We start from the raw sequence: 114,800 nt of genomic DNA on the forward strand, positions 1-114,800 counted from the left end.
GCCTCAATACGTTCGAGCATTACCGCTGCGGCGCGGGCGAGGACGATTTTGTCCATGTCGTCCTGTCGGTGTTGTCCGGGCGCAGCGCTGAACAGCGCCGGCGTCTGGCCTCGGCGACCGTGGCGGCGCTGGTCGCTTTGCTGCCGGACGTCGAGTCGCTGTCGATGGAGGTTGTGGAAATGCCCCGCGAGACGTTCGTCAACCGCAGCCAATATCTGCAAGAAGCCGGATTGTCGGCCTGAACAAGGAGTGCTCATGCCTTATCGATATGTTGTTCCGACGCAGCGCAAACAGCCTTTGGCTTTGTCGCTGGCAGCCACGTTGACGCTGGTTTGCAGTGTGCCGTCGTGGGCGCTGGAGGCGCCGGCAAAACTGCAGGTGCCGACCCTGGCCTACGATGATCAGCAGATCATCCTGGTCTGGGAAAAGCCCGCCGATCACGCCGATATCAGCGACTACCGGGTCTACGCCAACGGTGTGTTGCTGGGTGGCAGCAACGCCAACAATGACCGCGTCTCGCCGGCCAAACCTTACATCGACCGCTTCTACGAACAGGATGTTGCCGGTTTTCATCATCGCATCGGCATTCACAGTTACACCGCGCAAGGCTTGAAACCGGATACGGCCTATCGGTTCACCGTGCGTTCGGTGGGCGCCGATGGCAAGGAGTCGGCAGACAGTCCGGCCGTTGTACAGCGGACGAGCAAGGTCGCCGCCGTGTTCGATGTCAGGAAGTACGGCGCCAAGGGTGACGGCAAAAGCCTTGATACTTTGGCGATCCAGAACGCCATCGACGCCTGCACCCCCGGCTGCAAAGTATGGTTGCCCAAGGGCACCTACAAAAGCGGGGCGCTTTACCTGAAGAGCAACATCACCCTGGAAATCGGTGAAGGTGCAACGCTGTTGGGTTCCGAGCGTGCCGAAGACTATCCGCTGGCCGGCTACATCCAGTATCCCTATTCGAGCACCGTGCGCCCGGCGTCGCTGATCAACGCCTTGCCGCGTGATCCGCGTCAGCATCAGTCGTTCGAAAACATCCGCATCGTCGGCAAAGGCACGATTGACGGCAACGGCTGGAAGCGCCGCGCTGATGTCGTCGACGAACGCGGTCAGCCATTGCCGTTCTACCTGCCCAGCGACAATACCCGCTACCAGCAGGACGGCATTCTGGCCAAGGCGCAAGTCGAGCAAGCGGTGGCGCGCGGCATGAACGTCAAGGATGCCTACGGCCAGATGCGCTCGTCGCTGATCACTCTGCGCAACGTGAAAAACGTTTTCTACGGCGGTTTCACCGCGGTGAACCCGGCATTCCACGGGATCATGAACCTGGAAACCGAAAACGTGGTGCTGGCCAATACCACGCATAAAACCTACGACGCCAATAACGGCGACGGCATCGAATTCGCCAACAGCAAGGGCGCGCTGGTCTTCAACAACTTCTTTGATACCGGCGATGACTGCGTCAATTTTGCTGCGGGCACCGGGGCGGATGCCGTGCAGCAAAAGCCGCAGGAAGATGCCTGGATCTTCAATAACTACTTTCGCAAGGGTCACGGCATGGTGGTTGCCGGCAGCCATACCGGCGCGTGGATTCAAAACATTCTGGCCGAAGACAACGTTTCCGATGGCACCGATGCCGGCCTGCGCATGAAGAGCACCAACTTCATGGGCGGCGGTGCGCGTAACGTGATCTTCCGCGACTCGGCGATCCGCAATACGCTCAAGCAGGCGTTCATTTTTACCCTCGACTACAACGATCCGAACGCCAAGCTGGATTACCAGCGCTCAACCATTCCCGGGCAGTTCCGCGATATCCGCGTCGCCGACGTGAGCGTCGAAAATGCTCAAGGCAAGGCGATCGAGGTCAAGGGCGACAGTCAGCACGACGCCTGGCATCAGGGGTTGGTGTTCGAGCGCGTGCGCTTCAGTGGTCCGGCCAAAGCGCAGATCGACGGGTTGAAGGATTCGCTGTTCGACCATGTGTCGTTCAGCGAGCATGGCGTTGCCAACCCGTGGGAAATCACCGGGAGTGTCGGGCTGACGTTCACGGATGTGCAGCCACCACCTCCGTAGAACCCTGATCAAGGTTTCGGCGATTTACCGAGGTCTTCCGAGTCGCTCGAAGTGGCAGCATCTTTTGCCGTTTCATGCGACTCGGCGCCGGAGTTCGAGCCCGACGCCTCTTCACCTTTCTTGTCGGCCTTGTCTGCGTTGGATTGAGCTTTGCCGGCCTGATTCACGCCGGGAAGCGCGGTCGGTGGCGCGGCAGACTCGTCAGCAGTCTTCGTGGCTGCCGAGGCGAAAAGCGGGCAGGCCGCGAGCAGGCCGGCCAAGGTGATCGCTGCAATTTTGCTGTTCATGATGGGCGTCTTCCGGTCGAGGCAGATGGTGATTCATTGGAAGCGCCCTGCGAGCGAAGGTGCCCGCGGTTGGACGAGCGGTTAGTCGCCTGCCGTCCGCATCATGTGAGGTCGACGATCTGGCTCCACTCAAGCCCGAACCGGCCGAGGTATTTCCTCAGTCGATCGGCATCGTTGGCTTGTACCTTGGCCTGGCGCGATATTCCGAACAGTCGGCGGCCGGCATCGGACAAGCTGTCCGCCTGCCGGCACACCTCGATCACTGCCTTCAATTGCAAGCGGTCAAACAGATCCATGCTTTCGGCGTCCCCCGGCAATTCTCCTGAAATCGCCTGCGGTTGCGCCAAGCCCCACGCGTAGCGCAGCCGATCAATTTCCTCCTGCACCTGTGCCTCGTCGATACGTCCGCTGTCGGCCAGGGTCGCCATGCGTGTAATCGACGCCGACAATTCGCGGAAGTTGCCCAGCCACGCCGCCTCGCGAGAGCTGGCGAACGCCAGATAACTGCGCCGGGCTTCCAGGTTGAAGCGCACCAGTTGCCCGTGTTCGCGGGCGTGGCGTTCCAGCTCGAAATCAATGTTCGGTTCGATGTCTTCACGGCGGCCGGCGAGGCCGGGCAGGTCGAACGTCCACAGGTTGATACGCGCGTACAAATCTTCGCGGAACAAGCCATCAGCGACCCGGCTGCGCAGATCGCGGTGAGTGCCGGCGATGATCAGGAAATCACTTTCGACTTCCTTGTCCGAGCCCAGCGGAAAGAAGCGTTTTTCTTCAATCGCCTTGAGCAGCATCGCCTGTTCGTCTGCGCCCAGTTCGCCGATCTCATCGAGGAACAGCATGCCGCCATCGGCAGCGCGCAACAGGCCGTCGCGGGCGTTCTGTGCGCCGGTGAAGGCGCCTTTGACATGGCCGAACAACGCCGACATCGCGCCATCGCCACGCAGGGTGGCGCAGTTGACCTCGACAAAGCGCCCCTGCATTTGATGGCGGCTGCGTTTGAGTTCGTAGATGCGTCGGGCGAGGAAGGATTTGCCGGCGCCGGTCGGGCCGATCAGCAGCATCGGCGCCTTCGAGCGCACGGCCACGCGTTCGATTTGCTCGATCGAGCGGTTGAAGGCGGCGTTGCGTGTGGCGATGCCGGACTTCAAGAACTCCAGGCCTTCGAGGCGCTTGCTGGCGAAGCGCGAAGCGATGCGATCGTAGCGAGACAGGTCGAGATCGATCAGGGCATGCGTGCCGATGGCGTGATCGCTTTCGCTGTTGCGCTTGGCCGGGGAGGTCTGGATCAGCCGCGCCGGCAGATAGCGCGCCTCGGTCAGCAGGAACCAGCAAATCTGCGCGACATGGGTGCCGGTGGTGATGTGGACGAGGTAATCCTCGCGCTCGGTGTCGAAATCGTAGGCGGTGGTGAAGTCGTGCAGTGCGCCGTAGACCTCTTCGAAATCCCATGGGTTGCGCAGTGACATCGGGTGCAGGCGCACCTCGGTCTCTGGTGAAACCTGCTGGATGTCGGCGCGCACCCGCTCGGCGAGGCTGACGTCGCGGGCGTCGATGCCGTGAATCAGCTCGAGCCGGTTGATCAGCACGTCCTGCTGTTGGCACAAGCCAACGCTGGGGCGCCAATGGCTCCAGCGATTGGCGCCCTTGCCGACGCGATCAAGGGTGGCGCCGATAAAACCGATGGCGACGGTGTGCTTGTTTGGCATGTTTATCTCAAAAGATAAAAGACGATATCCAATGATAAGTATTCGGTGAGGGTTTTGTCGCCAATTCATTCGATGAAAAACGGATTAGTAAATAAAGTCGATGTAAATCAATAAGATATGAATTTTTTTCGAGAGAAATCAAAAGCTGGCACAGCCGCTGCAATACCTGTCGCAACGAACAGGACAACACAGCGAGACGCCAAGATGGCCAACTCAAATCTCTTCAACACGCAATCGAATCACCTGCCGGCCTGCGACACCTTGAATGCTTCCGGTGCCAGCGCTTATGCCTACAGCCCGAAGCATCAACTGGCGCAATTGGCAGTCACCGGTTGCCTGAACCAGACCTTCTACGCCTCCGCAGAAAGTCAGTTGGACCAAGTGTTGAAGCTGGTGGCCGAGCTCGACAGTCGTTTCGTGGCGAAAGCCGCGATCTACGCTCGCAAGAAAGGTCACATGAAAGACATGCCGGCATTGTTACTGGCGGCATTGACCGCGCAGCGCTCAAGTCTGGTGCCAGAGGTTTTCGAGCAAGTGATCGACAGCGGCAAGATGCTGCGCAATTTTGTACAGATCCTCCGTAGCGGTGCCACCGGGCGTAAATCCCTTGGCTCGCAACCCAAGCGTCTGGTGCAGAACTGGCTGAACAGCGCGACCGAGCGGCAACTGCTGCAAGCGTCGATCGGCAATCAACCGTCGTTGGCGGACGTGGTGAAGATGGTTCACCCCAAACCTGCCGAAGCGTGGCGCGAAGCGTTTTTCGCCTGGTTGATTGGCAAACCGGTGGAGGCAAAGGCCTTGCCGGAGCTGACCCGCGATTTGCTGGCGTTTCGCAGCGGCGCGAGTGATGAAGTGCCGGCGGTACCGTTTCAGTTGCTCGGCAACGAAACACTGAGCAAGGAGCAATGGGCCACTCAAGCCCGCAACATGGGCTGGCAGGGATTGCGCATCAACCTCAACAGCCTGGCGCGCCACGGCGCGTTTGAAGTACCGGGTTGCATCGAATATGTTGCGGCGCGGTTGGCCGATCCACAGGAAGTGGCGAAGGCGCGGGTGTATCCGTACCAGTTGTTGTCGGCTTATCGGATGATGGGCGAAAACACCCCGGCAGCGATCCGCGACGCCTTGCAGGAGGCGCTGGAGTTGTCGCTGGCCAACGTGCCCAAGCTTGAGGGCGCGGTGGTGGTTTGCCCAGATGTGTCGGGTTCGATGGGCAGCCCGGTAACCGGTTATCGCCCTGGTGCGACCTCGCAGGTGCGCTGCATCGACGTGGCGGCGTTGGTGGCCGCAGCGGTATTGCGCAAGCAACCGGCTGCCCGGGTGATGCCGTTCGAGATCAACGTGGTGGGTATCCAGCTCAACCCGCGTGACAGTGTGATCAGCAACGCCGAGAAGCTCGCCGGCATTTTTGGCGGCGGCACCAACTGCTCGGCACCGCTGAAGAGGTTGGCGGACAGCAAGGCCAGGGTCGATACGTTGATCATGGTCTCGGACAACGAATCGTGGATCGATTCGCAGCGTTACGGTGCCAGCGAAACGATGCGGCAATGGGAGCGGATCAAGAAGCTCAACCCACAGGCAAGGCTGGTGTGCATCGACATCCAGCCAGGCCATGCAACACAAGTGGCGGATCGTGATGACATCTTGAATGTCGGCGGTTTCAGCGACGCGGTGTTCGACGTGATCGAGCAGTTCACCGGCGGCCAATACAGTGCGCGGCACTGGGTCGAGGCGATCGAAAGCGCGTCATGAATTGATTGATCACCGGCGCTGAATGCCGATGGGACTACATCCAAGACGTCTCATCAAGACCTTGTCAGCGCCAGTGACGGCACGAATGCCTGATGGCTGTACATCTTAGGCCGGTTAAGTCCGGAGCGCGGCAACGCGCAACAGTCATCAACTTTTGTCGTGCCACCTTTTTTGCAGTTATTGGCAGCGAATGCGACAGGTACTACATCGGAAAGCGGGTTCGACTCCCGCCTCGGCAACGGGGGCTCAACTGGCAGAGCCACAGTGCCTGTGTTTTTGTCGCTGCGACTTACAGAACAACGCCGAATCATCGGCCAATGAATAAAGAATGAAGACATGAAAGAACACACTTACCAACTGCTCGAAGTCGCCAACGGCAAACCGATCAAACTCTGGACCGAAGGCGTCCCGGTGGAAAACGAGGCCCGCGAGCAGTTGATGAACACCGCGAAAATGCCGTTCATCTTCAAACATCTGGCGGTCATGCCGGACGTGCACCTGGGCAAGGGCTCGACCATCGGCAGCGTGATCCCGACCGTCGGCGCGATCATTCCGGCAGCGGTCGGCGTCGACATCGGCTGCGGCATGATCGCCGCGCGCACGTCGCTGACCGCCGCTGATTTGCCGGACAACCTGCTCGGTCTGCGCAGCGCCATCGAGCAAGCCGTGCCGCATGGCCGCAGTTCAAACCGTTCGCGACGCGACAAGGGCGCCTGGGATGAAATCCCGCAGCAAGCCGATCAGGCCTGGGCGGGGTTGCAGCCACGGTTCAAATTGATTACCGACAAGTACCCGAAACTCGCCAACACCAACAACCGTGGGCACCTCGGTACGCTCGGCAGCGGCAACCACTTCATCGAAGTGTGCCTGGATGAAGCCAACCGGGTCTGGTTCATGTTGCACAGTGGCTCGCGCGGTGTTGGCAACGCCATCGGCAACCTGTTCATCCAGATGGCTCAGGCGGATATGCGTCAGCACATCGCCAACCTGCCGGACCGTGACCTGGCCTACTTCGAAGAAGGCAGCCAGCACTTTGATGATTATGTGGAGGCGGTGGGTTGGGCGCAGGACTTCGCCAGGCAAAACCGTGAGCTGATGATGCGCGCAGTGATTCAGGCGACACGGCAGATTATTCGCAAGCCGTTTGAAGTGGCGCTGGAAGCGGTCAACTGCCACCACAACTACGTGCAGAAAGAGCGGCATTTTGGTGAAGAGGTGCTGGTCACCCGCAAAGGTGCGGTGTCGGCGAAGAAGGGTGAGTTGGGGATTATTCCGGGCTCGATGGGCGCCAAGAGTTTCATCGTTCGCGGTCTGGGCAACGAAGAGTCGTTCAGTTCCTGCAGCCACGGTGCCGGCCGCACCATGAGCCGCACCAAGGCGAAAAACACCTTCACCGTCGAGGATCAGATTCGCGCAACTGCCCACGTGGAGTGCCGCAAGGACGAAGCGGTGATCGACGAAATTCCGATGGCCTACAAGGACATCGACAAAGTCATGCACGCCCAGCGTGAGCTGGTGGAAGTGCTGCACACCTTGCGTCAGGTGGTGTGCGTCAAAGGATAAAGGAAAGCAGGTCATGGAATTGCAAGAGCGCCATCCGCTGTGCGCCACGATGCGTGCGCGGGTACTGGAAGAGCTGACGCGCATAGAGCGTGAACGCAATGTCACGGTGTTGTATGCCTGTGAGTCCGGCAGCCGGGCCTGGGGTTTTGCCTCGACCGACAGCGATTACGACGTGCGGTTTGTTTATGTGGAGAAGCCCGAGTGGTTCGTTCAGGTCGATGCGCCACGTGATGTGATCGAACGTCCGCTGGACGATGAACTCGACGTCAGTGGCTGGGAACTGCGCAAGACCCTCGGGTTGTTGCGCAAATCCAATCCGACCTTGCTGGAGTGGCTCGACTCGCCGCTGGTTTATCGCAGTGAAACCGCGCAGGTGGCACAACTGCGCGAACTCGCCGAAGCGTTCTACAGCCCGCCAGCGGCGCGTAATCACTATCTGTCGATGGCGAAGAAGAACTTTCGCGGTTACCTGCAAGGTGAAACCGTACGGTTCAAGAAGTACTTCTACGTGCTGCGGCCGCTGCTGGCGGTGCGCTGGATCGACCAGGGCCGCGGCCGGCCGCCGATGACGTTCGCCGACCTGCTGACCACCGTCGACGACCGCGCGCTGCTCGCGGAAGTCGACGAATTGCTGGCCCTTAAACGCAATGCCGACGAGAGCGCCTACGGGCCGCGTCGTCCGGCGTTGCACGGGTTCATCGCCGCCGAGCTTGAGCGCGAAGTGCCCACCTTACTCAGAACTCAGGAAGATTCGCGACGCCTGGATCGGTACCTCAGGGAAACCGTCGGGTTGTACGCGTAAGGAATGCAATGAAACAGGAAGTGATAGAACTGGACGGTGCCATCGGTGGCGGCCAAGTGTTGCGCAGTGCCTTGAGCCTGTCGATGGTGACAGGCCGGGCGTTTCGCATTAAACAGATTCGTGCCAAACGCAGCCGTCCGGGACTGCTGAGGCAACATTTGACGGCGGTCATGGCGGCGGCTGAGGTCTGCGGCGCGACGGTTTCCGGTGCGCAGTTGGGCTCGCAAGCGTTGAGCTTTGAGCCCGGCGCGATTCGCTCTGGCGATTACCAGTTCGCCATCGGCACGGCCGGCAGTTGCACGCTGGTCTTGCAGACCTTGTTGCCAGCGCTGTTGCGGGCACCAGAGGCGAGTCGGGTGCGCATCTCGGGTGGCACGCATAACCCGCTGGCGCCGCCGACCGATTTCCTCACGCGCAGTTGGCTGCCGCTGTTGCGGCGTATGGGCGCCAACGTCGAGCTGGACTTGTTGCGACATGGATTTGTCCCGGCAGGCGGTGGCGAGATTGAAGTGAACGTGCAACCGTCGAGCCTGACGCGGCTGGACCTGTGTGAACGCGGCGAGGCCATTTCGCAACAGGCGTCGGCGCTGACCGCCGGGCTGGCACCGACGGTGGCCGAACGTGAGTTGAGCCAGGTGGCCAAGCGTTTGAGTCTGCCGCCTGCGGCGCTGCAACATGTCACGCTTGATCCGGCGCGGGGGCCGGGCAATGTGTTGTTGCTGGAGTACGCATTCGAGCACGTCACCGAGGTATTCAGCGCGTTTGGCCAAGTGTCGTTACGGGCAGAAAAAGTAGCCGACGCCGCGATCAATCAGGCCGCCGACTGGTTGCGCAGTGGTGCTGCGGTCGCCGAGCACCTTGCCGATCAGTTGCTGTTGCCAATGGCGCTGGCCGGTGGCGGCTCATTCACTACGCCGCGCATGACCGAGCATCTGCACAGCAATATCGCGGTGATCGAGGTGTTTTTGCCGGTTCGCATCGATTGTCGGGAGGAGGGCGCGGATCGTTTGCGCGTTGAGGTCAGCGCCAACTGATCGTCGGGCCAGGGGCGGTGGGATTTCATCAGAAAATCCCACCGCCCTTTTTTACGTCCGTAAAAAACTCGCGAAAGGCGGCAAATTGCTGGCCCCCGGATTTTTGCTTCCCCGGCAAAATCGCCTTTTTTCAAAAGGTTAGGTTGGCTCTATGCGGACGATTGTCATCACCGTTGCAACGCTTTCCCTGGCTGTTTTCGCGGTGGGGGTGCAGGCGAAAGAACTGAGCAAAAGCCATCGCTTTGCCTGCACCTGGGGCTCGGACATTGCTGCCGGTGCCCAGCAATCGAAGTTGTCGGGCGTCTCGCTGTACGGCGCACGCAAACAATTGCAGGTGCGCCGATTCCAGCAACCGTGGATGCGCATGACCGCGATGGGGATTACCGAGCAAACCTACAACAGCACGTCGAAGCTCAAGCCGGCGGCGGTCAAGCAGACCTATTACGAACAATGCGTGCGCCACGAACTGGCCCAGCGATAACGCAGAAAGCCCAACCTGTTCAGGTTGGGCTTTTTCATGCCTGACGAAATGCCAGGGTCACTTTTCACTTTCGCAATTGACCATCCACGAAACGCCAAAACGATCCACCAGCATGCCGAAGCGCACCGCCCAGAACGTCGCTTCTAACGGCATGTCGACGCGCCCGTCCTTGGCCAAGGCGTTAAACACTCGATCGGCTTCAGCAATGCTGTCGACATTCAGCGAAATCGAGCAGCCGCTCATGCCCTGAGTCGGGCGGTCGGGAGTGGTGTCCGAGGCCATGATCATCTGGTCTCCGACCTTCAGACAGGTATGGATGATCAGAGAGTGATGCTCTTTGGGCACATGCTCGGCGGCGGGTGTCTCTCCGAACGTCATCATCGCCTCAAGCTTCCCTTGCAAGGCTTGCTCGTAAAAGGTGAACGCCTCACGGCAGTCACCATTGAAGATCAGGTACGGGTCGATTCTCATGTCTCTGCTCCCGGCAGTCAGGCGCGGAGCGTGGCGGGGGTTCGCCGGGTTCCGCGTAGGGCGGTTAAAACATAGCAGAGCGTTGGACGCCGGAAAGGCCTGAGTCTTCCAGATGTTTTTGTTCTGAAAAGCGCGTCGACAATAACGCGCTCGTCGTTTGAAGTTCAGTCGTAGCGCTGGAGTACCATAACGCACCGCCATCACCAGCAGAGTCCAATGCCCCATGCCTGATCTATCGCGTTTCACCTCTTTGTTCGATCAGGCGCAGCGAGCCTTGCGCCTGGTTTGGGGGACATCGCGTGGCTTGTTTCTGGGGCTGGTGCTGGCAACGCTGGTGGCCGGCTTGCTGCCGGCACTGGCGGCATGGTTGGGGCAGCGGATTGTCGATGCCGTGGTGGCGGCGATGCAGTTACACGCACAACAGGGCAGTGCGCCGCTGTGGCCGGTGTTGCGTTATGTGTTGTTGGAGGCCGGGGTGTTGGCGCTGTTGTCCGGCACACAACGAGCACTGTCGGTGCAGCAGTCGCTGCTGCGGGTGCAACTGGGGCAGAAGGTCAATACGCTGATCCTGGAAAAAGCGCAGACCCTGTCACTGGTGCAGTTCGAGAACTCCGAGTTCTACGACAAACTGGTGCGTGTGCGTCGCGAGGCGTCGACCCGGCCACTGGCGCTGGTCATGAAGTCGTTGGGCTTGATTCAGAACCTGATCATGCTGATCAGTTTTGGTGTGCTGCTGGTGCACTTTTCCCCTTGGGCGCTGGTGCTGCTGGTGGTCGGTGCGTTGCCGGTGTTCTTTGCCGAGGCGCATTTTTCCGGTGACGCCTTTCGGTTGTTCACCCGCCGCGCGCCGGAGAGTCGGCAGCAGAATTACATCGAAACCTTGCTGTCCCACGAAACCTATATCAAAGAGGTCAAGCTGTTCGGCTTTGCACCGTTGCTGCTGCAACGCTACCGCGACACGTTCGCCAGGCTGTATGCCGAAGACCGGCGTTTGACGTTGCGGCGCGATGGCTGGGGTTTCGCTCTCGGTCTGCTCGGTACTGCGGCGTTTTACCTTGCCTATGCCTGGGTAGTGATCGATGCCGTACATGGCCAGATCAGCCTCGGCCAGATGACCATGTATCTGGTGCTTTTCAAACAAGGCCAAAGCGCCGTGAGCAGCAGCCTGAGTGCGATCAGCGGCCTGTACGAAGACGGCCTCTACCTGACGAGTCTTTATGAATACCTGGCCGAACCGGTGCAGTTGGATACCGGCCACCTGACGGTCGGAGCCTGCCCGGGCGATGGTTTGCGCTTCGAAAGTGTCGGCTTCCGTTATCCCGGTGCCAGTCGGCCAGCGCTGGAAAACATTGACCTGCAACTGGTGCCAGGCAAGAGCATGGCGCTGGTCGGCGAGAACGGTTCAGGCAAGACCACGCTGATCAAGTTACTGACCCGGCTCTACCGCCCTGATCAAGGGCGCATCCTGCTCGACGGCAGCGATTTGCAGGATTGGCAGGAGACCGCGTTACGTCGACGAATTGGCGTGATTTTTCAGGATTACATCCGCTACCAGTTCAGCGTCGGAGAAAACATCGGCGTCGGCGATACCTTGGCGTTCAACGACTCGCAACGATGGAAAGAGGCGGCTGCCCAAGGGATGGCGGCACCCTTTATTGAAGGACTGGACAAGGGCTATGCCACGCAATTGGGACGCTGGTTTGCCGGTGGCCAGGAGTTGTCTGGCGGGCAGTGGCAGAAGATTGCCTTGTCCCGCGCGTACATGCGCCGTGAGGCCGACATTCTGATCCTCGATGAGCCGACTTCCGCCCTTGATCCGGCGGCCGAAGCGGCGGTATTCGAGCATTTCAGCCAGCACAGCGAAGGTCGCATGACGTTGCTGATTTCCCATCGTTTTTCCAGCGTGCGCAATGCCGACCACATCATCGTCCTGCAACAAGGCCGGATTCTGGAGCAGGGTGGCCACGATCAACTGATCGCCGCGGCCGGGCATTACGCGCAACTGTTCGATTTGCAGGCTCGCGGCTACCGTTAAGTGTCCCGTCCGCTGCGCACAGTCGCAGGCCCGGCAACCCGAGGGATGGGTGGGCTTTGCATCAAGTTGTCGAGCGCCTTGCGATAATTCTGCCCGCCGAGCGCCATGCTGTTGTTGTGCGTCGCGCCCGGCACCAACAGAAGGCGCTTGGGTTGTTGCGCGGCGTTGAACAATTGCTCACTGAAACGTGGTGGCACGAACGCGTCAGCCAGACCGTGCACCACCAGCAGCGGCATGTGAATGTCGGCAATCTTGTCGATCGAATCGAATTTTTGCGACAGCAGCCAGCGTACCGGCAGTGAAGTGTTGGCCACGGAGGCGGCGACATCCGCCAGCGTGGTGAAAGTGGACTCGATCACCAGCCCACGCACAGGAAGCGCGGAATGATCGCGGGCGGCGGTCTGCCCGAGTTCTGCGGCCAGATCGATGGCCACGGCGCCACCGAGGGAATGCCCGTAGATCAGGCGTTTGGCCGGATCCGGTTGCAGCAGCTTGAAGCGCTCCCACGCCACCCGCGCATCTTCGTAAACACTGCTTTCCGATGGCAGATCACCGTGACTCTTGCCGAAACCACGGTAGTCGATGGCCAGCACTGAATAACCCGCCGCGCGCAGTTGCTCGATGCGGAACAGCTGCCCGGTGAGATTCCAGCGTACGCCGTGCAAATAAAGAATGGCTGGCGCATTGGCCCTTTCCGCCGGCCACCACCAGGCATGAATGTTTTGCCCGGCCTTGAAACTCTTCGGTTGCAGGTCGAGTTCCTGCACGCTGCCGGGCAGGCCGCGATACCAACCGGCAGTGCCCGGTTCGATGCGAAACAGCAGTTTGCGTTCGGTGTGTTCGAGTACGGCACAACTGGTCGGCACGCCGATAATCAGCGCGGCCATGCAGGCAAACGCCAAACGGCGGCGGCGCAGACGCGTCATGAAGGACAGGAACATTAAACGTTTCACCCGAGCGCAGACAAAGAACGCTTTTTACCAGATGACTTGGTCTGCGCGTGAATTTTTCGACCACCGTCCCGGCGCAACGATTACAAAATGCTGCAACGACTCACACCACCCGTAGCACGATCTTGCCGATATGGTCGCCGGCCTCCATGTGCGCGTGAGCTTGAGCCGCGTCGTTGAGTGAATAAACCTTGTCGATCATCGGCAGGCAGCGCCCGGCAGCCAGTGCTGGCCAGACGTGCTCGCGCAGTTGAGCGGCGATCTCGGCTTTTTCGGCAGCGGTGCGGGCGCGCAAGAGAGATCCGGTGATGGCCGCACGTTTGGCCATCATTGCCAGCAGATCAAAGTCGTTGGCCCGCGCGCCGCCGAGGAAGCCGAGCATGACCAGACGGCCATCCATCGCGAGGGCGCTGACGTTATCGTTGAGGTACGAGCCGCCCATGATGTCGAGGATCACATTGACGCCCTGGCCTGCGGTTTTATCGGCGATGACTTGGGCAAACTCCTTCTCGCGATAGTTGATCGGCAGGCCGCCGAGCTTGCTGATCGCTGCGCATTTCTCTGCGCTGCCGGCGGTGGCGAAGGCGTCGATGCCAAATTCACGGCAGAGCATCAGTGCGGTAGTGCCGATGCCGCTGGTGCCACCGTGAATCAGCGCGCGTTGACCACGGCTGGCGCCGCCGAGACCAATAAGGTTGGCCCACACGGTAAAGAACGTTTCCGGGATTGCCGCCGCCTGCACCCAGTCCAGACCTGCGGGAATCGGCAGGGTCTGGCCGGCCGGAACTGCGCAGTACTCGGCATAACCGCCGCCATTGGTCAGCGCGCAGACTTTGTCGCCCACGGCAAATTGGCTGACACCCGCCCCGAGTGCGACCACTTCGCCGGCGACCTCCAGTCCGGGGATCGGGTTCATGCCGGGTTTCATTGGGTATTTACCGGCACGCTGCAAGGCGTCTGGCCGGTTGATTCCGGCGGCGTGCACGCGGATCAGCACCTCGCCTTCTGCAGCAACCGGTAGCGGCACGCGTCGCGGTTGCAGGACTTGCGGGCCACCGGGTTCGCTGATTTCGATTCGGGTCATTTCATTGGGCAGGGACATATCGTTTCTCTTGGCTTGAGTTGTGTTAGTGGGAGCCTGCCGAGCAGGCAATGATTCCCTTCAATTTGCACAGCAGCGCTGCTCAATACGGGCAGGCAGCCATTTCATGGCCTGCTCCAGCAGCAACGCCACGACGATCGCGACAGCGGCAATGATGAACAACAATGCGTGATGACCGCCGCTGGCATTGAACAGCGCCGAATAGGCAAATCCGGCCAACGCCTGAAACGTGGCGAACGAAATCGTGGCACGGCTCCAGGCGATTTGCTGGCGATGGTGCTCCGGCACCAGTTCATGCACCCGCGCCAGGGCCAGCGGCACGATGCCAGGCGGAAATGAACCGAGAATCACCGCCAGCAACGCCAACGCCAGAAACGAATGGGAGATCGCCAGCAGGCCGAGGGCAAGCGCCTGCACCACCAGCACCAGACGAATGCCGGACCTTGCGCCAAGCTGATCGGCGAGAAAGCCATAACTCACCGGGCCGACAATCGCGCCCAAGCCATACATCACCCAGATCAACGCACCGATATGCGCACCGGCACCGAGTCCACGCGCCACGTAATCCACCAGAAATACCATCGCCGGTACCAGGCCGGCAGCCATAAAGGCGTATTGGGCGAACAGCAAGTACACCCCGCGCGGTGTTGGTTCTGCGGACACCGCTTCTTGTGTAACGACCGGGTGGAGGAAATCAGACGGCCAGCCAAACCAGCTCAGCGCGGTCAGCAACAGGGCCAAAGCCCCGAGGCCCAGCCACGTCGCCTGCAAACCCAGGCTCAACAGCGGCGGCACAAGCGTCCCGGAGCCGGCAATGCCGAGACCGATGCCGAGGAAGATCGCGCCACTGGCCAGCCCTTTACGCGCCGCCGGAACATGCGGCAGGACCGTCGCGGCGACCAGCACCATGATCGCGCCGCCGGCGATCCCCGACAGCAGCCGCCAGCCGAAGAACCAGCTCACCGACAAGGGAAACGCACAGGCAAAAAATGCGGCGGTGACGATCAGCATCATCAACCGCAAGGCATTTTTATTGCCGAGCTGGCGCGCTGTCGGCCGACCGAGCAGCGCGCCGATCAGGTAACCCACCAGATTGGCCGCACCGAGGTAAACCACATCATTGGCGCTAAACCACTGCGCTTCAATCAGCGAAGGAATCAACGGCGTGTAAGCGAAACGTGCCAGTCCGATGCTGACCAGGCTGGCGCACAGGCCTGCAAAGATCGGCAACCAGATACCGGTGGGACTTGGAGTGCGCATGTCAGCAATCTCGTGGAAGGTTTATGGCGCTCAGCATATCGGCTATCTTTGCTGCGTTAATGCAGCGATTAAGCGGCACGCTGATGCGTATTTGCATCGCCTGGAGACAGTATGAATTGGGATGACGCACGGGTATTTCTCGCCGTTTGCCGCGAGTCGACACTGCGCGGGGCCGCACGGATTCTGGGGGTGGATCAGGCGACCGTCGGGCGGCGGATCACGGCGCTGGAAAAGTCCCTGGGCGCGACGTTGTTTTTGCGCACCTCCGACGGCTACGCCTTGACCGCCGTCGGCGAAGCGGCGCTCAAAAGCGTGGAGAAGATGGAGCATTCGGCGCTCGAGCTGGAACGGCAGATTCAAGGCCTGGACGATCGCCTGACCGGCACGGTACGCGTCAGTACCACCGATTCGCTGGCCATCGATTTTCTGATTCCGGCGATTGCCCGTTTGCACGAGCAGCACCCGGACGTGTGCGTGCAGCTGGATGCGTCCACACAGATTCTTAGCCTGGCCAAGCGCGAGGCGGATATCGCCGTGCGCAACACCCGGCCGGACAATCCGGACCTGATCGCTCGGCGAATTGCCCGATGGCCAGTGGGGCTGTTCGCTTCTCAAGCCTATATAGACGCCAATGGCGTGCCGCAGCCGGGCACGGCATTTGAAGGGCATGATCTGGTGGTTTATCAACCGTATCTGCAAGGCAAAAAGGACCTGACGTTGGTATCGGAGCCAATGAGTCGCGGTCGTATCGTTGCCAGCCTCAGTTCCAGTTTGCTCGTTCGTCGTTCGATTGCAGCAGGGTTGGGTGTAGGAGAAATCCCTGTGTACATGGGCGAGCGCGATGGCCTGATCAGGCTTTGGCCGGAGCGCACCACGCCATTGCCCTATGAGGTATGGCTGGTAACCCACGCGGACCTGCGCCATACCGCGCGGGTGAGGGCGGTGATCGAGAAGATTGTCGATGTGTTCGCGTCGGAGAATGACTAGGCAGGAGCTGTTTTGGCAGGGCTACAACCTCTGATGAAACGGCCTACACCAGAGGCAGAATCTCCCGGCTTGTCAGCATTCTGGATGCGGCCTATCGTTTCATCAGCTCGGTGAGGTGCGCACGCTCGCACTGATGTCAATACCAGGGACGGTATCGGTTTAACCAGGAAGGTGTCGAGTTGAAAGCCAGTGAAGCGAGTCAGTACCCATACAGTGAACCATTGAACGAAATCCGGAATACACAAACCATGAGCACGATAAGCCGCGAAGAGTTCGATGCCAGGATCGAGACCATTGAGACGAGAATGGATGCTCGGATGGAAGGTGTATCGATGAGAATCGATGCGTTTCTGGCGGCTCAGGCAGAGCGGGACAAGGCCAACGGCCGGATTCAGTCAGAGATGGACAGGGCTCAAGCAGAGCGAGACAAACGTTTCGAACTGATGTCGTCTGCCATCCAGACCATTGCAGAAGAGTCGAAAGAAGCGATCAAACAAGCGAGTACCACGAAAGCCAACGTCTGGGCAGCGACTGCCGTTCAATTGGTAGGGCTCGTTGCGATCGTCGTCGGTGCCTGTTATGCCAATCAAGCCAACATGTATGCAGCGATCCAGACCACGTTGGCGGCGATTCAGGCGGGCAAGGAGTTCACCGTCCCAATGCCCCCGACGCTGCCATGGCTCAACCCGCCACAATAAAAACGGCCTTCATCGGAAGGCCGTTTTTGTGGGCATAGAAACTCCACATCATGGCATCTGCGGCAACTCCTGCGGCCGCAAGTCGAACACCAACACCTCGGCATCGACACCGTTGCTCAAGGTCAGCAACTGTTCCTCGCGAACCCGCACGCCGTCGCCTTCACGCAGTTGCTGGCCATTGAGTTCGACACTGCCGCGCGCCACATGCACATAGGCATAGCGGTTGGCCGCCAGTTCCAGCGTGGCGCTTTCCTTGCCGTCGAACAGCCCGGCGAAGACCCGTGCATCCTGGCGCACTTTCAGTGAACCGTCGTGGCCGTCCGGCGAAATGATCAATTGCAGACGACCGCGTTTTTTCCCGGCGCTGAAATGTTCCTGTTGATAGCGCGGTTTGGCGCCGCTGACTTCTGGCACGATCCAGATCTGCAGGAAGTGCACCGGTTTGGTCGCCGAATGATTGAACTCGCTGTGCGCCACACCGCTGCCGGCGCTCATCAGTTGCACGTCACCCGGGCGGATAACCGAGCCGGTGCCCAACGTGTCCTTGTGTTCCAGCGCACCTTCCAGCACATAGGAAAAGATCTCCATGTCGCGATGCGGGTGCTGGCCGAAACCTTTACCGGCAGCAACGCGGTCGTCGTTGATCACCAGCAGGTCGGAAAAACCCTGTTCGCGAGGGTCGCGATAGCTGGCGAAGGAAAAAGTGTGAAAGGACTTCAACCAGCCATGATTGGCGAGGCCACGATCGGAGGCTTTGCGAAGGGTCAGCATGATGAAATCTCCTTGCGGGACGTGAATTCGTCCGAGTGAGGAGAAGGTTACTGGTTACTGTTCAGTGCAATAAGTAGATGGAAATTGAAAGACTGTCCTGATCAGGTTGACAGTTGTGCGACGCGCTTCGCATAAACTTTTGCGCCCCGAATGTCGTACTTGTCCATAATGTCTGGCCTGTCTCATGTCTCCTTGATTTAAGTGATGTCTTCCCATGAAAACCGTGGCAATGGTGCTGTTTCCCGACTTTCTCCTGCTCGACATGGCCGGGCCATTGGAGGTTTTTTCGGTTGCCAACCGCTACCTGAAAGCCGAAGCGCATTATCAATTGATCACGCTTGGCACTGAACGTGGCCCGCTGCGGGCATCCAATGGCGTGTTGGTACATGCTGATCGGGCCATTGATGATGCCGATACAGAGCGTTATGACTTGCTGCTGGTGCCGGGAGGCCCCGGTGCCTACAACCAGCAGTTTCCGGCGCTGTTCGCCTGGCTCAAGGGCGCTGTTCAGCGCGTCGATCATTACGGTTCGATCTGCACCGGCGCCTTTGTACTGGGCCATGCCGGATTGCTGGACGGTTATCGGGTGACCACCCACTGGAACTACACCGAACGGCTGATCAAGGGCTTTCCGAGAGCCCATGTCACCACGGATCAGATCTATGTCGAAGATCGCAATCTGATCACCTCGGGCGGTGTCACGGCCGGGATCGATATGGCGCTCGCCGTCATCGCCCGCGATCACGGCAAAAAACTTGCCCAGGATGTGGCCAAAGTCCTGCTGGTGGTGATGAAGCGGCAGGGCGGGCAGGCGCAGTTCAGTCCGCTGATGGCCGCTGTGGCTCCGCAAGAAACACCGATCACCCGCGCGCAAAGCTACGTGCTGGAGCATCTCGACGAAGCGTTCACGGTCGAGCGCATGGCCGCCATCGCCAACATGAGTGCGCGGCACTTTGCACGGGTGTTCGCCCGTGACATCAGCATGACGCCGATGGAGTTTCTGCAAAGTGCGCGCATCGACTGCGCGCGCAATCTGCTGGAAACCAGCGATCTGCCGCTTAAAACCGTGGCTTACAAAAGTGGCTTCGGCAGTGTGCGGCACATGCGTTCGCTGTTCGCTGAAAAGCTCGGCCTGACCCCTGCGCAATACCGCGAACAGTTCAGCTAGAGCGCTTGTGTCCGTCTGGCGCACCCGGATGTCCGTACTGCGCCTCGTGTAGCGGTTGTCGCGTCATCTGAGGCTGCCAAGATAGTTGGCATGGATAGCCTCAACGATTTGAACACGGCGTCGGTGCTGCATTTCGGCCCTTACGCCTTCCACCTGCGGCAACGGCTGATACTCGATGGAGATCGACCCTTGCGCATGGGCGGTCGCGCGCTGGACATTCTGCAAGTGCTGGTCGAGCGTGCCGGTCGAGTGGTCAGAAAGGAGCTATTGATCGCTCTGGTATGGCCAACGTCGGTGGTCGAGGAGATCAACCTGCGCGTGCACATCGCTGCGCTCCGGCGAGCCTTGGGTGACGGCGAAAATGGTCAGCGTTACATCGTTAACGTGCCGCAATGCGGTTACAGTTTTATCGCCCCGGTGCGTTGCGACAGCGCCGCGCAAGTGGCCTTCGAGGGCTTGCAGACACCCCAGCATAATTTGCCGGCTCGACTGACCTCGGTCACCGGTCGTGACTCGCTGGTTGGCGGGTTGGTGCGACAAATGCCGCTGTGTCGGCTGATGACCATCACCGGAGCGCCGGGCGTAGGCAAGTCCACCGTGGCGCTGCGGGTCGCGGAACTGCTTTTGCAGTACTACAGAGACGGTGTGTGGCAAGTAGATCTGAGTTTGATCGACGACGACACGCCGCTGCTCGACCATGTGCTGCGCACCCTGGAGAGTGATTTGACCGGGCTGTCGACCCGCCATGCGTTGCTGCTGCTGGATAACTGTGACCAGCGCCGCGACGCTTGCAGAGCAGCGGTTGAAACGTTGCTCGAAGCTGCGCCTCGTCTGTCGATACTCGCCACCAGTCGTGAGGCCTTGCAGGTCAGTCTGGAAACCCTGCAGCGTGTGCCACCGCTGGCCATCCCGAAACGCTCGGCGACCGATTGCATCACTGAAGCCATGGGCCATTCTGCGGTGCAGTTGTTCGTCAGTCGTGCCCGGGCGCGACAGCATGATTTCAGCCTGCGTGAGCAGGACGTCAAAGTCGTGGTCGAGATCTGTCGGCAACTCGACGGTTTACCGCTGGCAATTGAACTGGCCGCGGCGCAGATCGATGCACTGGCGTTGCTAGGCTTGCAGGCGCAAATGGCCCACGGCCTGCAAGTGCTCAGCCATGGTCGGCGCACTGCTGTGCCCCGGCATCAATCGATGCAAGCGGCATTCGACTGGAGCTATCAGCGCTTGAGTGAGCAGGAACAACGCGTGCTGCGGCGCTTATCGGTGTTCAAACTTACATTTACGCTGGAGGCTGCGTTGGCGGTGATCAGTTGCCCGCAACTGGCGGTGTCGGAGCTTGCCGCGATCATCGAAGGCCTGGCGCAGAAGTCTTGGCTGTCACTGGAACGCGGCGCCAGTACGGGCCGGTACCGGATGCTCAATACCACCCGATGCTATGCCCGCAAGCAACTTGAGCGCAGCGGTGAGGGAGTTGATCTTCAACGCCGGCATGCCCGTTACATCAAGCGGATGCGTCTGGCCTCAGGCGTGCACGCCCTCGCGTAATTCGTCGATCAGCAAGCGCACCTTGCGCAGGTCCGGGGTCGCGTAGCCTTCGGTGAAGCGTTGATAGATCGGAGTGAGCAAATCCAGCGCCTCGCGACAGCGCGACTGGCGCTGCCAGAGTTGCGCCAGTGACGTGGCGCTGCGCAGTTCCCAGGCGAGCGCGCCTTGGGTGCGAGCGATGGCCAGGGATTGTTGCAGGAGTGCTTCGGCCTCCTTGAGGGCCTCTTCGCGAGCAGGCTCGCTCCCACATGGCGTCTGAGTACACCCAAAATCCCTGTGGGAGCGAGCCTGCTCGCGAAGGGGCCCGTCCAGACAACCCGGATCGTCACTCAATAACGCATCTGCCCGAGCCCGCAGAATCTCCGCCGTGCTCCACCCGGCATCACCACTCAACGCCCGCTCAAACAGCGCGTCATCCATAAAGCGGCCATCCAGCGTCACCATGATTTCCCTGATCAGCCCGCTGCTGTCCGTCGGCACCGGTGCCTTGGCTTGCGCGTCAATCACCTGCGCGTAGTGCCGCGCCCAAGTGTTGAACAGCAGCACCGAATGTTTCTGCGACTGCTCGAGCAGCAACTGCAACAGCGCCCGGGCGTTCTGCTGATCGCCGTTGTAATGAGCAATCAGGCAACTCGCCAGCGCGAGGGTGTAGCAAATCGAGGTGCCATGGTCGATCTGAACGGCGATGTCGAGGGCCTGCCGCGCCGTGCGCCAGGCTTGTTCCGGCAGACCTTGCATCCATAAAACCCGTGCCAGCACCGTCAGCGACGCGACGCTCTGGTCGTACTGCACGCCAAAACCGTGAGTGAAACGATTGACATGGCCGCTGTGCGCCATGCGCTGGAGGACCTGTTCGGCGTGAATGCGCGCCTGCAATTGGTCGCCGGCATAATGCAGGGCCAATACGCGCAAGCGGTGGGTACTCAGTGACAACAGCGGGTCGCCGTGCAGGCCGAGGCGGTCGAACTGTTCACTCTGGGCCAGCGCCATGCGGTAGTGCCCGCAACTGAGGTTGACTGCCATGTGCCCGGACACCGCGCGCAACTGCCCGGCAACGTCGTCGTGCTCATTGGCCAACTGGCGAGCTTCGGTGAAAGCTTCGATGGTTTCCGCCGTGCCACCCCACGTGTGATAGCAGGCACTGCCAAGGGCCAGTTTGAGGGCGACTTTCAGGCGCGGGCAGGGTTCGCCGAGTTCATCAAACAGGCTCAGCGCCCGGCGCACATAGGCGCCGTACTCCTTGAGCAGCGACAACTCCTGCCACAAGGGTGCCGACGCCGCCGTCAGCCGAATCCCCAAACCACCAGGGCCGACACCGTTAAGGCTCCAATCCAGCGCTGCGCGCAAATCTTCCAGCCCTCGGGCGTAGCGATCGATCCATAACAATGTCGGCGTGCTTTCCCAATCGTTCTGCGCCTGCTGCATCAACGCCAGACAGCGTTCGGCATGCCGTTCGCGGGTTTCTTCGCATTCGGCAGCGTGATCGAGTTTTTCCAGCGCGTAACGCCGGGTGGTGTCGAGCAAGCGGTAGAACACGTCCTCGTCACCGACCTCGACGGCGAGCAGGGATTTGGCCACCAGTTGCGTGATCGACACAAACACCACACCGGGGTCGATCTGTTGGCCGACGATAACGGCCGCCGCGGATTCCAGGGTGAACCCCCCGCGAAACACACCCAAACGGCGCAGGCAGGTTTGCTCGCAAGGGGCGAGCAGATTGAAACTCCAGTCCAGCGTGGCGCGCAGAGTGAGGTGGCGCTCCAGACTGGTTTGATTGCCCGCTGCCAGCGGCGGCAAACGGCCCTGCAATTGGCTCAGCAGACCGTCCAGTCCGAGTTCGGCGACCTGCGCGGCCGCCAGTTCCAATGCCAGTGGAATGCCGTCGAGCCGATGGCAGATCTCGATTGCCTGCGGCAACTGGCTATCGCTCAGTTCGAAGCTTTCCTGCGCGGCCGTCGCTCGTTCGACGAACAATTGCAGCGCCGAAAAATTCAACGTTCGCTCACGATCCAGCGTCGTTGTCATCGGCGGGTATTCGAGGGAGTCCAGACGCTGCACGTATTCGCCTTCAGCCCGCAGACTTTCGCGGCTGGTGGCGAGGATATGCACGTGCGGCGCCCCGCGCAGAATGCTTTCACTGAGCGCCGCAACGGCATCAATCAAATGTTCGCAGTTGTCGAGCAGCAACAGCATCTGCCGCTGTTGCAGGCCCTTGACCAGCGCTGTCTGCGGGTCGCCTTCGAGAAGTGCCAGATCAAGCAGGGCGGCCAGGTGTGAACAGATCAGCCGGGGATCGCTCAGCGGTGCCAGATCCACCAGACGAATGCCGTCGCGATAGTGCCCGATCAATTGCTCGGCTACCCGCAGGGCCACGGTGGTCTTGCCGATCCCGCCGGGGCCGACCAGAGTGATGCAGCGTTGGCGCGGCAACTGCGTCATCAAGCTGTCGACCAGCGGTTGGCGGCCAATCATCCGCGTGCGCCGCAAGGGCAAATTGTGCCGACCGCCAACATCGCCCACAGGACGCTCCTCCATGGATTCCAGCAACACCGGCGCGACAAAACTGTAACCGCGTTGCGCCACGGTGATGATGTAGCGCTGGCCGGCCTGACCGTCACCGAGCGCCTTGCGCAGCGCTGCCATGTGCACACGCAGGTTGATGTCTTCAACGACACTGTCAGGCCAGACCCCGGCCATCAATTGCTGCTTGCTCACCACTTCGCCGGCGTGGGCCAGCAGAATCAGGAGAATGTCCATCGCCCGTCGGCCCAGGCGTAACGGCTGCTCGCCTTCGAGCACCCGCCGTTGTCCGGGATGAATCCGATAGGGGCCAAAACCGAGGGCCTGATTCGGCGAAAGACTCAACAGCTCACTCCTGCGGTGCAGCGACGGACAGAGCGGAGTAGTGCCGGGCGCGTGCGCAGGCCTTCTATTCCGGGGTGTCCCGGCATAATCCTCAGGTTTGAGCGTCAGTGCAACGGGGGCCGCGATCAAAACACGGCGGGCTGTGAACGGTGAGTCTTGGGTTCACGCATGATCTGGCAGCGCCAGGCAAACGGATTGATGCCTTCGCTGCGGGTGAACATATGGCAAAAATGCGCCTGATCGCAGAATCCGCATTCCAGGCTGATTTGCGTCAGGCTCAGGTCAGTGTGCTGGATCAGCAGCTTGGCCCGCGCCAGGCGCTGGGTACGAATCCAGTCCTGCGGCGACAATCCGGTGCTGCATTTGAAGGCGCGGGAAAAATGGCTGCGCGACAGCGAACAGGCGCGGGCCAGTTCGGTTACTTCCAGGCTTTCGCCGAGGCGTTCGAGGATCAATTGTTTGACGTGGCGTTCGCGCTGCGGGCTGAGCCCGCCGATCGCGGTCTTGCGCGGTTCGCTGGCTGGGGCGAGGGCGACGCTGTGCTGTAAATGAGCCATGGCCAAAGTCCGTGTCGATGGGGAATGCACGGTCGGCGCATCCCCTCAGATCAAAAAACAACGCTGCGCAGAGGGCTTCATTGTTGGGCGAGGGCGGGGGGCTGACGAGTTAATCGTTGTTAATTTCGCGCTGTAGCGGCGATCACAGGCCGGTTGATCGCGTAAAGTGCGCAGCACTGGCGTCTGACTGGCTAAAAGGAATCCGTGCCCATGAACCGTAATGATCTGCGTCGCGTCGACATGAACCTGCTGGTGATTTTCGAAGCGCTGATGTTCGAAAAGAACCTGACCCGCGTCGCCGAAAAGCTGTTCATGGGGCAACCGGCTGTTAGCGCTGCGTTGGGGCGTTTGCGCGATCTGTTCGACGATCCGTTACTGCTGCGTAACGGTCGCGGCATGGAGCCGACCGCGCGGGCACTGGCGATTCTCAAAGAGCTGCAACCGGCGATGGATGTGATTTCCGGTGCGGTCAGTCGGGCCAAGGAGTTCGAACCGGCGAGCAGTTGCGAGGTGTTTCGCATCGGTTTGTCGGACGACGCCGAGTTCGGTCTGTTTCCACCGTTGCTGCGTCAGCTTCAGCAAGAGGCGCCGGGGATTGTCGTGGTGGTACGCCGCGCCAATTACTTGTTGATGCCGGCACTGTTGGCCTCTGGAGAAATCTCCGTCGGTGTCAGTTACACCACGGAGTTGCCGGCCAACGCCAAGCGCAAAAAACTGCGCGACATTCCCTGCAAGGTTCTGCGCGGCGACGACCGTCCGGGGCCGCTGACGCTCGACGAATACTGCGAGCGCCCGCATGCGATGGTGTCGTTCTCCGGCGACTTGAGCGGCAACATCGACATGGACCTGGCCAAGGTCGGACGCAGCCGCCGCGTCGTTCTCGGCGTGCCGCAATTCAGCGGCTTGCGCGCCTTGCTGGCCGGCACCGAGATGATCGCCACCGTGCCGGATTACGCCGCCTGCGCGTTGGTTGAAGGTTGTGCCTTGCGTGCCGAAGATCCGCCATTCCCGATTGAGGCAGCGCAATTGTCGATGGCGTGGAGCGGGGTGCATGACAACGATCCGGCGGAGAAATGGTTGCGCGCGCGGATCAGCCAGTTCATGGCGGCGCCGCTGGATATTCCAGCGGTTTAAATCCCTGCGCATATCTCACAAACAACACCAATCCCCTGTAGGAGTGAGCCTGCTCGCGATGGCGTCGTGTCAGCCAAAATCTATGTCAGTGGAATACCACTATCGAGAGCAGGCTCACTCCTACAGGGATCGGGTGTGAACCTCGAGCTGTCGGTGGGTTAAACATCGCCGTTTAAGCAACACCCTCAGACACTCTTTCAGGCTACGCAACCTTGCGCCTTTGCCTACAGCTACGCCAGAATCCGCCGGCTTGTGCGCTTGTGGTCCGGTCTCTATCGTTTGGTGGTCGCTGAAAACTCAGCGATCGGGTTTAGCGACTCGGACCAAAAAAAGTGCATCAGCGCTCCATGCTTCGTTGCAGGCTATCGTCTGCACTTCGCTATGGCGGCTGTATGCGGGAGACCTTCGGGTCTACCGGGTTGCCTTTTTACCGGTTCGCTAACCTGCATACGGTCGCCACCCATCCTGTTTAGCGACAGGACGTGGTGATCCCGGTTCTAAAAAGGAGATTCACCATGTTCAAAGTCACACCCAACCCGCCCGACATCGACCCCACATCCCCCTACGAATCCATCGATTCCCGAAAACTCCACGAAGCCGCCGACCGCGCGCTCGACCATTACCTCCTTCCACCCGGCTCCACGCCACCGCCACGCAGAACCCGTGGTATGTACGCGGTAACTGCCGACACCAAAAATGAAGAACTGCTGACTGACGCCAGCGAAACACTCGCCTCGGCCAAGACCATTGCCCAGGACGTCGCCCACCTGTTGCCCGCGCCGCAGCGCCGGGCGTTGTTGGGGATTGCGCAGTTGATCATGCTCGGTGAGCTGGCGGTGAACCGGGTGCTGGATAACCTCGAGCCACCGGCCTAAGCACACCCCCTGTGGGAGCGAGCTTGCTCGCGAAAGCGGTGTTTCATTCAAAACATTTGTTGACTGCCCCGACGCCTTCGCGAGCAGGCTCGCTCCCACATTGGCTCGGTGCGATCCATAGATTTTCGGTGGTTTAAACATCGATGTTTAAGCAACACCCACAGACACTCTTTCAGGCTACGCAACCTTGCGCCTTTGCCTACAGCTACGCCAGAATCCGCCGGCTTGTGCGCTTGTGGTCGGGTCTTTATCGTTTGGTGGTCGCTGAATAGTTCAGCGATCGGGTTTAGCGACCCGAATTGGATACAGGCGCACAGTGCACCCTACGTCTTTGCAGATTGTCTTATTGCAATTGATGTTATGGCGGCTGCGCGCGGGAGGCCTTCGGGTCTGCCGGGTTCCTGTTCCTCCCGGTTCGCTAACCTGCGTGCAGCTGCCACCATTATTTGTTTAGCGACAGGTCATGGTGGTTAACCTAGGACAGGAGATTCACCATGTTCAAAGTCACACCCAACCCGCCCGACATCGACCCCACATCCCCCTACGAATCCATCGATTCCCGAAAACTCCACGAAGCCGCCGACCGCGCCCTCGACCACTACCTCCTGCCACCCGGCTCCACGCCACCTCCACGCAGAACTCGCGGCATGTACGCGGTAACTGCCGACACCAAAGCCGAGGAACTGCTGACTGACGCCAGCGAAACACTCGCCTCGGCCAAGACCATCGCCCAGGACGTCGCCCATCTGTTGCCCGCACCGCAGCGCCGGGCGTTGTTGGGAATTGCGCAGTTGATCATGCTCGGTGAGCTGGCAGTGAATCGGGTGCTGGATAACCTCGAACCACCGGCCTAAGCACACCCCCTGTGGGAGCGAGCCTGCTCGCGAAAGCGGTGTGTCATTCAAAGTATTTATAACTGACCCGACGCCTTCGCGAGCAGGCTCGCTCCCACAGTGTTCTGCGGTGTTTCAAAAATCCTGGCACGCCGTGGAACTGAGCACACCCATCCAATTTCCTCCCACCCAACCCCGGCATGATTCACCCAATAATTATTCACGGGTGAGTCCATGCACGTTTCTCAACGGGATGAACAGGCACGCGACATCGGTTTGCTGTTCCTGCGGGTCAGCGGCGGATTGTTTCTGCTGTGGGTCCACGGCTTGCCCAAGCTGCTGGATTTCACCGCGCAACTGCAACTGATCGAAGACCCGTTCCACCTCGGTTCTCACCTCACCTTGATCCTGGCGATCTTCGCCGAAGTCCTCTGTCCACTACTGATCGTCGCCGGGTTACTGGCGCGATTGGCCTGCGTGCCTATTCTCTTTGTGCTGCTGGTGGCGTTGCTGGTCGTGCATCCGCAATGGAGTGTGGCCGAAGGGCAGTTCGGCTGGTTGCTGCTGATCCTGTTTACCACCGTGTTGATCGCCGGGCCGGGACGGCTGGCGATTTCTGTTCGTTTGCCCGGAGTGTTGCGTTATGCCTGAAGTCCTCAATCCACAGTCACCGGGGGCCGATGAGACGGTCACATTGATCATCAAGCACCGGGTCAAGGCCGGTTTCGAGTCGGCATATGAAGCCTGGCTGCGCAATATCGTCCGTGTAGCGGGGCAGCGTGAGGGGCATTTGGGTGTGGACGTGGTGCGCGGCAAGCGCGGGCGTCTCGATTTTTACACTTGCGTGCTGCGTTTCAGCTCCACTGAAGCGATGCAGGGGTGGCTGGAGTCGTCGCAGCGTCAGGCGCTGGTCGCCGAAGCCGCGCCGATGCTGGCTGATGGCGATCAGACTGAAGTCGCGCCGATCAAGGAATTCTGGTTTACACCACTGGCCGATGCCGCTTCGCCGCCGCCGCGCTGGAAGCAGGCTGTGGTCACGCTGCTGGTGATTCTGCCGCACACCTTGCTCGTGCCGTTGATCTGGGGGCCGTTGCTGGCGTTGCATCCGCTTCTTTCCAACTACGTGGTCGCCACGTTCCTGATCACCCTGACCATCGTTCTGTCGGTGGTGTACGTGGTGATGCCGCCGGTCACCCGTTTGTTTACGCCGTGGCTCGAAGCCAGCCAGGCCCATGAACACCTCGATTCCCAAGAAACCTCGCCACGCTGAGCGCGCGGGGTTCGCTCCTTTTCACTTTGCTTGAGGAACTGCGATGAGCGCCGATCTGATTTTATTCAATGGCCAGTTTCACACCGTTGACCGCACCAAACCGCTGGCCAGTGCCGTGGCGATCACTGACGGCCGCTTCGTCGTCGTCGGCAACGACAACCAGGCCATGGCCCTGCGCGGGCCGAACACGCAAGTGGTCGATATGCACGGCCGCTGCGTCATCCCCGGCCTCAACGACTCGCACTTGCACCTGATCCGTGGCGGTTTGAACTACAACCTCGAACTGCGCTGGGAAGGCGTGCCGTCGCTGGCCGACGCGCTGCGCATGCTCAAGGATCAGGCTGACCGCACGCCGACCCCGCAATGGGTGCGCGTGGTCGGTGGCTGGAACGAATTCCAGTTCGCTGAAAAACGCATGCCAACCCTCGAAGAAATCAACCAGGCCGCACCGGACACCCCGGTGTTCATCCTGCATTTGTACGACCGCGCGCTGCTCAACCGCGCCGCGCTGCGCGTGGCCGGTTACACCCGCGACACGCCAAACCCGCCGGGTGGCGAGATCGTCCGCGACAGCAACGGCAACCCGACCGGCATGCTGGTTGCGCGACCGAACGCGATGATCCTCTACTCGACGCTGGCCAAGGGGCCGAAGCTGCCGCTGGAATATCAGGTGAACTCGACCCGTCAGTTCATGCGCGAACTCAATCGCCTCGGCCTGACCAGTGCGATCGATGCCGGCGGCGGTTTCCAGAACTACCCGGACGATTATCAGGTGATCGAACAACTGGCCAAAGACGACCAGTTGACCGTGCGCATCGCCTACAACCTGTTCACCCAGAAGCCGAAAGAAGAGCTGAGCGATTTCCAGAACTGGACCGGCAGCGTCAAGTTGCATCAGGGCGACGACTTCCTGCGTCACAACGGCGCCGGCGAAATGCTGGTGTTCTCGGCAGCGGATTTCGAAGACTTCCTCGAACCGCGCCCGGACCTGCCGCAAACCATGGAAGAAGAGCTGGAGCCGGTGGTGCGCCACTTGGTCGAGCAACGCTGGCCGTTCCGTTTGCACGCGACTTACAACGAATCGATCAGCCGCATGCTCGACGTGTTCGAGAAGGTCAATCGCGACATTCCGTTCAACGGCTTGCCGTGGTTCTTCGACCACGCCGAAACCATCACCCCGCAAAACATCGAGCGGGTGAAAGCGCTGGGCGGCGGCATCGCGATTCAGGATCGCATGGCGTTCCAGGGTGAGTACTTTGTCGACCGCTACGGCAAGCAAGCCGCCGAGGCCACACCGCCAATCAAGCGCATGCTCGCCGAAGGCGTACCGGTCGGCGCCGGCACCGATGCGACGCGGGTGTCCAGCTACAACCCGTGGACTTCGCTGTACTGGATGGTCAGCGGTCGCACCGTCGGTGGTCTGGCGCTGTACGAAGAAGGTCTGCCGCGCACCACCGCACTGGAACTGTTCACTCATGGTAGTGCCTGGTTCTCCTCTGAGCAGGGCAAGAAGGGCCAGATCAAGGTCGGGCAACTGGCGGATCTGGCGGCGCTGAGCGCGGACTTCTTCCATGTCGAGGAAGAAACGATCAAGTGGATCGAATCGGTCATGACTGTGGTCGGCGGCAAGATTGTTTATGCCGCTGGCGACTTCGAAGACCTCGGCCCGCGTTCGATTCCAGTACTGCCGGACTGGTCGCCGGTGGTGAAAGTCCCTGGCCACTGGCGCCCGAACTCGCCATTGCAGGCGCAGGTGCACCAGTGCAGCGGGCCGTGCGCGGTGCACACCCACAGCCATGAAAAGGCGCGGATGTCGAATGCGCCGGTCAGCGACTTCGCCGGCTTCTGGGGCGCGTTTGGCTGTTCCTGCTTCGCTTTCTGATTTCCCCTAAAGCGCTGGCCATCCGGTCGGCGCTTCACGCTTCATCCATCCGTCCATCAGGAGTTTCCCCATGAGCGTTCCTTACACACGTCTGAACAAAGATGACGCGGTTGTACTGCTGGTCGATCACCAGACCGGCCTGATCTCGCTGGTCCAGGATTTCACTCCAAACGAATTCAAGAACAACGTGCTGGCGCTGGGCGACATCGCCAAGTTCTTCAAACTGCCGACCATCCTGACCACCAGTTTTGACGCAGGTCCCAACGGCCCGATCGTGCCTGAATTGCGCGAGCAGTTTCCGGATGCGCCGTTCATTCAGCGCCCGGGGCAGATCAATGCCTGGGACAACGAAGATTTCGTTAAAGCAATCAAGGCTACCGGGCGCAAGCAACTGATCATTGCGGGTGTGGTGACTGACGTTTGCGTGGCGTTCCCGACCTTGTCGGCTATTGCTGAAGGTTATGAAGTGTTTGTGGTGACTGACTCGTCGGGCACTTTCAACACCACCGTGCAGCAGGCGGCGTGGGCGCGGATGTCGGCTGCGGGTGCACACTTGCTGAACTGGTTCTCGGTGGCGTGCGAACTGCAGGGTGACTGGCGCAATGATATGGAAGGTCTGGCGCATCTGTTGTCGGAGCGTCTGCCTAACTACCGCAACCTGATCAACAGCTATACCAAGTTCACTGCCAAGTAATTCGGTGTGAGTTTGAAAAGCCCCTCACCCTAGCCCTCTCCCAGAGGGAGAGGGGACTGACCGAGGGGATCTTTCGAGGTACGCCGACGTGCGATACCGAGCCGAACTTCAGTTTTGAACAGCTTGAAGATCGGCTCCCTTTCCCTTCGAGGTCTTGGGGAGAGGGGCTGACCGAGGGGGTTCTTTCGGGATACACCGACCTGGGGAAATCGAGCCGAACTCTGGACTTGAAGCACACGGAGATCGGCTCCCTTTCCCCCTCGCCCCCTTGGGGGAGAGGGCTGGGGTGAGGGGGAGGCTTTTGATCTTGATCTTGCCGCTTCAACGCTTCTGCAACCAACCCAAAAACCCACCTTTCCTCACCGCCACCGGTTTGGCCATCAACGCGAGGCGACTGTTCTGCTGACGCACCGCCTGCAACTTGTTCAACGCCCGACCCACCTCCGTGCGCTGTTCCATGCACTGACGAGTGAGGTTCTTGTCGAGACGATAAATGATGCTCGAGGTCAACGCCGTGAACGTCGCCTGCGACGGCGTATCGGCCAGAATGCTCTGTTCACCCATGACCTCACTCGGCCCCATCCGCCCGGCCTCGACCTTGCTGTCACCGTCCGCCACGGTCGCACTGACCACCCCGGTGGCAATCACAAACAGACTGTCCGGCACCTCATCCAGATCCAGCACCACTTGGCCCGCCGTGTACTGCTGCGCGACCATCGATTCCGCCAGCCGATCACGCTCTTCACTGCTCAGCGAGCGGAAGATTTTCACCTCATCGAGCAACGCGCGGGCGCGGGTCGAGGGTTCGATCACGCCATCCGGATGCCGCGAAATCCCTGCCGCTTCCAAATGACGGTGGGCGAGGTCGAACAGTTGATTGCGCACTTCGCTTTTTTTGCCCAGCTCTGCGATGAAGCCGCTGGCGACGTATTCCGACATGGTTTCGCCGGCCTCTTTCAACACGGCTTTTGGCGCTGGCGTCAGCAACAGCGAACTGCTGCCCTGCAAGGTGCGATCAAGCGCATCGAGTACCCGACGCGGGCGGATGTGATTCGGCACCTGAATGCTGATCGACACGCCGTGCATGTTGTTCGGGCGGCTGAGGTTGACGATTTTCGCCTTGGCCGCCACCGAGTTTGGCACCACGGCCATGGTCCCGGCGCTGGTCAGCAGGTGCGTGGCGCGCCAATCGATGTCGAAGACCTTGCCTTCGACGCCGTCGATCACCACGAAATCATCCACCTGATAGGGCTTTGTGGTGTTGAGCACAATCCCGGAAAACACATCGGCCAAGGTGCTTTGCAGCGCCAGACCGACAACGATGGCCACCACACCGGACGTCGCCAGCAAGCCCTTTACCGGCAGCTCCAGCACGTAACCGGCTGCGGCGACAGTAGCGACCAGAAACACCAGTGCGCCGATCACGTCCTGCAGCAAGCGACCGCTGTGACCGATACGGCGCATCAGCGCCAGCCCGATCACTTCGGTCAACACCCGCGCAGCGTACAGCCACCAGAGAATCCCCAATGCCGTTGCGCCCAGTTGTGCGACCCGGTCATCGACGAACACCGGCGCTTGCAACGGACTGACACCGGCGTTGATCACCAGCGCGGTGAACGCCAGAAACAGCGCCAGCCGCACACCCACTTTCGGCGCACGATGCGTGAAGGGCGTGAAGTGCCAGAGCATGGCGTCGAGCAGCAGCAGGGCGGCGCTCCAGGACAGCAGGTGGGTGTAGAAAAATGTCATGACCTTGGCTCCGCGGTGTCTGCAAGTGAAAAGATCGCAGCCTGCGGCAGCTCCTACAGGAGAACGTATTCCAATGTAGGAGCTGCCGCAGGCTGCGATCTTTTGCTGTTATGGATTCAGATGAGTCTTCAGCTCTGCCGCCGCCTGACGCACGGCCGCTTTCACCTCAGGAATCTGACTCAGCGGATTGAGCAGGCCAAAGTCATGAATCATCCCGTTGTAACGCACCGAGGTCACCGCCACGCCGGCCGCATCGAGGTGCCGCGCATAACCTTCGCCTTCGTCACGCAGCACGTCGAATTCGGCGGTCTGCACCAGTGCGGCAGGCAAACCCTTGAGCTGTTCGGCGCTGGCGTTGAGCGGCGAGGCGTGGATCTGCGCACGTTCGGCCGGGTTGGTGGTGTAGTTGTCCCAGAACCACTGCATCATGCCCTTGGTGAGGAAGTGACCCTCAGCAAATTGCTGGTACGAACCGTCGTCGAACTGCGCGTTGGTCACCGGCCACATCAGCAGCTGGAAGCGCAGCGCCGGGGCTTTCTGTTCCTTGGCCATCAACGCGACGACCGCCGCCATGTTGCCGCCGACGCTGTTGCCCGCTACCGCCAGACGCTTGCCGTCGACACCGATGTCCTTGCCGTGCTCGGCTACCCATTTGGTCGCGGCGTAGGCCTGGTTGATTGCGGTCGGGTACTGCGCTTCCGGCGACGGCGTGTAATCGACGTACACCGCGACCGCGCCCGAGCCGACTACCAAGTCGCGAATCAAGCGTTGGTGGGTCGGGAAATCACCGAGCACCCAGCCACCGCCGTGGAAGAACATGAACACCGGCAACTCGCCTTTGACCTTGGCCGGCCGCACCACTTTCAGGTTGATCGTCTGGCCGTCGACCTTGATCGCCTTGTCGCTGACTTCAACGCCCGACAGATCCACGTTCACCGAAGCCTGGGCGCCGGTCAGCACCGCACGGGCGTCTTTCGGGCTCAGTTGCTCCAGTGGTTTGCCACCGCCGGCGGCGAGGGCGTTGAGGAAGGCCTGGGTGTTGTGTTCGACACCGCTGCTTTCGGCGGCGAAGGCATTGCCGATGGACAGGGCGAGGAGGGACGCGGTGAGGGTTTTCTTGACGATGTTCATGGTGGAAATCCTTTTGAATGTTTTTGAATTTTTATGCCTGGGTTGCGGGCTGCTGTGGCGCTGGGCTTCAGGCCTCAGCAACACCGTGAGCACAGATTAATGAGCTGCCGAAAAGTGAAAAAGCGGCTATAAAGCGTTTAACTGTCCACCAGAGAGTGACAATGAACCCGTTCGAAGACATGCGTATTTTTTGCCAGGTCATGGACTCCGGCAGCTTCACCTCAGCGGCCGATCAATTAGGCCTGTCCAAGCAGTTCGTCAGCCGACGCTTGATGCAACTGGAGGAGCGTCTTGGCGTGCGGTTGTTGAATCGCTCCACCCGGCGTCTGGACGTGACGCCGCTGGGGCAGAGTTACTACGAATCGGCATTGCGCCTGCTCGGCGAAGTCGAACAGGTGGAGCAGGGCATCGCCGGGCAAACCGCCGAGCCACGCGGGACGATTCGCTTGAGTGCGCCGCTGTCGTTTGCCGTTGCGCATCTGGGCTGTCTGTTGCCTCTGTTCTTGCAGCGTTATCGGGAGGTCACGGTCGAGGTGGACTTGAGTGACCGCCCGGTGGATTTGCTCGGTGAGGGCTACGATCTGGCGCTGCGCATTGGCGTGCTGGAAGACTCGACACTGATTGCCCGACGCATCGCGTCGATCGAACGGGTGTACTGCGCCAGCCCGGCGTATCTGGCCGAACGTGGCACGCCCCTCGAGCCGGAAGACCTGCATAGCCATGACTGTTTGCCGTACGGGCATAGTCGTTCGGTGCAGTGGCGCTTCAACGCGGGGCAGGGCAAGCCTGTGTTGGTCAATGTCACCGGGCGCATGCGCGTGAACAACGGCGAGTTGCTCAGGGACGCGGCAGTGCAGGGGATGGGCATTACCTATCTGCCGACTTTCATTGTCGGCGCAGCGTTGAAGGATGGTCGACTGGTGCCGGTGCTGGATGATCTGCGGCCGGAGCCGCTGACGCTTTCAGCCGTTTACCCGCAACATCGCCAGGCCTCGAGACCGGTGCAGGCGCTGGTTGAATTTTTGCGAGAGCGCCTGAACCATAGCCACGTCGCTCTCTGAGCCTTACGCAGATCAAAACTGTAGGAGTGAGCCTGCTCGCGATAGCGTTCTGTCTGTCACAGCTTCAGTGTCTGAATGACCGCTATCGCGAGCAGGCTCACTCCTACAATTGATGGTGGTCGTCTGCGTAATCTGCGTACGCCACAAAACCCTGTGGGAGCGAGCCTGCTCGCGAAAGCGTTGTGTCAGTCAAAACATCATTGGCTGACCCACCGCATTCGCGAGCAGGCTCGCTTGTATGGTAGGACTTGAAGGGAGGAGGAGGGACAAGGCTCGATTCTGACTGTTGACGCAGCACAGACCGTGGGAGATTTCGCCCCTCCTCCTTTCACCCAAGCGCCGATAAAGAATGCATCTGGCTAGACCGACGATAGGAACAAGCCTGCGCCTCTGGGTGAGCCCTTCAAGTGCTCAAACCTTATCCCGGAGGAAATCCTGTGGCAATGCCAGTCGCTCTATCAAATCCGATCGTTGGCGTGGATGTCGCCAAAAATGAACTGGTGATTTATCAGGCCGATAGCGATCTGCTTGAAGCGATTCCCAACACCAAAACATCCATCAAGCAGTGGCTGAAGGCCTTGCTCGGCCCCGTGTCTATTGCCATTGAGGCAACCAACATCTACCACCTGGAATTCGCTGACTTGGCCTATGCGGCCGGTTGCACGATTTACATGGTGGGCGGCTATGAACTCAAACATTACCGCGAAGGAGTGAAGATCCGCGCCAAAACCGACGCCTTGGACGCCAAGTTGCTGGCCCGTTACCTGAAGAACGAAGCCGAGGAGTTGCGCCCCTGGACCCCGCCATCACCGCTGTACCGCCAGCTCCTGAGCCTTTTCCGCCGCCGCGCGGCTTTGGTCCAGGCAAGGGTCGGCCTGGTGCAGAGCTGGTCGAATGAGCCGCTGTTGAAGGCAGCTTTTGCTGAACAAATAAAATCCATGCAGCGGCTTGAAACGATGATCGAAAAGACGATCAACGATCAGCTCAAACAAGCCGGTTTGCTCGGCCAATTGAAGCGTTGCCTGAAAGTTGAGGGCATTGGATTTCTGACCGGAGCGCGCCTGCTCACGGCGTTTCAGCGGGGGGAATTTAGCAACGCGGATGCGTTTATCGCCTTCCTGGGCATGGATTTACGGGTATCGAAATCAGGGCAAAAGGACGGTCGCCGCAGCTTGACCAAGCGCGGAGACCCCGAGGCCCGCCGACTTTTGCACAACGCAGCGATGTCGGCTAGCCGTACGATAGCCTGGAAAGGGTTTTACGAAGCCCAAAGAGCACGGGGTTTCAGCACCACGCAGGCGTTGGTGATGCTGGCTCGCAAACTTGCTCGGGTGGTATTCGCCTTGCTGAAAGGGCAAAGCGAATATCAGACAAAAGTCAGTTGAGGGCTTCCCCTCAACCATAGAATCTCCCACATTTGATAAGGGTCTTCTGCGGAATCTGCGTACGCCACAAAGCCCTGTAGGAGTGAGCCTGCTCGCGATAGCGTTCTGTCTGTCACAGCTTCAGTGTCTGAATGACCGCTATCGCGAGCAAGCTCGCTCCCACAGGTTTTGTAGTGCTTCTAAAAATCAGTTGGCGCGCTTGTCATCGCCCGGCTCTCCGCCGACATGTACGCCACGATCATCGCCGACTTCGCCCGCGCGGTGGACCCCGTGGTCATCTCCCGCTTCAGCATGGGTGCCGCTGCGGCCGGATGAGGCGCTGTCGCCCGAGTGCCCCGAGCCGTGGTCGCTGCCGCTGTGGCCACTGTTGCCACCGCCACCGCCACCGCCACCGCCACCGCCACCGCCACCGCCACTACCGCTGTTGCCGCCACCGCCGTGACTGCCTCCGCCGCCACTTCCGCCCCCACCATTTCCACCGCTGCCACCGCTGCCACCGTGACCGCCGCCCCCGCCACTTCCTCCGCCGCCCCCTCCGCTACCGCCACCACTGCCTCCACCACCACTTCCACCATCCTTGGCATGAGCACTGGAAACCCCGGACAAACTGTCGGGAATCAGCACGGTGGACGCCGACAGAACTGCGCCGATGGCCATTGCGAGCACGAGCTTTTTAATGTGCATATCGTTCTCCGTCTTGTTGGGAACGTAAAAGTGTGTTGTTGCAGAGACCGGCCCCGTTCCCGAGGTCAGTGAATACTCGAAGCCAGTTCGAAAATCGGGATGTACATCAGGATCACGATGACCCCGATCAGCAGGCCGATGAAGGTCATCAGCAGCGGTTCGAACAACTTCACGAACCACTCCAGCCAACGACTGATTTCCTCGTCGTAGAAGTCGGCGCTGCGTTCCATCATCTGCCCGAGGTTGCCCGACTGTTCGCCGGCCCGAAGCAGCCGTAACGACACTGGCGTCACCAGATGATTGAGCTCCAGCGCGGTAGACAGTGACTGCCCCTCGCGCACCCGCTCGCAGGCCTGATCCAGCCGCGTCCGCGAAGCGACGGTGAGCAAGCCGCGCACCATGCTCATGGCGGTCACCAGCGGAATCCCGCCTTGCAGCAGAATCCCCAGCGAACGATAAAACCGCGCCAGTTCATACATGAAAATCCGTTGATGCACGGCCGGCAGTCTCTCCACCAGCCGATCCAGTCCCCGGCGAAACGCCGGTTGCTTTTGCAACACGGCGAGGGCGATGACAATCGCCGCCAACCCAGCGAAGAATTCAGCCTGATGCGCATGCAAAAACATGCCACTGCTCATCAACACCTGCGACAGCCACGGCAGGTTATCGCCCAAGCCTTCAAACACCAGACTGAAACGCGGCACCACATAACCCATCAAGAACAGCACCACGCCACCGCCGACCACCAGCAACAGCATCGGGTAGATCGACGCGCTGATGATCTTCTGCCGCACCTCGTCCATGCGCTGGCGATAGCTGACGTACCGGCCCAGCGCATCGCCGACCGCGCCGGTCTTTTCGCTGGACTGCACCAGCGCCACGTACAGCGGCGGGAACACCGCCGACAACTGGCCCAGCGCCTGCGAAAAAGACTTGCCCTCGTACAGCAGGCGCACCAGCTCACTCAAGGTTTTGCGGGCGGCGGGGGCGGTTTCTTTTTCGGCGAGGCTTTCCAGCGCATCGATCAACGGCAGGCCGGCATTGAGCAGGGTGGTCAGTTCCTGGCTGAACAACACCAGATTGAACGTCTCGCGCTGGCGTAGTTTCAGCGAACGCCAATGCTTGTCGGCGTGCGAGCTGAGCACACGTAAACCCTGATCCTCGGCAATGCGCCGCGCCTCGCTGTCACCCGGCGCCTCCACACTCAAGGACACCACGCCCGCCTTGCCGACCGCTTTCACATGAAATCGCATGGGCCGCGCTCCGCTCATTGCCAGTTGGTCACTTCGGCGTTTTCGCCTTCGCCGCCGGGCTGGCCGTCCTTGCCCATCGACAGCAAGTCGTACTCGCTGTTTTCGCCGGGGTAGCGGTAGGCGTAATTACGTCCCCACGGATCCTGCGGCAGTTTTTTCTGCAAGTACGGCCCTGTCCATTTCGCCTCGTCACTCGGCGCGATGACCAAGGCTTGCAAGCCCTGTTCGGTGGACGGGTAGTGGCCGACTTCCAGCCGATAGATATCCAGCGCTTTGCTCAGACCTTCGATCTGCGCCTTGGCCACTTTCACTTCGGAGCGACCGAGTTGGGCGAAGTATTTCGGCGCGACGATCCCGGCCAACAGGCCGAGGACCACCAGCACCACGAGCAATTCGAGCAGGGTAAAACCGCGTTGGCTACGCGGACGAAATTGCAGCTTCATGATGACCTCCCGTGAGTGGCAGCCGTGTCGCCAGAAGGGCTTATGCAATTGCCATGCTCAGCCCCACTGAAAATCACTGGATTGGCTGAAACCCTTGTAATCCGGGCATCTCCAGAGTCGGCACAGTGCTTGCGTATGGCTCAAACGTGATCGGCCATTGGGGCATTTCCCCCAATTTATCGGGGTCGATCCGGGGAGGCCCGACATGAAATTTCTCGCCAGCGGATTGCTCGGATGTGTGCTGCTCAGCGGCGCCGCGCAAGCCGATGTGTTCATTTCGGTGGACGCCAAGGGCAGCTATGTACTGTCCAACGTTCACCGGCCCGGACGCACTTACGAACGGGTGGTCCGCGAGGCTGAAATGCCTGTGGCCAGCCTCGATCAGCAGCCGCAAATGATCGCCAACCAGCCCTACGCGGAACTGGTTTCGGCGGCGGCCAAGGTCAATCAATTACCCGAGGCGCTGCTGCATGCAGTGATCAACGCCGAGTCTCGCTACAACCCCGGTGCCACTTCACCCAAAGGTGCGGGCGGGCTGATGCAGTTGATGCCCGACACCGCACGGGAGCTGGGCGTCACTGACGTCTACGACCCCAAGGCCAACATCCAGGGTGGGGCCAAATACCTCAAGCGCCTGATGACCCTGTTCGACAACGACATTGCCCTCGCCGTGGCGGCCTACAACGCCGGGCCAGACGCGGTGCTCAGCCGTGGCCGGGTGATTCCGCCGTTCGCCGAAACCCAGCGATATGTACCGAATGTGTTGCGTCAGTACCGGCGTTTGCAGGGCCTGGCGATGGACGCGCCGTTGTGACCCCTAACCCGGTTTCCCCCACTTTCGGGGCAAACCGTGGAGGCCCGAAAAGTGGGGAAAACGGGTGGGGAATATCCCCCGGATTCTCAAGTGGCCGCAGTAACTGATTGAACGCTAATGCAATTTTTTGTGGCACGCGGATTGCTCCGAGGCATTTGTCGAGAAGTGTTCCCAAGAGCACCCACTACGAGGTTACTGATCATGGCTGGCTTTCCTCACGCTCCGTCCCTGATTAACTGGCTGCTGATTCTGGCCTCGATGCTCAGCGTCGAGCTGGCCGGCGCGGCCGTACGTTGCGAGCGCAACCTGGTGGCCAACGTCGTAGCCTTCGATCAGCCACTGATGTTCAACCGCCTCGGCGCGCAGAACATCAACGGCATGATGTTCGCCCTGCGCCGCGATGTGGTCGATGAACATGAGCAGTCACTGGCTTACGGCGGCGCCGCAGTGCCAGGCAAAGTCTCGTTGCGCCCGGACAAGCGTCCACGGCCATTGGTGCTGCGCGTGGCTGCCGGCGATTGCCTGACGATCAATCTGCAGAACCTGCTCGACTATCAGGCCAACCCGAACAAGCACTTTGAAAACGAGGGCGAAGAAGAGGGCGCGGAAAACGCCAACGGCACCGAAGACTTCAAAGTCGATGAGCAGGTGGCGGATCGTCACGTCGGTTTCCAGGTCAATGGCCTGCAAGCGGTGAACAGCATCGATGACATTTCTTCGTTCACCGGGCGTAACGCCAACACCCTTGTGCCTCCCGGCGCGAGCCGTTCCTACACCTTGTTCGCCGAACGTGAAGGCGCGTTTGCCGTGAGCAGCCGTGGCGCAACGTTTGGCGGCGAGGGCGCGGCCGGCAACGTTGCCAACGGACTGTTCGGCCAGGTTGTCGTACTGCCCAAGGGCGGTCGCACCTATCGCAACACCCTTACCGAAGAAGAAATGCGCCTGGCCACGACTGGCCGCGCACCCACCGGCCAACCGATCGTTGATTACCAGGCGCGCTACCCACAGCGCGAACCGTGGTTGCGCGAAGGCAAGGCTGGCACGCCGATCATCGGCATGGTCGACGGCAATGAAATCATTTCCAGCGAGAGCGATGCGATTGTCATGGGCAGCAACGCCGACGGCAGCTTCCCATCCAGCACCTATCCGCTGGAATCGGTCGGCAAACGCAACCCGGCAATCCCCAACCGCCTCGAAGCGTTCCGCGATTTTGCCTCGCAATTCCAGGATGAAACCGCCGCCACTCAAGCATTCCCGGCGTATTGGGCCGACCCGGTGATGGCCCATGTGCTGGAGCCGACCCGCGACTCGTTCATGATCAACTATGGCTCCGGCGGCATGGGCGCCGAAGTGGTCGCCAACCGCTTGGGCGTGGGGCCGATGCACGACTGCCTGTCGTGCGCCTATGAAGAATTCTTCCTCAGCTCGCACACCGTCGGCGATGTGGCGATGCTGGTGGATGTGCCGGCCAACACCGGGCTTGAGAACATCGCCCCCGGCCAGATACCGCGCGCCGATCAGATCGGCGTGAAAGCCACCATGGCCCTGTATCCGTCGGAGCCGTCGAACGTCAACCACAGCTACATCGGTGACTTCGTCAAATTCCGCAACACCCACAATGGCCACGAGCAACACATCTTCCACCTGCACGGCCATCAGTGGCTGTTCAACCCCAACGACGACAATTCCGATTACGTCGACGCCCAGGGCATCGGCCCGGGCGCCGGTTATACCTATGAAATCGCCAACGGTGGTTCGGGCAACCGCAACCGCGTGGCCGGCGATGCGATCTATCACTGCCATTTCTATCCGCACTTTGCCCAAGGCATGTGGGCCATGTGGCGGGTCCACGATGTGTTCGAAGAAGGCACTCGACTCGACGTTTCGCAGCAGGGCGCCGACGGCTATCACAGCGAACCGTTTGCCTTGCGCAGCGGTAAACCGGCGGCCGGCGCACGCGCCTTGCCTGACGGCGAAATCGTCGCCGGCACACCGATTCCGGCGATTGTGCCGCTACCGGGCAAAGCCATGGCGCCAATGCCGGGTAAAGTCGTGGTGGTGCCGAAAATCGGCGAAACCCTGGTCGCCGGCAATGATGACGACGATGACGAAGAAGAGGGCGATGACGACGGCGAGCACCATGGCGGCAACGCCGGCGGTCAAGCCATCGGCTCGCTGGCGCTGGTCGATCGCAGCGAAGCCAACCGCAACGCCGACGGCAGCCTGAAAAACCCTGGCTATCCGTTCTGGATCGGCGGCATGGAAAGTTCGGTCGGCCAACGTCCGCCAACCCCGCCGCTGGACATGCTCGACGCCGCCACCGCGCAATCGCTCAAGGCCAGCGGCAAAGCGCTGTGGGCCAACCTTGACCCGGCGCAGTCCGGCGGTTGGGATGGCGGCTTGCAACGGCACGCACTCGACGGCGTCGCGGCCGGTGGCGAAGCGCACACCGTGACCACCTCGCTGGATTTCTCCAAGGAAGTCACCCGTGCCAAGCCGATTTACCTGCCGGAAGAAGGCACCGAAGTCGAACAGGCCGCGATGGCTTTCCACGCGAAAAAAGACCATCCAAGCTATGCCTTGCTGCCCGGCAATCAATTGGTGGCCAAGGCGTTCCGTACCAACGGCGCCTTGCCAATGGCCGGCGCGCCGTACTACGAACCGTGCATGGACGACCGGCAAAAACGCCTGACCAGCAGCGCCGGCAGCGGTGAGTTTGCCAGCGGTGAGCGCATCGACGGCATGTCCTTCGTCGGCGCCTCGACCTTCACTGCCGACCGCCCACGGATCTACAAAGCCGCGAACATCCAGTTCGACGCGGTGTACAACAAGGTCGGTTATCACTTCCCGCAGGCGCGCATTCTCGCGCTGTGGGAAGACGCCTGGCCGGTGATCACCAAGCAGCGTCCGCCAGAGCCGCTGGTGATGCGCATGAACACCTTCGATTGCGTGCAATACCAGCAAACCAACCTGGTGCCGGCCACCTACGAGATGGACGACTATCAGGTGCGCACGCCGACCGATGTGATCGGCCAGCACATTCACTTGCCGAAGTGGGACCTGACCTCGGCGGACGGCTCGTCCAACGGCTGGAACTACGAGGATGGCGTGCTCTCGCCCGGCGCCGTGCAGGAACGCATTCACGCGATTCGCGAATTCAATCAGTGCGCCGGCACCGATCCACGTGACGGCACCCAGGCCTGCCCGAAAGCCAAGAACCATCCGTTCTTCGGCCAATACGGGCGCGCCGATTGGGTCGGTGCGCGCACGGCGATGCAGCGCTGGTTCGTCGATCCGGTGGTCAACGCCAAAGGCGTCGATCGCGGCCTCGGCACCATCTTCACCCACGACCACTTAGGCCCATCGACGCACCAACAGATCGGTTTGTACGCGACTGTGCTCGCCGAGCCGGCCGGTTCCACCTGGTTCCACGCCGAAACCGGCGAGCCTCTCTATAGCGGCGCGCGTCAGGACGGTGGGCCGACGTCGTGGCAAGCAGTGATCAACACCGGTGACCTCGATGGCGACGGCAAGAACGACAGCTTCCGCGAGTTCTTCCTCGAGTACAGCGACTTCCAGCACGCCTATGAAGCTGGCGTCTATGTCGGTGCCGGTCCCAACGGTGTGCCGAATGCGCAGGCGTTCCCGGCCACCGCCGACAGCTTCCGCTACGCGATCAACCCGCCAGTGCGTAACAACGCCAGCAACTTGCTAGAGGGCGTGCTGGAAGTGCAGGGCGGTCAGGTCCCGGGCTGCCCGAGCCGGCCATGTCCGCAGGCGATCTCGGTGGATGATCCGGGCATGTTCGTCGTCAACTATCGCAACGAACCGCTGGCCCTGCGCGTGTACGACCCGAACAAGGTCGGCCCGGACGGCAAACGCGGCATGCAGGCCGACGGCCTCGGCGGCGATCTGTCGTTCGCCATGCAAAGCCGCACCGACCGCGCGATTCCGGCGATGAACCTGGCGCCGAATCTGCTCACCTCGGCCACCGGCCCAACCGGCGGCACCACGCTGTTCCCGCCGCACATCAACAAGGGCGGCGCCGAACCCGGTGACCCGTTCACGCCGATGCTGCGCACCTATACCGGCGACAACGTGCGGCTGCGGGTGCATGCCGGCGGCCATGAAGAAGAGCACAACGTCACCCTGCACGGTGTGAAATGGCTGCAGAGCGGTTCCGGTTTCGGCAACAGCTCCAACTCCGGCTGGCGCGCGTCGCAAATGATCGGCATCTCCGAGCAGATGGGCTTTATTGCGCCGGTGTCGATGCTGTCCAGTTCGGCGGCGACCACGGGCGACTATCTGTACTCGATGGACGCCTCGATCGAAGGCTACTGGAGCGGTATCTGGGGCGTGATGCGCAACTACACCGCCAAACGCAGCGACTTGTTCGCTATCCCTAATAACCCAAGCCCGGCGGGCATGCGCAACACTGTGGCGTTCGAGGGCAGTTGCCCGCGCTATGGCGCCAACCCTAACGGCATTGGCACCCGGCCAACCGTGCAGCGCAACTATGAAGTGGTCGCGGCGCTGGCCAACGACATTCTCGGCAATACGCTGGGCCTGACCATCGGCGATCCCGAAGGGCTCGGCCAGCATGTCGGCGGGCCGCTGAATCCGGCGGGGGGCACCCTGGTGCTGAACTCGCGCACGGTGAGCATTCCGCAGGTCACGGTGACCGATCCCGAGGATGGCGAAACCATCACCATTGGCGGGCAGAGCGGGCCGCTGCATGACCCGACCGCGATTCTGTATGTGCGCAAATCCGATCTCGATCCGGTGAGTGGCAAGCTCAAACCCGGCATCCCGGTCGAACCGCTGGTGCTGCGCGCAGCGGCGGGAGATTGCATCAACATCACTCTGGAAAACCGTTTGCCGAGCGTCATGCCTGACCTGACCCAGACGGCTGTGATGCAGGGCATGGTCAAGCGTGATCGCAACAGCGGTCTGGGTTCGACCACCTTCAGCAACAACCTGATGCGGCCGTCCAGCCACGTCGGCCTGCACGCGCAGTTGCTGGCGTATGACATCACCAAATCCGACGGCGCCAACGTCGGCGCCAACCCGATCCAGACCGTGCCACCGCGTGTCGGCAGCAGCGGCGCGTACCCGACCCGTACTTATCAGTACTACGCCGGGCACCTGGAGCGTGAAGGCAAACCGGTGACTCAACTGGGGCGCAGCGTCGACAACATCAACGCCACGGCGGTGGAGTTCGGCGGCTTGAACATCACCCCGGCGGACGTGATCAAGCAGCCGCAAAAAGGCCTTGGCGGGGCGATGAGCATCCTGCCGATCGGCGCGACGTGGGTCGACGATGCGCGCAAGGTCAACGCCACGGTCACCGCGCCAGGGCAAACCAGCTACCGCGACTTTGCGATGGTCTGGCACAAGGCGTTGAACACCCGTTGGGCCAATGGTCGGCCGGTGGAAGGGATTGCCGCTGAAGGCTTCGGCGTGCCGACCGATCCGCAGGACAACTCGAGCATGGCGATCAACTACAAGACCGAACCGCTGTGGTATCGCTTCGGCCTCGCCCCGGATGCACCGTTCGGGCATGCCGATGGCGCGGGTTACGGCGATATGGTCAACGCGCACATGGCTTACAGCAATGCGCTGGTTGGCGGTGATCCGCAGACGCCAGTGCTGTATGCCAAACCGGGGCAGCCGTTGCGTACGCACATCCTGATGCCAAGCGGTGGCAGTCGCGGCACCACGTTCCAGCTTGACGGGCATGTCTGGTCGGTCAATCCGTTCCAGGCCGAGAAGAGCGATGTCGGTGGTTATCCGATGGGTTCGCCGGGCGTGGGCTCGGTGCGCTTCGGCTACAACCCGATGTCGATGTACATCGGCGCCCACGAAAGCATCCTGCCGGCCGCGCACTTCAGCTTCATGATCCCGAGTGCTGGCGGCAGTAATGCGATCCCGGGGGATTACCTGTTCCGCGACTACGGCGCCTACGGCAATACCTCCGGGTTATGGGGACTGCTGCGGGTGACCAACGAACCGGAACCGGCGCCGCCAAGCCAGTAGGCACAACGAAGAGCCTTGTGGGAGCGAGCCTGCTCGCGAATGGGCCCGACTCGATTTGGACGGTGCGGCAGATGACGCCTTCGCGAGCAGGCTCGCTCCCACAGGGGATGGTGGTGGACAGTGAGGGAGTGGGATGGATGCAAATCCCTTGTGGGAGCGAGCCTGCTCGCGAATGGGAGCAACCCGGTTTTTGAGGGTGAGGCAGAAGACGCCATCGCGAGCAGGCGAAGGCCTACAGGGGCCGGTGGTGGGCAGTGAGGATGCGGTAGGAATGCAAATCCCTTGTGGTAGCGAGCCTGCTCGCGAATGGGGGCAACTCGGTTTGTGAGGGTGAGGCTGAAGACGCTTTCGCGAGCAGGCTCGCTCCCACATGGGGGGCGGTGTTTTGCCAGATGAAGAGTTAGGGGAGTTCGAGATGAACAGGATCATCAACATCATCGGTATTTGCACGCTGGCCATGGCCGGGGTGGTGCTGACGCTGAGTGAGATTGCGCTAGCACAAACGGTTGGCGAGCAATTGTTGAACCGTGACGGCGTGGCGGTGGATTTCAACCTCAAGCCGCTGGCCGCCGACGGCAAACTGCGCGAAGGCGAATTCGCCGATGTGCAGTTCCGCGTCACTGACAGCGCCTCCGGCCAGCCGCTGTCCGGGGTGGCACCGGGTGCCTGGGTCGATCCGCAAGCCCTTGCCGCCGATCAGGCTCAGGGCCGCGATCAGAGCTGCAAAGCCCGGGTCGGCGTGTTCCTCAAGTCCAACATCGGCGCGCGGCCATTGTTGGATCTGAACAGCTATTTCCTGCTGGTGATGAACCGCGACGCCAGCATCGCCGTGGTCGATCCGTCGGTATCGGTCGGCGGCATCACCAGCACCCTCGCGCGGATCGAACTCAAGCAACCGCCGATGGACTGGGTCACCCCCAAAGACAACAAACGCGTATTCGTCTCGATGCCGACAGCGGGCGAAGTGGCCGTCATCGACAGCGAACAATTCAAGGTTCTCGATTCGATCAAGGCCGGCAGCCAACCAGTGCGCGTGGCGCTGCAACCCGATGAACGTCTGCTGTGGGTCGGCAACAACGCCAGCAAGGCGCAAGACTCCGGCGTGACGGTGATCGACAGCCAAAGCCTCAAACCCCTCAAACATCTGCAGACCGGTCGCGGCCACCACGAAATCAGCTTCAGCAAGGACAGCCGCTTTGCCTTCGTCAGCAACCGCGACGACGGCACCGTCAGCGTGATCGACATCGCCAGCCTGAACATCGTCCAGCAGATCAAAACCGGCTCCCATCCGTTATCCGTCGCTTACTCGCCATTGTCCGGCGCGGTCTACGTAGCTGACGGCAAGGACGGTACCGTGAGTGTGATCGACGCTAGTACTCACGCCATCCGCCGGGTGATCAAACTGCAACAAGGCCTCGGCCCGATGGGCTTCAGCGCCGACGGCCGCTTCGGGGTAGTGCTCAACACCGTGGAAAACCGCGCCAGCATCATCGACGCCGCCACCAACACCGCCATCCATGATCTGGACGTCAGCGCCGAACCCTACCAAGTGGTGTTCACCCAGGCCTACGCCTACATCCGCGGACTCGCTTCACCGAAAGTCACCATGATCAACCTGTCCTCCCTCGGCGAAGGTCGCCAGCCGATCAGCCAGGGTTTCGAGGCTGGCCCGCAAGCGCCGCGCCTGGCCGGGGATTTACCGCTGGCCTCAAGCCTGGCGGTGTCGCGCGATGACAACGCGGTGTTCGTGGTCAACCCGGTCGACAACACCACCTATTTCTACGCCGAAGGCATGAACGCGCCGATGTCCGGTTACCCCAACCGTGGCCAGATCGCCCGCGCCGCCATGGTTATCGATCGCAGCCTGCGTGAAGTCTCGCCGGGGCTGTACAGCGCGCGGGTGAAGCTGCCGGCGGCGGGGCGCTTTGACGTGGCGTTTCTGCTCAACCAGCCAAACATCATTCACTGCTTTACCGCGCAAATTGATCCTGACGGCAAACAGCCAAAACACCTCGGCCAGCCGAAAGTCGAGTTCCTCCTCGACAAGACGGCCGTGGCACTCAACGACCCCTACGTCGTGCGCTTTCGCATCGTGCAAGGCAAAGACAAAGCCCAGCGCAGCGGCGTCAAAGACGTGCAACTGCGCTACTACCTCGCGCCCACCTCGCATCCCCGCGAAGTGGCGGCGCTGGAAGTCGCCGACGGCGTATACGAGGCGCCAATCACCCTCGACCGCAGCGGCGCCTGGTATCTGCATGTGCGCGCGGCGTCGCTGGGTGCCGGTTTCGATGACAAGACCTTTGCCAGTGTTCGGGTAGCCCCCGGCCAGGCCCGTTGAAGAGGAGTTTCGACATGAACCGATTTGCATCCACTGGCCTGCTGACCCTGTGCCTGTTGAGCCTTGGCATTCAACAAGTCCACGCTCATTCGGCCGACGAACACGCCGGACACAAAGCCCCCGCCAGCAGCACTCAGGAACACGCCCAGGTGAAATTCGCCAACGTGCCGCTGCTTGATCAAAACGGTAAAACCGTGCGCCTCGAACAAGACCTGGTGCAGGGCAAAATCGTCGTCATGAGCTTTATCTACACCAGTTGCACCACGGTGTGCCCGGTGGTCTCGTCGATCATGGGCAAGGTGCAGAAACAGCTCGGCGCGCGCGTCGGCGACGAAGTGCAACTGGTGTCGATCAGCATCGACCCGCAGCGCGACGACCCGAAACGCCTGCAGGATTATGCCCGTACCTTCCAGCGCGGACCGGGCTGGAGCTGGCTGACCGGATCGCCGCAGGCGATCAATGAAACCCTCAAGGGCCTCGGCAGTTTCAGTGGCGACCTGAAGAGTCATCAACCGCTGATCCTCGTCGGCGACGGCGACAGCCGCCACTGGATACGCTACTACGGCTTCACTGATCCGGCGCTGCTGGCCAAGGAAGTGGAAAAACTCAGCGGCCTGCGCACCCACGCCAAACACACCGCCATCGCCATGGAGCAACAGCCATGAGACTGCTCGACTGGATCTCTCTGACCGTATGTTTCTGGATCTTCAGCACCGTGGCGTTTGCCCACGAAGGCCATGTCTCTGAGCCGCAAGCCGCTGTGGCCGCTGCCCCGGCCAAAGGCACTCACGATGCGAAAACCTGGTTCACCGACACGCCGTTGCAGGATCAGAACGGCGACACCTTGCGCTTCTACAGCGACGCGCTGCAAAACCGCATCGTGCTGCTCAACGTGATCTTCACCAGTTGCAATGATGCCTGCCCGCTGATCACCCAAAAGCTCAAGGAAGTGCGCGAGTTGCTCGGTGACAAGGCGCAGGACATCACCTTTATTTCCCTTACCAGTGACCCGCTGCGCGACACGCCAGCGGTGCTCAAGGCTTACACCTTGAAGCAGGGTTCCGATGACCCTCATTGGCTTTTTCTTACTGGCGACAAGGCGCAGATGGATCTGGTGCTGAGCCGCATCGGCCAGATCGTGCCGACCCCCGAGCAACACTCCACGCAGTTGATCGTCGGCGATGTCGCCAATAAACGCTGGAGCAAAATCCGCCCCGACGCCCCGGCTGCCGCCATTGCCCAGCGCTTGCAGTTGCTGACAATGCCCGTGGCCGGCCGCTGAGTCCGCGCCATGAACCTGCGCGGCGTACTCGCCCTGATCCTGCTCGCTGGCGTCAGCCTTGGCGCGAGCGCTGCGCCGCTGACCCCGGAAGAAACGGCGGGCAAGCGTCTGTACCGCCAGGGTCTGTCGGCCAGCGGCGAAGCGATTATGGCGCGGGTCGGCGCGGCGGATATGTTGCTGCCGGCAACCAGCCTGCCGTGCGCCAATTGCCATGGCGCCGATGGCCTCGGTCGACCGGAAGGCGGGGTACGTCCGCCGCCGCTGAACTGGGCGCGACTGACCAGCACCTACGGCCAGCGACAGGTCAATGGGCGCAGCTATCCGGCCTACAGCGAAAGCACGCTGGCCACGGCCATCGAGCAGGGTCGCGACCCCGGCCACAATCGCCTCGACCCGAGCATGCCGCGCTTTCTGCTGTCGATGAAGGATCAGCGCAACCTCACCGCGTACCTCAAACGCCTGGCCGATGAGCGCGACCCCGGCCTCGACGCCGAGACCTTGCACCTCGGCACGCTGCTACCCAGTCAGGGCCCGCTGGCGGAAGAGGGCATGACCATCGCCGCGATACTTAACGGCAGCGTGGCGCGGATCAATCAGGCCGGAGGCATTCATGGACGGCAGCTGCGTCTGACCGTGGTCGATCCCGGCCCGGATCGCGCCAGTGCCGAACAAGCCCTGCAGCAGTTGATCGAGCAGGAACAGGTGTTCGCCCTGATCGCACCGCTGGCACCGGCCCTCGACAGTGAACTGGGGCCGCGCCTGGAACAGGCCGGCGTGCCGCTGATCGGCGCCTTGTCGTTGCTCGGGGCGATGCAGGCCAGTCCGCAGATTTTCGAGCCGTTGCCAGGCTTGCGGGAACAGTTGATCGCGCTGGCCGACTACGCCACGGCCAGCCTGCGCGTGCTGCAAGGGCCGACCCTGATTGCCTATCCCGATGACCCTTTACAAGCGCAAGCGGCAACCACCCTCGCTCAATACTTACAGGATCACGGCTGGCAGAAAGTCCTTCTGCAAGCCTACGACCCGACAGCAGAGGCTTTGCCGCTGGGTTCGCGATCGGTGTTCTATCTGGGCAATGGCGGCGGTTTCAGTCGCCTGGCAACGCGGCTGCAAAGCGCCGGGCAAGTGCCGTATCTGTTCGCCGCCTCCAGCCAGGTGGCCGGCGATCTGCTGCAAGTGCCCGACGGCTTCACCCGGCGGGTGTTTCTCGCCTATCCGTTCGTGCCCAGCGACTGGACCCAGGCCGGGCGCATGGCCCTGACGTTGCTGCGCGAAGGACAAGGCCTCGGCGCCCAGCACGCGGTGCTGCAAGTCGGCGCCTACGCCTCAATGCTGCTGCTCAGCGAAGGCATGAAACAGGCCGGCCGTGACGCCAGCCGGGAAAAACTGGTGGCGGCGCTGGAAGGCCTGCACGACTTCGACACCGGCCTGACCCCGCGCCTGAGTTTCGGCCCCGGTCGGCGCCTGGGCTTGAGCGGCGCGCATGTGGTCACCGTGGATTTGCCCGATCAGCGTTTCTATCTGGTCGCCCCTTATAAACCGATTGTTGCCAGCCCCTGAACGGAGGGCCCGATCATGAAACGCATAACGCTGATCTTGCTGCTGACTTGCTGGCTGCCGCTGGCGTGGGCCAATAACGAACCGGCCGTGGCGCGAGTCAATGGCGAGGAGATTTCCGGGTTTCGCTTCGAGCGCTTCTTCGCCGAATACCTGGAAGATCAGGGCCGTGCGGTCGCGAGTATTCGCAGCCCCAAGGCCTACAAGGAACTGCGGCAAGCGGCGTTGCAAGTGTTGATCGACAAAGAACTGCTGTGGCAGGAATCGCAGAAACGTGGCCGACAGATCGACGACCAGGTAGTGCGTCAGCAGATCGAGCAAACCCGCATGGCCATCGGCGGCGCGGATAAATTCGTCCGCCGCTTGCAGGACGCCGGTTTCGATGAGGCGTCCTTCTCCGAGTACACCCGCCGCGAACTGGCGGCGCAGCAGATGTTTGCCGAACTGGTGCGCGCCAATACCTTGCAACCCCGCCACCTGTTGATCCGCGTGCCCGGGCAAGCGGATGCAGCCACAGTGGCTCAAGCGCGTCTACGCTTGATGCAAATGCGCGCCTCGATTGTCAGCGGGGCCACGTTCGCCAGCGATCCGGTGCGTTCACCGTTCGGCTGGCATGTGATTTATTTGCCGAACCACCTGGAGGCCGCCGATGTCCCAGATTTGCAGGGGCTGGACACAGTCAGGGCACAGCTCGCCCGACAGCAACAGACCCAGGCTCGTCGTCAGGTGCTCGCGCAATTACGAGTGCAGAACAGGATCGAACGAATTGACGACGACTGAAGGTTCCCCCCCAATAGTGGGGAATGGCTTCGATGCCCATTCAGGTGCTTCCCCGTTTCTGGGGAACGGGGTACCGGGACGAGCGGGCATTGTCATTAAATTCAAGGACATGAAGACGTAAAATTACCGGCACTCAGCCTGGCATGAAGTGTGCGTTACCGATGGTAAGGCGCACTCTCAGGGCGGGGTCATCGGACCTGCTGTTTCAAGGAGTCGACCTTGGTTAACAAAGTACTGGTTGTCGAAGACGAACAGCTGCTTGCACAGAACCTTCAGGATTATCTGTCGGCGCAGGGGCTGGATGTCCGGATTGCACATGACGGAGCGACGGCGATCGGCCTGGCCGAAACCTTTGCCCCCGACGTGCTGGTGTTCGATTACCGCTTGCCCGATATGGAAGGCTTTGAGGTGCTCGACGCGGTCCGCCAGAACAGGACGTGCCATTTTGTGCTGATAACGGGTCACCCGACCGCTGAAGTCTGTGAGCGGGCGCGGCAACTGGGGGTCAGCCACATCCTGTTCAAACCGTTTCCTTTGGCGGAACTGGCCCGAGCTGTCTGCGACCTTCTGGGCTTCAAGCGCGAAGCGAAACCCGGTGCAAACCCTTCCGAGGGTTTCGTCGAACGACGCCAGAGCAGGACCGAGAGCTTCCCGTTGCAGTTGTACGATGGCAGTTGGGTGTTGGCGGATCGGCGACGGCAGTCGCGACCCATGGCGCCGGACGACGATCAAATGCTCACCGGGGAGTAATGGCGCGAACAGACGTTCCGGCACTTGCCGCCAAGGTTTGCCGCGCCGACAGGGCTCTAAGCCCCGGTTGGAGAGCAAGCCATGGAACGTCTGTCCGTTGTCGTCGAACCGCTGCTGGCCGAATGCGCCCCCGAGCGCTTTTCCAGTGAACAGCTTGCCCAGGCCCGGGCGCGGGCCGCCACCTCTGGCGAACGCGTGCTTGAAGCCCTTTGCGTACTCTGTGAACTGGCGCCGATGCCGTTCATTCATACCCTCGGCGCCACCCTGCATTACCCGGTGCTCGACACCGACAGCCTGTTTCAAGCGACGCCGGTGTTCGACCGCGTCACCCTCGCACAATGCCTGAAACGCGAATTCATCCTGCTGCGCCACAACGACGAAGTCATCGGCGTGTTTGCCGACCCCTTCGACCCGGCGCGGCTGGCCTGGATCGACGATTGCCTGCACGGCGCGCCGCTGCATCTGGTGCACGCCGATGATCTCAAGGCCTATCTGGCCCGCCACGAAGAAAGCTTCCACGCGGTCGAATCGCTGAACGCCCAAGGCGACACCCACAACGAAATCGACACCCTGCAAAGCCTGTCGCTGACCAGCATCAGCGAAGACGCCAGCAGCGTGGTGAAACTGGTCAACTCGACCCTCTACGACGCGCTGAAAATGCACGCCAGCGACATCCACCTCGGCACCACCGGCCACGGTCTGGTGATCAAGTACCGCATCGACGGCGTGCTCAACAACATCAGCAAAGTCCAGGGCAACGAGTTCGCCGAGCAGGTGATCTCGCGGGTCAAGGTCATGGCTGAGCTGGACATCGGCGAAAAACGCGTGCCGCAGGACGGTCGCTTCAAGATCGGTATCAGCGGCCGTCAGATCGATTTTCGCGTGTCGATCATGCCGAGCATTTTTGGCGAAGACGCGGTGCTGCGGGTGCTGGACAAACAGGATCTGGCCGACAAGGTCTGCGGCGTGCAATTGCAGGCACTGGGCTTTGAAGACGAAACCCTGCGCCAGTTGCGCCGCCTCGCTGCCGAACCCTACGGCATGGTCCTGGTCACCGGCCCGACCGGCAGCGGCAAGACCACCACGCTGTACGCGATGATCACCGAGATCAACCACGGCGTGGACAAGATCATCACCATCGAAGACCCGGTCGAATATCAATTGCCGGGGGTGCTGCAAATCCCGGTCAACGAGAAAAAAGGCCTGACCTTCGCCCGAGGCCTGCGCTCGATCCTGCGCCACGACCCGGACAAGATCATGGTCGGCGAAATCCGTGATCCGGACACCGCGCAGATCGCCGTGCAATCGGCGCTTACCGGCCACCTGGTGTTCACCACCATCCACGCCAACAACGTCTTCGACGTGATCGGCCGCTTCACCCAAATGGAAATCGACCCCTACAGCCTGGTCTCGGCGCTCAACGCGATTCTCGCCCAGCGCCTGATCCGGCTGGTGTGCGCCAGTTGCAGCGCGCCGGTCAATCCAAGCGATGAAGAACTGCGCGCCTCGGGCCTCGATCCACAGAAAGTCGATCACTATCACTTCGTCCACGGCAAAGGCTGCGGCCACTGCCGGGGCAGCGGCTATCGCGGGCGCACGGCGATTGCCGAGTTGCTGCACCTCGACGACGAACTGCGCCAGATGATCGTCGAGCGTCAACCGATCACCCAAATCAAAGCCCTGGCCTGTGCCCGTGGTTTGCGCCTGCTGCGCGAATCGGCACTGGAGCTGGTGGAACAAGGTCGCACCACGCTGGAGGAGATCAATCGTGTCACTTTTATCGCGTGAGCGTTTTGTCGCCGTGCTCGGCGCCAGCGGTGTTGGCCTCGGTCAGCGGTGCGGCAGCGACACCCTGTGGCTGGGCAGCGTCGGGTACATCGACGAAGGCTTCCAGAGCTACGCGGTGGCGCTGGACACCCTCGATCGCCTGCTCGGTGAGCACGCCCGCGCCGGTGCCGAATTGAGCGTGGTCATCTCCGGGCACTTCAGCCGTTTCTGCCTGGTGCCGTGGAGCGCGCAGATCAGCAGCCCTGAGGAACTGCGCGGCTTTGCCCAACTGTGTTTTGAAGACCTGTTTGGCGCGCCAACGCAAGCCTGGAGTCTGGTGCTATCCGCCGAACCGGCCGGTTACGACCGCATCGCCAGCGCTTTGCCGCAGGACTTGCTCGAACGTCTGCGCACGCTGGTCAGCGGTCGCGGTTTGCGCCTGCGCTCAGTGCAGCCGTACCTGATGGCGGCGTTCAACCGCTTCGACAAAAGCCTCGATGCCGGCGACTTCCTGTTCGTCGTCGCCGAGCCGCAACGCAGCGTGTTGTTGCTGGCGAGGGAAGGGCGTTGGGTCGGTGTACGTTCGGTGGGCGGCAGCGACAGCGATGCCGCGTTGAATGCGCTTATCGGTCGCGAACGGCAGCTGCAAGCCTCGACCAGCGAACGCGCGTTCAACGTTTATCTGCATGCGCCGGCGCGCCTCGATGCGCATCCGGACGTGGCGGGTGTGCAACTGCGCACCCTTGAAGACGACTCGATGAACGTGCGTGACGGCTTGTACGTCATGTCCCGGGCGGTGGCCTGATATGCGCGCGCTCAATCTCGACTTTCAGCCACGGCCACGTTCCGGCCCGTTGGGTTGGAGCCTGCTTGGCGGCGGTGTGCTGCTGGCGGCGCTGTGCTTCGGCGTGCAACAGCACCTCGACGCGCACACCGACCAGCAACAAGGCCACTTGCAAACCACCCAGCGCCAGCTCACCGGCGACAGCGGCGCCAAGTCCACCTTGAGCCCGGCGCAAACCCGTGAGCAAGCGGCAAACCTCGCCGAAATGCGCAAGGTCTCGCAGCAACTGCGCCGGCCGTGGGAACGCCTGTTCGCCATGCTCGAAGCGATGCCGCGCGATGACGTCGCGCTGCTGACCCTGACCCCGGATGCGCGCAAAGGCCAGGTGCGCATCAGCGCCGAAGCACGAGATCTGCAAGCGATGCTCGACTTCCACAAACGTCTGGAAGCCAGCGACGAGCTGTCCGACGTGTCGCTGCTGAGCCACGAAATCGTCGTCAAATCGCCGGAGCAACCGGTGCAATTCAACCTGTCGGCGACTTGGGAGATTGGCGATGCGAATCCCTAGACTGATCGTCCACGAATACCTGCAAGGCCTCGGCATTCCGGGCCTCGCCGGGCTGGCATTGCTGCTGGTTGCCACCGCTTGGGCACTCGGTGGCTTGCTGCCGAGTTGGCAATCATTGCAGCACCTGAGCCTGCAGACTCGGGAAGCGAGCGCGTATCTGGCCAAGGTTGAAGACGGCAGCATCGCGCCACCGGTGGTGCCACAGCGTCAGCTCGACGACTTCCGCAACAAACTGCCGGCGCAGCCGCAAGCCACCGTCGCCATCGACCGCATCTACGCCCTCGCAGCGCAAGAACACATCACCCTGGCGCGCGGCGAATACGCCCTCGGCGTCGACCCGAAAACCCATCTGGCGCGCTATCAGATCCTCCTGCCAGTGCGCGGCAGCTACCCGCAATTACGCCGGTTCCTGCACGCCTTGCTCGGCCAGTTGCCGGCGGTGGTGGTGGAAGACCTCGAGTTGCAACGCAAGAAGATTGGCGACACCGACCTCAATGGCCGGATCCGTATGACCCTTTACCTGTCGAGGTCGTGATGAATACCAAGCGCGTGACAGGTTGGTTGGCGTTCTTTGGCGTAGCTGCTGCGCTGGCGTGGTTGCCGGAATATTTCTCGCCAAGCGAAGACGCCGATTCCAACGAAGTCGCCGTCGTCACGCCGGGGAAAACCCGTGGCGCGCTGCCGGCCAGTACCGCCAAGGCCAAGGATGCGTCGATCAAGGACCTGAGCCCGGCCGGCGACTTGTTCGCGGCCAAATCCTGGAAGGCCGCGCCGACTCTGGCCACGGTCACCGAAATGGCCATCAATCCAGCAACTGTGGTGCAAGCCCCGAGCCTGCCACCGGTGCCGTTTCAGTTCGTCGGCAGGCTGCATGACCGCAGCGACCTGCAAGTGTTTTTGCAGAACGGCGAAAAGATCTACGTCGTGCGCAACGGGGATGTGATCGACGACACCTGGAAGATCACCGGCATTTCCGATGTGGAATTGAGCCTGGTCTACCTGCCTTTGCATTTGTCGCAGACCCTGTCTGTGGGGAGTACGCAATGAACCGTTCCCGTTTGCTGATGAGCCTGGGTCTGTGTGCCGGGCTGGCCGCGTGCAGTTCCGCACAAGTGGCCAACAAGGAAGCCGCCGACCTGATTGAACAGGGTCAGTACGAGGCGGGGCTGGCCCGAATCGAAGAAGGCCTGCGCGAAAACCCACGGGACACCGAGCTGCACTTGCTGCTCAACAGCGGTCGGGCCAAGGCGATCACCGCGTTGCTGACGACCGGCGACACTGACCGTTCGCGCCGCGACTTCGCTTCGGCGCGCGTGGCCTACAACCGCGTGCTGACCATCGAGCCGAACAACCGCCGCGCTCAGGATGCTCTGAAGCAGATGGATTACCTGCGCAGCATGGACGAAAAACTGGAACTGGCCCGTGGCGACCTGCGTCGCGGCGACATCTACGGCGCTGATCGTCAGGTCAAACAGATCCTCGAACTCGACCCCAACAATGAGGGCGCGCTGGAGCTGCAAGGCAACATTCGTCTGGTGCAGAGCCGCAATGTCATTGCCTACCCGCAACTGCGCACCAAGCTCGATCGGCCGGTGACCCTGGAGTTTCGCGACGCCAACCTCAAGACCATTTTCGAAGTGCTGTCGCAAGTTGCCGGGCTCAACTTCATCTTCGACAAAGACCTGCGCCCGGACATGAAAGCGACGATTTTCGTGCGTGACGTGCGCATTGAAGACGCCGTGACCCTGCTGCTGCAACAGAACCAGTTGCACCAGAAAGTGGTGAACGAAAACACCTTGCTGATCTACCCGGATTCACCGCAGAAAGTGAAGGATTACCAGGAACTGGTGATGCGCACGTTTTACCTGACCAGCATCGACGCCAACACCGCGCTGAACATGGTCAAAACCATGCTCAAGACCCGCGACGTGTTCGTCGACGAACGCCTCAACACCCTGACCATGCGCGACACCGAAGACGCCGTGCGCATGGCCGAGAAACTGCTGCAGTCGCAAGACCAGTCGAACCCGGAAGTGGTGCTCGAAGTGGAAGTGATGGAAGTCGCCACCCAGCGCATTCTCGACCTCGGCCTGCAATGGCCGAACACCTTCGGCGTGGTCAACAGCGACGGTTCGGCGGTGACCCTGCTTGATCAACTGAAAGGCATCAATTCCAGCCGGATTTCGATCTCGCCGTCGCCGCAAGCCAAGATCAACGCCCAGGACAATGACATCAACACCCTCGCCAGCCCGGTGATTCGTGTCAGCAACCGCGAGCAGGCGCGGATTCACATCGGTCAGCGTGTGCCGATCATCAGCGCGACTTCGGTGCCGTCGACGCAAGGCCCGGTGATCACTGAGAGCGTCACTTACCTCGACGTCGGTCTGAAGCTCGAAGTGCAACCAACCGTGCACCTGAACAACGAAGTGGCGATCAAGATTGCTCTCGAAGTGAGTAACGCCACGCCGCTGGAACCGACCCGTCAGGGCACGATCCCGGTGCAGGTCGACACCCGCAACGCGCAAACCTCGCTGCGCCTGCATGACGGCGAAACGCAGATCCTCGCCGGTCTGATGCGCAACGACCACGGCGCCACCGGCAACAAGATCCCGGGCCTCGGCGATATTCCTGGCATTGGCCGGCTGTTCGGCAGCAACAAGGACACCGTCGGCAAATCCGAACTGGTGCTGTCGATCACCCCACGGATCGTGCGCAACCTGCCGTATCAGAGCCCGTCGGACATGGAGTTCTCCACCGGCACCGAAACCAGCATGCACATCCAGGCACCGGATCGTTCGCAGAGTTACGTGATGCCGTCGCCTGCCGCGCAGCCGCGTGCCGTCGGTGAGTCGGCCGTGGCCACCACCCGTGTCACCGTCGAGAAGCCTTGATCATGAACGCCTCCCAACGCGGTTTCAGCCTGATCGAAGTCGTGGTGACGCTGGCCCTGATCGGTCTGTTGGCGAGCATGGCCGCGCCACTGACCGAGACCCTGGTGCGGCGTGGCAAGGAGCAGGAATTGCGCAACGCGCTGTACCAGATTCGCGATGGCATCGACGCCTACAAGCGTGCCTTCGATGCCGGCTATATCGAGAAGTCGCTGAACAGCAGCGGCTACCCGCCGAACCTGCAAGTACTGGTCGAAGGCGTGCGCGATGTGCGCAGCGCCAAGGGCGCCAAGTTCTACTTTTTACGCCGCATCCCGCGCGATCCGCTGGTGCCGGCCAAACGTGATGACGAAGGGGGTTGGGGCGTGCGCGCCTACAACAGTTCGGCTCAGAACCCGCGCGATGGCGAGGACGTGTTCGACGTCTACTCCCACGCCCGGGGCAAGGGCCTCAACGGTGTCGCTTACCGCGAGTGGTGAACCTCATGCGCCGGGAAAAAGGTTTTACCTTGCTGGAGCTGATGGTGGTGATGGCGATCATCGCCACGCTGATGACCATCGCGCTGCCGCGCTACTTCAACAGCCTCGAAGCGTCGAAGGAAACCACGCTGCGCCAGAGCCTGTCGGCGATGCGCGAGGCGCTGGATCACTTCTACGGCGATACCGGCCGCTATCCGGATTCCATCGAGCAACTGATCGAACAACGTTACCTGCGCAATGCGCCACTCGATCCGATCACCGAACGCAAAGACCAGTGGGTGCTGATCGCGCCACCGGACGGCGTTGCCGGTGGCGTGGCCGACATCAAAAGCGGTGCTACCGGGAGGGCGCGTGATGGCAGCCAGTATTCCGAGTGGTAACCGCGCGCAGCAGGGTGGTTTCACCTACCTGGGCGTGCTGTTCCTCATCGTAGTGATGGGCATGGGCCTGGCCAGTGCTGGCGAGTTGTGGTCGACCGCTTCGCGGCGCGACCGTGAACGCCAGTTGCTCTGGGTCGGCACTCAATACGCCCAGGCGCTGCGCAGTTATTACCGCAGTTCGCCGGGGCTGGCGCAGTACCCGAAAGAACTGGCGGATTTGCTTGAAGATCAGCGCTTTCCCGAGGCCAAGCATCACCTGCGTCAGCTCTATCCGGACCCGATCGGTCAGGGTGAATGGGCGCTGCAACGCGGTTTTGACGGACGCATCACCGGCCTCAACAGCCCGTCGACCGAGCTGCCGTTGAAGCAGGCGGACTTCCCGACGCAGTGGTCGGATTTCCAAGGCATGCAGCGTTATTCGGATTGGCAGTTCGTCGCCGAAAAAGCCTTCCTCGACGGCACCAATGGCCCGGCCAAAGGCCAGTCGAATCTGCCGCAGGCGTTGCAGCCATGACTCGCCAATGGTGGTGCGCGTTGGTCCTCACCGTGGTGGCGGGCTGCGTCCAGGCCGGTGAAGAAGACGAAATGATGGGCTTCATTGTCGACGACACGATCTCGCACATCGGCCACGACTTTTACTACTCGTTCAGTGAACGCCTGCGTGACACCAGCCGGATGGATTTCAACCTGGTGGTGCGCGAGCGGCCCGACGCGCGCTGGGGCAGCCTGGTGACCGTGGAATATCAGCAACGCCTGGTTTATCGGCGCTTCCTGCCGCCGAACACCGTGGAACTGAAGGACGAGGCCTACGCGGCCGCCGACTGGGTTCGACGCCAGGTTGTCCAGCGCAAGCTGGAGGCTCTGTTGCAGGACACCACCGACCTTGAGAAGGACGAACTATGAACAGCACAACGTTCTCACGGCGCAGCGGATTCTGGATCTCGGGGTTGTTGATCGGGCTCGCCAGCGCTGCCGCTGTCCAGGCCACTGAACTGGTCTACACGCCGGTCAACCCGTCGTTCGGCGGCAACCCGCTTAACGGCACCTGGTTGCTCAACAACGCGCAGGCGCAAAACGATCACGACGATCCGGACCTGAAAAGCCGTTCGAGCGTGGCCGGCACCTCGGCGCTGGAGCGCTTCACCAGTCAATTGCAATCGCGGCTGCTAGGGCAGTTGCTGGACAACATCTCCACCGGCAACACGGGGAGCCTGTCCACCGACTCTTTTATCGTCAACGTCATCGACGACTCCGGGGCACTGAGCATTGAAGTGACCGATCGAGCGACCGGTGAGGTTTCGGAAATTCAGGTGAACGGCCTCAACCCATGACGGGCTGACGGTTCCGGGGAGTGACGGACATGAAAAAGATCATCGCGTTAGGGCTGCTGTTGGCGACATTACAAGGGTGCAGTCTGCGTGAGCCGATGTCGGCCGAGCAGGACACCGAAACCCCGACCCTGACCCCCAGGGCCTCGACTTACTACGATTTGCTGAAGATGCCGCGCCCCAAGGGCCGGTTGATGGCGGTGGTGTACGGCTTCCGTGACCAGACCGGACAGTACAAGCCGACGCCGGCGAGTTCGTTTTCGACCAGCGTGACCCAGGGCGCGGCGTCGATGTTGATGGACGCGATGCAGGCCAGTGGCTGGTTTGTCGTGCTTGAGCGGGAAGGGCTGCAGAACCTGTTGACCGAGCGCAAGATCATTCGCGCGTCGCAGAAGAAGCCGAATACGCCGGTGAATATTCAGGGTGAGCTGCCACCGTTGCAGGCGGCGAACATGATGCTCGAGGGCGGGATCATCGCTTATGACACCAATGTGCGTAGCGGTGGGGAAGGGGCGCGGTATCTGGGGATCGATTTGCAGCGTGAGTATCGGGTGGATCAGGTGACCGTCAATTTGCGTGCGGTGGATGTGCGTAGCGGGCAGGTGTTGGCGAATGTGATGACCAGCAAGACGATTTATTCGGTGGCGCGCAGTGCGGGGATTTTCAAGTTTATCGAGTTCAAGAAGTTGCTTGAGGCTGAGGTTGGGTACACGACCAATGAACCGGCGCAGCTTTGTGTGTTGTCGGCGATTGAGGCGGCGGTGGGGCATATGGTGGCGCAGGGGATTGAGCGGCGGTTGTGGCAGGTGGCGGGGGACGCTTCTGTGCCTGGGCAGGATGATGTGTTGAATCGGTATTTGAGCCAGAACAAGATTGATCCTGAGGCGGAGTGAACGTGGCGGCCTTCGGGCCGACCAGGTTCTGGTTGGGCGGGTACATATCCGTTGCTGCGGTAACGGCTGCTTAGGGTTCCGCCCTGACGGCGGGTCACCTTTTCCAAACGCCGAAAAGGTAACCTAAAAGGCTTGCTCCTGCGTGCGGCCCGCTCGCTAAAGCTCGGGGTTCCTTCGCTCCGGGATCGATCCGGGCGCAGCGTCTCCGGTTTGCTTCGCTGCACCTCCTCTCGCTGTGTTTGGCTTCGCCAAACGGTCGCTGCGCTCCCACGCCCGGATCAATCCCTCCACTCAGCCTTCCGACGTCGCCCGTGGATCAAGATCAAAAGCAGGCGAGCTGACACTCGGCCTATTGAGTGGTGAAGAGCGTGGGTGTTCGGCTTTTGATTTGCGTTGTTGCTGCCCCTCATCGGAACGCCGCCCGCCCAGCCCTCTCCCGAGGGAGAGGGAGCCGATTTTCGGGCTTTTCAAAACCTGAGTTCGGCGCGGTATTTCACGTCGGCGTACCTCTGCCAAACACCTCGGTCAGTTCCCTCTCCCTACGGGCGGTCCGACGTTTCGGGAGGGCTAGGGTGAGGGCTGCGATCTGAAGTGTGTTTAAAGAAGTGTCTGAATCGGCGGAACCTTCCCACAATGTTTTCAGGTTGTCCGTCGGACGTCCGGTCTCTAGCCTGTGTTCGTCGCTGCCAATTCAGCGACCGGGCGTGGAAACCCGAGTAACTACAGAGCGCACAAGCGCCATTCATAACGTATCCTTGCGCACCTTCACTGTGTGCACTTTGTTATGGCGGCTGTGCGTGGGAGACCTTGTGTCTGCCGGGTTGCCTCTGTCCCGGGTTTCCAACCTGCGTACAGCTGCCACCTATTCGCTTGGAAACCGAATGGGGGCCAGCTATAACCGTCATACAGGGTAAATAATCATGAAAAAACCAACACCCAATCCCCCAGAATCAGACACCGACAGCACATCCCCCTACGCCTCAGTCGACAGCAAAAAACTCCACGAAGCCGCCGACCGCGCCCTCGATTTCTACCTCAACCCCACCGCCCACATCATGTCCTGCGCCAACGAGCCGGAACCCATGTACCTCGCCAACCCCAGGTACAACACCGAATCCCTGCTGGCCAACGCCAGCGAAACCCTCGGCTCGGCCAGCGAGATGCTCATCAACTTCGCCGCCTCCCTGGAAACCTCACACCGCAAGACTGCACTGGGTATCGCACAAGTCGTCATGCTGGGCGAACTGGCGGTGAATCAAGCGCTGGATCACGTCGAGTTGAAGGATGGCTAATTCCCCGAAGATCCAAAACGATAAGGAAGTGGAAAAGCGCCGTCCGACCTTGGAAGCGTTGGCCGATGTGGATGCTGATCGCGTCATCGATGATCAAACAGTGCGGGACTGGGCTGACTCTTTGATTCGCTCGGAATCAACATCAAAGAGTTCCCCATAGCTCAGGAAAAATAGAAAACAAAAAACGCGACCCTCGAAAAGGTCGCGTCTTTTTTCGTTAGCAAATAATTACGTTTGATCTGCGTTATGGATATTCCTGACGCGCATGCAAAACGCTCAGAATATTTATCCGATCCACCACCTGATAAATGATCAGGTAATTGGGGTGTACGACCATCTCGCGAGTACCGGGTGCTCGACCCATTCGATAGACGTGTGGATGTTGAGCAAGGGTAACCGTAGCGCCTTCGATAGCTTGGGAAAGTCTGTCAGCCGCTACTAAGTTCCTGTCACTGATGTAATCAAGGATTTTCAGGAGTTCAGCCCGAGCTTCGGGCTGCCACTCAACCTGCATCGTATTTTTTACGCTTTGCTTCCATCAGGGCACGCATCTCAGCCATAACCTGATCATTTGGAATGCTCGGTCTTGTATCACTCATCGAAGCCTGCACTTTGGCGATTAACCAACGGTCATAGCTGGCGGCCTGCTCTTCGGGGTCAAGATCTGAAACAACTGGGCACAGTGGGTCGATTAAAGACGGGTCGATCATGGCACCTCCGGGTTTAATGCCTCGAAGTCTATTCGGTAAAGCATTTGCTGTCGTCGCTGGCTGGATGAATAGCACGTTGGTCAAGCTCCATGAGGATCAATTTGTCCCAAAGAATCCTAGACGCCCTGCTTCCGACGGCCAACCGCCAGAAGTGGTAGGAAAACACCACGAATTTGGTAAAAGCTTTCTTTTTTCTGTAGGACTCGGCTGGTCTGGCAAGACTCGCAGGTGGCTACGTCAGACCACAAAAAAAACCGCGACCCCCCTCACCAGAGAATCGCGGTCCATCAACACCCAACCCCTACTGCTGCAACACCGTCGCCTGGTTAGCCGACCCAAACTGCTGAATATTCGCCGTCTGCGTAACCCCACTCTGATCCACATTGGCAATGTTCCCCGTGCCGCCCTGGGTCACATACGCCACGTTCATCGTGTCCGCCTGTTTCACCGTGATCATGTTGTCACTGCCATACAGCTGCGCGGTATACGCCTGGTTCCCCGACCCGGACTGATCAAACTCAGCACTGTTCCCCGTGCCATTCGACGAACCCTGCACCAGGTTGCCAGTGCCGCGCTGATCGGAAATCAAAATGTTGTCGCTACCATTCTGATCAAAATACAGCTCGTTATACGACTCAGCCTGACTGACCGTGGTCTTGTTGCCAGTCCCGGTTTGATGCGTGGTCATGACTTGCCCAACGCCATCCTGAGTGAAGCTGGCGATGTTGCCATTGCCCGCCTGAGTAACTGTCGCGCGTTGGCCGCTGCCGAACTGGCCGCCGGATTGCGGGCCTTTCCAGTTGCTGGCGTAGACCTTGTTGTCGTTGCCCACGGAGGTGGCGCTGAGCACGTGGCTGTCGCCGTTCTGGTAGGTGAAGTGCACGTTGCCGTTACCGACCTGATACAACGCCAGTGTCGAGTTGACCGATTCGAATTGGTCGGCGTAGATGGCGTTTGTATTCCCGACCTGGGTGACGGCGGCGGTGTTGTTTTCGCCGAAGCTTTGGTCGACCACGGTTTCGTTGCTGTCGCCGTACTGGTTGACGGTGGCTTGGCTGGCCAGTTGCGCGTCCTGCCAGATTTCAGTGCCGTTGAGGTTACCGAACTGGTTGATGGTGATGTTGCCGCCAGTGCCGTTGCGCTGGTCGCCGTAGGCGTAGTTGCCTTCGCCGGCCTGGTTGATGCCGATCTGGCCGCCGTTGTGCAGCACTTGTTCGGCGGTGCCGTAGTTGGCGGTGCCGTATTGGGTAATCACTGAACTGTTGCCGCTGCCTTCATAAAGTTGCTCGATGTTGGCTTCGTTGCTGTCGCCGAACTGGAAGGTTTTGCCTTCGCTGCCGTTCTGCGAATCCTGATAGATGAACGAGAAGTTGCCGGTGCCTTGCTGCTGTTGCAGCGCGTTGTTCGGTGAGCCGAAGCCCAGCGACTGGCTGGCGTGGGCGGTGTTGAAGGCGCCGACTTGTTGCTGGGTGATGGTGGCGTTGTTTTCGTAAAGTTGTTCCGCGTAAGCCGCGTTGTAATCGCCGACTGCGTCCTGGGTGATCACGCTGGTGGCGTGATCTTGCACGGCGGCGGCGTCGTTGCCTTGGCCCAGCTGGGTTTGGGTGGCGGTGCTGAACGGGGCCTGGGTCTGTTTCACGTCGGCGATGTTGGCGGTACCGACCTGGCTTTGGTTGGACAGGCTGTCGTCGGCCATGGCCTGGGCACTGATCATGACCAGGATGGCGGCGGTGAGGGGCGTCAGTTTGAACATGATGAACTCTCCGATGATTGGCAGTGCTTAGCGATATTGCTTGACCGAAACGCTCATGCCGTTGCCCGACTGGGTCACGGCGCTTTGCAGCCCCGCGCCGGCCTGCTCGATGCTGGCGTCGTTGTTGTTGCCGTTTTGCGAAATCTGCGCGCGGTTATGGCTGCCGTTTTGGGTAATGGAGGCGGCGTTGCCGGAACCGTTCTGGTTGATCAGCGCCATCAGGTCGCTGCCCTGTTGCAGGATGTACGCTTCCTGATTGCTGCCCGACTGCACGATCTGCCCGAGCAGCGACTGACCGTTCTGTTGCAGCAGGGCGACGTTGGCCTGGCCGAGCTGGTCGATCAGGGCTTGCTGGCCCACCGGTGGGGGCAGTTCGCCGAGGTCGCTGCTGGTCGGGGCCAGGTCGTCGTTTTCCATCAGGTCGTCGGCACGCACGCCTGCACTGCTGCACAGCAGGAGCAGGCAAAGCAGGGCGGCGGTCGGCGTGTTCATGGCAAAAATCCTGTGTGTCGTTATCCGGTTGCGAAGCACGCCCCAGCCACCCGCAAGTGGCTGGGGCGCAGGCCTACAGCGTGGTCACCGAGACTGTGCGCACGGTGCCCTGGGACGAGCGGATCGTCGCGGTCGGGTTGGCCGATGGCACCACCAGCGTGTTGTTCAGCGTCAGCCGCCAGCGTCCGGTCAACGGCACCGTGGTGGTGCCAAGGGTGACCAGCCCGGAAGGGGTGGTGACCTGCACGGTGATGGTGTTGCCGGTGGTCACTGACGAGGTGCCGGTGAAGTCCCAGTTGAAGCGACCACCGGAGCGTGCCTGCACCGTGGAAGCGGTGACGGCGAACGTTTCTGCTGCTGGCCGTGGCGACACTTGCACCGTGACTGTGGCTGGCGTCGACAGGGCACCGAAGGCGTCCCGGGCGATGTAGGTGAAGGTCGTGGTGAATGCCGTGGTCACGGTGGCCGGTGGGGTGTAAGTGATCACCGTGCCGTCAGTGCTGACCGTGCCCCGGCCAGCGGCGGGTTGGGTCAGGCTGTTGACGGCCAGCGGCACGTTGCCTTCCGGATCGGTGTCGTTGGCCAGCACGTTGATCGGGATCGCAACACCAAGCGTGGCGACGCTGTCGGCGACGGCGGTCGGTGCCTGGTTGGGCGCGACGGTGATGGTTACGGTCGCCGGGTTGGCCGAGGCCAGGCCTTTGGCGTCCTGCGCTTTGTAGGTGAAGGTGGTGGTCAGTGGCGCGTTGACCACCGCTGGCGGGGTGTAGACCACCGATGTGGTGCCGTTGAGAGCGACGGTGCCTTGGCCGGCGGCTGGTTGAGTCAATGCGGTGATGCCCAGCGGATTGTCACCATCAGGATCGCTGTCGTTGGTCAACAGACTGAGGGTGATCGGCACGCCGAAGCTGGTGCTGCCGCTGTCGGCGTTGGTGATTGGCGCTTGGTTTTCACCCGTGTCCGGCGCGCTGCCGACCACGACGACCGCTTCGGTGTCTCCACCGCCAGCGGCAGATTTCACCGTCACGGTAGCGGGTGGCTGAGTCAGGTCGGCGACGGTGATGCGCTGCAGGGTGCCGGTCTTCGACAGACGTCCGTAGCCTTGGGCAACCATGTCGGGGATCGCCACTTCATCGCTCGAAGTAGCCTCGATCAGCAAGCTATGGTTGGCCCAGTTGTAACGGGCAGTCTGCACTTTCACCACGTCGGTGAGCTTGGCCGACACGGCCGTCGGACGCGTGGTGCCGGCGGGGTTGGTGGCGGTCACGACGACTACCGGAGGTACCGCGCCAGTGCCCAATCGGTGGCCGAAGAACAGACCATTGTTGTCACCCAACAGACTGGTCTGGCACGGCGTTGGCGGTGGGCCGGGCAGCAGCGCCACGGTTTCACGGAAGCACAGGGTCGAGCTGTTACTGGCCTTGGCAAACACTTCGGCACGCACGCCGGCGGCGGTGCGGCGATAGGTGGCGCGGTCGATTTCCACCTGGGTCTGCTGACGGTTGTCGAGCACTTTGCCGGACAGGCTGAACACGCTTGACTGGATCGTCCCGGCAGGCCCGGTGATGCGCAGGAAGTTGGTGTTGAACGGGCTGCCGGTCACCGCTTCGTTGAGGTTCGGGTCGCCGACGAAAGTTTCCGTGGCGCCGGTGTCCGGGTTCACTTCGGTGTACGGACCGTTGACGCTGCGCAGGAACGGTCCGATAGCGCCATTGACGGCACCGGTGAAATTGCCCGGTGCGCCGATGCCGATGTCGCGGGTGATGTTGATCGCGCGGCGCCCGGGTGCGGTGACATTGACCGTCTCGACGCCATACGGGTGCGTGATGGTGTAGGTGCCGGCAACGGGTACGTTCACCCGGATGCGAATCCGCGCGAAGCTTTGCTGATCACCATCGGCCGGATTTTCCGAGGCGAATGCCGCTTCGATCCCGGCGACATAGGCGTCCACACCATAACCGGCAGCGTTGTCGGCAATCGTGGTTTCGGCCAGGAACCAGAAGGCTTCCGGCGGCCAGTTGTCGGGGAAAATCATCGGCTGGGCGTCGTCGTAGATACCCGGCTCGGCGAGCAGAATGCACATGTAGGCCGGTGGCACGCTGGCCGCCACTCGCGAGCTGGCGGCGCGCGACTGACAGAGCTCCATCGATAGCTGATTTTCGTCCTGATACCACATCGGGAATTTCCCGGTGGCGAAGGTGTAGGGGCCGGGGTCGACGGCGGCGAGTTGCGCGTAGGCACTGCCGGTCAGCGAGAGAGCGAGCCCGAGCGCGTTGAGCGCAAAGCGTGGCCACTTGTTCATGATGCCTCCTGATGCGGATCTGGGCATGTGAGCGTTCATTGCACGATGACCACTTCTTCGGTATCGCTGCCGCCGTTGGACGACGTCACCCGAACCTTGGCCGGTGGGATCGGCGAGATCCCGGTGGCCAGGGTTTTCACCGCGCCGTCGCCGCCCAGCGCACCAATGGCGGCGCCGCTGCCGGAGGTGGCGGTGAGTACCGGCGGCGAGGTTTCGTCACTGGTCGAGGCGACCACGGTCAGTTGTCCGGAGCTGAGGCTGTATTGCGCGCTCTGGATCACCACCAGGTCGGTCAGGGTCATGGGCAGAGTGGTCGGCGTGCTGCTGGCGATGGCCAGGTGGTTGTCGGCGGTCACTTGCAAGGTGGTTGGCAAGGTCGGGTTGACCGAGGACTGCGCGTACCAGCTGCCGGTGCTGTTGGCTTCGGTCATGTTCAGCACCGGGGTGCTGCTGGTTACGGCGACAGTGCCCGGCGCTGGCGGCGCGAGCACGAACACGTCTTGTTGGGCGACCGGCGCACTGGTTCCCGCTGTACGCGAGTAAGTGCTGCGCTGGGTGATCATTGGCGTAGGCCGGACCACCGTCGACAACTTGCCGGAGACGGCGAACACGTTCGTCCGCAGATCGAGGCCGTTAGGGCCTTCGATGCGCACGTAGTTGGTGTTGAACGGGCTGCCGGTGACTGCCTCGTTGAGGTTCGGGTCGCCGACGAATTGTTCGGCGGCACCGGTCAGCGGGTTGGTCTCGGTGTAGGGGCCGTTGACGCTGCGCAGGAACGGCCCGATGTCGCCTTTGAGTGCGCCGTCATAGGTATTCGGCGTACCGATACCGATGTCGCGGGTCATGTTGATCGCGCGCCGCCCGGGGGTGTCGATGTTGAACACGTCGACGCCATACGGGTGGGTGATGACATAGGTGCCGGCGGTCGGTACATCGACGCGAATACGGATTCGGGCGAAGCTGACTTGATCGCCTTCAACCGGTTCTTCAGCGGCGAATGCGGCTTCGATGGCGCTGACGTAGCCCAGATCAATCCCCCGTGCGGCGTCGACGAGGGCCGTTTCGCCGGTGAACCAGAACGCTTCGTCGGGAAAGTTTGTCGGGAAGACAATCGGTTGCGCGTCATCGAACACGCCGGGGGTCGGCAGCAGCGAGCACATGTACGACGGCGCGCCGGGGGCGCTGGGTACTCGGGAGCTGAGCGCTTTGGACAGGCACAGATCCAGGGTGCGACCGTGGGAGTCCTGATACCAACTGGCGAAACCACCGTTGGCCGGCGTGTACGGGCCCGGATCAACAGCAAACAAAGCGGCCTGGGCAATGCCCTGGGCCAAGGCGCTCACGACCAGGATGGTCGCGGTTTTGGACAGTAAAGGGTGCATGAGTTAATCCCTCTATCAAAGTACCTGCCCCTTGGGGATGGGTCAGTTGCACAGGGCCTGTACACCTTCCATGCCAAGGTGCGGTGAATGGGCGGCAGAGGGCCGGATTAGAGGGGTTTGCAGGTGTGAGGTTGGGGTTTGTGGCCAGCGGGGAAAGGGCGTCATTCCCCAGAATCGGGGACGGTGGGGATGACCATCATTGCCCGCCGTACACAAACCCCCTGTAGGAGTGAGCCTGCTCGCGATAGCGGTGTGTCTGTAATGAAAATGTCGACTGGCCCACCGCGATCGCGAGCAGGCTCACTCCTACAAGGGATTAGCGGTGTCTGTGGGATCAACTCAACCGGGGCGATATCCCCGCAACCGGGCAAACCCCCACCCGTGGGCTATAACCCTATAGGGACGTATAGAGAAGTCGCCGCCATGAACATGCAGTCGAAATCGCTTCCGGTCGAGGAGGGCAATCTGCGCTTGGGCTCGCGCAAGCAGTCGTTCAACCTGCTGCGCTGGTTTTCGCTGATCAGCATGGCGGTGATTGGTACCGTGGCCATAGCGCTTGGCGCGGTGTCGACGCGTTTTGTCATTGATGAAAGCGTGCAGCGCGATGCCTTGCTCACCGCGCAGTTCATACAGGCCATCGCTTCGGCCGAGGTGCGTCACGTTTCCATTCCCAATATCCGCACGATGGGTGAATTGCTCGACCCACGTCAGGACACGAATTTTCCCGACGTCAGTCCGCAAGCCCGGGCCGATGCAAGGGGCGAGTTTCTCGATCACATCGAACACTTGCCGGACGTGATTCTCGCCAATATTTATGCGCCCGACCGCCAGGTGATCTGGTCAACCAACCCCGCGCTCATTGGCACCAACATTCATGCCGATGAAGATCTCGATCGCGCCTTTAACGAAAAAATCCCGGTGTCCGCCAGTTATCACGACGTCGACAAGGCCCGCGAAGAACAGAAATTCATCACGCCGCCGGACTACATCTTCATCGAGAACTACATCCCGCTGTTCGACGCTGAGGGCAAAAACGTCACGGCGATGGTCGAGATCTACAAGGAACCCAAGGATCTGATCGCACGCATGGAGCGTGGGATGGTGCTGATCTGGCTGGCCACCGCGCTTGGCGGCGGACTGATCTATTTGGGCCTGTACTGGATCGTGCGGCGTGCGGCGATTCTGCTCGCCGCCCAGCAGAAACAACTTATCGCCAATGAAACCTTTGTCGCCTTGGGCGAGATGTCTTCCGCCGTGGCGCACAGTTTGCGCAATCCGCTGGCGACCATTCGTTCCAGCGCTGAACTGGCGCTGGAGTTCGACGCCGGCCCGGCAGAGAAGAACATCAAGGACATCATTGGCCAGGTCGATCGCATGTCGAAATGGGTACGCGAACTGCTGCAATCGCTGCGTCCGCTCAACGATGATCCGGAACCGGTGAATCTGGTGGCAGCGCTGCACGAAAGCCTTGTCGGGTTTGAACAGCAGATCGCCAGAGCCGGCGTGCAGGTGGTGTTTCATCCGCAGCACACACCCATGGTGCTCAGCCAGCCTGTGCAACTGACACAGATCCTCAACAGCCTGCTGGCCAATGCACTGGAGGCGATGGACAAGGGCGGCACGCTGACCGTCAGCCTGGAACCGAGCGACGACCGTGGCGTGTGCGTGGTGCTCAGCGACACGGGTAAAGGCATGAACGAAGAGCAACGGACCATGGCGTTCCGGCCGTTTTTCACCACCAAGTCTGGCGGTCTCGGGGTCGGTCTGGTGCTGGTCAAACGCATTATGGAGCGCTTCGGTGGCGGCGTGACCCTCGACAGCCGCGAAGGCGAGGGCACCTCGGTTCGATTGGCATTCCAATTAGTCCAATGACGGGTCTTTTCCATTTCGCGGACTGCCGAAGACTGCGATCTATCGACTGATCGTTCCCTCGCTCTGCGTGGGAATGCAGCCGGGGACGCTCTGCGTCCCATGGAACGCGGAGCGTCCCTTGAGGCATTCCCACGCAGAGCGTGGGAACGATCAACACTTCCACCGCTGCAGAATTTCACGGACCAAAATTTATGAACTTCCCCCATCAGTGGGTGTCAAGCCCCGGTCACCGGGGAGTGGGGAAACCCACAGCATCCTCAACTCCCTGTAACAACTGGAAATAATTTCTTGGCGCACTAGTTGCAAAACACCATCACCCCTTCCTTGATGAGGCGGCTGGTGATGGACAGAACAACGCGTAAACCAAGCAACACTTTCCTGCTGACGCGTTTGAGCGTCTTTCTGATGTTGACCCTCGGCACCATGGCCGGCGTCCGCGCCAGTCCCATTGATGACGAGCGACAGCCAGAAGTCTCCGACCCGTCGGCGTACTACGACGAACCGGCCGACCGCGCTGGCGCGCTAAACGCCATTCTGACAATGCCGGAGGCCAACGAAGACTCCTTCGATCTACCTGACGGGGTCAAAGGCGATCGCGCTGAAACGCGTATCGAAAACGTCCTGCCACCCTCCGTGCAAACCAGTTTCAACTACCCCACCAACGGCAAGCCGAGCCCGCTCTATGGCGCGCAGCCGTTCACCCAGCAGTTGACCCTGTTCGAAGAATTCGGCCCGGAAAAACTCGACCCGACCACCCCGGCCGCGCCGCTGCCGTTTCCGCCCGCCGCGATCGGCCCGGCACCGGCCCAAGATCCGAACAACGTCGCTCGCAGCGCACCACCCGGCACCGCCCTTGATGCGTTCCTGCGGCAACCGGGGCTGACGCCATTCCCCAGCCAGTTCGCCAACGTCGTCGACCGCAACCCGTGGCAGGCGCAGATCGAGGTGTACCTCAACCGGCACATCGGCTCGTCCGCCGAAGGTCGGCCACCCGGAAAAGGCTGGGCGCACCAGCGCTGGAACGAGTTCTACCCGCAAGTCGCTTACAAAACCGTACAGACCGGTGCACGCCTCAATGGTGGCCTGCGTGACAGCGTGCAAATGCACCATTACGCCGTCGGTGAATTCGGCCCCGGCGGCCTGTATCACAACGTCGCCGGCGTACCGCTGACCGATGGCACCGCCAAAGGTGTCGACCCGCGTTTCCACCCGGCCATGCCGGCGCAAAACCACAACTCGGTGTGGACCTTCGACGGCACGTTGCCGCCAAAACTGTTGATGGTGCGCTACGGCCAACCGGTGATGATGCGTCACTACAACGGCTTGCCGATCGACCCGTCGGCCAACCGTGGATTCGGTTTGCATACGATCAGCACCCACGAGCACAACGGTCACGCGCCGGCGGAAAGCGACGGCTATGCCAACGCGTTCTTCTTCCCGGGGCAGTTCTATGACTATCGCTGGCCGATCCAGCTTGCCGGTTACGACAGCATCAACACCAAGGCTGAAGACCCACGTGCGGCGTTCCCTTGCGCACCGGGTGAAACCTTGTGGGTCAACGACCTGGCCCCCGCGAAGAAAACCTGCGACCACGGCACGATCAAAATCCGTGGCGACTGGCGCGAGACTATGAGCACCCACTGGTTCCACGATCACATGCTCGATTTCACCGCGCAGAACGTCTACAAGGGCAACGCGGCGATGATGAACTACTACAGCGCGCTGGATCGCGGCAACGAGTCGGTGGACGACGGCGTCAACCTGCGTCTGCCCAGCGGCAGCGCCTTGCCATGGGGCAACCGTGACTACGACGTCAACCTGGTGTTTGCCGACAAGGCCTGGGATCAGGAAGGGCAGTTGTGGTTCAACCCGTTCAACACCGACGGCTTCCTCGGTGACCAGTTACTGGTCAACTGGCAGTGGAAACCGACCCTCGACGTGCGCGCACGCAGCTATCGCTTCCGCATTCTCAACGGCTCGGTGTCGCGCTACTTCAAACTGGCGCTGGTGCGGGAAATCAAAGGCAGCGGTGGCGAGTTTCAGGGGCCGAAAAACTCCGGTGTGTCGTACAGCCGTGTGCCGTTCCACATGATCGCCAACGACGGCAACATCATGGAGCACAGCGTACCGTTTGACGGCAGCATGGATCTCGATGCCGATGGCGATAAACAGAACCACAACGCGATCCTGCCGACTCAGGGTATCGCCGAGCGCTTCGACATCATCGTCAACTTCTCGAAAAACGGCATCAAACCGGGGGACAAGCTGTTTTTCGTCAACCTGCAGGCTCACGACGACGGCAAGGGACCCAAAGATGTCATCCCGCTGGGCGACATCCTGTCGGAGAGATACCTGGCGGTGATCAAACAGACCAGCAAGGGCCCGCAGTGGGACAGAGGCGATCCGGCGGTGGGCAAGGTCTTGCAGCTCAACGTCAAGGCTTACACCGGCCAGGATCTGGCGATGAACCCGGCAGCCTACGAACCGGCCAAACCCGGCAAGGCTGAAGGGCTGGTGATGATCCCGCTGAAGCTCCACCGCGAAAACGCCGCCGACAAAGCCGTGCTAGCCAAGGCTCGCCACCGCACCTTCACCTTCGGCCGCTCCGACGGCACCGATGAAGCGCCATGGACGGTCAAGACCGATGGCGGCTTCGGCTTCCACATGGACCCGCGTCGCTTGAATGCTTCGACCCAGTTGTCCAGCGGCCCGACCGATGCCGGTGTCACCGGGTTCGGCACTCTGGAGGTGTGGAACATCAAGGCTGGTGGCACGGGCTGGAGCCATCCGGTGCATGTGCACTTCGAGGAGGGGATCATCCTCAGTCGCGGCGGCAAGGCCCCGCCAGAGTGGGAAAAATGGGCACGCAAGGACGTCTACCGGATCGGTTCGGAAAACGATGGGCTGGACAGCGTAGAGATGGCGATCAACTTCCGCGAGTTCGCCGGGACGTACATGGAGCACTGTCACAACACCCAGCATGAGGACAACTCGATGCTGCTGCGTTGGGACCTGGAGAAACCCGGACAACTGCAGTTGATGCCGACACCGCTGCCAAGCTGGGACGGTGTGCGCTACGTCAACTCCGCCGCGCTGCCAACTTTCCGCAACGGCGACGGTATGGGCCCACAAGTGGTGGTCAAGCCATGAACCGCCGCCACGGTGACAGCCAACCTGTGCATACCCCGCGCTCCCGGGCGCTGGGCATGCACCTGGTGCTGCTGCTGGTGGCCTGTGTGCTCGGCAGCCGCGTGCTGCTGGCGCACCAGGCCAGTGTCGGCGAGCCGTCAGCGGCGAGCGAATCCGCCACCCCGTGGGGTGGCGACTATTTCCCCAATACTTTGCTGACCGATCAGGACGGTCGGCAGGTGCATTTCTTCGATGACCTGATCAAGAACAAAGTGGTGGTGATCAACTTCATCTTCACGTCCTGCAGCGATTCCTGCCCACTGGAAACCGCACGCCTGCGCCAAGTGCAGAAACTGCTCGGTGATCGGGTCGGGCAGGACATCTTTTTCTACTCGATCAGCATCGACCCGATCAGCGACACCCCCGAAGTGCTCAAGGCCTATTCACAACGTTTCAAGGTTGGCCCCGGCTGGAAGTTTCTCACCGGCGAATTCGAAGACGTCACCGATCTGCGCAAGAAGCTCGGGCTGTTTATCGAAGGCGTCGACAATGGCCGCAACAAGGATCACAACCTCAGCCTGATCGTCGGCAACCAGACCACCGGGCGCTGGATGAAGGCCTCGCCGTTCGAGAACCCGTGGATCCTCGCCGATCAACTGGCCAACACCTTGCAGAACTGGAAGCAGCCGAGCATCGAAGAAAGCTACGCCAATGCCCCGGACATTCGCCCGCCGAGCAATGGCGAAGAACTGTTCCGCACCCGCTGCGCCTCGTGTCACAGCCTCGGCCCAATGGATGGGCAGGGCCTCGGCATGCGCAGCATCGGCCCCGATCTGATTGGTGTAACGCGTAATCGAGATCCGAAATGGCTGAACCGCTGGATTCGCGAACCGGATCGCCTGCTCGCGGAAAAAGATCCGATCGCGTTGCAACTGTATGAACAATTCGAGCGAATTCCGATGCCCAACCTGCGCCTCGACGAGCAGTCCGCGCAGTCGATCATCGACTTCCTCAGCGATGAAACCGAGCGTCAGCAACCGTCCACTGCGGCCATGACCGACGGTGCTTTGACGCCAGTAAAACCGGGCGATTCAGCCGCGACGGTGAGTCGGATGCGGTAGCGGCGAAATAGCATCATTGAACCGTGTGTCGCGGTCAGAGCCACCTACACTGATGGCTGTAAGCAGCGCGATATAAAACTCCAGGGCCACTCCCATGCAGCGACTGGAAGCACAAAAAACCTCTGCACCGAACCCATCGGTCGCGTGCAAGGGCTGGCGCGAGCAGTTCAATCTACTGCGCTGGTTCTCGCTCGCGAGTTTTTTCATCATCGCCGCCGTGGCGTTGGGGCTGGGTTATATCTCCACACGCTTCGTGGTCACCGAAAGTGTCGAGCGCGATGCGCTGCTGACCGCGCAATTCGTTGAGGCCATTGGCGCGGCGGAAATGCGTCACGCCAAAATCAATCCGAACCGGACGATGGGCGAAATGCTCGACCCGCGTCAGGACAACCAGTACCCCGATGTTGATCCGGCGTTACAGGCTTCAGCGCGTACTGAATTTCTCGATCACGTCGAACACCTGCCGGATATTTTGCTCGCGACCGTTTATGCGCTGGATCGCACGGTGATCTGGTCGACCAACGCTGAGCTTATCGGTGTGCACATCAAGGATGACGATGAGCTCGACGAATCATTCGAGATGAAAGTGCCGGTGTCTTCCAGCTACCACAAGATCGACGATGAGAAACCCGAGCAGCAAATGTTGCGCGAACCGAAATACCTGTTCATCGAGAACTACATCCCGATGTTCAACGCCGACAAAAGCAAAGTCGTCGCCATGGTTGAGGTCTACAAGGAGCCGGCGGATCTGGTCGATCGCATCGACCGTGGGTTCGCCTCGATCTGGGCGGCGACTTGCTTCGGCGGTGCGGCGATCTTTCTAGCCTTGTTCTGGATCGTCCGCCGCGCGGCGAAATTGCTGCAGAGCCAGCAGCAACAGTTGATCAGCAACGAAACCTTTGTCGCCCTCGGCGAGATGTCCTCGGCGGTGGCGCACAGCCTGCGTAATCCGCTGGCGACCATTCGCTCCAGCGCCGAACTGGCCCAGGAAGTCGCCAGCCCCGGTGCGCAACGCAATATTGGCGACATCATCAGTCAGGTCGATCGCATGTCACGCTGGGTACGTGAGTTGCTGGTGTCGCTGCGGCCGATGAATGACGACGGCGAGGCGGTGGATCTGGTGATGGCGGTCGAAGACACCGTTGGCGCCTTCGAAGCATTGATCAAACGCTGCAACGTCGAAGTGCGCTTCACACCGCAGAATTGCGCGCCGGTCGTCAGTCAAAAGGTGCTGCTGACGCAAATACTCAATAGCCTGTTTGCCAACGCCCTCGAAGCCATGCCCAAGGGCGGTGTGCTCACCGTCGAGTTCGAATCGCCGCAGCCCGACAGCGTGCGTCTGACTGTGAGCGACACCGGCAAGGGCATGAGCGCGCAGCAGCAACTGTTGGTGTTCAAACCGTTTTTCACCACCAAACAGGGCGGCCTCGGGGTTGGCCTGGCGTTGGTCAAAAGAATCATGGAGCGTTTTGAAGGTTCGGTCGTGCTGACCAGCCGCGAGCAGGAAGGAACCCGCGTCAGTCTCAACTTCAAAGTGGCATCGGGAGGGGAATATGGAACACAGCATTCTGCTGGTCGAGGATGACGAACTGTTGGCCGAAAATATTCAGACCTACCTGGAGCGCAAAGACTTCGAGGTGACCGTCTGCCATTCGGCCGAGGACGCGCTGGGGCAACTGGAAACTTTCATGCCCGACATCGTGCTGACCGACAACTCGCTGCCGGGCATGAGCGGGCACGAGCTGATCCAGAAGCTGCGCATCAGCGCGCCGGATCTCAAAGTGATCATGATGACCGGCTACGGCAACGTCGAAGACGCCGTGGTGGCGATGAAGGAGGGCGCCTTTCATTACGTCACCAAACCGGTGGCGCTGGCGGAACTCAAACTGCTGCTCGACAAGGCCCTGGCCACCGAACGGATGGAGCGCACGCTGTCGTTCTATCAGGAGCGCGAGGCGCAGAAATCCGGGGTGCAGGCGCTGATTGGCGACTCGGCGCCGATGCAGTATCTGAAGAACACTATCGGCCAGTTGCTCGACGCCGAGCGGCGCATGGCCAACACCGATCTCCCTCCGGTTTTAGTCGAAGGCGAGACCGGCACCGGCAAAGAGTTGGTGGCGCGGGCGCTGCACTTCGACGGCCCGCGCAGCAAAGGTCCGTTTATTGAATTCAACTGTGCGTCGATCCCGTCGAATCTGGTCGAGTCGGAGTTGTTCGGGCATGAGAAGGGTGCGTTCACTGACGCCAAGGATCGCCGCGTCGGGCTGGTGGAAGCCGCGGATGGCGGCACGCTGTTTCTTGATGAGATTGGCGAGATGGATCTGCTGTTGCAGGCGAAGATTCTGAAGTTGCTGGAGGATCGCACCATTCGCCGGGTCGGCTCGGTGAAGGAGCGCAAGGTCAATCTGCGGGTGATCAGCGCGACCAACTGCAACCTTGAGCAGATGGTCCAGCAGGGCAAATTCCGCCGCGATCTGTTTTTCCGTCTGCGGATCATTTCGATCAAAGTGCCGCGGCTTTACGCCCGTGGCGATGACATTCTGTTGCTGGCGCGGCACTTCCTCGCCAGTCACGGCAAACGTTATGGCAAGCCGAATCTGCATTTCAGCCAGCAGGCCGAGGAGTTGCTGCTCAGTTACACCTGGCCGGGCAACGTGCGCGAACTGCGCAACATGCTCGAGCAAACGGTGTTGCTGGCGCCGAGCGACACGATTGCCGCGCATCAGTTGAACGTGTGCATGAGCCTGTGTGATGAGTTGCCGCCGCAGCACCAGCATCAACATTACGAACCAATGTCGCCCTACGAACCGCGTCCAGCGAGCAATATGGAGTCGATGAACCTGCCTGAAGTCGAACGCGACATGGTGCGCAAGATGCTCGACAAGACCGACTGGAACGTCACCAAATCTGCACGCCTGCTGGGCCTGAGCCGCGACATGCTGCGTTACCGCATCGAAAAACTCGGCTTGGCCCGACCGGATAAACGGCAGTGGTAACCCAGACACACCGCATTTCCCCTGTGGGAGCGAGCTTGCTCGCGAATGCGGTGTGTCAGGCAACATCAAAGTGACTGATCCACCGCTTTCGCGAGCAAGCTCGCTCCCACAGGGTTATCCGGTGTCTGCAGAATGTTTGGGCAACCCGGATCAATGCTGCTGCCGACTCAAACACTCCAGCACACAACCCGGATCCAGCACCTCGTCATTCACATAAATCCCGCGCTCGGCATCGTACGTGCGGATAAACACCCGCACCGTCGCATCCGCCACGGTCGGCAACTGCGAATCGGAGAATTCATGGTCACCCGGAAGCACCACAAAATCCTGCGGCGCCGTATCGTCGTAAGGCTTGGGCGGCGTGGAACTCAGTGAATACGGAGCAGGGTGGGCGAAGGGCTGGTTGGGCCCGTAATAATTGAAATTGCTGTCCAGCGCTTGCGCCTGTGAGGCAACAAGCAGACAACCCATCAACAACAGCCGATCGAGCATTTGCATGGCGGCACCTGCGAGTGCGGTTTTCCCCAAGGCTATTAACTATAGCTGCCCGACATTCAAACAACCGGGTGATTGATCACATGCCCCGGCTGTGCGTAAAGATCGATGCCGAGGGCATGCATAACTTTCAAAACCGTTTCGAAGCGCGGCTTTGCGCCGGGCGCGAACGCCTTGTACAGACTTTCGCGACCCATGCCAGAAGTTTTGGCTATCTGCGTCATTCCGCGCGCCTTGAGCACATAGCCGATTGCGCGAAGAAACTCTTCGTTATCCCCGTCTGCAAGAACCTGGGACAGGTATTCGCTGATGGCTTCGTCACTGTCCAGCAATGCTGCCACGTCGAAAATCGTTAACGTCTGGCTCATGGTTAAACCTCCTTAGCCATTTTTTGTGCGCGTCGGATGTCTGCGCTTTGTGAAGACTTGTCGCCTCCAGCCAATAGAACGATGACTGCACCGTTACGCATCGTGAAATACACCCGATAGCCTGCACCCACATCTACGCGCATTTCAGATACGCCATCACCCACCGATTTAACATCGCCGAGATTTCCCGTTGAGGCCCGATCAATGCGGCGGGCGATGGCCACCTTGGCCCGCAGGTCTCGAACCGATTGGTGCCAAGCCTGGAAGACGGCTGTTTGTCGAATAAGATAATTCATTGCTCGACTGTATCCAAGTAGATACAAATAGGCAGTCAGCCAAGTCTTCTAACAAACCTTGAAAAGTCGTCGGTACTTGTAGGCGAGAGTTTCCTCATTTGTAGGAGTTGCCGCAGGGTTTGGCTTACAAGTTTGCAACAACCGCAATTGCCGGGCTGATCTAGACTCGGATCCGCTCAATCACGAGCATCGTCCGGAGTGCGCCATGGAAGTGCCCAACAATAAAACCGCCATCGAGAGCAATCGACAGGCGTGGAACGATTCCGCCCGCCATCACCAGGATTCGCCTGATTGGCAGGCTTTACTCGGCGAAGTTGCGCAGGCGGATTTCTCTTGTCTTGATGAGACATTGAGCGGGTTGCTGGAGGTCGATGGCAAGGATGTGATTCAACTGGGCTGCAACAATGGCCGCGAGAGTCTCTCCCTGTTTGCCCTCGGTGCCAGAAGCGTGGTCGGTGTCGATCAGTCGTTGGCGTTTCTTGAACAGGCCCGTGAGCTGAACAAGCGTTCACCGCACAGCGCCGAATTCGTCGAAAGCGATATCCATCATTTGCCAGCGTCTTTGCACAATCGCTTCGATGTGGCGCTGATCACCATCGGTGTTCTCAACTGGATGCCGGACATCGGCGAGTTCTTCCGCCACGTCGCGTCGACCCTGAAACCGGGTGGCAAACTGGTGATCTACGAAACTCATCCGTTTCTGGAAATGGTCGATCCTGAGGCAGAGGATCCGTATCGCCTCGCCAGTTCCTACTTCCGCGCCGAGCCGTTTGTGCAGGAAGAGCCGATTGTCTATGTCGGCAAGGTTGAGCAGCAGGCAGCGAAGTCGTATTGGTTTGTGCATACGCTGGGGGCGATTTTCAGTGGTGCCATCGGGGCGGGGCTGAACATTGCGCACTTCAGGGAGTATGCGCATTCGAATCGGGAAGAGGTGTATGACCAGTATTTGAATCGAGAGGCGCAGATGCCGATGTGTTTTACCCTGGTTGCCACCAAGGCCTGAATTCTTGATCGCGACAACCGGCCTCTTCGCGAGCAGGCTCGCTCCCACATTGGTTTTGTGTACTGCACAGATCCAGTGTGGGAGCGAGCCTGCTCGCGAAGGCGGCCTCGCCACCGCTACAAATCCTGAGATTGAATCAAGCCTGCGCCGCCACCGTCACTGCCGGTCTTTCCGGCTTGCGCAGCGCCTCCAGCCTTGAATCGCTGTAGTTCGATTCGCGGAAGAAACGCCAGTGCCCGAACAGGTCGTAAACATGCGTGATATGCCCTTGTTCCTGATAGCCCAGGCGAATATGCATCTTCAGGGCCTGTACATTGGCGTTGTCGCAGATATCCACGACTTTTTTGAAGCCTCGGGCAGACATGACTTGCCACAGTGCGGTCTGTGCATCGACGGTCAAGCTACTGCCGAAATAGTGCCGGGTAATTTCGGCACCGAACTGAAAGTATTCACCGGGCTTGACCGGGAACGTGCAGCGGTAGAAGTGGCGGTCGTAATAGTCGCGAGTGCTGGCCCAGACAAACCCGACGGTATGACCGTCCTGGTCCAGGTACATATGCCCCGTATGCCCTTCAGTGGCCAATTCGGCCATGGTCTCCACGCGGTCACCAAAGTACTTGCCGAATGCTTTGGCGTTGTCCTCGGTGATGTCGACTCTGCGCAAGCCTTCACACGGGCGCAGTTTGTTCGGGGCAATCGGCGTGACCAGGTCGCGCTCCATCCACAGCAATTCACGGTGAGCGAAGACGTAACGTTTCCACAGCGCGCCAAGGGTGCGGCGCAGGCCTTTTTGTTTGATGCGCAGAAGCAGATTTTCGATGACGCTCATGATGCCCTCCGAGGCGCTAGCCCAGGTGTGTTGGATGGTGTTGCCGGTTGAATTTCGGATGTGTTCGCCGCCGTCGAGTTGCCGGCACGCGGTGCACGCCATTTTTGCAGGGCCGGTTTGACGTGGTGCCAAAGGCGTAGCCCCAGGCCCAGCAGCAAACCGCTCGGGCGCCACGAGTAGAAACTCCAGCGCCAGTGTTCCAGTTGCCCGGTCATGCGTTCGTGCAGTTGATGGCTGGAGTTTTCCAGGCTGACCCGCGACGCATCGATCCAGCGCCAGTGCTCATCCAGCCCCCAACGAATCCATTCCTCCAGCAACACCCGGCCGCTACCGAGGTCGGCGTACTGCGGCAAAAACGCCAGGTTGTAATCGTAGAGGCGGCCCTGTTCGAGCAGGCCGAGGCGATAGCTGATGCAGCGGCCGTTCAGCTCCAGCGTCACGACCCGCACCAGGCCTTGAGCGGCGAGGGCGGTGAAAGCGCTTTGCATCCACTGACGACTGCGTTCGGTGGCGAAAATCCCGACACCCTCGTCACCTTTCCAACTGACCGACTCGACTTCCTGCAGCGCTTCCAAAATCGTAGGCATCGACAGCGCATCGGGGGTGATTCGCCGCACTTGTGCACCGCATGCGGCAATCCGTTTGCGCGCCCGACGCAGCTTGTAGCGCGGGTCGCCGGAGATCTCCTGATGATCGGCGTCGCTGATCAGATGCACCGGCACCCGGCAACTCAGGCGTCGTTCAGCCGTGGAACTGCGCGCCATCCATTCGGTGAGCGCACTTTCTTCACCGGCAGGTTCCGACAGTTCATTGAGTTGCAGCAGCGCATGGGGCAGATGTTCACGGATCAGCACCAGCGCCTTGTGCATGTCTTCGCGGCCGAGCAACGACAGCAGAGCCAGGCGATCGGCCATTGGATAACCCAAGTGATGCAAAACGCGAAACGGCACACCAGCGAAGCGTTCGCGGCTGGCCACCAGTGGCAGGCACAGCAGCAATTGCTCGGCTTCCCAGCCGAGCAGAACGTGCAGGCGCTGATCCTCGCCCAGGGCCTGCTCTGCCGCGCACAACCAGCCAAGGTTGTTGAACGGCGTGTGGTCGGCCACGCGCAGGCGCAATGCCTCGTAGGCTGTTGCCGGGAAGTCGGCAGCGCACAGGGAGGTGCGCCATTCGAATCGCATCACCATGGGTTCAGGCCGCCGTTGCTTTGACAGGTGGACGGGAAGTTTTACCCAGCGCCGCCAGACGCGAGCCGCTGTAGCGGGTTTCGCGATAGAAGCGCCAGCGGCCGAACAGCGTGTAGATATTCATGATCCGCTGTTGTTCGGTATAGCCCATGCGCAGGTGCAGCTTGAGCGCCGGGACGTTGCTCGAGTCACAGACATCGACCACTTTGCGGCAGCCTTTCAAGGCCATGGCTTCCCACAGGCGCAGTTGCAGATCTACCGACAATTCGGTGCCCCAGTAGGCACGAGTCAGTTCGCCGCCGAACTCGAAAAATTCGCCGGGTTTAACCGGGAACCGGCAACGGTAGTAATGCCGATCGAAATAGTCGCGCGGCGTGCCCCAGATAAACGCCACGGCATCGCCTTTGTCGTCGACATGCATATGCCCGGTGTGACCGTCACTGGCCAGCTCGGCCATGACGCCGACGCGGTTGCCGAAGTAGCGGGCAAAGGCGCTGGCGTTGTTTGCGGTGATCTTCAGCATGCGCAATGGCGGGTAAGGTTTGAGGTTGTGCGGCGGCACGGGACTGACCAGATCGCGCTCCATCCACAGCAGTTCCTGATGGTCAAAAATGTACATTCTGCGGATCTTCGCCAAGGTCGCTCGCAGGCCTTTACGACGGATATGTCCGCTGAGTCTTTGCAAAACATCCATGGTCTCTTCTCCTGTTGAAGGTCCCACGCACAGCAAGACGCTCGCGGGACAGAACATCGAAGGGCGGTTCATGAAGCGCTCCAGTTCAGGGCGAACAGGGTTTGCCCCGGTAATTCGAAACGTACGCGCCCGTTTTCGCAGGCAAACGGTATGTCGCGGCTGCGATTGTCAGCGCCGAAGAAACGCAAGGCGCTTTGATTCAGCGGGCACTTGGCACCGCTCAGATCAACCCGTTGCAGGCGCGTGCCTTTGTTCACCCCGAGCAGTGCGCGCTGCTTGTCGCCGGCCATCGCCAGGACATCTACCTCAAAAGCGTCGTTATCCAGTTGCAGCACTTGCGGCAGCCAATGCCGGGCAATGAATTGCTGGGCGAGGCCTACCGGTTTCAGCTCGAAGCGACCATCGTCATGTATGCGCACCATGCCTTTGCCGTAGGGCGGTTCGTCGGCGGCCTGAAACCAGTTGAGCATGCTCAGCAGGCCGTCCTGAGAGGCGTTGATGACCACCGACGCCCACCACAGCGCTGTGTAGTGAGTTTCCTGATCGTAGGGGCTCAGGGCTGAGCCACTGGACAGATTGGTCTGATCCAGCAGCAACGCTTTGCGTGGCTGACCTTTAGCGTCCAGCCCCACCAGGTCTGCAGCCCGGCGGACGTTGTCGCGGTACACCCGGGTCGCCAGCAAGTCGCGGATCATCCATTCATGCCAGGCCAATGCATCGACTTGATCGGCGGATTCGCTGAGCAGCCGCCGCGCCCAGTCGATGCCGCGTTTGTCCGCTGCGTTGCGGGTGAACGGCCCGTTGATAAAACGGGAGCTGGCCGGCATGGCGATACGTACGCCGGCCTTGGCATTGGCCGGATCGCTGCGCACCTGGCGGGCCATGCTGACAAAAATCGCCCGATAATCTTCGTAGCTCGAATAGTTCAGGTTCGGTTCGTCGGCGAAGCCGATGTAATGCGTGCCTTGACCACCCAGCGCACGAGTGCCGGCGAGCCACGCCTCAAGGCCGTTGTTGCTTTGCACATCGGCGCGCAGATTGGCCTGACGCCCGGTGCCGGCGAGCAGGGTGATGTCCTGGCGGATGCCGAAGCGAGTCTGATAGAGCTGACGAACCGGGTCTGCGATACGGGTATTTTTCGAAGTGACGTCAACGTAGCTGTAATAACTCGCCGCACCCGGTTTCAAGGCATCCAGTGCGGCATGACTGGCCGTGGGCGGCATGAGATTGGGCAGGGCAATGCCCAGATCGGGGGTGCGACCGATGACCTTATCGTGCAGGGTCAGGCGTACCTGGCCCGGCTCTTCACGCAAGGGCTGGAGCTGCTGCGGATTTTGCGCAAACAGATTGGCCGTGCCGTCGAGCCAGAATGCCGCTTTACCGCTGCCCTGCAGGCGCAAGCGCCAGACCTGGGGCCGGTCGCTGACCGGCAAGGCCACTTGATCGAATTGCCAATAGGCGCGGTATGGCTTGAGGGCCAGCGACAGTTGTTGTCCATCGTCTATGCGCTGGGCTTGCAGCGCGTTGACCCCGCCATGGTATTTGCCGTTCAGCACCGCGTGTTCTCCCGCTGCCACTTGGAAAAACAGCTCATCGCCATTGCCGGTTTCGACACTGAAATGCACTTTGGCCGGACTGAACAGCGCCACTGTTTTATCGTCATGCTCGACGCGATAACTGCGGAAGCTGTAGCCGGGAATCTCCAGACGATAACTGGCAGCCCCGGGCAGCAACGACCAGCTCTGCGAACCGCGAGTTTCGCTGGCCTTGATCAGCCGTTCACCCTGCAACTTGCCCTGACCGTCGAGCAGATAAATATGCTCTTCATTGGCCTCGGCCTGCCACGCCGGAACCCAGCGTACGGTGACCGAGTCCGGGCGATTGGCTTGCAGGTACAGACTGCCGTCGCGCAGGTCACCCCACTGCATCGGCGCCGCGAAACCGTTCAGCGTCAGGCCGAGTCCGAACAGCAGGGCCAGGCGTTTCATGCTGTCTTCCGACGTTGCAGCATCAACCACATCGGGGTGATGTCGCTGGGCAGGATGATCAAGGTTTGCCAGAACGGCACGTTGCTCAAGCGGCAATAAAGCACCAGCATGGCCACCGTCACCGCCAGATAGGCGATCGATGAAGCCGCCGCTGCACCGACAATGCCGTAGGCAGGAATCAACAGCAGATTCAGCGCGAGGTTGAGCAGAGCGCCGATGCCCATCAGCAACGACACCGTGCCGGGGCGATCCTTGCCAATCAGATCCAGGCGCAGAATGCTCGCATAGCACAGGCCCAGCAGGCCGGGCAGCAAGGCGAGCAGCGCCGGATACGCCGGTTGATACGCCGCACCGAACAGGGTGACGATCAGCCATTCGCCGATCACTGCCATGGTGATGCAGGCGCCGAGCATCACCGTGGCGGTCAGGCGCAGCGCCAACGGCGTGACCTTGTCCATGCCTTTGTCCTGTTGCAGCAGTCGCTTCATCAGCGGTGTGGTGACTGCCTCCGGAACGATCAGCAACAGTTCGGCGGCGGCGCTGGCCATGGCGTAGTGGCCGAGCGCGGTACTGCCCAGCAGGGCGCCGATAAACAAGTAGTCGGAGCGCAGAATGATCTGTTGAAACAGCAGATCCGGATGGCTGCGCGCACTGAAGCGCAGCAGCTCGTTCTGGCTCGCACGGTCCCATCGCAGTTGCAGCGGCTGTGCGCGTTTGAGCCACATCCAGCCGACCAGCACCACCAGGCTGATGCCGGCCAGCCAACTGATCAGCGCGGCTTCGAGTGCTGCCTCCTTCCACATCCAGAACAGCGCGACAAACAACAGCAGCGGCGCGAGGGATTCGATCAGACGCAGAACATTGAAGGCGACCACGCCGCCCGATGCGTTGTGCAAGGTCAGCAGACCGCTTTTGAGCACGGTCAGCGGCACCGCCAGCAGCAACAGCCACGCCAGCAGACCGAGCTGCATCGTCACATCGAGTTCGCTGCCGAACTCACGGGCCAGCGCGACCACCAGCAAGGTCAGCAGCCCGGCCAGAAGACAACCGAACACCAACACCTGAGCGAGCAACAAGCCCATCGGCCGCTGATTGGCCGCTTGATAACCGACTGCCGAATTCAAGCCGCCGCTGGTCGCCGCGCTGATCAGATCCGGCAAGGTGCTGAGCAGGGCGAACAAACCGCGTTCACTCGGGCCGAGAATCCGTGCCAGCAACACATTGCGCAGCAAGCGCAAGGCAATCATTGCCAGTTTGGTGCCCATGCTCAGGGCCAGATGCTTGAGGTAGCTACCGCGACTCATGGCCGTGCCCCGCGATAAATGCGCCACGACAACAGCGCCGGATTGCACGCGATGCGCTGACTGATGCCGAAGCGCGGCAGGTTCAGCGGGTCGCCTTCGCCGCGATAAATGCCGGTACCGGTGCCGAGGGCGAACGGATAATCGTGATTGGCGATCTGCTCGCGCACGCGTTCATCGTTGTCGCCGTTGGGGTAGCAATACACCGGCAGTGGGCGGTTGCAGCCGTTGTACAAGGCATCGCGGCTGCGGCTGATTTCTTCGTTCAGGCGCTGATCATCCAGGCCGGTGAGGATGGCGTGGCTGGCACCGTGCGGGCCAAAGCGCACCAGACCGGAAGCCTCCAGCGCGCGCACTTGATGCCAGTCCAGCGCTTGCGGCTGTGATTCGGCTGGGCACTCATCGGTGAGTTTTTCCAGTTTCTGCGGGTCAAGCGTCTTCAACCCTTGGAGGAAATGCAGCAGCGCCAGGCTGCGGCGGTCGACATCGATGTCATCGAGCATTACCGGCAATGGGTGATGCATGAACTGCAGGCACTCGATCAAGTGCATCCGCGCTTTTTCACCGTGGCTGCCCCACAGGGTTTCGCCAAGGCTTTCCCACCAGAAACGCTGACGGCTGCCGATGAAATCGGTGGAGAGGAAAATGCTCGCCGGTACCTGATGTTTCTGCAGCAGCGGGAAGGCGTTGACGGCGTTATCGCGCCAGCCGTCATCAAAGGTCAGCGCCACCCGTGGGCGCTCGCTGCGCAGCGAATTGGGCTGGAGGATTTCCATCAGCGGCACGCAATCGAAATGCCGACGCAGCCACAGCAGTAAATGCTCGAAGGCCTTGGGCCCGACGCACAGTTCGTTGCGGTGCGGGAGGTTGGCGGCACGGTCGTTGGCCAGCACCCGGTGCAGCATCAGAATGACCCCGGCGCCGTGCAACTGGTTGCGCCCCACTGACGAGTTGAGATAGAGCCAGCCGCTGGTGCGTTTTAGCAGTTGTTTGATCGCCATGGCATGAGTCCTCTCAACGATTCTGGTCAGGATTCCACTGTGCGTAACGTTGCCCGCGCAGGAACTGCCACAGACCGACGCTCATGCCGGCCAGCGTCACCAGCAGGAACGCCGCGAGGCGGAACGGTTTCGGTAAACGGTGTTGCGAATCCAGCAGGCCGGCGATGGCCACCGCGTAACCGATCAATTGCGCAACCAGGCTCAGGCGATAGAAACCGTGCTCGTTCCACAGCCAGAAATTGCTCAGCAGCAGCGGCAGCAAGAGAATCGGCGCGAGGCGGCGGATCAGTTTGTGGCTGATCAAGGCGATGGAATAAAGGCCGTACTTGAACGGATTCAGCAGGGCGCTGCGTTGCGCCAGGCTCTGCAGGCCACCGACGGTGACCCGCTGGCGGCGGCGCCATTGCTTGCCCGCTTCGTCGACGCCCTGGTCGATCACTTGCGCCTGGGGTACGTAAACGATGCGTTTGTGCGCGACCGGCGCGCAGGTACTGATGAAGAAGTCGTCGTTGACCTCGGCCGGTACGTTCTGGAACAGCTCGCGGCGCAAGGCGAGCAGGGCGCCGTCGGCGGAGACCATGCAGCCGGTGCGATTCTCGACCCGGCGCAACCAGCCTTCGTAATGCCGATAGAGGCTGTCGCCAATACTCAGGCCACCACCGGTGACCGGGATCACCATATGCCCGGCGCAGGCACCGACCTGCGGATCGCTCAACGGCGCGAGCAAATGGCCGAGGGTGTCGCGCGACCATTGGTTGTCGGCGTCGGTGAACACCAGAATATCGCCGCTGCTCACGGCAACGCCGGCATTCAGTGTGGCGGCTTTGCCCTGGCGCGGCAGGTCGAGGACGGTGATGCGCGGATCGATCACTTTGTGCGCGCAGGCCACGGTGTCATCGCTCGAGCCGTCGCTGGCGAGAATGATCTGCAGCGTCGCCGGTTGATAATCCTGGGCCAGCAGGGTGCGCAACTTGTGCTCGATGTGTCGCGCCTCGTTGTGCGCGGCGATGACGATGCTGACGTTCAGCGGCGGCGCCGGCGCGTGCCGCCAGGCCGGGAACAGCGGCGCCAGCAAGGTCAGCAGCAGCGGATAGCCGATGTAGGCGTACGCCGGCAGCAGCAGGCACAGGCAAAAAATGAATTCAGCCACGGGCGGGCCTCCTGGCGTTCCAATGACACAGACTGAGAACAAGTGCCGCGCTGGGCAGGTGCAGGCGTAACCAGTGCAGACCCCACAGTTGCAAGGTGAGGCGAGCATTGTGGTGCTTGATACTCTGCCGCACGCTGAGCGTCAGACTCGGCAGCAGGGTCAGTACCAGCAGGATTATCGCGAGCTGCGCGAGGCCGGCGAGCAAGGCAACGATCAGTAGAAAATCCGTCATCCAGACCAGCAACGACAGCAGCGGAAAACGCAGCAGGCGCAGGCTCATGCCATGGGTGCGCAGCAACTGCAGGTGGCTGCCCTGGCGCCACAGCTCCTTGCCCATCCACTCGCGCCAGTTCATTTCGTAGCCCCAATGCAGGGCGATGCTGTTACTGGTCGACAGCAGCCGTGCGCCCTGTGTGCTCAGACGCAAGGTGTATTCCTTGTCTTCGCCGGTGCGCAGGGTTTCGTTGAATCCGCCGACGACGTCAAACCAGCGTTTGCGCATCAACAGGTTGGCGCTGGGCAGCCAGTCCACGGTGCGACTGGCGTGCGCTGATGGACGCAACATGCGCCGTTGCCAGGCGGTCGCGTACCACGGCGCGGCGGCGGGGGTGTGCAGATCCAAGCCAAAAATGTCGCCCTGATTCTGCGCTTCGAGAGCGAACAATTCGCTCAGCCAGTTTTCGGGCATTTCGATATCGGCATCAATGAACGCCAGCCATTCACCGCTGGCAACCGTAGCGCCACGATTGCGCAAGGCGCCGATCAGCAGGCCGGGCAGCACCAGCACCTGTGCACCGAATGCGCGGGCGATCTGTGGCCCGTCATCAGTGGAACCGTTGTCGACGACGATCAGCTCACAGTCGATGTCGGCGGCGTTCGCGGCTTTGCGAGCGGCCAGGAGGGTGCGGCCGATGTGCCGTGCCTCGTTGTACATCGGAATGACGATGCTGATCCGGCTCATGCCTTGGCCTCCGTCAGCGGCGCTTGCTCGGCTTTCAGGCGCAGCACCCAGGTCAGTGCAAGCATGATCCACAGGTATTTCAGGTTCGGCGCGCTGAGAAACATCAGAAACAACGTCAACGACAGAAAACTCATTCCAAGATGGGTGATCAGGTCGGCGTGCTGCCACTCGCGCCGTTGCAGCCATTCGCGTCGTGCGCGGATCAGGTTGTAGAAACCCTGCACGAGCATGCCGACAAACAGCAGGCCGGCGGGAATCCCCAATTCGCTGAAGATCTCCAGATAAGTGTTATGCGCCCGGCGATACAGGTCGCCGATCTTGCGGTTGGCCGAGAATGCCTTGGCATAGCCGGTGGTTGCATAGTGCAACGGGAAGGTCCCGGGGCCCGAGCCGAGCAGCGGATGCTCGCGGATGATCTGGCTGCCGACGACAATGTACGAGGCGCGACGGCCGAGGGATTCATCCTGAGCCTTGGCCCCGGCGCTCAAGATACTCAGCGACTGGATGCGCGCCAGATAACCGGCAGGCATCGCATAAATCGCCAATGGCAGCACGATGGCCGCACCGAGCATGGCGAATCCGAAATGCCGGGGACGGATACGGTTGAGGTGCTGGCGGTAATGCCAGACCCCGATCGCCAGACTCAAGGCCAGTACCACCAGCCCTGAGCGCGACTCCGTTTTGGTCATGCCGCCGAGCAGCAAAAGGCAGCAGCCCGCCCAGAACAAACGCTGCAGCAGATTCGGGCTGCGAATCACCAGCAGCAGGCCCAGCGGCACGGCGAAGGCGATCAGCAGAGCAAAGGCATTCGGGTCTTCGAGCAGGCCGGCGGCGCGGCCCTTGTCCTGAAATCGGCTGGAAAACATCGCCATCGCGCAGGTCGTGCTGACGCTGAGCGTGACCAGCCGGGCGAACAGATCGAGGTTCAGTTCGCGGCCGATCAACAAAGTGATCACGAACAGAATCAGGCCCACGCTCAGCTCACGCAGATGACTCTGTGACATGCCCATGTTGTCGGTGGCGAGCAGGCTCAGCAGGTACAGCGCCATGAAACCGATCAGGTAGCGCCACAGATTGCTGCGCAGACGCTGCGATGGAATCTGATGCAATGCCAGTTGCAACGCCAGGATCAGCGCCAGCGAAGCACCGAGGAATTTGCTCCCGGAAAACGCGCTGTCCTTGAAGAATCCTTCAAACGGCACCAGCGCGGCAATACCCAGCAGTCCCCACGACGGTTTGCGGTACAGCACCGTGAAACCCAGCAGCCCCAGCACTGCCCCCGGCGCCAGATACGGATAAGGACTGACCAGCAAAGCCATGCAGACCAGTGCCAGCAGGCTGACGATCGAGAGCGGGAAAATCATGCGCGTGCCTCCCGTGCCGTGTGGATGTACAGCTGCGACCAGCGTTCGGCCAAAGCCTTGAGGTCGTAGCGTTCCTGTTGTGTGCGTCTGGCGTTATCGCGCAGCTGGGCGGCCAGCTTCGGTTCGGCCAGCAACGTGTCGAGCTGGCGGGCGAGGGCGGCGGTATCGGTCGGTGCGGCGAGCAGGCCGTTGTGGCGGTCCTGCAAGACATCGGGAATGCCACCGACCGCGAACGCCACCACCGGCACACCGGCCTGCATCGCTTCGAGCAGAATCATCGGCGTGCCCTCGGTGCGCGAGCTGATCACCAGCGCATCGAGTTGCTGCCACCAGCCTTGCATCGCCGTCTGATAGCCCGGCAAGCAAATCCGCTGTGGTAAACCGGCAGCATCGATACGCGCCTGCAAGGCCTCACGTTCCGGACCGTCACCGAGCATCACGGCGTCCAGTTGCGGATGCTGGTGACACAACGCAATCAGCGCATCGAGAAACAGATCCGGGCCTTTCTCGCTGCTCAACCGGCCGACGTAACCGACCAGCCAGCGCTGTCGTTCCAGCGCCGGCGGCAGCGCTGGCGCCGCTGGCAAACCGTTGGCAATCACCTGCAACTTCTCGGCACGGACGCCGGCCTGACGGTGCAGCGCAGCAATGCTTTGCGCGACGCAGACCACTCGCTTCACCGAGGCCGTGCGGCACAGTTGCAGGCTTAGCCAGGTGTAGAACTTCTGCTTGCGACTGCGCGGGGTGAAACCGTGCTGAGTGATCACCAGCGGCAGGCGCAACAGAGCTGCGCCGACCCAGCCGAACAGTAGCCCTTTGAAGTTGTGCGTGTTGAGCAACGGCTTGTCACCACGGCACTGATGCAAGTGCCACAGCAGTCCGCCGAGCCCGGCACAGGCGCGAGCGTCCACCCCGGCCTGGCGAAAGCGCTCGATCAGCTCTGGTGGCCCGTCGAGGAACAGCACTTGATGCTGCCCCGGCGTCGCCAGGCAATGATCCAGCAACATCCGCTCGGCTCCGTAGAAGCCGCCGCTGCTGAGCAAGTGAATGATCGGCAGGGCGACGCACGGGGTGGACGCCGCGTTCAATTGCGCACCCAGTGAACCAGGCTCGGCACGGTCCAGTTCTTGTGCGGATTGCCCGGCTGCGACGTTTCTTCGTTGAGCACCAATAGCACCGGCAGGCCCAGTTCATGGCTGATTTGCGCCGGATGCTTGAAGCGGTGATCGAAGAACTCACGTACATAGACGAAGGCAATGGCCAGCAGCAGTCCGGTGAGCAGGCCGAATGGGATGATCAGCATCGGTTTCGGAAACGCCGCCTCGGTCGGTTCATACGGCGGGCTCAAGACACGGGCGTTGGACAAGTCGTTATCCAGCGCGCGCGTCGTGCTGCTTTCGGCAAAGCGTTGCGCATAGGTTGAGAACGCTGCGTGCAATGCGCCGATCTCGGTGTCCATCTGGCGCAGCTTGCTTTGGGTCTGCTGCAATTGATGGATGCGATTCTTGAACTCGGCAATGCGTGCGGTTTTCTGCTCGATGACCTGGCTGACCACCGACAGGTCGATCGTGCGTTCCTGGATGCGGTTATTGACCACTTTGAGGAACTGCTGGCGTGTGCGGGCAATCTGCTCGCGGGCCAGCAACATCGGTTCGCTGCTGGGCTGAAATATCGCCAGGTCGTTCATATAACGGCTGACCTGAGTGGTCAGCGCCTCGCCCATCTGCCTGATCTCGCGGTCTTCGAACGCGATGTTGTCCACCGTCGTCGTGAAGGTGAACGGAAAGGTGTAGTCATTGAGTTTGTTGGTGTTGGCGGTGGCCAGGCTGGTTTTCAGGTAATCGAGCCAGCGCTGGCTTTGCAGCAAGCGATCGCGATACAGGTTGAGTGCCTGCTCTTCGGTGTTGATTGCGTTGAGGCGAAAGGTGATTTCCTCTTTCGGATCGGACGAACCGACGCTTTCCAACAGGCTCAACCGTGCGCCTTCCAGACCGTCGAGGCGGACCTGATACTGATGCTTCTTGGTCTCGTAGAACGATTGCGGCAGCTCGATCGATTGCAAGGCCTGACGATCGACCAGATAGTTGCGCAACAGCGTGGCAACGAACGTCGTGCCTTGGGCGGGATCTGGGAAGCTGTAGACGATCGAGATGACATTGGAACCCGGCAGGGTTTCGATCTTCAGATTGTCGATGGCTTCCTGGGTCAAGCCATCCAGCACCGTGTCGCGCACCGGATCGGTTTCCATGCTCAGTGCATCACGCAGCGGATTGATCACGTATTCGCGCAGCGGCGTGCTGACATAACGCTTGAACGGTTCGGCCAGTTTGCTGAGCATCCCCGGCGGCGGGTTGTACTGACCCTGGTCGCGCAGTTCGCTGATGGTCTGACGAATCAGTGCCGGCGAACGGAGGATATTGCTTTCGGTTTCCATGTCCGCCAGCGATGGCGGAATGAAGGTGGCGTTGTCCTGGGTCAGCGAGGTGGTCGCATCGCCCTGGGAGAGTTTTTTCGACTGCACGATCACCTGCGCGGTGATATCGAAGCTCTGTTTGAGCAACAGCGGCAGCAACAGCGCGATCACTGCAAAGATCAGGAAGATGCGCTTCACCAGTTGCTTGTTGGCGAAGAAAATCCTGAAGAACTCGTGCAGGTAATTTTCTTTTGGGTTCATGTCGTTCACCTGAGAGTCAGTTGTCACTGCCTTTGTTGTCGACGCGGTAGCCGAAGCTGAACCCCACGCCCTGGAACAGCACCACGTCGGCCAGTTGGCGGGCGAGTTCGCCGGCGCTGGCCAGTTTGGTTTTCGGTACGTAGAGCATGTCGTCCGGTTGCAGGTAGGCGATCTGTGGCGCATCGCCCGACAGTGCTTTCTCGACGTCGTAGTTCATGGCCTGCACCTGATTGCCGTTGCGCCGCATGATCACTACCGAATCCAGGCGCGCCTTGACATTGGTACCGCGCGCCAGGGTCAGCGCCTCAAGCACCGACACCGGCCGGCGGATCGGGTACGAGCCCGGTTGAGCGACTTCGCCGAGCACGTAGATCTCGTTGCCGGCGGTGGATTTCAGCAGCACATCCACAGTCATCCGCCCCGGCAATTGCGCGTACTTGCTGTTGAGGAAGGTTTCCAGTTGATTGACGGTCATGCCTTGCAGCGGCACAGCGCCGATTTCCGGGAAACTCGCATAGCCATCGGTGCCGACGGTGATTTCGCGGCTCATGCCGGTGGCCGGGTGGTTCAGCGCGCTTTTGAGGTTTTGCTCGTTGCTCAGCGGGCTGAGAATCTGCACCGAGAGCTGATTGCGGTTGGGCTGGAACAGCTGCTTGCGTTGATAGGCGCGCTGGATTTCCTGCCGCGCCTCGTCGCTGGTCAGCCCGGCAATTTTCACCGAGGTGTTGGCGCCCGGCAGTTCGATGGTGCCGTCAGGCAGCACCAGTTGCGTGCCGTTGAGCTGACTGGCGGCGGTGAAGTTCAGGCCGATCTGGTCACCCGACTGCACGCGGTAAGCGTCCGAGCCGCTGGTACTGATGTGGAAAATCACATCCAGCACGTCTTTCGGGCGCAGGGTCTGCTCGACCCTCGGCATGTCGGTGGCTTGCGCATTGGCCGGTGTGGCGGTGAGGATATTCACCGGCATGTTGCGGGTGTCGGAATTGCTGGAGCAGCCTGCAAGCGGCAGCAACAGCAGGACAAGCATTTTGGCGTTCATGGCGTCATCCTTTGCGTTTGCTTACAGGTTTTTGTAAAGCCATTTGGGCATGTAGTACTTGCGCCGGTTGAACACGCTACCGACCACTTTTGCCCCGGCCTGAGTCAGGCGTTGCACGGCGGCTTGCGCGACTTCCCAGCGGGTGTCTTCGGCGCGTACGACAAGCACCACGCCATCGACTTGCGTGCTGATCACCAGCGTGTCGGCGTCGGAGTACACCGCGTCGCCATCGATCACCACAAAGCGGTACTGGCTGCCCAATTGATCAAGCAACGGGCTCAGCCGCTCGGCGGTCAGGTGTTCCAGGGTGCGGATCGGCCGGCCGTTGGGCAGCACGTGGAACGGCAGGCTTGAGACCTGCACTACGCAGTCCTGCAACAGCGGCGGTTTGTCGGGGTTGAACAGCAAGTCGCGCAGACCGCGCTCCTTGCTCAGGTTCAACTGCTGGGTGAGATTGCTCGCCGACTGACTGGCATCGACCAGCAGCACTTGGCCGCTGCTCATTTGCGCCAGTTGGCTGGCCAGCGCCAGCGCACTGGTGGTGGTGCCTGAGCCGGGGTTGGCGGCGGTCAGGAACAGGATCCGCAGATCGAGATCCAGCACGGTCGAGGTCAGGTTCGATTCGCTGGGGGTGGCGATGCTCAGGCTTTTGTTGGTTGAACCGTCCATTAGCTTGCTCCGTGGCCGCTGAATACTTTGAAGGGGGTTTTCAACAGAATCTTCAGATCAAGCAGAAGGCTCTGCTCGGCGATGTAGCTGAGGTCCAACTCAACGCGCTGGTCGAAGTCGATATTGCTGCGTCCGGAGATCTGCCACAGGCCGGTCATGCCGGGGTAGATCGCCAGACGCGCGAGGTGATTGTCCTTGTAGCGGTAGGCGTTGAACGAGGTCGGACGCGGGCCGACCAGGCGCATGTCGCCGGTCACTACATTGATCAGGTTGGGCAGCTCATCGAGGCTGGTGCGTCGCAAGAAACCGCCGATGCGGGTGATGCGCGGGTCGTGGTCGATCTTGAAGTCGATCGCGTCGGCACCGTGTTTGTTGAGGTGGCGCAGCGACTCTTTCAGTTCTTCGGCGTTGGCCACCATGGTGCGAAATTTGAACATGCCGAACTTGCGGCCGCGGTAGCCAGTGCGTTTCTGCACGAACATCACCGGACCTGGGCTGCTGAACTTGATGACCAGCGCCAGACCCAGCAACAGCGGGGAAATCAGCACCAGGATCAGCAGCGCCCCAAGGCAGGCGACCACGCGATTGGTGCGTGACAGTTGCCATGGCCGACCGCCGTCGCGGCCCGTGAACCAGCCGCGACCCTGGCGATGAATCGCCGCGTCGAGACGCATTCGGTGCTCGGGATCCACGCGCTTGTCGCGGCGCATTTCTAGGATCGGTACACCTTTCTCATGTCCAGTCATGGAGTCCTCCACATGAATTCAGCCGCGAACGGCGCGTGGGCGATAGGCAGTGGGGTAGTAGTCGCGGAACCAGGCGATAAAGCGTCCGAGTCCCTCATCCAGCTCTATCCGGGGCTGAAATCCGGTGGCCTGGGCCAGATCGCTGGCCTCGGCGCAAGTGTTGAGCACGTCGCCCGGTTGCAGCGGCAGCAACTCGACAATGGCGGTCTGACCGAGGTGCTTTTCCAGCAGCGCCAGATAGGTTTTCAGCTCGACCGGGTGCTGCCCGCCGATGTTGAACAAGCGCCACGGCGCCATGCTGCTGGCCGGGTCGGGCTGCTCGCGATCCCACTGCGGATTGACCTGCGGTGGCTGGTCGATCAGGCGGGCGATGCTTTCGATGATGTCGTCGATGTAAGTGAAGTCGCGCTGGTGCTCGCCGTAGTTGAACAGCTTCAGCGGCGTGCCTTCGCTGATCGCCCGGGCGAACTGGATCGGCGACATGTCCGGCCGGCCCCATGGCCCGTACACGGTGAAAAAGCGCAGGCCGGTGCAGGGAATGCCGAACAAATGGCTGTAGCTGTGCGCCATCAGTTCATTGGCTTTTTTCGTCGCGGCGTACAGCGACAGCGGGTGATTGACGCCGTCCTGCACCGAGTACGGCGTGCGCTGGTTGGCGCCATATACCGAACTCGACGAGGCGTAGATCAGATGCTCGACCGGGTGATGGCGGCAGCTCTCGAGAATGTTGAGGAAACCGTTGAGATTGCTGTCCAGATACGCCCGTGGGTTGTCCAGCGAGTAACGCACCCCGGCCTGCGCGGCGAGGTGGATCACCACTTGCGGACGTTCGCGAACAAACAGTGCTTCGATGGCCGAGGCATCGGCCAGGTCAACCGTCGCGAGCTGGAAATCGCCGACCTGCTTGCACACCCACTGCACGCGGTCGTGCTTGAGTTGCGGGTCGTAGTAGGCGTTGAAATTGTCCAGACCGACCACCGCGTGCCCGTCGCGCAGCAGCCGCAACACGCAATGGGCACCAATGAAACCGGCCGCACCGGTGACCAGCACCTTCATGGCCGCAGTCCTTCAGGGGCAATGTGGCGCAGACCGATGCCGCTGTAATGCAGGCCGGCGGCTGCCACTTGTTCCGGGTTGTACAGATTGCGGCCGTCGATGATCACCTTTGAGCGCAGCTTTTCGGCGAGCAACTCGAAATCGACCACGCGGAAGTTTTTCCACTCGGTGCAGATCACCAGTGCATCAGCGTCTTCGAGGGTGTCGTCACGGGTGGCGCACAGGTGCAGGTCGTTGCGATAACCGTAAATGCGTCGGCATTCGGACATGGCTTCCGGGTCGTAAGCCTGCACGCTGGCACCCTCGGCCCACAGCGCATCCATCAGATAACGGCTCGGTGCTTCGCGCATGTCATCGGTGTTCGGTTTGAACGCCAGGCCCCAGATCGCGATGGACTTGCCGGCCAGGCCTTGCGGGAACTGTGCTTTGAGTTTGCTGAACAGGATGTGCCGCTGCAGGTCGTTGACGTCGGTGACGCTGCGCAGCAATTTCAGCGGCATGCCGTTGTGTTCGGCGGTGTGCAGCAGGGCGCGCAGGTCCTTGGGAAAGCACGAGCCACCGAAGCCGCAGCCCGGATAGATGAAGTGATAACCGATGCGCGGATCAGAGCCGATGCCTTTACGCACCGCTTCGATGTCGGCGCCAAGCAGTTCGGTGAGGTTGGCCAATTCGTTCATGAAGCTGATGCGGGTGGCGAGCATCGCGTTGGCCGCGTACTTGGTCAGCTCGGCGCTGCGGTTGTCCATGAACATCAGTTTTTCGCGGTTGCGGCAGAACGGCGCGTACAACTCGCTCATCTGCTCGCGGGCCGCGTCGTCGCGGGTGCCGACGATGATCCGGTCCGGGCGCATACAGTCGGCGAGGGCGCTGCCTTCCTTGAGGAATTCCGGATTGGACACCACGCGCACCGTCAGGCTGCTCTTGTCGCGGCGTTGCAGTTCGCTGTTGGCAGCGGCGAGCACTTGATCCGCCGTGCCGACCGGCACCGTCGATTTGATGATCAATGTGCGATCGGCCTCCATGTGCGAGGCGATTTGCCGGGCGACGTTGAGCACGTGGCTGAGGTCGGCAGAGCCATCCTCATCGGCCGGGGTGCCAACGGCGATGAAGATCAGCTCGGCATGCTCGACCGCGTCGCTGGCCTGGGTGCTGAACAGCAGACGGCCGGCCTTGATGTTCTCCTCAAGCGTGCTGGACAAACCTGGCTCGCTAATGGGCGGCACTGCTTGTTGCAGTTGTTTAATTTTGTTTGGGTCAATGTCCACGCATAAAACGCGATGACCGACATCTGCAAGTGCGGCGGCTTGTATAAGTCCGACATAGCCAGTGCCAAATACGCTCACGTCCATCTGCGCACCTCAATAACACCAAAAGTTAACTACGGAATGAGATAGTTAAAGGGGTATAGCGCAGCGTTTGAAAAGCGTGTCAGCAAAATGACATGTTGCATCTGTATAACACTTGAGCATTTTTTGGCGATTGGCCATCAAGTCATTGCTGCGATTGAATTTGTTGCTTTTGTGCAGATTTGTTCAGATTTCAAATATGCGATAAACGGTCGAAAGCCGCTAATTTAAAGGCTTGTGGCGTCGTCGATGTGTCAGATTTGAGTCACCGGTTTTTTGACGCTTTCCCTGATGAAACAGTCAATTCTTGCGCTTTGATGGCCGGGTGCTAGTGTCAGGTTCTGACTGACAAACCTTTGACTCCCTGCCGTTTTGCCCGATCGGTATCGCCATGTTCAGATATGCCAAAGAAGTGTTGTTAATTGTTTATTTGTTGATGTATTCCGAATATTACATTGATCGGTTAAATGCTATCGGCCTCGGTTTTGCTGTACTTCTTTTTGGCGCGATGTTTTTGGCGCTTACTTTTGCGTTATATCTAATGGCGTATATAAGGCAGACTCTCATTCGCCACGTGTTCGCATTGGCGATGTTTGTCTCGGCAGTGTTTTTCGATGTTTATACCCGGGTCACGGCGGATTACCTGACCTACAGCGGTTTCGTCTCATTGGTTTACTCCGGCGGTTTTATCCAGGAAGCGGCGTACCAGTACCGGGACGCGCTCCTGCGTGGCGTGCTCAGCGGTTTGCTGTTGCTGTTCGGCATCGGTCTGAAACCACGCCATGGGCTGGCGATTCCCAACGCGTTACGTGTGGCGGCGCCGGTGTGCGGCGTGTTGCTGCTCAGTGCCGTGCTGTTCTTGCGTGCGGGAGAGGGCGCGCGTGGCTTGCCGATCATGTACACGCCGCTGGCCTATCTGAATCTGTTTGCCTATGAAGCGCTGCATAACACGGTCGGCCCGCGCGAACCGGTGACACTGGCGCGCACCTCGCAAGCCGTCGGCCATGACATCGTGTTGATCATCGACGAAAGCATTTCCGGCAATTACCTGGACATCAACGCGCCGTTCGGTGTGCACAGCAACCTCAAACAAGCGCGTCCTGGCGTCGACATCTTCAATTACGGCTACGCCGCGTCCATCGCCAATTGCAGCGCCGACACCAACGTGACCTTGCGTTACGGCGGCACCCGCGCCGACTACATGCGCATCAACAGCACACTGCCGTCGATCTGGCAGTATGCGAAGAAGGCCGGGCTGCGCACCGTGTACATCGATGCCCAGCGTACCGCCGGCAATCTGCAGAACCTGATGACCGATACCGAAAAGAAGGACATCGACCAGTTCGTGCAATTCGACCAGACCAGCGTGCGCGATCGCGACATGGCGGCAGCGGCGAAGCTCATCGAATTGCTCAACGATGACAAACCAGAGCTGGTGGTGATCAACAAGGTCGGCGCGCACTTCCCGGTGCATGACAAATACCCGGATGCGTTCATGGCCTACCGCCCGACTTTACCGCGCGGGCAGTTCACCGAGGTGGCCGATACCGGCGAACGCAACGGTTTCAATGGTCAGCCGGATGACTGGGTGCTGTACCGCAATGCCTACAAGAACACCGTGTTGTGGAACGTCGGCGAGTTCTTTGCGCGGGTGTTCGCTCAGGCCAGTCTGGACAATGCGCTGCTGATCTATACCTCTGATCATGGCCAGGATCTGCATGAACGCGGTAATCCGGGCTTGAACACTCACTGCGGTGGCGACCCGGTGGAGGAGGAGGGGCTGGTGCCGTTGGTGGTGATTCAGGGCAGCGCTCTAAAGACGCTGGACTGGTCGGCGCAATTGGCGGCGAACAAGGATCGTTCCAGCCACTACAACATTTTTCCGACCCTGCTGCAGTTGATGGGCTACGACCTGGCGGGGATCGAAGCGGTTTATGGCAAGCCGCTGACGGTGCTGACGGCGGATGAGTTCACCTTCAACTACCGGTTCAATGCGCGGTTGGGGGCCAAGCCTGAGTGGAAGCACATTGATCTGGGCAGCATTGTCACGCCGACGCAGGCGCCGGCGAGTGTGGCAGTCGGGCAGTAAGTTTTGAGTTGGCTGGGCTGACGCTTTCGCGAGCAGGCTCGCTCCCACATTTGAAATGCGATCAACCTGTGGGAGCGAGCCTGCTCGCGAAGGGGCCGGTCAATTCAACGCTGAATTCAAGTCTGTCATCGCCATCCGCTATCCTTGCCCCACACTGACCGATCAGGTGGCGGCATGCTTCGTGTTGAAAACGTCTTCAAAAGCTATCTCACCCCGCAGGGTTCATTGCCGGTGCTGCAAGGCATCGACCTGACGCTCGAATCCGGCGGCAGCCTGGCGCTGATGGGCGAATCCGGCAGTGGCAAAAGCACGTTGCTGCACCTGGTGGCCGGCCTCGACAAAGTCGACAGCGGCAGCATCCGCAGCGGCGAGCATCGATTGGAAACGATGAACGAGGCGCAACTGGCCAACTGGCGGCGAACGGAAATCGGTCTGGTGTTCCAGCAGTTCAACCTGATCGGCAGTCTGCGCGTGGAGGACAACCTGGCGTTTCAGGCGCGTCTGGCCGGGCGCCACGAGCCGCGTTGGCAGGCGCACCTGGTGCAACGCCTGGGCCTGGGCGATTTGCTCAAGCGCTATCCCGAGCAACTTTCCGGTGGTCAGCAACAGCGGGTCGCATTGGGCCGGGCGCTGGCATCGCAGCCGAAATTACTGCTGGCCGATGAGCCCACCGGCAGCCTCGATGAGGCAACCAGTGATGAAGTGCTGCGCTTGTTGCTGGAGTTGCTCGACGACACGCCCACCACGTTGTTGATGGTCACTCACAGTCAGCGGGTTGCGGCGCGATTGGCCCAGCGGGTGGTGTTGTCCAACGGGCGGCTGACGTGATCGTCTTTGCGCAAACGCTACGTGCGCTGCTCAGCCATTGGCGGCGCCATCCGGTGCAGTTTTTCAGCGTGCTGACCGGGTTGTGGCTGGCGACCAGTCTGCTCACCGGCGTCGAAGCACTGAACAGTCAGGCGCGTGACAGCTACGCAAGGGCCAGCCAGTTGATCGGCGGCGAACCGCAGGCCAGTCTCAGTAGGCCGAGTGGCGCGACGTTCGCGCAACAATGGTTCGTTGATCTGCGCCGACAGGGCTGGCCGGTGTCGCCGCTGTTGCAGGGCCGGTTGCTGCTCAAGGGTTTTGAAAATCAGCGGTTGCAACTCTTGGGCATTGAGCCGGTGTCGCTCCCCGCCGATTCGGCGGTGGCCGGGCAGGCGCTGCCCATCGAACGGATCGTCGAGTTTTTCACGCCGCCGGGCAGCACGTGGATTTCACCGGAAACTCTGCAAGCGCTGGATCTGCGTGAAGGCGACACGCCGCAAACGGCTAATGGTCTGCGATTGCCGCCGTTGCTCGCGCAAAAGGACATGGCGCCCGGCCTATTGCTGGTGGACATCGGCGTCGCGCAAACCCTGCTGGAACAACCCGGACAATTGTCGCGGCTATTGCTGCCCAAGGATTTTCACGCCGAGCTGCCCGCCGTGTTCAAGGGACAGTTGCAGCTCAAAAGCAGCGGCGAGGAAAACAATCTGGCGCGACTCACCGAGAGTTTTCACCTCAATCTCGATGCCTTGGGTTTTTTGTCATTCGTGGTTGGCTTGTTTATCGTCCACGCCGCAATCGGGCTGGCTCTGGAACAACGGCGCGGTCTGCTGCGTACGCTGCGCGCCTGCGGGGTCAGCGCGCAAATGTTGATTTTCTGCTTGATCGTTGAGCTGGGTGTACTGGCACTGATCGGTGGACTGTTCGGTGTGATCAGCGGCTATTGGTTGGCCAGTGTCTTGCTGCCGGATGTCGCCGCCAGCCTGCGCGGATTGTATGGCGCGGAAGTGGCGGGACAGTTGCGCCTCAGTCCTTGGTGGTGGTTCAGCGGCATCGGTTTGAGCCTGCTCGGCGCTTTGCTCGCCGGGGCCAATAGTCTGTTGCGTGCCGCACGCTTGCCGTTGTTGGCGGTGGCCGATCCGCAAGCTTGGCATCAGCAATATGCGCGCTGGTTGCGCCGTCAGGGTTGGCTGGCGGCGCTGCTGGGTTTGCTTGCCTTGGTGGCATTGATCTGGGGCGACAGCCTGGCCAGTGGTTTTGTCCTGATGGCCGGATTGCTGATCGGCGCCGCATTGGCGCTGCCGGTGTTGCTCAGCGCGCTGTTGAATCAGTTGCTCGGGCGCAGTCGCTCGGTGCTGGGTCAGTGGTTTCTCGCCGATTGCCGCCAGCAACTGCCGGCACTGAGTCTGGCGTTGATGGCATTGCTTTTGGCGCTCGCCGCCAACATCGGTGCGGGCAGCATGACCTCCGGTTTTCGCCAGACCTTCAACGACTGGCTGGAACAACGCCTGAGTGCCGAGTTGTATATCAACCCGAGCAATCCGGCACAGTCGCGGGAAATGTACAGTTGGCTCAAACAGCAGCCGAATATTGCGGCAGTGCTGCCCAACTGGCAGGTCGCGGTGACGTTGCAAGGCTGGCCGGCGGAGGTGTTCGGCATTATCGATCACGCGTATTACCGCCAGCACTGGCCGTTACTCGATGTCAGTGGCAGCGACCCGTGGGCGCATCTGGCTACCGACGATGCGGTGATGCTCAGCGAACAACTGGCGCGTCGGCTGAAGGTGCGGGCGGGTGATCGACTGACGATTCCTGCGCCGAATGGTGCGTGGTCGCCGCGCATCGTTGGCATCTACGCCGACTACGGCAATCCCAAAGGGCACTTGCTGGTCAATATCAACCACCTGCTGCGCGGCTGGCCGCAACTGACGCCGAACCGTTTCAATCTGCGCATTGAGCCGCGGAACATTCCGCCGTTGTTGAATGGCTTGCAGGCGCGCTTTCAACTCGATGACAGCCGCATCGTCGATCAGGCGCGGCTCAAGGGTTGGTCGGTGCAAGTCTTCGAACGGACCTTTGCGGCCACGGCGGCGTTGAACAGCCTGACCCTGGCGGTGGCGGGCGTGGCGCTGTTCATCAGCCTGCTGACGCAAAGTCAAAGTCGCCTCGGCCAACTCGCACCGCTTTGGGCGCTGGGCGTAACGCGGCGGCAATTGATGCTGCTCAATCTCGGTCAGACCTGGCTGCTGGCGGTACTGACGCTGGTGCTGGCGTTGCCGCTGGGGATCGCGCTGGCGTGGTGTCTGGACGCGGTGATCAATGTGCAGGCGTTTGGCTGGCGGCTGCCGTTGCGGGTGTTTCCGTGGCAATTGCTGCAGTTGATGGGGTTGGCGTTGTTGGCGACGTTACTGGCTTCGGCATGGCCGCTGTACTCGCTGTACCGCACGCAACCGGCGGACCTGCTGAGGACGTTTGCCCATGAGGATTAACTTCGTTGTGCTGATGGTTTTGTTGCTGCTCGGTGGTTGCGATCAATCGGCGCCTGAACAGAAAGGCTTCGCCGGGATGGGCGATCAGGCGTTGGCATTTACGCCGGTGGTGCCGGGGCGAGTGTTCAGTTTTCCGGCGGATCACGCTGCGCATGAGGGGTTTCGCATTGAGTGGTGGTACGTCACCGCCAATCTCAAGGATCAGCAGGGCAATGAATTCGGCGTGCAGTGGACGTTGTTTCGCAGTGCGCTGAAACCCGTGGCGGAGCAGGCGGGGTGGGGCAACCAGACGATCTGGCTGGGGCACGCGGCGGTTACTTCCAGCACGGTGCATCACGCTGCCGAACGTTACGCCCGAGGTGGAGTAGGGCAGGCCGGTGTGCGGCTGGCGCCGTTCGAGGCGTGGATTGATGATTGGCGATTCGCCAGTCAGGCGCCGGACCCTCTGAGCGACCTGCAACTCAGCGCTCGCGACAAGGATTTCGCCTATCAACTGCACCTCACTTCCAGCCGCCCATTGGTGTTGCAGGGGGACAAGGGTTTCAGTCAGAAATCCGAAGAAGGTCAGGCGTCGTATTACTACAGCCAGCCGTTTTTTCAGGCCAGCGGCACGTTGCAGATCGACGGCCAGAGCTACACCGTCAGCGGCCCGGCGTGGCTTGATCGCGAATGGAGCAGCCAGCCGCTGACCGCCAATCAAACCGGTTGGGACTGGTTCTCTCTGCACCTGGACAGCGGCGAACACGTGATGCTCTACCGCATGCGCCAGAAGGACGGCGCGCCGTATCTCACTGGCACCTGGATCGCTGCCGACGGCCAGACGCAAACCCTGCGCAGTTCGCAGATCCGGCTCACCCCGCAAGACACCGCCAACGTCGCCGGCCGGGCGATGCCGGTGAAATGGTCGATCAGCATCCCCGACAAACACCTCGACATTACCCTCGACGCGCTTAACCCCAATGCCTGGATGAACCTGCGCATCCCGTACTGGGAAGGCCCGGTGCGCATCCGCGGCAGCCATCCCGGCCGGGGCTATCTGGAAATGACCGGCTACTGAAAAGTATCCACAAATCCCTGTAGGAGCTGCCGAAGGCTGCGGTCTTTTGATTTTGCTTTTAAAAAACAAGATCAAAAGATCGCAGCCTTCGGCAGCTCCTACAAAGGATCGGTTTGAACTCGGCTTACTGTGTTGTCCTCTACAGAGAAACCTGCCGAGGATTAGCCATGAGCGACGACCTGCCCCCCCCAGACATGACCACTTGGCAACGTCTGTTCGACGACGAAACCTACTGGCAGCAATCCCCCGACGCGCACTATTTCGACCTGCAACGCATCGCCGACGACTTGCTTGGCCAGGGCGCCATCGACCTGGAGTAATGGCAGATCCTGCGCGCGAAAGCCGACGACCTGCACAAGGATTCCCCCGCCATCAACGTCGCCCGTGAACTCGACGACCCCGAAGCCTGATGACACCCCCATGAAACCCATCACCCAAGGCGAACACCCCGACGAACCCCGGCCACCCGGCGAAACCGAACGCGACAACGACGCCCTGCGGCCCACCGACCCGAAACAGCGTGAAACCAGCGGCAAAGGCACGCCCAGCGGCGAATCCACCGCGCAAGACACCGCAAAACAACAGACCTCTTCGACACAAACCAAAGCCAAGCCCTGAACAGCGTCTATGCTCAGTGGCACGTTCGTCGCCGAAGCCAATTCGGCGCCGGGCGCTGCCATTCATCACAGGGAAAGTATTGCTTATGAAGCTCGACGCATTGGCCAAGGCCATCACCCTCGCAACCGTACTGTCCGCCACCAGCTTCGGCGCCTTTGCTGCCGATATTCCGCTGTCTGCCACTGTTGAAGCAGATCAGGTCATCACCAAAGTGATCTCCGTCGATGCCGCCAACCATCAGGTTGTGCTCGAAGGTGCCGAAGGCAAGCCGGTTCACGTTCAGCTCACTGATAAGGCGAAAAACCTCGCCAATCTCAAGCCCGGCGATCAGGTCAACATTCAGGTACAGCGTTCTGTCGCCGCTTACCTCGACACCGATGTGGATAAAGGTCTGCCTGGCACCACCGAACGTACCGGTGAGTTGCGTAAGGCCCCGGGCAGCGATAACCCCGGTGGCGAGGCGTATCGTCAGGTTCAGGTGCAATTGAAAATCACCAAAATTGATTTGAAGACAAATCAGGTGACCCTGCAAAACCCGGCGGGTGTGTCGAAAGTTCTCGACGTGAAAAAGCCTGAAATCCAAGCCAAACTGAAAGATCTGAAAGAAGGGCAGAGCGTCATCGTCACTTACACCGATATCTTAAAAGTGACCAGCCAACACGAAAGTTGAGCATTAACTCTACAGAATGATTGTTCTTGTACAGCTTTAAGTATGAGAGCAATCATATAAAAGAATCTGTAAGAAGTTTCCCGGTAAATATCGGTGGGCAACACTTTTTAACGTTCTAGTACATAAATTTCATGTTTAAGCATGAGGACATATCTGCCAACTTCAATTAAAATCCCACCCGTTCGCCCAGTGTCAGGGCTCTTTACCGGTGCATGGATTGCCAGGCCATTACACTGGGCGAACACCTCTTCGGAGTAGTTGTATACAATTTCTGCAAACAAAAAGGGCGACTTTAAAAGTCGCCCTTTTTGTTTGCGGTGGATTAAACCGAGATTTGCACGTCACGCTTGCTGCTCTTGAAAGCGCTTCAGCGTGGCCTGATACATTTTTGTCCTGCGGTGATTTTTCCCGTAGGTGCCCGCCGCCGCGACGGTGCCTGCCTGGATGTGATCCAGATAGCTGAAAATCTTGCGCGGTGACAGGAACTTGATGCCATAGCCCAAGCTGCTCATTCGATCTTGCAACGTGTAGCCGGGCACCAGGTCATCCATGCAGAAGTGCAGGCCTTGGGACTTCATCAAGCGCGCATTCCACAATGTGCAGAAACTTTTCAGATGCGTTTCTTTGTACGGCCTTGGCATTTTCGAACGCATACCCAGACGCACTTTCGCTTTACGAACATAGTGCTTGCAGAAGCGCGAAGTTAGACGCCAAGTGTCACGAACAATCCCGCGATTGAGTTGTTCGACACAACCGACTGCAGCCATGTCCGGCGTTTTCGTGCACTCGCGCATCATCATGGCAAACACTTCCTTGTCATAGACAAAGGTGTCGGTGTGCAACAGAAACAGATAATCGGTGTCGACTTTTTCCAGTGCCAGATCCAGTGCTTTACCGTGCGCAATATGGCCGGCTTCCTTGCCCGGCGAAGGCCGTTCGATCAAGTTGATCCAGTCGAGCGAACGCAAGTAATCCAGACTGGCATCCGCCGAATCGTTATCCACCACCCACACCGGAATGCGTTGCTCCTGGACGTGCTCGCGCAGAAGTTCGAGGCACATTTTAGTGATGTCCGGGGTTTTGTAATTTACCAGGACAAGGCTGAAATTCGACGCTGGCTGGGCTGGTAAATCAAACGCTTTCATGTCGTAAGGACTCATCTGCGATTCAAGGGCAACAAGGTTTCTTGGCCGCGATCGTAGCGATGCAACCTTAGGCGAACCTTAATTTGCGAATGTGACGGTAGAGGTATGCCGAAGAGAGGCGGCTGGTCTTGTGAAATGCATGGGGTGCTGCCGGTCATTACCGGATAAAATGCGCGCCCCTCTCACGGTTCAAGGAAGAAACGGCGCACGCCGTTGTGTCACGGATGAAACCACTTTCCCTCTACCACCCGGCCTTGTATTGGCTGCGCGTGTGGCAAAAAAGACTGTTCCGCCAGATTGCCTGGCGCTGTTCCAGCAAACGCTACGCACGCCCCGTCGCCACGGCCGAGCGCCTGCCATATCGCTACCTCAAACACACCTCGAAACTCATCCGCAAACTCGGCGACTCCGACCTCGCCCTGCAACACAATAAAGTCATCAACCTCAAACTCGCCGTCGCCGCCATCGACGGCGTCATCATCGCCCCCGGCGAACACTTCTCCTTCTGCCGCCTCGTCGGCCGCCCGACTTTGAAGCGCGGCTACGTTGAAGGCATGGAACTGTCCTTCGGCGAGGCTCGACGCGGTGTCGGCGGCGGCATCTGCCAACTGAGCAACCTGATCCACTGGATGGCGATTCATTCTCCGCTGGTGGTGGTAGAGCGCTCCAACCACAGCTTCGACCCGTTTCCGGATGAAGGGCGGGTGCTGCCGTTCGGATCCGGGGCGGCGATTTTCTACAACTATGTTGATCTGGTGCTGCACAACCCGACGGATCGGCACTTTCAGCTCAAGTTGAACGTCGGCGAGACACAACTCGAAGGGGAGTTGCTGTGTGATCGGGTGAGGGAGTATCGCTATCACGTGTTTCAAGAGGCGCACCGGTTTGTGCGGGAGGGCGCGCGGGTGTATCGGGAGAATGAGATTTGGCGGGAGGTGCGGGAGAAGGGGCAGGTTGGGGAATTGGTGGAGAGGGTGAGGTTGTATCGGAATCGGGTGGTGGTTAAGTACGACGTGGCAGATGAGTTGATCGGGTAGGGCGCGTGAAAGCACTTCGCTGACGATGGCGCCCTTTGATCAGTTTCTGAAATACAACTCATCGAGCTGGCGTCTGCGTATCGAGAGGTACTCCTCCCATACCTTGGGAAAGTCCTCATCTTTGGTTAGAGGGAAAGTCAGATAAATGTACTTTCCAACAACGCTGATGTATTGCCTCGCGCGTTTGAAGGCCGGCTGCTCGTAAGCTGCAACGCTTTCATCGTAGGCGTCGTGGTAGTGACGGATGTTCACTCGGTGTGGTGCAATCATGCATCGCGAAAAATCGATCACCCAGCAGCTATCAACGGCTGTACTCAAATAACCGTAAACACCATCAGTAGATAGACGCAGGCATGAATTTGCCTGGGTGCCGTCGTCATCGTTGACCAGAATGATCTGGTCCGCGAAGTAATGAATATTCCTGCCGTCCGGCCCTTGCAAAGACAAGCTCCAACCTTCGGCTCCCATACGGAATTCACCGTTGTTATCAAAGGTTGCTGTCCATCCATTGGCTAGAGTGATCTGATGTTTATTCATGAGGACTGGTCAAGTATCGAGCTTACGGTGGTATGAGGTAGTCACATTAAATATCTTGCTCAAAGGTGTTCGAGGTCAATTAGACAGCCTTTGAGTTTTAATCGCTTGATCTCATCATTAAATTTGTATCTTGGCAAGAGTTCGTTTTTTATGTCGTAGTGCTGTCTAAGGAGACGGAATAATTTCCCTATGTTGTTTTTGCTTTTTTCGTCAAGGCTCTCAATCAAGTCGTAATTATTGTCCGACAGAAGTGCGATTTTGTTTTTAAGTGTGTAGTAAGCGCTTATGTTTGAAAGCAATCCTTCTGCATCTGAATAATCTTCTTTTAAGTGTTCTACATAATTTTCAAATATAGTTGTCAGCAGGTGTTGTGCTGCTTTTTGATGTTTTAAAGTTCCGCACATTTCCTGCCAGTTGCTAATGAAAAGATGATCTCCCCAGTCAGAGCCGCGAGCAAAATATTTTCCATTGCCTTTAAAGAAATCAGATGTTTCATGAGATTCTAAAGCTGTTTCAAAGGTGGTCATCATTGAAGCTTTTCCCAAGCATAAAAATTTTAATGACGTTCCGGAGAAAAGGGGGGGTGTTTTTAGTTTGTAGAAAATAATTCTGTTCCCTTTTTGGTTACCTTTTTATAGTGGGTTCCGTCGAAAGAATTAGAGGCTCTTTATATTGGTTGGGCCGCCGTCATCAATGAGTTTTCTCATGCGGCGATTATAGAGTTCAAGGTTTTGAATATCATTGTTGGCTTCGATTGTTTTTCTCAGAAAGGTCATGATATGTGAAATTTTCTGTTTCTCACTATCAGCAGCATCGCGTACAAGATCAAATCCATCTTTTGACAAGAAAGGATGTTTATTTCTTAGGTAGTAATAGCAGCCAATGTTTTCAAGCAGGTCGCTGGCGTCATTTTTTGTAAACTCAACCGAGTTTAAGTATACGCTAAATGCATTCCTCAATATTTCGATCGAGCTTTCTAGGGATTTTAAATAGCCGCATAGTCCTTGCCAATTTATGATATGCAACTGGGTTCCCCAGTCGGGGTCTCTTGTGAAATATTGGCCATTACCTCTGAAGTAGTCAGGGAGTTCATTCTTTTTCAAAGCTATTTCAAAGTTGGTTGTCATTGAAGTTGTTCCCAGTCGTCAAATTGGCTTAGAAGCTTGTTCATGTCGGCGCCGTGGTCGATTTTTTCAGAGCCAATAAGAAAAGGGGACAGATTTATTTTCTCTAGCTTTAATGTTTCTGACTCTTTGTTCAAGCTGCGCCGAAGGCGTCTTAATACCAGGGCTTAAACGGTTTATGGATAAAAAAGTGGGGAAAATTTATTTTTTAGCGTGTAGAAAATAAATCTGTCCCCTTTTTTTCGAACTCGAGTTAGTCAAAATAATATTGTATCTACGTTGCCAATGTGTGCTGTTAATTTTTCACGGAAATCCGTTTCGCTGGTGAAGCTAGTGTTGTCAATCATGTTAAGGAACCAAGTCACATCTAGATCTGTGAATATTTCAAGCCATTCTGGTCTTTTAGCTTTCGATTCAGGCATGTCGTTCGCGGCAAAGCCGTTGCCTTTGCCTTCGGATAAGTAAAAATAGTTATCTGCGAAGGAATAGCCTATAACCTTTGGCCAGTTTGAGCTATGCAGGAGGTTTGGCTCCATATCTTTATTAGCAATCACATAAAAAGTTCTCATTTTTTTCCGGAAGTACGTCGAATGAAGAAAAGAGACAGATTTATTTTCAGTGGGTAGAAAATAAATCTGTCTCTTTTTAGTCAATTTTTTGTATTCCCCCTTCTTTCACGGTTGAAAGTTAAGTTCTGAGTTCGACGTATTCCTCAAAGAATGAATAGAAGTTTTCCGCTATTTTCTTAGACGGTTTGCGCTTAAATAGATCGTAGCTAATGACCTGTCCATTTCCCGTGGGACCGCAATCAATTGCCCAGCAAACTTCGTCGTCTTTTAAATAAATGACGGCAAAATGACTAGGTAATTCAAACTCTGAACGGCAGTACATGGTGCTGTAATTTACAGTTCCGCCGTTATCTAGAGTTGCATCATTATTCTCAATTCCGCATATTTCTGAGTCTGCTGCACCACCACCGCATATACTCAAGAAGTCAACGAAATCTTCAGGCAGCTTTATGCCTAGAATATTCTCGAGTTTTTTAATTTGCTCGGCAGTGGCGGGCTCGAGCCAAAATGTTTCTTCATCGGAGTTTTCGAGTTTCGTTATCAAGTCTTGATATTTATGCATGGTTCTGCTCACTCAAAGTCTTTGGCTCGTTCTTTCCAATATGCTTTTCTAAATTTTGCATACCAGGCGTTACAGGGACAGACCACGTTAAATAGCGAGAAAGAGGAGAGTTTCCAAAGGGCAGATTATAGATACAAAAAAAAGAAACCGTGGTCTGTCCCGTTTTCTACATATTTTGTTTGAGATTTAAGATGTCAATATTTTTAGTTCTACGTCAAAGACGTAAAAAACGTGGTCTGTCCTCGATCACACCCATTTTTGGCGAATTTTTATTTTAATCTAGTGGGTAGTCACAAGTCCATGGAGGGGTGAAAAGTTTGGGGTTTATATTGTGTTCATGAAGGAAGGAGTTTATCTCTTCTTCTGTCTCTAAGATTTTCCATGTTGTGATTGTTGTGTCGTTGGCGCCAACACTATCTCTTGTTTCAAGAATGTGAGTTGGAAGGGTAAACTCTACAATAACGTACTTAGAGTGCCTTGCATCTTCTAGGAATTTATAGTAAAGCTCTCCAGGGTGCCTATCTTCGAAATTTAAATGATAAACAGCGTAGATTGCGACCCACTTTCGAAGTGACTCATCCTGCGTCGGAAGCTCTTGAGCAATTTCTGTATATGATTTTGCCTCTAGGCCCCACCACACTTTTCTAGGGATTGTTTTGGGAGTGTTCATTTTTGTCCTTCAAATGGGTTTGGCCAATAGATTCGAATTACTTTTCCATCTTTCGGGTGCAGTTGCAAGTGTGGCATGGCCGCATCTGGGTCAGTAGGGCTATGATTTGCCATATGAACTTTTCGAGTCTCCAAATTTGATGCTGGCGTATCATCCCAATGTAATAGTTTTATTTAGGGGCGGACCACGTTAAATAGCGAGAAAGAAGAGAGTTTCCATGCGGCAGTTTATACATGTAAAAAACTGTGGTCTGCCTCGTTTTAAAATAAGGAATGGTGGTCTGCCCCCGTTTTACCTTCAGGGACATACCTCCTTCAGACAAAATAAAACGTGGTCTGCTCCCCGTTTACAGCGTTACTATTTCAGTTGGTAGCTAAATTTCTCATCCAGTCCAAAGCTTTCATCTTGGGTTTTGACTCGTTCAAGAATAATTAATACTTTTCTATATGAGTCGCCCATTAGTTCTTCTGAATGTTTTGAGTTTGTCCAAATTAATTCAATTGGGCGCTCTACATCGGTGCTGAGCAGATCCCAAAGCGCATTAAGATTATTTCCATAGTATTGAGTGACAGAAAAAGCAGACGCTATCCGCTTATGGAATTCTTGCTCAGATGAGATGGATAATCCATCAAGCTCAACTATCATTTTGATTTACTTCCACTTTCCGATAGAGTTAACAGTTTCGTAATGATCACTAATTATGTAAAGAAGTCCGTCGTCTGAGTAGAGTAGCCTGGTCCCCGGCTGATTGCTCCGCGATATCGTGTTATTGAGATCGACGTCAGCTTCATACTAGGTTCGGCCGGGGGCTGAAGGAAGTACATTTGTATCGTTGTAACAAACCTCACCGCCTAGCTGCCCGCCAGGAACGCTATTGTTGACTGCTTTACCCTTTTTCCATCCGCTTTGTGTTACCTGATCCTTTGTAACGTGGTCTGGGGGAAGATCACCAGTGGCCCGCAAACTTTCGACTAAAGCATAAAAGGGGACAGATTTATTTTCAGTTAGTAGAAAATAAATCTGTCCCCTTTTTGTCTTTTTATTCGTTTGGTTCGCTCCTTTTTTAAAGATTTTTAATGGTGTGAGGTTTAATATGTTGTTAAGGGGCAGACCACTATAAATAGCGAGAAAGAGGAGAGTTTCCAGAGGGCAGATTATAGATACAAAAAAGAAACCGTGATCTGTCCCCGTTTTCTCGTGGTCTGTCCCCGTCTTACGGAGGCAGCGAAGACTAGGAAAGATTGAAGAAAGCTTTGCGCGATGATGTGCATCATCAGCCGCAGAACCTGTAGTGGATTTGTGGGGAACCCACAGGGTTTTTCCCCGATTGCGACCGATTATGGCTTTAGGGTTTCCAGAATTTAATTTTTTCCAGGTGGCGCTCTATATCATCCATGTCATCATCTCCAAGTGTTGAGTCAAAGTTCTTGCTGATGATTTTTCTTACTTTGGCAAGGCGCTGAGTAACCTTTTCATTATCAATAAAGTCGGTGGTGGCCTTCCGGTAATCTTCGACGGGTTTATCCGCGTAGTAGCTTCCCATTTTGTGTAGTGAAATTAGGATGAACTCGATGTCTGCTAGAACTTCGAGTGCATCCTTTCCATTAAGAACTATCTGTTTGTTTTTTTCTAGCATCATTTCCGCCGGTTGAATGTTGGATTCTCTAGCTTCACATTTCCTTTAATCGTAAGCTCCATTGTGCCGTATCTAGGGTTTTTTACCCATTCAAGTTGAGAGTCCGGCACGTCTGTTTCAATGTAGTCTCTGCCGCGTCCTCTGCCAATTTGATACTTATCTTCAGCATCTAGTTGACTCAATGGCTTTTTGTTGGCAGGTTCCACGTAGACACGATTGTTATCCTGAGCTTGGATTGCTCCATCACGTTCGATGCCAGTGGATCCCTTTCTGTTGGTGTAATGCCGGACGCGAGTCGTACTTTCTCCGCGTGGTGCGGGAGCAGGTACTGCAGGTGCGCCTTCATTGACTCTCGCTTTTTCTGTAGGGTTTCCGACATTACCCGTAGATTTGGATTTTTTCTTTGGGCACTCACTATTCAACCCCAGCGGATCCACCCACCCCGTAGGGTTGGGCACGTACTGGTAGCTATTCAACCCACCCGCAAGCTTGATCGGATCCGGCGTCAAAAACCGTCCAGTCCCCGGATTGTAGTAGCGGTGCCGGTTGTAATGTAACCCTGTCTCGGCATCGAAATACTGACCCTGGAATCGCAACGGGTTATCGATCTCGCTGACGTCCAGCGCGGCGAGATTACCGTAGGCTCGGTACTTCGCCGACCACATGATTTCACCGCTGTAGTCGGTGAGTTCCTGCGGTGTGCCGAGGTGGTCGAGTTGGTAGTAGAACGGTGTTGCTTTACGTGGGCCTTCGCCATCGAGCATCGCCAATGGGCGGAAGCTGCCCGGTTCGTAGATGTAGCTGCGGTAACGGTTTTCGGCGCTTTCGGCAATCAGGCGTTCGCCTTGCCACAGGAATTCGGTGATGTGGCCGTCGACGGTTTTTTCTATACGTCGACCGAAGGCATCGTACTTGTAGGTTGCTGTACTGCCACCCGGCAGGCTAACGCCGATCAAGCGGTGCTGGCAGTCGTAACGATACTCGGTGACCAGTTTCTGTAATGTGCCACGGCGTTCGCGACTCAGGTTGCCGTACGCGTCGTACTCGTAGTGACGATCACCCTGCATCAGCAGGCGGTTGCCTTTGACGTTGGCGAGGTTTGCTGTGCCTTCATTGCTTTGGCCCAGCAGGTTGCCCGTCGGGTCATGGGCGAAGCTTTCCGGAGTAGCACCGCGCACGCTGATGAGTCGATCGAGCGGGTCGTAGTGGTAGCTGCGATTGCCTTTGCGGCTGTCATCAATGCCAGCGAGGTTGCCGTTGGCATCGTAATTATAACGACGCTGGAACAGGTTCTTGTCTCGCTGGCCAACAGTGTGGGCTTGCAGGCGGCCTTGTTCGTCGTACTGGTATTGGTTGAGCAGCAAACCTTGCTGACGTTTTTGTTCGCGCCCAGCACTGAACTGGTGAGAGGTCAGACGCGAGCCAT

General features: G+C 59.7%; 103 protein-coding genes and 2 pseudogenes (2 of these 105 cut by a window edge). 56 read left to right on the top strand and 49 right to left on the bottom strand.

Annotation, left to right across the window (positions count from 1 at the left end):
• Together PspS49_RS10760 and PspS49_RS10765 are read left to right on the top strand one after the other, a co-directional pair.
• Positions 1–242 carry the 3' portion of a 5-carboxymethyl-2-hydroxymuconate Delta-isomerase gene (locus PspS49_RS10760; protein ID WP_160039196.1) on the top strand. Its footprint begins 127 nt before the window's first position, so only the last 242 of its 369 coding nucleotides appear in the window; the start codon falls outside the window, past its left edge; the stop codon is at positions 240–242.
• A 13-nt stretch (positions 243–255) separates the two neighbouring features.
• Entirely contained in the window at positions 256–2,073 is a 1,818-nt protein-coding gene (locus PspS49_RS10765) for a glycoside hydrolase family 28 protein (protein WP_160039197.1), read from the top strand.
• A gap of 8 nt (positions 2,074–2,081) precedes the next feature.
• On the opposite strand, the gene PspS49_RS10770 is transcribed toward PspS49_RS10765, so the two are convergent.
• Complete coding sequence (locus tag PspS49_RS10770) at positions 2,082–2,360, bottom strand: hypothetical protein (protein ID WP_150752114.1); 279 nt, start codon at positions 2,358–2,360, stop codon at positions 2,082–2,084.
• Between the two features lie 101 nt (positions 2,361–2,461).
• Positions 2,462–4,066 carry an RNA repair transcriptional activator RtcR gene (gene rtcR, locus PspS49_RS10775; protein WP_150752115.1) on the bottom strand — a complete coding sequence of 535 codons (1,605 nt, stop codon included), beginning with the start codon at positions 4,064–4,066 and terminating at the stop codon, positions 2,462–2,464.
• A gap of 204 nt (positions 4,067–4,270) precedes the next feature.
• Between rtcR and PspS49_RS10780 the strand changes: the two genes are divergently transcribed.
• The 5 genes from PspS49_RS10780 to PspS49_RS10800 all read left to right on the top strand — a co-directional run bounded on the left by PspS49_RS10780 (position 4,271) and on the right by PspS49_RS10800 (position 9,698).
• Positions 4,271–5,818 carry an RNA-binding protein gene (locus PspS49_RS10780; RefSeq protein WP_160039198.1) on the top strand — a complete coding sequence of 516 codons (1,548 nt, stop codon included), beginning with the start codon at positions 4,271–4,273 and terminating at the stop codon, positions 5,816–5,818.
• A gap of 336 nt (positions 5,819–6,154) precedes the next feature.
• Positions 6,155–7,381 carry an RtcB family protein gene (locus tag PspS49_RS10785; RefSeq protein WP_150729427.1) on the top strand — a complete coding sequence of 409 codons (1,227 nt, stop codon included), beginning with the start codon at positions 6,155–6,157 and terminating at the stop codon, positions 7,379–7,381.
• A gap of 13 nt (positions 7,382–7,394) precedes the next feature.
• Positions 7,395–8,183: a nucleotidyltransferase domain-containing protein gene (locus tag PspS49_RS10790; RefSeq protein ID WP_160039199.1), complete on the top strand. Its 789-nt coding sequence runs from the start codon at positions 7,395–7,397 to the stop codon at positions 8,181–8,183.
• 8 nt (positions 8,184–8,191) lie between these two features.
• The gene (gene rtcA, locus PspS49_RS10795) at positions 8,192–9,217 is read left to right on the top strand and encodes an RNA 3'-terminal phosphate cyclase (RefSeq protein ID WP_160039200.1); all 1,026 of its coding nucleotides are present in this window, start codon (positions 8,192–8,194) and stop codon (positions 9,215–9,217) included.
• 151 nt (positions 9,218–9,368) lie between these two features.
• Positions 9,369–9,698 carry a hypothetical protein gene (locus PspS49_RS10800; RefSeq protein WP_016987808.1) on the top strand — a complete coding sequence of 110 codons (330 nt, stop codon included), beginning with the start codon at positions 9,369–9,371 and terminating at the stop codon, positions 9,696–9,698.
• Positions 9,699–9,755: 57 nt separating this feature from the next.
• Here PspS49_RS10800 and PspS49_RS10805 read toward each other — a convergent pair whose 3' ends face one another.
• Positions 9,756–10,169, bottom strand: a complete 414-nt coding sequence (locus PspS49_RS10805; protein WP_150752119.1) for a VOC family protein — start codon at positions 10,167–10,169, stop codon at positions 9,756–9,758.
• 223 nt (positions 10,170–10,392) lie between these two features.
• On the opposite strand from PspS49_RS10805, the gene PspS49_RS10810 reads away from it, so the two are divergent.
• The gene (locus PspS49_RS10810) at positions 10,393–12,204 is read left to right on the top strand and encodes an ABC transporter ATP-binding protein (protein ID WP_160039201.1); all 1,812 of its coding nucleotides are present in this window, start codon (positions 10,393–10,395) and stop codon (positions 12,202–12,204) included.
• On the opposite strand, the gene PspS49_RS10815 is transcribed toward PspS49_RS10810, so the two are convergent.
• From PspS49_RS10815 to PspS49_RS10825, 3 genes are all read right to left on the bottom strand, one after another.
• On the bottom strand, positions 12,201–13,145 hold the full coding sequence (locus tag PspS49_RS10815; protein ID WP_160039202.1) for an alpha/beta fold hydrolase: 945 nt from the start codon (positions 13,143–13,145) through the stop codon (positions 12,201–12,203). The genes PspS49_RS10810 and PspS49_RS10815 overlap by 4 nt on opposite strands.
• 112 nt (positions 13,146–13,257) lie before the next feature.
• Positions 13,258–14,256, bottom strand: coding sequence for an NAD(P)H-quinone oxidoreductase (locus PspS49_RS10820; RefSeq protein WP_160039203.1), 999 nt, complete (start codon positions 14,254–14,256; stop codon positions 13,258–13,260).
• Between the two features lie 60 nt (positions 14,257–14,316).
• Positions 14,317–15,516, bottom strand: coding sequence for a YbfB/YjiJ family MFS transporter (locus PspS49_RS10825; protein WP_160039204.1), 1,200 nt, complete (start codon positions 15,514–15,516; stop codon positions 14,317–14,319).
• Between the two features lie 111 nt (positions 15,517–15,627).
• Between PspS49_RS10825 and PspS49_RS10830 the strand changes: the two genes are divergently transcribed.
• Together PspS49_RS10830 and PspS49_RS10835 are read left to right on the top strand one after the other, a co-directional pair.
• On the top strand, positions 15,628–16,503 hold the full coding sequence (locus PspS49_RS10830) for a LysR family transcriptional regulator (RefSeq protein ID WP_150752124.1): 876 nt from the start codon (positions 15,628–15,630) through the stop codon (positions 16,501–16,503).
• 179 nt (positions 16,504–16,682) lie between these two features.
• On the top strand, positions 16,683–17,201 hold the full coding sequence (locus PspS49_RS10835) for a hypothetical protein (RefSeq protein ID WP_238704392.1): 519 nt from the start codon (positions 16,683–16,685) through the stop codon (positions 17,199–17,201).
• Between the two features lie 48 nt (positions 17,202–17,249).
• Here PspS49_RS10835 and PspS49_RS10840 read toward each other — a convergent pair whose 3' ends face one another.
• On the bottom strand, positions 17,250–17,972 hold the full coding sequence (locus PspS49_RS10840; RefSeq protein WP_127926633.1) for a pirin family protein: 723 nt from the start codon (positions 17,970–17,972) through the stop codon (positions 17,250–17,252).
• A gap of 214 nt (positions 17,973–18,186) precedes the next feature.
• On the opposite strand from PspS49_RS10840, the gene PspS49_RS10845 reads away from it, so the two are divergent.
• Together PspS49_RS10845 and PspS49_RS10850 are read left to right on the top strand one after the other, a co-directional pair.
• Positions 18,187–19,140 (top strand): GlxA family transcriptional regulator, encoded by a 954-nt coding sequence (locus tag PspS49_RS10845; RefSeq protein WP_127926634.1) that lies wholly within the window; start codon positions 18,187–18,189, stop codon positions 19,138–19,140.
• Positions 19,141–19,230: 90 nt separating this feature from the next.
• On the top strand, positions 19,231–20,688 hold the full coding sequence (locus PspS49_RS10850; RefSeq protein WP_160039205.1) for a winged helix-turn-helix domain-containing protein: 1,458 nt from the start codon (positions 19,231–19,233) through the stop codon (positions 20,686–20,688).
• On the opposite strand, the gene PspS49_RS10855 is transcribed toward PspS49_RS10850, so the two are convergent.
• On the bottom strand, positions 20,665–23,553 hold the full coding sequence (locus PspS49_RS10855; RefSeq protein WP_160039207.1) for a winged helix-turn-helix domain-containing protein: 2,889 nt from the start codon (positions 23,551–23,553) through the stop codon (positions 20,665–20,667). The genes PspS49_RS10850 and PspS49_RS10855 overlap by 24 nt on opposite strands.
• A gap of 125 nt (positions 23,554–23,678) precedes the next feature.
• Entirely contained in the window at positions 23,679–24,110 is a 432-nt protein-coding gene (locus tag PspS49_RS10860; protein WP_127926637.1) for an AraC family transcriptional regulator, read from the bottom strand.
• A 210-nt stretch (positions 24,111–24,320) separates the two neighbouring features.
• Here PspS49_RS10860 and PspS49_RS10865 point away from each other — a divergent pair, with 210 nt between their 5' ends.
• The 7 genes from PspS49_RS10865 (at position 24,321) to ycaC (ending at position 30,798) form a co-directional block, all read left to right on the top strand.
• The gene (locus tag PspS49_RS10865) at positions 24,321–25,244 is read left to right on the top strand and encodes a LysR family transcriptional regulator (protein WP_160039208.1); all 924 of its coding nucleotides are present in this window, start codon (positions 24,321–24,323) and stop codon (positions 25,242–25,244) included.
• Positions 25,245–25,759: 515 nt separating this feature from the next.
• A complete protein-coding gene (locus PspS49_RS10870) occupies positions 25,760–26,119 on the top strand; it encodes a DUF6124 family protein (protein WP_095120147.1) in 360 nt (119 codons plus the stop codon).
• A gap of 494 nt (positions 26,120–26,613) precedes the next feature.
• The gene (locus PspS49_RS10875; protein WP_016987821.1) at positions 26,614–26,973 is read left to right on the top strand and encodes a DUF6124 family protein; all 360 of its coding nucleotides are present in this window, start codon (positions 26,614–26,616) and stop codon (positions 26,971–26,973) included.
• 213 nt (positions 26,974–27,186) lie between these two features.
• Positions 27,187–27,603, top strand: coding sequence for a DoxX family protein (locus PspS49_RS10880; protein WP_095120148.1), 417 nt, complete (start codon positions 27,187–27,189; stop codon positions 27,601–27,603).
• The gene (locus PspS49_RS10885; RefSeq protein WP_127926641.1) at positions 27,596–28,222 is read left to right on the top strand and encodes an antibiotic biosynthesis monooxygenase; all 627 of its coding nucleotides are present in this window, start codon (positions 27,596–27,598) and stop codon (positions 28,220–28,222) included. The genes PspS49_RS10880 and PspS49_RS10885 overlap by 8 nt, the downstream gene beginning before the upstream one ends.
• Positions 28,223–28,265: 43 nt before the next feature.
• A complete protein-coding gene (locus tag PspS49_RS10890; protein WP_160039209.1) occupies positions 28,266–30,104 on the top strand; it encodes an amidohydrolase in 1,839 nt (612 codons plus the stop codon).
• 70 nt (positions 30,105–30,174) lie between these two features.
• The gene (gene ycaC, locus PspS49_RS10895) at positions 30,175–30,798 is read left to right on the top strand and encodes an isochorismate family cysteine hydrolase YcaC (RefSeq protein ID WP_007913541.1); all 624 of its coding nucleotides are present in this window, start codon (positions 30,175–30,177) and stop codon (positions 30,796–30,798) included.
• Positions 30,799–31,119: 321 nt separating this feature from the next.
• On the opposite strand, the gene PspS49_RS10900 is transcribed toward ycaC, so the two are convergent.
• Both PspS49_RS10900 and PspS49_RS10905 read right to left on the bottom strand, forming a co-directional pair.
• On the bottom strand, positions 31,120–32,547 hold the full coding sequence (locus PspS49_RS10900) for a mechanosensitive ion channel family protein (protein WP_160039210.1): 1,428 nt from the start codon (positions 32,545–32,547) through the stop codon (positions 31,120–31,122).
• A gap of 108 nt (positions 32,548–32,655) precedes the next feature.
• Positions 32,656–33,678 carry an alpha/beta hydrolase gene (locus tag PspS49_RS10905; RefSeq protein ID WP_150774048.1) on the bottom strand — a complete coding sequence of 341 codons (1,023 nt, stop codon included), beginning with the start codon at positions 33,676–33,678 and terminating at the stop codon, positions 32,656–32,658.
• 161 nt (positions 33,679–33,839) lie between these two features.
• On the opposite strand from PspS49_RS10905, the gene PspS49_RS10910 reads away from it, so the two are divergent.
• Together PspS49_RS10910 and PspS49_RS10915 are read left to right on the top strand one after the other, a co-directional pair.
• On the top strand, positions 33,840–34,739 hold the full coding sequence (locus PspS49_RS10910; protein ID WP_127926645.1) for a LysR family transcriptional regulator: 900 nt from the start codon (positions 33,840–33,842) through the stop codon (positions 34,737–34,739).
• 443 nt (positions 34,740–35,182) lie between these two features.
• Positions 35,183–36,124, top strand: a complete 942-nt coding sequence (locus PspS49_RS10915; protein ID WP_108227338.1) for a transposase — start codon at positions 35,183–35,185, stop codon at positions 36,122–36,124.
• A gap of 186 nt (positions 36,125–36,310) precedes the next feature.
• Here the strand turns inward: PspS49_RS10915 and PspS49_RS29670 are convergent, their stop codons facing one another.
• The 3 genes from PspS49_RS29670 to gspG all read right to left on the bottom strand — a co-directional run bounded on the left by PspS49_RS29670 (position 36,311) and on the right by gspG (position 38,504).
• Positions 36,311–36,808: a hypothetical protein gene (locus tag PspS49_RS29670; RefSeq protein ID WP_174245030.1), complete on the bottom strand. Its 498-nt coding sequence runs from the start codon at positions 36,806–36,808 to the stop codon at positions 36,311–36,313.
• A 65-nt stretch (positions 36,809–36,873) separates the two neighbouring features.
• Positions 36,874–38,061 carry a type II secretion system F family protein gene (locus PspS49_RS10925; RefSeq protein WP_160039211.1) on the bottom strand — a complete coding sequence of 396 codons (1,188 nt, stop codon included), beginning with the start codon at positions 38,059–38,061 and terminating at the stop codon, positions 36,874–36,876.
• Positions 38,062–38,075: 14 nt separating this feature from the next.
• The gene (gene gspG, locus PspS49_RS10930) at positions 38,076–38,504 is read right to left on the bottom strand and encodes a type II secretion system major pseudopilin GspG (RefSeq protein WP_095124788.1); all 429 of its coding nucleotides are present in this window, start codon (positions 38,502–38,504) and stop codon (positions 38,076–38,078) included.
• Positions 38,505–38,709: 205 nt separating this feature from the next.
• Between gspG and PspS49_RS10935 the strand changes: the two genes are divergently transcribed.
• From PspS49_RS10935 to PspS49_RS11035, 21 genes are all read left to right on the top strand, one after another.
• Positions 38,710–39,318: a lytic transglycosylase domain-containing protein gene (locus PspS49_RS10935; RefSeq protein ID WP_095124787.1), complete on the top strand. Its 609-nt coding sequence runs from the start codon at positions 38,710–38,712 to the stop codon at positions 39,316–39,318.
• 201 nt (positions 39,319–39,519) lie between these two features.
• Positions 39,520–45,354: a manganese-oxidizing multicopper oxidase MnxG gene (gene mnxG / locus PspS49_RS10940; RefSeq protein WP_160039212.1), complete on the top strand. Its 5,835-nt coding sequence runs from the start codon at positions 39,520–39,522 to the stop codon at positions 45,352–45,354.
• A gap of 415 nt (positions 45,355–45,769) precedes the next feature.
• The gene (locus PspS49_RS10945; RefSeq protein WP_160039213.1) at positions 45,770–47,692 is read left to right on the top strand and encodes a cytochrome D1 domain-containing protein; all 1,923 of its coding nucleotides are present in this window, start codon (positions 45,770–45,772) and stop codon (positions 47,690–47,692) included.
• Between the two features lie 14 nt (positions 47,693–47,706).
• Complete coding sequence (locus PspS49_RS10950; protein ID WP_160039214.1) at positions 47,707–48,357, top strand: SCO family protein; 651 nt, start codon at positions 47,707–47,709, stop codon at positions 48,355–48,357.
• Entirely contained in the window at positions 48,354–48,974 is a 621-nt protein-coding gene (locus tag PspS49_RS10955) for an SCO family protein (RefSeq protein WP_160039215.1), read from the top strand. The genes PspS49_RS10950 and PspS49_RS10955 overlap by 4 nt, the downstream gene beginning before the upstream one ends.
• 9 nt (positions 48,975–48,983) lie before the next feature.
• Entirely contained in the window at positions 48,984–50,534 is a 1,551-nt protein-coding gene (locus tag PspS49_RS10960) for an ABC transporter substrate-binding protein (protein WP_150776337.1), read from the top strand.
• A gap of 15 nt (positions 50,535–50,549) precedes the next feature.
• Complete coding sequence (locus PspS49_RS10965; RefSeq protein WP_150776338.1) at positions 50,550–51,311, top strand: SurA N-terminal domain-containing protein; 762 nt, start codon at positions 50,550–50,552, stop codon at positions 51,309–51,311.
• Between the two features lie 219 nt (positions 51,312–51,530).
• Positions 51,531–52,061: a response regulator gene (locus PspS49_RS10970; RefSeq protein ID WP_064392623.1), complete on the top strand. Its 531-nt coding sequence runs from the start codon at positions 51,531–51,533 to the stop codon at positions 52,059–52,061.
• A gap of 81 nt (positions 52,062–52,142) precedes the next feature.
• Positions 52,143–53,849 (top strand): GspE/PulE family protein, encoded by a 1,707-nt coding sequence (locus tag PspS49_RS10975; protein ID WP_160039217.1) that lies wholly within the window; start codon positions 52,143–52,145, stop codon positions 53,847–53,849.
• Complete coding sequence (locus PspS49_RS10980; protein WP_160039219.1) at positions 53,830–54,633, top strand: hypothetical protein; 804 nt, start codon at positions 53,830–53,832, stop codon at positions 54,631–54,633. Before PspS49_RS10975 ends, PspS49_RS10980 begins: the two co-directional genes overlap by 20 nt.
• Position 54,634: 1 nt before the next feature.
• Positions 54,635–55,180, top strand: a complete 546-nt coding sequence (locus PspS49_RS10985; protein ID WP_150752144.1) for a PilN domain-containing protein — start codon at positions 54,635–54,637, stop codon at positions 55,178–55,180.
• Positions 55,167–55,715: a GspMb/PilO family protein gene (locus tag PspS49_RS10990; protein ID WP_160039221.1), complete on the top strand. Its 549-nt coding sequence runs from the start codon at positions 55,167–55,169 to the stop codon at positions 55,713–55,715. The genes PspS49_RS10985 and PspS49_RS10990 overlap by 14 nt, the downstream gene beginning before the upstream one ends.
• On the top strand, positions 55,715–56,227 hold the full coding sequence (locus PspS49_RS10995) for a hypothetical protein (protein WP_160039223.1): 513 nt from the start codon (positions 55,715–55,717) through the stop codon (positions 56,225–56,227). Before PspS49_RS10990 ends, PspS49_RS10995 begins: the two co-directional genes overlap by 1 nt.
• Positions 56,224–58,071: a secretin N-terminal domain-containing protein gene (locus tag PspS49_RS11000; protein WP_122597817.1), complete on the top strand. Its 1,848-nt coding sequence runs from the start codon at positions 56,224–56,226 to the stop codon at positions 58,069–58,071. The genes PspS49_RS10995 and PspS49_RS11000 overlap by 4 nt, the downstream gene beginning before the upstream one ends.
• Positions 58,072–58,073: 2 nt before the next feature.
• Positions 58,074–58,547 carry a type II secretion system protein gene (locus PspS49_RS11005; protein ID WP_160039225.1) on the top strand — a complete coding sequence of 158 codons (474 nt, stop codon included), beginning with the start codon at positions 58,074–58,076 and terminating at the stop codon, positions 58,545–58,547.
• A 5-nt stretch (positions 58,548–58,552) separates the two neighbouring features.
• Positions 58,553–58,927 carry a type II secretion system protein gene (locus PspS49_RS11010; protein WP_007919395.1) on the top strand — a complete coding sequence of 125 codons (375 nt, stop codon included), beginning with the start codon at positions 58,553–58,555 and terminating at the stop codon, positions 58,925–58,927.
• The gene (locus PspS49_RS11015) at positions 58,902–59,441 is read left to right on the top strand and encodes a type II secretion system protein (RefSeq protein ID WP_160039227.1); all 540 of its coding nucleotides are present in this window, start codon (positions 58,902–58,904) and stop codon (positions 59,439–59,441) included. The genes PspS49_RS11010 and PspS49_RS11015 overlap by 26 nt, the downstream gene beginning before the upstream one ends.
• Complete coding sequence (csgE, locus tag PspS49_RS11020) at positions 59,438–59,830, top strand: curli production assembly/transport protein CsgE (RefSeq protein WP_160039237.1); 393 nt, start codon at positions 59,438–59,440, stop codon at positions 59,828–59,830. The genes PspS49_RS11015 and csgE overlap by 4 nt, the downstream gene beginning before the upstream one ends.
• Positions 59,827–60,258, top strand: coding sequence for a curli assembly protein CsgF (locus PspS49_RS11025; RefSeq protein ID WP_016987875.1), 432 nt, complete (start codon positions 59,827–59,829; stop codon positions 60,256–60,258). Before csgE ends, PspS49_RS11025 begins: the two co-directional genes overlap by 4 nt.
• A 29-nt stretch (positions 60,259–60,287) precedes the next feature.
• Entirely contained in the window at positions 60,288–61,148 is an 861-nt protein-coding gene (locus PspS49_RS11030; protein WP_038364894.1) for a CsgG/HfaB family protein, read from the top strand.
• Positions 61,149–62,068: 920 nt separating this feature from the next.
• Positions 62,069–62,440, top strand: a complete 372-nt coding sequence (locus PspS49_RS11035) for a DUF6124 family protein (RefSeq protein ID WP_127926661.1) — start codon at positions 62,069–62,071, stop codon at positions 62,438–62,440.
• A gap of 244 nt (positions 62,441–62,684) precedes the next feature.
• Here the strand turns inward: PspS49_RS11035 and PspS49_RS11045 are convergent, their stop codons facing one another.
• The 6 genes from PspS49_RS11045 to PspS49_RS11070 form a co-directional block, all read right to left on the bottom strand.
• Entirely contained in the window at positions 62,685–62,954 is a 270-nt protein-coding gene (locus PspS49_RS11045) for a type II toxin-antitoxin system RelE/ParE family toxin (RefSeq protein ID WP_127926662.1), read from the bottom strand.
• Positions 62,944–63,150, bottom strand: coding sequence for an antitoxin (locus PspS49_RS11050; protein WP_083368637.1), 207 nt, complete (start codon positions 63,148–63,150; stop codon positions 62,944–62,946). Before PspS49_RS11050 ends, PspS49_RS11045 begins: the two co-directional genes overlap by 11 nt.
• 301 nt (positions 63,151–63,451) lie before the next feature.
• Positions 63,452–64,903, bottom strand: a complete 1,452-nt coding sequence (locus PspS49_RS11055; protein ID WP_160039239.1) for a curlin — start codon at positions 64,901–64,903, stop codon at positions 63,452–63,454.
• 27 nt (positions 64,904–64,930) lie between these two features.
• Entirely contained in the window at positions 64,931–65,395 is a 465-nt protein-coding gene (locus PspS49_RS11060; protein WP_110721043.1) for a curlin, read from the bottom strand.
• Positions 65,396–65,468: 73 nt separating this feature from the next.
• A complete protein-coding gene (locus PspS49_RS11065; RefSeq protein ID WP_160039241.1) occupies positions 65,469–67,697 on the bottom strand; it encodes an Ig-like domain-containing protein in 2,229 nt (742 codons plus the stop codon).
• A 35-nt stretch (positions 67,698–67,732) separates the two neighbouring features.
• Positions 67,733–69,079 carry a hypothetical protein gene (locus PspS49_RS11070; protein ID WP_160039243.1) on the bottom strand — a complete coding sequence of 449 codons (1,347 nt, stop codon included), beginning with the start codon at positions 69,077–69,079 and terminating at the stop codon, positions 67,733–67,735.
• Between the two features lie 423 nt (positions 69,080–69,502).
• Here PspS49_RS11070 and PspS49_RS11075 point away from each other — a divergent pair, with 423 nt between their 5' ends.
• The 5 genes from PspS49_RS11075 to PspS49_RS11095 all read left to right on the top strand — a co-directional run bounded on the left by PspS49_RS11075 (position 69,503) and on the right by PspS49_RS11095 (position 78,197).
• Entirely contained in the window at positions 69,503–70,951 is a 1,449-nt protein-coding gene (locus PspS49_RS11075) for an ATP-binding protein (RefSeq protein ID WP_160039245.1), read from the top strand.
• 342 nt (positions 70,952–71,293) lie between these two features.
• Entirely contained in the window at positions 71,294–74,101 is a 2,808-nt protein-coding gene (locus PspS49_RS11080) for a multicopper oxidase domain-containing protein (RefSeq protein ID WP_160039247.1), read from the top strand.
• Positions 74,098–75,201, top strand: coding sequence for an SCO family protein (locus PspS49_RS11085; RefSeq protein WP_160039249.1), 1,104 nt, complete (start codon positions 74,098–74,100; stop codon positions 75,199–75,201). Before PspS49_RS11080 ends, PspS49_RS11085 begins: the two co-directional genes overlap by 4 nt.
• 94 nt (positions 75,202–75,295) lie before the next feature.
• On the top strand, positions 75,296–76,786 hold the full coding sequence (locus PspS49_RS11090; RefSeq protein ID WP_160039251.1) for an ATP-binding protein: 1,491 nt from the start codon (positions 75,296–75,298) through the stop codon (positions 76,784–76,786).
• On the top strand, positions 76,755–78,197 hold the full coding sequence (locus tag PspS49_RS11095; protein ID WP_160039253.1) for a sigma-54 dependent transcriptional regulator: 1,443 nt from the start codon (positions 76,755–76,757) through the stop codon (positions 78,195–78,197). The genes PspS49_RS11090 and PspS49_RS11095 overlap by 32 nt, the downstream gene beginning before the upstream one ends.
• Before the next feature lie 150 nt (positions 78,198–78,347).
• Here PspS49_RS11095 and PspS49_RS11100 read toward each other — a convergent pair whose 3' ends face one another.
• The 3 genes from PspS49_RS11100 to PspS49_RS11110 are packed head-to-tail and all read right to left on the bottom strand — an operon-like array spanning position 78,348 to position 79,356.
• Entirely contained in the window at positions 78,348–78,695 is a 348-nt protein-coding gene (locus PspS49_RS11100; RefSeq protein WP_160039255.1) for a hypothetical protein, read from the bottom strand.
• A 56-nt stretch (positions 78,696–78,751) separates the two neighbouring features.
• Entirely contained in the window at positions 78,752–79,060 is a 309-nt protein-coding gene (locus PspS49_RS11105) for an addiction module antidote protein (protein ID WP_122600417.1), read from the bottom strand.
• Positions 79,061–79,062: 2 nt separating this feature from the next.
• Positions 79,063–79,356 (bottom strand): type II toxin-antitoxin system RelE/ParE family toxin, encoded by a 294-nt coding sequence (locus PspS49_RS11110; RefSeq protein ID WP_038369612.1) that lies wholly within the window; start codon positions 79,354–79,356, stop codon positions 79,063–79,065.
• A 205-nt stretch (positions 79,357–79,561) separates the two neighbouring features.
• Here PspS49_RS11110 and PspS49_RS11115 point away from each other — a divergent pair, with 205 nt between their 5' ends.
• On the top strand, positions 79,562–80,359 hold the full coding sequence (locus PspS49_RS11115; protein ID WP_160039257.1) for a class I SAM-dependent methyltransferase: 798 nt from the start codon (positions 79,562–79,564) through the stop codon (positions 80,357–80,359).
• 136 nt (positions 80,360–80,495) lie between these two features.
• Here the strand turns inward: PspS49_RS11115 and PspS49_RS11120 are convergent, their stop codons facing one another.
• The 16 genes from PspS49_RS11120 to PspS49_RS11195 all read right to left on the bottom strand — a co-directional run bounded on the left by PspS49_RS11120 (position 80,496) and on the right by PspS49_RS11195 (position 98,367).
• Entirely contained in the window at positions 80,496–81,188 is a 693-nt protein-coding gene (locus tag PspS49_RS11120; RefSeq protein WP_160039259.1) for an N-acetyltransferase, read from the bottom strand.
• Complete coding sequence (locus PspS49_RS11125; RefSeq protein ID WP_160039261.1) at positions 81,185–82,375, bottom strand: GNAT family N-acetyltransferase; 1,191 nt, start codon at positions 82,373–82,375, stop codon at positions 81,185–81,187. Before PspS49_RS11125 ends, PspS49_RS11120 begins: the two co-directional genes overlap by 4 nt.
• 4 nt (positions 82,376–82,379) lie before the next feature.
• Complete coding sequence (locus tag PspS49_RS11130; protein WP_160039263.1) at positions 82,380–83,069, bottom strand: GNAT family protein; 690 nt, start codon at positions 83,067–83,069, stop codon at positions 82,380–82,382.
• A gap of 68 nt (positions 83,070–83,137) precedes the next feature.
• Positions 83,138–85,057, bottom strand: a complete 1,920-nt coding sequence (locus tag PspS49_RS11135; RefSeq protein ID WP_160039264.1) for a hypothetical protein — start codon at positions 85,055–85,057, stop codon at positions 83,138–83,140.
• A complete protein-coding gene (locus PspS49_RS11140; RefSeq protein WP_160039266.1) occupies positions 85,054–86,361 on the bottom strand; it encodes an oligosaccharide flippase family protein in 1,308 nt (435 codons plus the stop codon). The genes PspS49_RS11135 and PspS49_RS11140 overlap by 4 nt, the downstream gene beginning before the upstream one ends.
• The gene (locus tag PspS49_RS11145; RefSeq protein ID WP_150774468.1) at positions 86,358–87,359 is read right to left on the bottom strand and encodes a polysaccharide deacetylase family protein; all 1,002 of its coding nucleotides are present in this window, start codon (positions 87,357–87,359) and stop codon (positions 86,358–86,360) included. Before PspS49_RS11145 ends, PspS49_RS11140 begins: the two co-directional genes overlap by 4 nt.
• Positions 87,360–87,372: 13 nt before the next feature.
• On the bottom strand, positions 87,373–88,509 hold the full coding sequence (locus tag PspS49_RS11150; RefSeq protein ID WP_160039268.1) for a glycosyltransferase: 1,137 nt from the start codon (positions 88,507–88,509) through the stop codon (positions 87,373–87,375).
• Complete coding sequence (locus tag PspS49_RS11155; protein ID WP_160039270.1) at positions 88,502–89,470, bottom strand: glycosyltransferase; 969 nt, start codon at positions 89,468–89,470, stop codon at positions 88,502–88,504. The genes PspS49_RS11150 and PspS49_RS11155 overlap by 8 nt, the downstream gene beginning before the upstream one ends.
• Positions 89,467–90,834, bottom strand: a complete 1,368-nt coding sequence (locus tag PspS49_RS11160) for an O-antigen ligase family protein (protein WP_160039272.1) — start codon at positions 90,832–90,834, stop codon at positions 89,467–89,469. Before PspS49_RS11160 ends, PspS49_RS11155 begins: the two co-directional genes overlap by 4 nt.
• The gene (locus PspS49_RS11165; protein ID WP_160039274.1) at positions 90,831–91,922 is read right to left on the bottom strand and encodes a glycosyltransferase family 4 protein; all 1,092 of its coding nucleotides are present in this window, start codon (positions 91,920–91,922) and stop codon (positions 90,831–90,833) included. The genes PspS49_RS11160 and PspS49_RS11165 overlap by 4 nt, the downstream gene beginning before the upstream one ends.
• Positions 91,919–93,508, bottom strand: a complete 1,590-nt coding sequence (locus tag PspS49_RS11170; RefSeq protein ID WP_127926683.1) for a Wzz/FepE/Etk N-terminal domain-containing protein — start codon at positions 93,506–93,508, stop codon at positions 91,919–91,921. Before PspS49_RS11170 ends, PspS49_RS11165 begins: the two co-directional genes overlap by 4 nt.
• Before the next feature lie 16 nt (positions 93,509–93,524).
• Positions 93,525–94,547: a polysaccharide biosynthesis/export family protein gene (locus PspS49_RS11175; protein ID WP_038369600.1), complete on the bottom strand. Its 1,023-nt coding sequence runs from the start codon at positions 94,545–94,547 to the stop codon at positions 93,525–93,527.
• Between the two features lie 21 nt (positions 94,548–94,568).
• Positions 94,569–95,216: a CpsD/CapB family tyrosine-protein kinase gene (locus PspS49_RS11180; protein ID WP_038369597.1), complete on the bottom strand. Its 648-nt coding sequence runs from the start codon at positions 95,214–95,216 to the stop codon at positions 94,569–94,571.
• The gene (locus PspS49_RS11185; RefSeq protein ID WP_160039276.1) at positions 95,216–95,962 is read right to left on the bottom strand and encodes a sugar transferase; all 747 of its coding nucleotides are present in this window, start codon (positions 95,960–95,962) and stop codon (positions 95,216–95,218) included. The genes PspS49_RS11180 and PspS49_RS11185 overlap by 1 nt, the downstream gene beginning before the upstream one ends.
• Positions 95,963–95,980: 18 nt before the next feature.
• Positions 95,981–97,018 carry an NAD-dependent epimerase gene (locus PspS49_RS11190; protein ID WP_160039278.1) on the bottom strand — a complete coding sequence of 346 codons (1,038 nt, stop codon included), beginning with the start codon at positions 97,016–97,018 and terminating at the stop codon, positions 95,981–95,983.
• On the bottom strand, positions 97,015–98,367 hold the full coding sequence (locus PspS49_RS11195; RefSeq protein ID WP_160039280.1) for a UDP-glucose/GDP-mannose dehydrogenase family protein: 1,353 nt from the start codon (positions 98,365–98,367) through the stop codon (positions 97,015–97,017). Before PspS49_RS11195 ends, PspS49_RS11190 begins: the two co-directional genes overlap by 4 nt.
• Positions 98,368–98,755: 388 nt before the next feature.
• On the opposite strand from PspS49_RS11195, the gene PspS49_RS11200 reads away from it, so the two are divergent.
• The 7 genes and pseudogenes from PspS49_RS11200 to PspS49_RS11230 all read left to right on the top strand — a co-directional run bounded on the left by PspS49_RS11200 (position 98,756) and on the right by PspS49_RS11230 (position 106,094).
• Positions 98,756–100,453: a sulfatase-like hydrolase/transferase gene (locus PspS49_RS11200; protein WP_160039282.1), complete on the top strand. Its 1,698-nt coding sequence runs from the start codon at positions 98,756–98,758 to the stop codon at positions 100,451–100,453.
• A gap of 174 nt (positions 100,454–100,627) precedes the next feature.
• The gene (locus PspS49_RS11205) at positions 100,628–101,281 is read left to right on the top strand and encodes an ABC transporter ATP-binding protein (protein WP_160039284.1); all 654 of its coding nucleotides are present in this window, start codon (positions 100,628–100,630) and stop codon (positions 101,279–101,281) included.
• Positions 101,278–103,749, top strand: a complete 2,472-nt coding sequence (locus PspS49_RS11210; protein WP_160039286.1) for an FtsX-like permease family protein — start codon at positions 101,278–101,280, stop codon at positions 103,747–103,749. Before PspS49_RS11205 ends, PspS49_RS11210 begins: the two co-directional genes overlap by 4 nt.
• Positions 103,739–104,806, top strand: coding sequence for a lipocalin-like domain-containing protein (locus PspS49_RS11215; protein ID WP_160039288.1), 1,068 nt, complete (start codon positions 103,739–103,741; stop codon positions 104,804–104,806). Before PspS49_RS11210 ends, PspS49_RS11215 begins: the two co-directional genes overlap by 11 nt.
• Positions 104,807–104,973: 167 nt before the next feature.
• Positions 104,974–105,216, top strand: a pseudogene (locus PspS49_RS11220) (hypothetical protein).
• A gap of 10 nt (positions 105,217–105,226) precedes the next feature.
• Positions 105,227–105,424: a hypothetical protein gene (locus tag PspS49_RS11225; RefSeq protein ID WP_160039290.1), complete on the top strand. Its 198-nt coding sequence runs from the start codon at positions 105,227–105,229 to the stop codon at positions 105,422–105,424.
• An 85-nt stretch (positions 105,425–105,509) separates the two neighbouring features.
• Complete coding sequence (locus PspS49_RS11230; protein ID WP_160039292.1) at positions 105,510–106,094, top strand: hypothetical protein; 585 nt, start codon at positions 105,510–105,512, stop codon at positions 106,092–106,094.
• A 341-nt stretch (positions 106,095–106,435) separates the two neighbouring features.
• Here PspS49_RS11230 and PspS49_RS11235 read toward each other — a convergent pair whose 3' ends face one another.
• The gene (locus PspS49_RS11235; protein WP_095111611.1) at positions 106,436–107,239 is read right to left on the bottom strand and encodes a glycosyltransferase; all 804 of its coding nucleotides are present in this window, start codon (positions 107,237–107,239) and stop codon (positions 106,436–106,438) included.
• A 224-nt stretch (positions 107,240–107,463) separates the two neighbouring features.
• Here PspS49_RS11235 and PspS49_RS11240 point away from each other — a divergent pair, with 224 nt between their 5' ends.
• Entirely contained in the window at positions 107,464–108,276 is an 813-nt protein-coding gene (locus PspS49_RS11240) for a VanW family protein (protein ID WP_160039294.1), read from the top strand.
• A gap of 39 nt (positions 108,277–108,315) precedes the next feature.
• On the opposite strand, the gene PspS49_RS11245 is transcribed toward PspS49_RS11240, so the two are convergent.
• The 9 genes and pseudogenes from PspS49_RS11245 to PspS49_RS11285 all read right to left on the bottom strand — a co-directional run.
• Positions 108,316–108,813 carry a hypothetical protein gene (locus PspS49_RS11245; protein WP_160039296.1) on the bottom strand — a complete coding sequence of 166 codons (498 nt, stop codon included), beginning with the start codon at positions 108,811–108,813 and terminating at the stop codon, positions 108,316–108,318.
• Between the two features lie 59 nt (positions 108,814–108,872).
• Positions 108,873–109,343, bottom strand: coding sequence for a hypothetical protein (locus PspS49_RS11250; protein WP_160039298.1), 471 nt, complete (start codon positions 109,341–109,343; stop codon positions 108,873–108,875).
• 126 nt (positions 109,344–109,469) lie between these two features.
• A complete protein-coding gene (locus tag PspS49_RS11255; protein ID WP_102902786.1) occupies positions 109,470–109,940 on the bottom strand; it encodes a hypothetical protein in 471 nt (156 codons plus the stop codon).
• Positions 109,941–110,194: 254 nt separating this feature from the next.
• A complete protein-coding gene (locus PspS49_RS11260) occupies positions 110,195–110,506 on the bottom strand; it encodes a hypothetical protein (RefSeq protein WP_110721076.1) in 312 nt (103 codons plus the stop codon).
• Between the two features lie 118 nt (positions 110,507–110,624).
• Entirely contained in the window at positions 110,625–111,068 is a 444-nt protein-coding gene (locus PspS49_RS11265; protein WP_160039300.1) for an SMI1/KNR4 family protein, read from the bottom strand.
• 274 nt (positions 111,069–111,342) lie between these two features.
• Positions 111,343–111,738, bottom strand: a complete 396-nt coding sequence (locus PspS49_RS11270) for a hypothetical protein (RefSeq protein ID WP_110721078.1) — start codon at positions 111,736–111,738, stop codon at positions 111,343–111,345.
• Positions 111,739–112,095: 357 nt separating this feature from the next.
• Complete coding sequence (locus PspS49_RS11275) at positions 112,096–112,383, bottom strand: barstar family protein (RefSeq protein WP_102902782.1); 288 nt, start codon at positions 112,381–112,383, stop codon at positions 112,096–112,098.
• 700 nt (positions 112,384–113,083) lie between these two features.
• Positions 113,084–113,374, bottom strand: coding sequence for a hypothetical protein (locus tag PspS49_RS11280; protein WP_102902781.1), 291 nt, complete (start codon positions 113,372–113,374; stop codon positions 113,084–113,086).
• Positions 113,374–114,800: pseudogene (locus PspS49_RS11285) on the bottom strand (RHS repeat-associated core domain-containing protein); its annotated part runs 1,048 nt beyond the window's last position; the annotation flags it as partial. The gene PspS49_RS11280 and the pseudogene PspS49_RS11285, both read right to left, overlap by 1 nt.

The sequence above is a fragment of the Pseudomonas sp. S49 genome (assembly GCF_009866785.1).
Classification (GTDB): domain Bacteria; phylum Pseudomonadota; class Gammaproteobacteria; order Pseudomonadales; family Pseudomonadaceae; genus Aquipseudomonas.

What these genes read in the sequence shown, in the direction of transcription:
- PspS49_RS10935 (WP_095124787.1), top strand. Translation starts at nt 38,710, where the DNA reads ATGAAATTTCTCGCCAGCGGATTGCTCGGATGTGTGCTGCTCAGCGGC.
- PspS49_RS10800 (WP_016987808.1), top strand. Translation starts at nt 9,369, where the DNA reads ATGCGGACGATTGTCATCACCGTTGCAACGCTTTCCCTGGCTGTTTTC.
- PspS49_RS10960 (WP_150776337.1), top strand. Translation starts at nt 48,984, where the DNA reads ATGAACCTGCGCGGCGTACTCGCCCTGATCCTGCTCGCTGGCGTCAGC.
- PspS49_RS11025 (WP_016987875.1), top strand. Translation starts at nt 59,827, where the DNA reads ATGAACAGCACAACGTTCTCACGGCGCAGCGGATTCTGGATCTCGGGG.
- PspS49_RS11240 (WP_160039294.1), top strand. Translation starts at nt 107,464, where the DNA reads ATGAAACCACTTTCCCTCTACCACCCGGCCTTGTATTGGCTGCGCGTG.
- PspS49_RS10880 (WP_095120148.1), top strand. Translation starts at nt 27,187, where the DNA reads ATGCACGTTTCTCAACGGGATGAACAGGCACGCGACATCGGTTTGCTG.
- PspS49_RS10825 (WP_160039204.1), bottom strand. Translation starts at nt 15,516, where the DNA reads ATGCGCACTCCAAGTCCCACCGGTATCTGGTTGCCGATCTTTGCAGGC.
- PspS49_RS10765 (WP_160039197.1), top strand. Translation starts at nt 256, where the DNA reads ATGCCTTATCGATATGTTGTTCCGACGCAGCGCAAACAGCCTTTGGCT.
- PspS49_RS10975 (WP_160039217.1), top strand. Translation starts at nt 52,143, where the DNA reads ATGGAACGTCTGTCCGTTGTCGTCGAACCGCTGCTGGCCGAATGCGCC.
- PspS49_RS11110 (WP_038369612.1), bottom strand. Translation starts at nt 79,356, where the DNA reads ATGAATTATCTTATTCGACAAACAGCCGTCTTCCAGGCTTGGCACCAA.
- PspS49_RS11205 (WP_160039284.1), top strand. Translation starts at nt 100,628, where the DNA reads ATGCTTCGTGTTGAAAACGTCTTCAAAAGCTATCTCACCCCGCAGGGT.
- PspS49_RS10890 (WP_160039209.1), top strand. Translation starts at nt 28,266, where the DNA reads ATGAGCGCCGATCTGATTTTATTCAATGGCCAGTTTCACACCGTTGAC.
- PspS49_RS11015 (WP_160039227.1), top strand. Translation starts at nt 58,902, where the DNA reads ATGGCAGCCAGTATTCCGAGTGGTAACCGCGCGCAGCAGGGTGGTTTC.
- PspS49_RS10995 (WP_160039223.1), top strand. Translation starts at nt 55,715, where the DNA reads ATGAATACCAAGCGCGTGACAGGTTGGTTGGCGTTCTTTGGCGTAGCT.
- PspS49_RS11135 (WP_160039264.1), bottom strand. Translation starts at nt 85,057, where the DNA reads ATGAAACGCCTGGCCCTGCTGTTCGGACTCGGCCTGACGCTGAACGGT.
- PspS49_RS10965 (WP_150776338.1), top strand. Translation starts at nt 50,550, where the DNA reads ATGAAACGCATAACGCTGATCTTGCTGCTGACTTGCTGGCTGCCGCTG.
- PspS49_RS11180 (WP_038369597.1), bottom strand. Translation starts at nt 95,216, where the DNA reads ATGGACGGTTCAACCAACAAAAGCCTGAGCATCGCCACCCCCAGCGAA.
- PspS49_RS10955 (WP_160039215.1), top strand. Translation starts at nt 48,354, where the DNA reads ATGAGACTGCTCGACTGGATCTCTCTGACCGTATGTTTCTGGATCTTC.
- PspS49_RS11280 (WP_102902781.1), bottom strand. Translation starts at nt 113,374, where the DNA reads ATGCTAGAAAAAAACAAACAGATAGTTCTTAATGGAAAGGATGCACTC.
- PspS49_RS10840 (WP_127926633.1), bottom strand. Translation starts at nt 17,972, where the DNA reads ATGCTGACCCTTCGCAAAGCCTCCGATCGTGGCCTCGCCAATCATGGC.
- PspS49_RS11100 (WP_160039255.1), bottom strand. Translation starts at nt 78,695, where the DNA reads ATGCAAATGCTCGATCGGCTGTTGTTGATGGGTTGTCTGCTTGTTGCC.
- PspS49_RS11005 (WP_160039225.1), top strand. Translation starts at nt 58,074, where the DNA reads ATGAACGCCTCCCAACGCGGTTTCAGCCTGATCGAAGTCGTGGTGACG.
- PspS49_RS11000 (WP_122597817.1), top strand. Translation starts at nt 56,224, where the DNA reads ATGAACCGTTCCCGTTTGCTGATGAGCCTGGGTCTGTGTGCCGGGCTG.
- PspS49_RS10815 (WP_160039202.1), bottom strand. Translation starts at nt 13,145, where the DNA reads ATGTTCCTGTCCTTCATGACGCGTCTGCGCCGCCGCCGTTTGGCGTTT.
- PspS49_RS11145 (WP_150774468.1), bottom strand. Translation starts at nt 87,359, where the DNA reads ATGGCGATCAAACAACTGCTAAAACGCACCAGCGGCTGGCTCTATCTC.
- PspS49_RS11120 (WP_160039259.1), bottom strand. Translation starts at nt 81,188, where the DNA reads ATGAGCGTCATCGAAAATCTGCTTCTGCGCATCAAACAAAAAGGCCTG.
- PspS49_RS10830 (WP_150752124.1), top strand. Translation starts at nt 15,628, where the DNA reads ATGAATTGGGATGACGCACGGGTATTTCTCGCCGTTTGCCGCGAGTCG.
- PspS49_RS11125 (WP_160039261.1), bottom strand. Translation starts at nt 82,375, where the DNA reads ATGGTGATGCGATTCGAATGGCGCACCTCCCTGTGCGCTGCCGACTTC.
- mnxG (WP_160039212.1), top strand. Translation starts at nt 39,520, where the DNA reads ATGGCTGGCTTTCCTCACGCTCCGTCCCTGATTAACTGGCTGCTGATT.
- PspS49_RS10820 (WP_160039203.1), bottom strand. Translation starts at nt 14,256, where the DNA reads ATGTCCCTGCCCAATGAAATGACCCGAATCGAAATCAGCGAACCCGGT.
- PspS49_RS11060 (WP_110721043.1), bottom strand. Translation starts at nt 65,395, where the DNA reads ATGAACACGCCGACCGCCGCCCTGCTTTGCCTGCTCCTGCTGTGCAGC.
- PspS49_RS10910 (WP_127926645.1), top strand. Translation starts at nt 33,840, where the DNA reads ATGAACCCGTTCGAAGACATGCGTATTTTTTGCCAGGTCATGGACTCC.
- PspS49_RS11185 (WP_160039276.1), bottom strand. Translation starts at nt 95,962, where the DNA reads ATGACTGGACATGAGAAAGGTGTACCGATCCTAGAAATGCGCCGCGAC.
- PspS49_RS10790 (WP_160039199.1), top strand. Translation starts at nt 7,395, where the DNA reads ATGGAATTGCAAGAGCGCCATCCGCTGTGCGCCACGATGCGTGCGCGG.
- PspS49_RS10915 (WP_108227338.1), top strand. Translation starts at nt 35,183, where the DNA reads ATGCCAGTCGCTCTATCAAATCCGATCGTTGGCGTGGATGTCGCCAAA.
- PspS49_RS11055 (WP_160039239.1), bottom strand. Translation starts at nt 64,903, where the DNA reads ATGTTCAAACTGACGCCCCTCACCGCCGCCATCCTGGTCATGATCAGT.
- PspS49_RS11235 (WP_095111611.1), bottom strand. Translation starts at nt 107,239, where the DNA reads ATGAAAGCGTTTGATTTACCAGCCCAGCCAGCGTCGAATTTCAGCCTT.
- PspS49_RS10865 (WP_160039208.1), top strand. Translation starts at nt 24,321, where the DNA reads ATGAACCGTAATGATCTGCGTCGCGTCGACATGAACCTGCTGGTGATT.
- PspS49_RS10885 (WP_127926641.1), top strand. Translation starts at nt 27,596, where the DNA reads ATGCCTGAAGTCCTCAATCCACAGTCACCGGGGGCCGATGAGACGGTC.
- PspS49_RS11175 (WP_038369600.1), bottom strand. Translation starts at nt 94,547, where the DNA reads ATGAACGCCAAAATGCTTGTCCTGCTGTTGCTGCCGCTTGCAGGCTGC.
- ycaC (WP_007913541.1), top strand. Translation starts at nt 30,175, where the DNA reads ATGAGCGTTCCTTACACACGTCTGAACAAAGATGACGCGGTTGTACTG.
- PspS49_RS10950 (WP_160039214.1), top strand. Translation starts at nt 47,707, where the DNA reads ATGAACCGATTTGCATCCACTGGCCTGCTGACCCTGTGCCTGTTGAGC.
- PspS49_RS11255 (WP_102902786.1), bottom strand. Translation starts at nt 109,940, where the DNA reads ATGACAACCAACTTTGAAATAGCTTTGAAAAAGAATGAACTCCCTGAC.
- PspS49_RS10985 (WP_150752144.1), top strand. Translation starts at nt 54,635, where the DNA reads ATGCGCGCGCTCAATCTCGACTTTCAGCCACGGCCACGTTCCGGCCCG.
- PspS49_RS11140 (WP_160039266.1), bottom strand. Translation starts at nt 86,361, where the DNA reads ATGAGTCGCGGTAGCTACCTCAAGCATCTGGCCCTGAGCATGGGCACC.
- rtcR (WP_150752115.1), bottom strand. Translation starts at nt 4,066, where the DNA reads ATGCCAAACAAGCACACCGTCGCCATCGGTTTTATCGGCGCCACCCTT.
- PspS49_RS11085 (WP_160039249.1), top strand. Translation starts at nt 74,098, where the DNA reads ATGAACCGCCGCCACGGTGACAGCCAACCTGTGCATACCCCGCGCTCC.
- PspS49_RS11130 (WP_160039263.1), bottom strand. Translation starts at nt 83,069, where the DNA reads ATGGATGTTTTGCAAAGACTCAGCGGACATATCCGTCGTAAAGGCCTG.
- PspS49_RS11250 (WP_160039298.1), bottom strand. Translation starts at nt 109,343, where the DNA reads ATGATGACCACCTTTGAAACAGCTTTAGAATCTCATGAAACATCTGAT.
- PspS49_RS11095 (WP_160039253.1), top strand. Translation starts at nt 76,755, where the DNA reads ATGGAACACAGCATTCTGCTGGTCGAGGATGACGAACTGTTGGCCGAA.
- PspS49_RS11045 (WP_127926662.1), bottom strand. Translation starts at nt 62,954, where the DNA reads ATGCAGGTTGAGTGGCAGCCCGAAGCTCGGGCTGAACTCCTGAAAATC.
- PspS49_RS11080 (WP_160039247.1), top strand. Translation starts at nt 71,294, where the DNA reads ATGGACAGAACAACGCGTAAACCAAGCAACACTTTCCTGCTGACGCGT.
- PspS49_RS10990 (WP_160039221.1), top strand. Translation starts at nt 55,167, where the DNA reads ATGCGAATCCCTAGACTGATCGTCCACGAATACCTGCAAGGCCTCGGC.
- PspS49_RS10845 (WP_127926634.1), top strand. Translation starts at nt 18,187, where the DNA reads ATGAAAACCGTGGCAATGGTGCTGTTTCCCGACTTTCTCCTGCTCGAC.
- PspS49_RS10810 (WP_160039201.1), top strand. Translation starts at nt 10,393, where the DNA reads ATGCCTGATCTATCGCGTTTCACCTCTTTGTTCGATCAGGCGCAGCGA.
- PspS49_RS10870 (WP_095120147.1), top strand. Translation starts at nt 25,760, where the DNA reads ATGTTCAAAGTCACACCCAACCCGCCCGACATCGACCCCACATCCCCC.
- PspS49_RS29670 (WP_174245030.1), bottom strand. Translation starts at nt 36,808, where the DNA reads ATGCACATTAAAAAGCTCGTGCTCGCAATGGCCATCGGCGCAGTTCTG.
- csgE (WP_160039237.1), top strand. Translation starts at nt 59,438, where the DNA reads ATGACTCGCCAATGGTGGTGCGCGTTGGTCCTCACCGTGGTGGCGGGC.
- PspS49_RS11230 (WP_160039292.1), top strand. Translation starts at nt 105,510, where the DNA reads ATGAAGCTCGACGCATTGGCCAAGGCCATCACCCTCGCAACCGTACTG.
- PspS49_RS10925 (WP_160039211.1), bottom strand. Translation starts at nt 38,061, where the DNA reads ATGCGATTTCATGTGAAAGCGGTCGGCAAGGCGGGCGTGGTGTCCTTG.
- PspS49_RS11215 (WP_160039288.1), top strand. Translation starts at nt 103,739, where the DNA reads ATGAGGATTAACTTCGTTGTGCTGATGGTTTTGTTGCTGCTCGGTGGT.
- PspS49_RS11155 (WP_160039270.1), bottom strand. Translation starts at nt 89,470, where the DNA reads ATGAGCCGGATCAGCATCGTCATTCCGATGTACAACGAGGCACGGCAC.
- PspS49_RS11200 (WP_160039282.1), top strand. Translation starts at nt 98,756, where the DNA reads ATGTTCAGATATGCCAAAGAAGTGTTGTTAATTGTTTATTTGTTGATG.
- PspS49_RS11105 (WP_122600417.1), bottom strand. Translation starts at nt 79,060, where the DNA reads ATGAGCCAGACGTTAACGATTTTCGACGTGGCAGCATTGCTGGACAGT.
- PspS49_RS11030 (WP_038364894.1), top strand. Translation starts at nt 60,288, where the DNA reads ATGAAAAAGATCATCGCGTTAGGGCTGCTGTTGGCGACATTACAAGGG.
- PspS49_RS11075 (WP_160039245.1), top strand. Translation starts at nt 69,503, where the DNA reads ATGAACATGCAGTCGAAATCGCTTCCGGTCGAGGAGGGCAATCTGCGC.
- PspS49_RS10875 (WP_016987821.1), top strand. Translation starts at nt 26,614, where the DNA reads ATGTTCAAAGTCACACCCAACCCGCCCGACATCGACCCCACATCCCCC.
- PspS49_RS11035 (WP_127926661.1), top strand. Translation starts at nt 62,069, where the DNA reads ATGAAAAAACCAACACCCAATCCCCCAGAATCAGACACCGACAGCACA.
- PspS49_RS11245 (WP_160039296.1), bottom strand. Translation starts at nt 108,813, where the DNA reads ATGAATAAACATCAGATCACTCTAGCCAATGGATGGACAGCAACCTTT.
- PspS49_RS11195 (WP_160039280.1), bottom strand. Translation starts at nt 98,367, where the DNA reads ATGGACGTGAGCGTATTTGGCACTGGCTATGTCGGACTTATACAAGCC.
- PspS49_RS11070 (WP_160039243.1), bottom strand. Translation starts at nt 69,079, where the DNA reads ATGCACCCTTTACTGTCCAAAACCGCGACCATCCTGGTCGTGAGCGCC.
- PspS49_RS11050 (WP_083368637.1), bottom strand. Translation starts at nt 63,150, where the DNA reads ATGATCGACCCGTCTTTAATCGACCCACTGTGCCCAGTTGTTTCAGAT.
- PspS49_RS11010 (WP_007919395.1), top strand. Translation starts at nt 58,553, where the DNA reads ATGCGCCGGGAAAAAGGTTTTACCTTGCTGGAGCTGATGGTGGTGATG.
- PspS49_RS10945 (WP_160039213.1), top strand. Translation starts at nt 45,770, where the DNA reads ATGAACAGGATCATCAACATCATCGGTATTTGCACGCTGGCCATGGCC.
- PspS49_RS11170 (WP_127926683.1), bottom strand. Translation starts at nt 93,508, where the DNA reads ATGAACCCAAAAGAAAATTACCTGCACGAGTTCTTCAGGATTTTCTTC.
- PspS49_RS10785 (WP_150729427.1), top strand. Translation starts at nt 6,155, where the DNA reads ATGAAAGAACACACTTACCAACTGCTCGAAGTCGCCAACGGCAAACCG.
- PspS49_RS10805 (WP_150752119.1), bottom strand. Translation starts at nt 10,169, where the DNA reads ATGAGAATCGACCCGTACCTGATCTTCAATGGTGACTGCCGTGAGGCG.
- PspS49_RS11265 (WP_160039300.1), bottom strand. Translation starts at nt 111,068, where the DNA reads ATGCATAAATATCAAGACTTGATAACGAAACTCGAAAACTCCGATGAA.
- rtcA (WP_160039200.1), top strand. Translation starts at nt 8,192, where the DNA reads ATGAAACAGGAAGTGATAGAACTGGACGGTGCCATCGGTGGCGGCCAA.
- PspS49_RS10770 (WP_150752114.1), bottom strand. Translation starts at nt 2,360, where the DNA reads ATGAACAGCAAAATTGCAGCGATCACCTTGGCCGGCCTGCTCGCGGCC.
- PspS49_RS11090 (WP_160039251.1), top strand. Translation starts at nt 75,296, where the DNA reads ATGCAGCGACTGGAAGCACAAAAAACCTCTGCACCGAACCCATCGGTC.
- PspS49_RS10850 (WP_160039205.1), top strand. Translation starts at nt 19,231, where the DNA reads ATGGATAGCCTCAACGATTTGAACACGGCGTCGGTGCTGCATTTCGGC.
- PspS49_RS10905 (WP_150774048.1), bottom strand. Translation starts at nt 33,678, where the DNA reads ATGAACATCGTCAAGAAAACCCTCACCGCGTCCCTCCTCGCCCTGTCC.
- PspS49_RS10900 (WP_160039210.1), bottom strand. Translation starts at nt 32,547, where the DNA reads ATGACATTTTTCTACACCCACCTGCTGTCCTGGAGCGCCGCCCTGCTG.
- PspS49_RS11225 (WP_160039290.1), top strand. Translation starts at nt 105,227, where the DNA reads ATGAAACCCATCACCCAAGGCGAACACCCCGACGAACCCCGGCCACCC.
- PspS49_RS11115 (WP_160039257.1), top strand. Translation starts at nt 79,562, where the DNA reads ATGGAAGTGCCCAACAATAAAACCGCCATCGAGAGCAATCGACAGGCG.
- PspS49_RS10780 (WP_160039198.1), top strand. Translation starts at nt 4,271, where the DNA reads ATGGCCAACTCAAATCTCTTCAACACGCAATCGAATCACCTGCCGGCC.
- PspS49_RS11190 (WP_160039278.1), bottom strand. Translation starts at nt 97,018, where the DNA reads ATGAAGGTGCTGGTCACCGGTGCGGCCGGTTTCATTGGTGCCCATTGC.
- PspS49_RS11065 (WP_160039241.1), bottom strand. Translation starts at nt 67,697, where the DNA reads ATGAACAAGTGGCCACGCTTTGCGCTCAACGCGCTCGGGCTCGCTCTC.
- PspS49_RS11270 (WP_110721078.1), bottom strand. Translation starts at nt 111,738, where the DNA reads ATGAACACTCCCAAAACAATCCCTAGAAAAGTGTGGTGGGGCCTAGAG.
- gspG (WP_095124788.1), bottom strand. Translation starts at nt 38,504, where the DNA reads ATGAAGCTGCAATTTCGTCCGCGTAGCCAACGCGGTTTTACCCTGCTC.
- PspS49_RS11260 (WP_110721076.1), bottom strand. Translation starts at nt 110,506, where the DNA reads ATGAGAACTTTTTATGTGATTGCTAATAAAGATATGGAGCCAAACCTC.
- PspS49_RS11275 (WP_102902782.1), bottom strand. Translation starts at nt 112,383, where the DNA reads ATGATAGTTGAGCTTGATGGATTATCCATCTCATCTGAGCAAGAATTC.
- PspS49_RS10860 (WP_127926637.1), bottom strand. Translation starts at nt 24,110, where the DNA reads ATGGCTCATTTACAGCACAGCGTCGCCCTCGCCCCAGCCAGCGAACCG.
- PspS49_RS11160 (WP_160039272.1), bottom strand. Translation starts at nt 90,834, where the DNA reads ATGATTTTCCCGCTCTCGATCGTCAGCCTGCTGGCACTGGTCTGCATG.